At 70.5% G+C, this 115,343-nt stretch carries 96 protein-coding genes, 1 tRNA gene and 3 pseudogenes (2 of these 100 running past the window's edge); 42 read left to right on the top strand and 58 right to left on the bottom strand.

Annotated features, from left to right (window positions below; genetic code table 11):
* A protein-coding gene (locus OG413_RS22645) for a heme A synthase (RefSeq protein ID WP_266810303.1) crosses the window boundary here: on the top strand, positions 1–607 show its 3' portion. The gene continues 380 nt to the left of window position 1, outside the view; 607 of the gene's 987 nt are visible here — the last part of the coding sequence; the start codon falls outside the window, past its left edge; it ends in the stop codon at positions 605–607.
* Positions 608–811: 204 nt separating this feature from the next.
* Here OG413_RS22645 and OG413_RS22640 read toward each other — a convergent pair whose 3' ends face one another.
* Entirely contained in the window at positions 812–1,180 is a 369-nt protein-coding gene (locus OG413_RS22640; protein WP_266808226.1) for a hypothetical protein, read from the bottom strand.
* A gap of 91 nt (positions 1,181–1,271) precedes the next feature.
* A complete protein-coding gene (locus OG413_RS22635; protein ID WP_266808225.1) occupies positions 1,272–2,225 on the bottom strand; it encodes a heme o synthase in 954 nt (317 codons plus the stop codon).
* Between the two features lie 285 nt (positions 2,226–2,510).
* On the opposite strand from OG413_RS22635, the gene tkt reads away from it, so the two are divergent.
* From tkt to pgl, 5 genes are read left to right on the top strand one after another with little or no spacing between them, the layout of a single operon-like run.
* A complete protein-coding gene (gene tkt / locus OG413_RS22630; RefSeq protein ID WP_266808223.1) occupies positions 2,511–4,598 on the top strand; it encodes a transketolase in 2,088 nt (695 codons plus the stop codon).
* A gap of 36 nt (positions 4,599–4,634) precedes the next feature.
* The gene (gene tal, locus OG413_RS22625) at positions 4,635–5,753 is read left to right on the top strand and encodes a transaldolase (protein ID WP_073720284.1); all 1,119 of its coding nucleotides are present in this window, start codon (positions 4,635–4,637) and stop codon (positions 5,751–5,753) included.
* A 5-nt stretch (positions 5,754–5,758) separates the two neighbouring features.
* Positions 5,759–7,291 carry a glucose-6-phosphate dehydrogenase gene (zwf, locus tag OG413_RS22620; RefSeq protein ID WP_266808221.1) on the top strand — a complete coding sequence of 511 codons (1,533 nt, stop codon included), beginning with the start codon at positions 5,759–5,761 and terminating at the stop codon, positions 7,289–7,291.
* Positions 7,288–8,340 (top strand): glucose-6-phosphate dehydrogenase assembly protein OpcA, encoded by a 1,053-nt coding sequence (gene opcA / locus OG413_RS22615; RefSeq protein ID WP_266808219.1) that lies wholly within the window; start codon positions 7,288–7,290, stop codon positions 8,338–8,340. The genes zwf and opcA overlap by 4 nt, the downstream gene beginning before the upstream one ends.
* Positions 8,337–9,119 (top strand): 6-phosphogluconolactonase, encoded by a 783-nt coding sequence (gene pgl / locus OG413_RS22610; protein ID WP_266808217.1) that lies wholly within the window; start codon positions 8,337–8,339, stop codon positions 9,117–9,119. Before opcA ends, pgl begins: the two co-directional genes overlap by 4 nt.
* 211 nt (positions 9,120–9,330) lie before the next feature.
* Here the strand turns inward: pgl and OG413_RS22605 are convergent, their stop codons facing one another.
* The 14 genes from OG413_RS22605 to OG413_RS22540 all read right to left on the bottom strand — a co-directional run bounded on the left by OG413_RS22605 (position 9,331) and on the right by OG413_RS22540 (position 24,390).
* Positions 9,331–10,920, bottom strand: a complete 1,590-nt coding sequence (locus OG413_RS22605) for a PH domain-containing protein (RefSeq protein WP_266808215.1) — start codon at positions 10,918–10,920, stop codon at positions 9,331–9,333.
* Positions 10,917–11,420 (bottom strand): PH domain-containing protein, encoded by a 504-nt coding sequence (locus OG413_RS22600; RefSeq protein ID WP_266808214.1) that lies wholly within the window; start codon positions 11,418–11,420, stop codon positions 10,917–10,919. Before OG413_RS22600 ends, OG413_RS22605 begins: the two co-directional genes overlap by 4 nt.
* Positions 11,421–11,424: 4 nt before the next feature.
* A complete protein-coding gene (gene pgi, locus OG413_RS22595; protein WP_266808212.1) occupies positions 11,425–13,077 on the bottom strand; it encodes a glucose-6-phosphate isomerase in 1,653 nt (550 codons plus the stop codon).
* A 173-nt stretch (positions 13,078–13,250) separates the two neighbouring features.
* Positions 13,251–13,586 carry an RNA polymerase-binding protein RbpA gene (locus OG413_RS22590; protein WP_136207022.1) on the bottom strand — a complete coding sequence of 112 codons (336 nt, stop codon included), beginning with the start codon at positions 13,584–13,586 and terminating at the stop codon, positions 13,251–13,253.
* Between the two features lie 109 nt (positions 13,587–13,695).
* Positions 13,696–13,932 carry a preprotein translocase subunit SecG gene (secG, locus tag OG413_RS22585; protein ID WP_018104607.1) on the bottom strand — a complete coding sequence of 79 codons (237 nt, stop codon included), beginning with the start codon at positions 13,930–13,932 and terminating at the stop codon, positions 13,696–13,698.
* 114 nt (positions 13,933–14,046) lie between these two features.
* Entirely contained in the window at positions 14,047–14,823 is a 777-nt protein-coding gene (tpiA, locus tag OG413_RS22580; RefSeq protein ID WP_266808210.1) for a triose-phosphate isomerase, read from the bottom strand.
* A 6-nt stretch (positions 14,824–14,829) separates the two neighbouring features.
* A complete protein-coding gene (pgk, locus tag OG413_RS22575; RefSeq protein ID WP_266808208.1) occupies positions 14,830–16,041 on the bottom strand; it encodes a phosphoglycerate kinase in 1,212 nt (403 codons plus the stop codon).
* Between the two features lie 109 nt (positions 16,042–16,150).
* Positions 16,151–17,161 carry a type I glyceraldehyde-3-phosphate dehydrogenase gene (gene gap / locus OG413_RS22570; protein ID WP_266808207.1) on the bottom strand — a complete coding sequence of 337 codons (1,011 nt, stop codon included), beginning with the start codon at positions 17,159–17,161 and terminating at the stop codon, positions 16,151–16,153.
* Between the two features lie 370 nt (positions 17,162–17,531).
* Complete coding sequence (gene whiA / locus OG413_RS22565; protein ID WP_030919772.1) at positions 17,532–18,521, bottom strand: DNA-binding protein WhiA; 990 nt, start codon at positions 18,519–18,521, stop codon at positions 17,532–17,534.
* A complete protein-coding gene (gene yvcK, locus OG413_RS22560; RefSeq protein ID WP_073720295.1) occupies positions 18,512–19,546 on the bottom strand; it encodes a uridine diphosphate-N-acetylglucosamine-binding protein YvcK in 1,035 nt (344 codons plus the stop codon). Before yvcK ends, whiA begins: the two co-directional genes overlap by 10 nt.
* Positions 19,543–20,553: an RNase adapter RapZ gene (gene rapZ / locus OG413_RS22555; protein ID WP_266808202.1), complete on the bottom strand. Its 1,011-nt coding sequence runs from the start codon at positions 20,551–20,553 to the stop codon at positions 19,543–19,545. Before rapZ ends, yvcK begins: the two co-directional genes overlap by 4 nt.
* The gene (uvrC, locus tag OG413_RS22550) at positions 20,550–22,697 is read right to left on the bottom strand and encodes an excinuclease ABC subunit UvrC (RefSeq protein WP_266808200.1); all 2,148 of its coding nucleotides are present in this window, start codon (positions 22,695–22,697) and stop codon (positions 20,550–20,552) included. Before uvrC ends, rapZ begins: the two co-directional genes overlap by 4 nt.
* A gap of 111 nt (positions 22,698–22,808) precedes the next feature.
* Positions 22,809–23,771 (bottom strand): hypothetical protein, encoded by a 963-nt coding sequence (locus OG413_RS22545; protein ID WP_266808199.1) that lies wholly within the window; start codon positions 23,769–23,771, stop codon positions 22,809–22,811.
* A 4-nt stretch (positions 23,772–23,775) separates the two neighbouring features.
* Positions 23,776–24,390, bottom strand: coding sequence for a papain-like cysteine protease family protein (locus OG413_RS22540; protein WP_266808198.1), 615 nt, complete (start codon positions 24,388–24,390; stop codon positions 23,776–23,778).
* A gap of 229 nt (positions 24,391–24,619) precedes the next feature.
* On the opposite strand from OG413_RS22540, the gene OG413_RS22535 reads away from it, so the two are divergent.
* Positions 24,620–25,546, top strand: coding sequence for a hypothetical protein (locus OG413_RS22535; protein WP_266808196.1), 927 nt, complete (start codon positions 24,620–24,622; stop codon positions 25,544–25,546).
* 123 nt (positions 25,547–25,669) lie between these two features.
* On the opposite strand, the gene OG413_RS22530 is transcribed toward OG413_RS22535, so the two are convergent.
* A complete protein-coding gene (locus OG413_RS22530) occupies positions 25,670–26,098 on the bottom strand; it encodes a Rieske (2Fe-2S) protein (protein WP_266808195.1) in 429 nt (142 codons plus the stop codon).
* Positions 26,099–26,309: 211 nt separating this feature from the next.
* Entirely contained in the window at positions 26,310–29,384 is a 3,075-nt protein-coding gene (gene uvrA / locus OG413_RS22525; RefSeq protein WP_266808194.1) for an excinuclease ABC subunit UvrA, read from the bottom strand.
* Between the two features lie 175 nt (positions 29,385–29,559).
* On the opposite strand from uvrA, the gene OG413_RS22520 reads away from it, so the two are divergent.
* Positions 29,560–30,249: a maleylpyruvate isomerase family mycothiol-dependent enzyme gene (locus tag OG413_RS22520; protein ID WP_266808193.1), complete on the top strand. Its 690-nt coding sequence runs from the start codon at positions 29,560–29,562 to the stop codon at positions 30,247–30,249.
* 10 nt (positions 30,250–30,259) lie between these two features.
* Positions 30,260–30,916 carry an MBL fold metallo-hydrolase gene (locus OG413_RS22515; protein ID WP_266808191.1) on the top strand — a complete coding sequence of 219 codons (657 nt, stop codon included), beginning with the start codon at positions 30,260–30,262 and terminating at the stop codon, positions 30,914–30,916.
* A gap of 178 nt (positions 30,917–31,094) precedes the next feature.
* Here the strand turns inward: OG413_RS22515 and OG413_RS22510 are convergent, their stop codons facing one another.
* The 5 genes from OG413_RS22510 to OG413_RS22490 all read right to left on the bottom strand — a co-directional run bounded on the left by OG413_RS22510 (position 31,095) and on the right by OG413_RS22490 (position 38,430).
* A complete protein-coding gene (locus tag OG413_RS22510) occupies positions 31,095–32,108 on the bottom strand; it encodes a TerC family protein (protein ID WP_266808190.1) in 1,014 nt (337 codons plus the stop codon).
* Between the two features lie 323 nt (positions 32,109–32,431).
* A complete protein-coding gene (locus OG413_RS22505; protein ID WP_266808188.1) occupies positions 32,432–34,420 on the bottom strand; it encodes a TerD family protein in 1,989 nt (662 codons plus the stop codon).
* 255 nt (positions 34,421–34,675) lie between these two features.
* Positions 34,676–35,254, bottom strand: a complete 579-nt coding sequence (locus OG413_RS22500) for a TerD family protein (protein WP_266808186.1) — start codon at positions 35,252–35,254, stop codon at positions 34,676–34,678.
* A 134-nt stretch (positions 35,255–35,388) separates the two neighbouring features.
* Positions 35,389–37,518, bottom strand: a complete 2,130-nt coding sequence (gene uvrB / locus OG413_RS22495) for an excinuclease ABC subunit UvrB (RefSeq protein ID WP_266808185.1) — start codon at positions 37,516–37,518, stop codon at positions 35,389–35,391.
* A 39-nt stretch (positions 37,519–37,557) separates the two neighbouring features.
* Positions 37,558–38,430: an MHYT domain-containing protein gene (locus tag OG413_RS22490; protein ID WP_266808184.1), complete on the bottom strand. Its 873-nt coding sequence runs from the start codon at positions 38,428–38,430 to the stop codon at positions 37,558–37,560.
* Positions 38,431–38,643: 213 nt separating this feature from the next.
* Between OG413_RS22490 and OG413_RS22485 the strand changes: the two genes are divergently transcribed.
* The 3 genes from OG413_RS22485 to OG413_RS22475 all read left to right on the top strand — a co-directional run bounded on the left by OG413_RS22485 (position 38,644) and on the right by OG413_RS22475 (position 41,570).
* A complete protein-coding gene (locus OG413_RS22485) occupies positions 38,644–39,519 on the top strand; it encodes a glycerophosphodiester phosphodiesterase family protein (protein ID WP_266808183.1) in 876 nt (291 codons plus the stop codon).
* Between the two features lie 149 nt (positions 39,520–39,668).
* Positions 39,669–40,214 (top strand): methylated-DNA--[protein]-cysteine S-methyltransferase, encoded by a 546-nt coding sequence (locus tag OG413_RS22480; protein WP_266808182.1) that lies wholly within the window; start codon positions 39,669–39,671, stop codon positions 40,212–40,214.
* A gap of 96 nt (positions 40,215–40,310) precedes the next feature.
* On the top strand, positions 40,311–41,570 hold the full coding sequence (locus OG413_RS22475) for an MFS transporter (RefSeq protein WP_266808180.1): 1,260 nt from the start codon (positions 40,311–40,313) through the stop codon (positions 41,568–41,570).
* A gap of 147 nt (positions 41,571–41,717) precedes the next feature.
* On the opposite strand, the gene OG413_RS22470 is transcribed toward OG413_RS22475, so the two are convergent.
* Complete coding sequence (locus OG413_RS22470; RefSeq protein WP_266808178.1) at positions 41,718–42,080, bottom strand: cupin domain-containing protein; 363 nt, start codon at positions 42,078–42,080, stop codon at positions 41,718–41,720.
* A 151-nt stretch (positions 42,081–42,231) separates the two neighbouring features.
* Between OG413_RS22470 and OG413_RS22465 the strand changes: the two genes are divergently transcribed.
* Positions 42,232–43,206, top strand: a complete 975-nt coding sequence (locus OG413_RS22465) for a pseudouridine-5'-phosphate glycosidase (RefSeq protein ID WP_266808176.1) — start codon at positions 42,232–42,234, stop codon at positions 43,204–43,206.
* Positions 43,203–44,120, top strand: coding sequence for a carbohydrate kinase family protein (locus OG413_RS22460; protein ID WP_266808174.1), 918 nt, complete (start codon positions 43,203–43,205; stop codon positions 44,118–44,120). Before OG413_RS22465 ends, OG413_RS22460 begins: the two co-directional genes overlap by 4 nt.
* A gap of 63 nt (positions 44,121–44,183) precedes the next feature.
* Here the strand turns inward: OG413_RS22460 and OG413_RS22455 are convergent, their stop codons facing one another.
* The 3 genes from OG413_RS22455 to OG413_RS22445 form a co-directional block, all read right to left on the bottom strand.
* Positions 44,184–44,831, bottom strand: coding sequence for a uridine kinase (locus tag OG413_RS22455; RefSeq protein WP_266808172.1), 648 nt, complete (start codon positions 44,829–44,831; stop codon positions 44,184–44,186).
* Between the two features lie 7 nt (positions 44,832–44,838).
* The gene (locus OG413_RS22450; protein ID WP_266808170.1) at positions 44,839–45,210 is read right to left on the bottom strand and encodes a hypothetical protein; all 372 of its coding nucleotides are present in this window, start codon (positions 45,208–45,210) and stop codon (positions 44,839–44,841) included.
* A 131-nt stretch (positions 45,211–45,341) separates the two neighbouring features.
* Positions 45,342–46,040: a helix-turn-helix domain-containing protein gene (locus tag OG413_RS22445; protein ID WP_266808168.1), complete on the bottom strand. Its 699-nt coding sequence runs from the start codon at positions 46,038–46,040 to the stop codon at positions 45,342–45,344.
* 86 nt (positions 46,041–46,126) lie between these two features.
* On the opposite strand from OG413_RS22445, the gene OG413_RS22440 reads away from it, so the two are divergent.
* Together OG413_RS22440 and OG413_RS22435 are read left to right on the top strand one after the other, a co-directional pair.
* Entirely contained in the window at positions 46,127–47,338 is a 1,212-nt protein-coding gene (locus OG413_RS22440) for a pyridoxal phosphate-dependent aminotransferase (protein WP_266808166.1), read from the top strand.
* Positions 47,335–47,994: a peptidase gene (locus OG413_RS22435; RefSeq protein ID WP_266808165.1), complete on the top strand. Its 660-nt coding sequence runs from the start codon at positions 47,335–47,337 to the stop codon at positions 47,992–47,994. Before OG413_RS22440 ends, OG413_RS22435 begins: the two co-directional genes overlap by 4 nt.
* 289 nt (positions 47,995–48,283) lie before the next feature.
* Here OG413_RS22435 and OG413_RS22430 read toward each other — a convergent pair.
* The 5 genes and pseudogenes from OG413_RS22430 to OG413_RS22410 form a co-directional block, all read right to left on the bottom strand.
* A pseudogene (locus OG413_RS22430) lies at positions 48,284–48,369 on the bottom strand.
* Positions 48,370–48,403: 34 nt separating this feature from the next.
* A complete protein-coding gene (locus OG413_RS22425) occupies positions 48,404–49,135 on the bottom strand; it encodes a hypothetical protein (RefSeq protein ID WP_266808164.1) in 732 nt (243 codons plus the stop codon).
* A gap of 125 nt (positions 49,136–49,260) precedes the next feature.
* A complete protein-coding gene (locus OG413_RS22420; protein WP_266808163.1) occupies positions 49,261–50,553 on the bottom strand; it encodes an SWIM zinc finger family protein in 1,293 nt (430 codons plus the stop codon).
* Positions 50,550–53,558: a DEAD/DEAH box helicase gene (locus OG413_RS22415; RefSeq protein WP_266808161.1), complete on the bottom strand. Its 3,009-nt coding sequence runs from the start codon at positions 53,556–53,558 to the stop codon at positions 50,550–50,552. The genes OG413_RS22420 and OG413_RS22415 overlap by 4 nt, the downstream gene beginning before the upstream one ends.
* 164 nt (positions 53,559–53,722) lie before the next feature.
* On the bottom strand, positions 53,723–54,763 hold the full coding sequence (locus OG413_RS22410) for a slipin family protein (RefSeq protein ID WP_266808158.1): 1,041 nt from the start codon (positions 54,761–54,763) through the stop codon (positions 53,723–53,725).
* A 230-nt stretch (positions 54,764–54,993) separates the two neighbouring features.
* Here OG413_RS22410 and OG413_RS22405 point away from each other — a divergent pair, with 230 nt between their 5' ends.
* Positions 54,994–55,389, top strand: coding sequence for a hypothetical protein (locus OG413_RS22405; protein WP_266808156.1), 396 nt, complete (start codon positions 54,994–54,996; stop codon positions 55,387–55,389).
* Positions 55,390–55,482: 93 nt separating this feature from the next.
* Here OG413_RS22405 and OG413_RS22400 read toward each other — a convergent pair whose 3' ends face one another.
* Both OG413_RS22400 and OG413_RS22395 read right to left on the bottom strand, forming a co-directional pair.
* Positions 55,483–56,199 carry a bifunctional 2-polyprenyl-6-hydroxyphenol methylase/3-demethylubiquinol 3-O-methyltransferase UbiG gene (locus OG413_RS22400; RefSeq protein ID WP_266808154.1) on the bottom strand — a complete coding sequence of 239 codons (717 nt, stop codon included), beginning with the start codon at positions 56,197–56,199 and terminating at the stop codon, positions 55,483–55,485.
* 84 nt (positions 56,200–56,283) lie between these two features.
* The gene (locus OG413_RS22395) at positions 56,284–57,450 is read right to left on the bottom strand and encodes an ADP-ribosylglycohydrolase family protein (protein WP_266808152.1); all 1,167 of its coding nucleotides are present in this window, start codon (positions 57,448–57,450) and stop codon (positions 56,284–56,286) included.
* Between OG413_RS22395 and OG413_RS22390 the strand changes: the two genes are divergently transcribed.
* Entirely contained in the window at positions 57,449–57,769 is a 321-nt protein-coding gene (locus OG413_RS22390; protein WP_266808150.1) for a DUF6343 family protein, read from the top strand. The two genes, OG413_RS22395 and OG413_RS22390, sit on opposite strands and share 2 nt — an antisense overlap.
* Before the next feature lie 25 nt (positions 57,770–57,794).
* On the opposite strand, the gene OG413_RS22385 is transcribed toward OG413_RS22390, so the two are convergent.
* From OG413_RS22385 to OG413_RS22375, 3 genes are all read right to left on the bottom strand, one after another.
* Positions 57,795–58,163: a tetratricopeptide repeat protein gene (locus OG413_RS22385; protein WP_266808148.1), complete on the bottom strand. Its 369-nt coding sequence runs from the start codon at positions 58,161–58,163 to the stop codon at positions 57,795–57,797.
* 81 nt (positions 58,164–58,244) lie between these two features.
* On the bottom strand, positions 58,245–58,847 hold the full coding sequence (gene coaE, locus OG413_RS22380) for a dephospho-CoA kinase (RefSeq protein ID WP_266808146.1): 603 nt from the start codon (positions 58,845–58,847) through the stop codon (positions 58,245–58,247).
* 52 nt (positions 58,848–58,899) lie between these two features.
* Positions 58,900–59,838, bottom strand: coding sequence for a PAC2 family protein (locus OG413_RS22375; RefSeq protein WP_266808144.1), 939 nt, complete (start codon positions 59,836–59,838; stop codon positions 58,900–58,902).
* A 454-nt stretch (positions 59,839–60,292) separates the two neighbouring features.
* Between OG413_RS22375 and OG413_RS22370 the strand changes: the two genes are divergently transcribed.
* Positions 60,293–61,255, top strand: a complete 963-nt coding sequence (locus OG413_RS22370) for a right-handed parallel beta-helix repeat-containing protein (protein ID WP_266808142.1) — start codon at positions 60,293–60,295, stop codon at positions 61,253–61,255.
* Positions 61,256–61,403: 148 nt separating this feature from the next.
* Here the strand turns inward: OG413_RS22370 and rpsA are convergent, their stop codons facing one another.
* On the bottom strand, positions 61,404–62,924 hold the full coding sequence (gene rpsA, locus OG413_RS22365) for a 30S ribosomal protein S1 (protein WP_073720327.1): 1,521 nt from the start codon (positions 62,922–62,924) through the stop codon (positions 61,404–61,406).
* A gap of 415 nt (positions 62,925–63,339) precedes the next feature.
* Here rpsA and OG413_RS22360 point away from each other — a divergent pair, with 415 nt between their 5' ends.
* Both OG413_RS22360 and hrpB read left to right on the top strand, forming a co-directional pair.
* Positions 63,340–64,152 carry a class I SAM-dependent methyltransferase gene (locus tag OG413_RS22360; RefSeq protein WP_266808140.1) on the top strand — a complete coding sequence of 271 codons (813 nt, stop codon included), beginning with the start codon at positions 63,340–63,342 and terminating at the stop codon, positions 64,150–64,152.
* Positions 64,153–64,376: 224 nt separating this feature from the next.
* Positions 64,377–66,875 carry an ATP-dependent helicase HrpB gene (gene hrpB / locus OG413_RS22355; RefSeq protein ID WP_266808139.1) on the top strand — a complete coding sequence of 833 codons (2,499 nt, stop codon included), beginning with the start codon at positions 64,377–64,379 and terminating at the stop codon, positions 66,873–66,875.
* Positions 66,876–66,896: 21 nt separating this feature from the next.
* Here the strand turns inward: hrpB and OG413_RS22350 are convergent, their stop codons facing one another.
* The 3 genes from OG413_RS22350 to OG413_RS22340 all read right to left on the bottom strand — a co-directional run bounded on the left by OG413_RS22350 (position 66,897) and on the right by OG413_RS22340 (position 69,964).
* Positions 66,897–67,856: a DUF3068 domain-containing protein gene (locus OG413_RS22350; protein ID WP_266808137.1), complete on the bottom strand. Its 960-nt coding sequence runs from the start codon at positions 67,854–67,856 to the stop codon at positions 66,897–66,899.
* A 68-nt stretch (positions 67,857–67,924) separates the two neighbouring features.
* Positions 67,925–68,062 (bottom strand): SPW_0924 family protein, encoded by a 138-nt coding sequence (locus tag OG413_RS22345; protein ID WP_185301468.1) that lies wholly within the window; start codon positions 68,060–68,062, stop codon positions 67,925–67,927.
* Between the two features lie 189 nt (positions 68,063–68,251).
* Positions 68,252–69,964 carry a lytic transglycosylase domain-containing protein gene (locus OG413_RS22340; protein ID WP_266808134.1) on the bottom strand — a complete coding sequence of 571 codons (1,713 nt, stop codon included), beginning with the start codon at positions 69,962–69,964 and terminating at the stop codon, positions 68,252–68,254.
* A 186-nt stretch (positions 69,965–70,150) separates the two neighbouring features.
* Between OG413_RS22340 and OG413_RS22335 the strand changes: the two genes are divergently transcribed.
* The gene (locus OG413_RS22335) at positions 70,151–71,053 is read left to right on the top strand and encodes a DUF4184 family protein (RefSeq protein ID WP_266808132.1); all 903 of its coding nucleotides are present in this window, start codon (positions 70,151–70,153) and stop codon (positions 71,051–71,053) included.
* A 68-nt stretch (positions 71,054–71,121) separates the two neighbouring features.
* Here the strand turns inward: OG413_RS22335 and polA are convergent, their stop codons facing one another.
* Positions 71,122–73,833: a DNA polymerase I gene (gene polA / locus OG413_RS22330; RefSeq protein WP_266808130.1), complete on the bottom strand. Its 2,712-nt coding sequence runs from the start codon at positions 73,831–73,833 to the stop codon at positions 71,122–71,124.
* A 170-nt stretch (positions 73,834–74,003) separates the two neighbouring features.
* Here polA and OG413_RS22325 point away from each other — a divergent pair, with 170 nt between their 5' ends.
* The 7 genes from OG413_RS22325 to OG413_RS22295 all read left to right on the top strand — a co-directional run bounded on the left by OG413_RS22325 (position 74,004) and on the right by OG413_RS22295 (position 83,151).
* Entirely contained in the window at positions 74,004–76,277 is a 2,274-nt protein-coding gene (locus tag OG413_RS22325) for an FdhF/YdeP family oxidoreductase (RefSeq protein ID WP_266808128.1), read from the top strand.
* Positions 76,278–76,373: 96 nt separating this feature from the next.
* Positions 76,374–76,844: a PaaI family thioesterase gene (locus OG413_RS22320; protein WP_266808126.1), complete on the top strand. Its 471-nt coding sequence runs from the start codon at positions 76,374–76,376 to the stop codon at positions 76,842–76,844.
* 631 nt (positions 76,845–77,475) lie between these two features.
* Positions 77,476–78,684, top strand: a complete 1,209-nt coding sequence (locus OG413_RS22315; protein WP_266810301.1) for a branched-chain amino acid ABC transporter substrate-binding protein — start codon at positions 77,476–77,478, stop codon at positions 78,682–78,684.
* Positions 78,685–78,792: 108 nt separating this feature from the next.
* Positions 78,793–79,722, top strand: a complete 930-nt coding sequence (locus OG413_RS22310) for a branched-chain amino acid ABC transporter permease (RefSeq protein ID WP_266808124.1) — start codon at positions 78,793–78,795, stop codon at positions 79,720–79,722.
* 5 nt (positions 79,723–79,727) lie between these two features.
* Positions 79,728–81,518, top strand: a complete 1,791-nt coding sequence (locus tag OG413_RS22305) for a branched-chain amino acid ABC transporter permease (RefSeq protein WP_266808122.1) — start codon at positions 79,728–79,730, stop codon at positions 81,516–81,518.
* 5 nt (positions 81,519–81,523) lie between these two features.
* On the top strand, positions 81,524–82,438 hold the full coding sequence (locus tag OG413_RS22300) for an ABC transporter ATP-binding protein (RefSeq protein ID WP_266810299.1): 915 nt from the start codon (positions 81,524–81,526) through the stop codon (positions 82,436–82,438).
* Entirely contained in the window at positions 82,435–83,151 is a 717-nt protein-coding gene (locus OG413_RS22295) for an ABC transporter ATP-binding protein (protein WP_266808121.1), read from the top strand. Before OG413_RS22300 ends, OG413_RS22295 begins: the two co-directional genes overlap by 4 nt.
* Positions 83,152–83,239: 88 nt before the next feature.
* Here the strand turns inward: OG413_RS22295 and OG413_RS22290 are convergent, their stop codons facing one another.
* Positions 83,240–83,896, bottom strand: a complete 657-nt coding sequence (locus OG413_RS22290) for an ANTAR domain-containing response regulator (RefSeq protein ID WP_073720338.1) — start codon at positions 83,894–83,896, stop codon at positions 83,240–83,242.
* Positions 83,897–83,994: 98 nt separating this feature from the next.
* Between OG413_RS22290 and OG413_RS22285 the strand changes: the two genes are divergently transcribed.
* Both OG413_RS22285 and OG413_RS22280 read left to right on the top strand, forming a co-directional pair.
* Positions 83,995–84,069: transfer RNA gene (locus OG413_RS22285), tRNA-Leu, on the top strand.
* Between the two features lie 108 nt (positions 84,070–84,177).
* Positions 84,178–84,937: pseudogene (locus tag OG413_RS22280) on the top strand (helix-turn-helix domain-containing protein).
* Between the two features lie 6 nt (positions 84,938–84,943).
* Here OG413_RS22280 and pyk read toward each other — a convergent pair.
* A complete protein-coding gene (gene pyk, locus OG413_RS22275; RefSeq protein ID WP_266808118.1) occupies positions 84,944–86,377 on the bottom strand; it encodes a pyruvate kinase in 1,434 nt (477 codons plus the stop codon).
* Positions 86,378–86,497: 120 nt separating this feature from the next.
* Positions 86,498–87,211, bottom strand: coding sequence for an SIMPL domain-containing protein (locus tag OG413_RS22270; RefSeq protein WP_266808117.1), 714 nt, complete (start codon positions 87,209–87,211; stop codon positions 86,498–86,500).
* Positions 87,212–87,337: 126 nt separating this feature from the next.
* Between OG413_RS22270 and OG413_RS22265 the strand changes: the two genes are divergently transcribed.
* A complete protein-coding gene (locus OG413_RS22265; RefSeq protein ID WP_266808115.1) occupies positions 87,338–89,164 on the top strand; it encodes a bifunctional UDP-sugar hydrolase/5'-nucleotidase in 1,827 nt (608 codons plus the stop codon).
* A gap of 127 nt (positions 89,165–89,291) precedes the next feature.
* Here OG413_RS22265 and OG413_RS22260 read toward each other — a convergent pair whose 3' ends face one another.
* The 5 genes and pseudogenes from OG413_RS22260 to OG413_RS22240 form a co-directional block, all read right to left on the bottom strand.
* Positions 89,292–90,722 carry a lysine N(6)-hydroxylase/L-ornithine N(5)-oxygenase family protein gene (locus tag OG413_RS22260; RefSeq protein ID WP_266808113.1) on the bottom strand — a complete coding sequence of 477 codons (1,431 nt, stop codon included), beginning with the start codon at positions 90,720–90,722 and terminating at the stop codon, positions 89,292–89,294.
* On the bottom strand, positions 90,719–92,140 hold the full coding sequence (locus tag OG413_RS22255; protein WP_266808111.1) for an aminotransferase class V-fold PLP-dependent enzyme: 1,422 nt from the start codon (positions 92,138–92,140) through the stop codon (positions 90,719–90,721). Before OG413_RS22255 ends, OG413_RS22260 begins: the two co-directional genes overlap by 4 nt.
* A 397-nt stretch (positions 92,141–92,537) precedes the next feature.
* The gene (gene pepN, locus OG413_RS22250; RefSeq protein ID WP_266808109.1) at positions 92,538–95,039 is read right to left on the bottom strand and encodes an aminopeptidase N; all 2,502 of its coding nucleotides are present in this window, start codon (positions 95,037–95,039) and stop codon (positions 92,538–92,540) included.
* Positions 95,040–95,396: 357 nt separating this feature from the next.
* Positions 95,397–95,711 (bottom strand): annotated as a pseudogene (locus OG413_RS22245) (chorismate mutase); the annotation flags it as partial.
* Between the two features lie 186 nt (positions 95,712–95,897).
* The gene (locus tag OG413_RS22240; protein ID WP_073725411.1) at positions 95,898–96,776 is read right to left on the bottom strand and encodes an AraC family transcriptional regulator; all 879 of its coding nucleotides are present in this window, start codon (positions 96,774–96,776) and stop codon (positions 95,898–95,900) included.
* 151 nt (positions 96,777–96,927) lie between these two features.
* Here OG413_RS22240 and OG413_RS22235 point away from each other — a divergent pair, with 151 nt between their 5' ends.
* On the top strand, positions 96,928–98,853 hold the full coding sequence (locus OG413_RS22235; protein WP_266808106.1) for a beta-galactosidase family protein: 1,926 nt from the start codon (positions 96,928–96,930) through the stop codon (positions 98,851–98,853).
* A 13-nt stretch (positions 98,854–98,866) separates the two neighbouring features.
* Here the strand turns inward: OG413_RS22235 and OG413_RS22230 are convergent, their stop codons facing one another.
* Positions 98,867–99,643, bottom strand: coding sequence for a trypsin-like serine protease (locus OG413_RS22230; RefSeq protein ID WP_266808104.1), 777 nt, complete (start codon positions 99,641–99,643; stop codon positions 98,867–98,869).
* Between the two features lie 297 nt (positions 99,644–99,940).
* On the opposite strand from OG413_RS22230, the gene OG413_RS22225 reads away from it, so the two are divergent.
* Together OG413_RS22225 and OG413_RS22220 are read left to right on the top strand one after the other, a co-directional pair.
* Positions 99,941–100,834 carry a hypothetical protein gene (locus OG413_RS22225; RefSeq protein WP_266808102.1) on the top strand — a complete coding sequence of 298 codons (894 nt, stop codon included), beginning with the start codon at positions 99,941–99,943 and terminating at the stop codon, positions 100,832–100,834.
* Between the two features lie 62 nt (positions 100,835–100,896).
* On the top strand, positions 100,897–101,646 hold the full coding sequence (locus OG413_RS22220) for an ankyrin repeat domain-containing protein (RefSeq protein WP_266808100.1): 750 nt from the start codon (positions 100,897–100,899) through the stop codon (positions 101,644–101,646).
* A gap of 280 nt (positions 101,647–101,926) precedes the next feature.
* On the opposite strand, the gene OG413_RS22215 is transcribed toward OG413_RS22220, so the two are convergent.
* The gene (locus OG413_RS22215) at positions 101,927–102,928 is read right to left on the bottom strand and encodes an SDR family oxidoreductase (protein WP_266808098.1); all 1,002 of its coding nucleotides are present in this window, start codon (positions 102,926–102,928) and stop codon (positions 101,927–101,929) included.
* Between the two features lie 84 nt (positions 102,929–103,012).
* Here OG413_RS22215 and OG413_RS22210 point away from each other — a divergent pair, with 84 nt between their 5' ends.
* From OG413_RS22210 to OG413_RS22195, 4 genes are read left to right on the top strand one after another with little or no spacing between them, the layout of a single operon-like run.
* Positions 103,013–103,762 carry an enoyl-CoA hydratase family protein gene (locus OG413_RS22210; protein ID WP_266808096.1) on the top strand — a complete coding sequence of 250 codons (750 nt, stop codon included), beginning with the start codon at positions 103,013–103,015 and terminating at the stop codon, positions 103,760–103,762.
* 11 nt (positions 103,763–103,773) lie between these two features.
* Positions 103,774–104,628 carry a CoA transferase subunit A gene (locus tag OG413_RS22205; protein WP_266810297.1) on the top strand — a complete coding sequence of 285 codons (855 nt, stop codon included), beginning with the start codon at positions 103,774–103,776 and terminating at the stop codon, positions 104,626–104,628.
* Positions 104,625–105,377 (top strand): CoA-transferase subunit beta, encoded by a 753-nt coding sequence (locus tag OG413_RS22200; RefSeq protein ID WP_266808094.1) that lies wholly within the window; start codon positions 104,625–104,627, stop codon positions 105,375–105,377. The genes OG413_RS22205 and OG413_RS22200 overlap by 4 nt, the downstream gene beginning before the upstream one ends.
* Entirely contained in the window at positions 105,377–106,417 is a 1,041-nt protein-coding gene (locus tag OG413_RS22195) for a nitronate monooxygenase family protein (RefSeq protein WP_266808092.1), read from the top strand. The genes OG413_RS22200 and OG413_RS22195 overlap by 1 nt, the downstream gene beginning before the upstream one ends.
* 126 nt (positions 106,418–106,543) lie before the next feature.
* Here OG413_RS22195 and OG413_RS22190 read toward each other — a convergent pair whose 3' ends face one another.
* The 5 genes from OG413_RS22190 to OG413_RS22170 form a co-directional block, all read right to left on the bottom strand.
* On the bottom strand, positions 106,544–108,202 hold the full coding sequence (locus OG413_RS22190; RefSeq protein WP_266808090.1) for a DEAD/DEAH box helicase: 1,659 nt from the start codon (positions 108,200–108,202) through the stop codon (positions 106,544–106,546).
* 179 nt (positions 108,203–108,381) lie between these two features.
* Complete coding sequence (locus OG413_RS22185; protein WP_015607926.1) at positions 108,382–108,585, bottom strand: cold-shock protein; 204 nt, start codon at positions 108,583–108,585, stop codon at positions 108,382–108,384.
* A gap of 379 nt (positions 108,586–108,964) precedes the next feature.
* Entirely contained in the window at positions 108,965–110,122 is a 1,158-nt protein-coding gene (locus OG413_RS22180; protein WP_266808088.1) for an acetyl-CoA C-acetyltransferase, read from the bottom strand.
* 21 nt (positions 110,123–110,143) lie between these two features.
* A complete protein-coding gene (locus OG413_RS22175; protein WP_266808086.1) occupies positions 110,144–110,755 on the bottom strand; it encodes a TetR/AcrR family transcriptional regulator in 612 nt (203 codons plus the stop codon).
* Positions 110,756–110,876: 121 nt separating this feature from the next.
* Positions 110,877–111,659 carry an SDR family oxidoreductase gene (locus OG413_RS22170; protein WP_266808084.1) on the bottom strand — a complete coding sequence of 261 codons (783 nt, stop codon included), beginning with the start codon at positions 111,657–111,659 and terminating at the stop codon, positions 110,877–110,879.
* 93 nt (positions 111,660–111,752) lie between these two features.
* Here OG413_RS22170 and OG413_RS22165 point away from each other — a divergent pair, with 93 nt between their 5' ends.
* From OG413_RS22165 to OG413_RS22155, 3 genes are read left to right on the top strand one after another with little or no spacing between them, the layout of a single operon-like run.
* On the top strand, positions 111,753–112,673 hold the full coding sequence (locus OG413_RS22165) for an enoyl-CoA hydratase (protein WP_266808082.1): 921 nt from the start codon (positions 111,753–111,755) through the stop codon (positions 112,671–112,673).
* Positions 112,673–113,818, top strand: coding sequence for an acyl-CoA dehydrogenase family protein (locus OG413_RS22160; RefSeq protein ID WP_266808080.1), 1,146 nt, complete (start codon positions 112,673–112,675; stop codon positions 113,816–113,818). Before OG413_RS22165 ends, OG413_RS22160 begins: the two co-directional genes overlap by 1 nt.
* Positions 113,818–114,804 carry an acyl-CoA dehydrogenase family protein gene (locus tag OG413_RS22155; protein ID WP_266808079.1) on the top strand — a complete coding sequence of 329 codons (987 nt, stop codon included), beginning with the start codon at positions 113,818–113,820 and terminating at the stop codon, positions 114,802–114,804. The genes OG413_RS22160 and OG413_RS22155 overlap by 1 nt, the downstream gene beginning before the upstream one ends.
* A gap of 107 nt (positions 114,805–114,911) precedes the next feature.
* On the opposite strand, the gene OG413_RS22150 is transcribed toward OG413_RS22155, so the two are convergent.
* A protein-coding gene (locus OG413_RS22150; protein ID WP_266808077.1) for a pyridoxamine 5'-phosphate oxidase family protein crosses the window boundary here: on the bottom strand, positions 114,912–115,343 show its 3' portion. The gene runs 126 nt beyond the window's last position; the window shows 432 of its 558 coding nt (coding positions 127–558); the start codon falls outside the window, past its right edge; it ends in the stop codon at positions 114,912–114,914.

Raw genomic sequence — 115,343 nt, 5'->3', positions numbered from 1 at the left:
CACGGTCTGGGCCGGCCTCAACCCGTGGTCCGTGGCCGGGCACTTCCTGCTGGCCAACGGCCTGCTCACCGTCGCCGTCATCACCTGGGTGCGGGTCGGCGAGGGCGACGGCCCGGCCGTCCCGCGCGCCCCGCGCCCCGTACGCAACCTGTCCTGGGCCATCGTCGCCACCACGGTCGTCCTGATCGCCCTCGGCACGACGGTCACCGGTTCCGGCAAGCACGCCGGTGACAGCAGCGACGTCCCGCGCATGCCGTGGGACTGGAACGCGGCGGCCCATGTGCACGCCATCGGCGCCTGGGTGGTCTGCGCCCTGGCCATCGCCATGTGGCTGGCCCTGCGGATGGTGGACGCGCCCGCCGACACCCGGGCACGCTCCCGTGACCTGCTGATCGTGCTGGTGGCGCAGGGCGCGATCGGCTACGTGCAGTACTTCAGCGACGTCCCCGAGGTCCTGGTCGGCATCCATATGTTCGGCTCGTCCCTGATGTGGATCGCCGTACTGCGGCTGGCGCTGAGCATGCGGGAGCGGGCTGCCGTCGTGGCCGCCCCGGTGCCGGGCCCGTCCGCCGAACGGCCGGAGACCGCGCCCACGCCCACGAGCTGAACCCGGCGGGGCCGACCCCCGGACAGCGAAACGCCGCCCCCAGCCTGCCGGGGGCGGCGTTTCGGCGTCCCTGACCCACCCGGGCGCACGCGTACGTACGGCCCGACGGGTGAACTCCGGGTCCGGAGGCCGCCCAGTCCCGAAGGCCGCCCGGCCCCGGATGCGGCACGGGCCCGGATGCCGCCCGCTGCCGGAGCGGGCGGCTCAGCGGTCGTTGGACGGGCCGCCGACCTGGATGCCGGCCATCCTCGACCACTCGTACGGGCCGGTGCGGACCTTCGCCGCGAACTCGCCGTCGAAGGACTCGTGCATCGTGATCCCGGACTTCCGCGCGGCGTTCTCCGCGACCGCGTACGACGGTGCCACGAGGTCGCCCCAGCCGCCGTCCTCGCCGACGAGGACGATGCGGGTGCCGGTCTGCCCGATGTAGGCGAGCTGCCCCTCGGCACCGCCGTGCGCCTTGGCGAAGGCGCCGATCTGCTTGGCGAGCTTCGCCGCCCTGCGCTCCGCACGGGCCGCCTGCCTGCTGTCCGCCCGCCGGGTCTCTGCCGTGTCTGCTGCCGTCTCTGCCATGCACAGGATGCTACCGACGGGTAGATCAAACGGCGACGGGCGGGGTACGTGGCCTGGGCCACGTACCCCGCCCGTGGAGGCGGGTGCCGGGTCAGCGGAGGAAGGGGTCCACCGCGACCGCGACGAAGAGGATCGACACATAGGTGATGGACCAGTGGAACAGCCGCATCTCCTTGAGCTTGCCGCCGGTCACCCCGGCCTTGGCGCGGCTCTGGAGGCCGTGCGCCTCCCAGAGCCAGAAGCCGCCGGCGAGCAGCGCCACCACCGTGTAGAACCAGCCGGTGTACCCCAGCGGGGTGAGCAGCAGCGAGACGGCGACCATCACCCAGCTGTAGAGGACGATCTGGCGGGCGACCACCTGGTTGGAGGCGACGACCGGGAGCATCGGGACGCCGACCCGCGCGTAGTCCTCCTTGACCTTCATGGACAGCGGCCAGTAGTGCGGCGGCGTCCAGAAGAACATGACGGCGAAGAGGATGACGGCGGCCCACGACATCGAGTTGGTCACCGAGGACCAGCCGATGAGGACCGGAAGGCAGCCCGCGATTCCGCCCCAGACGATGTTCTGCGAGGTACGGCGCTTCAACAGCATCGTGTAGACGACGACATAGAAGAGGAGCGCGCCGAGCGCGAGCCACGCCGAGAGCCAGTTGACGAAGAACCCGAACCAGACGGTGGAAATCACCGCGAGGGCGATTCCGAAAGCCAGGCACTCGCGTGGGCTCACCATGCCGGTGACCAGCGGACGCTGCGACGTACGGTCCATCAACGCGTCGATATCACGGTCGATGTACATGTTCAGCGCATTGGCACCGCCCGCGGAAAGATATCCGCCGGTGGTGGTAGTGAGTACGAGCCACAGGTCTGGCACACCCTGAGCCGCGAGGAACATCACCGGAACGGTGGTGATGAGCAACAGCTCGATGATCCGCGGCTTGGTAAGCGCCACGAATGCCTTGATGCGGGCCCCGAACGGGCGATGGCCCCCTGGGCTCGGAGTCAAGGCGACCCCTGCGGGTCGGGACTCGACGGCCGTCACGCACACCCCTGACAGAGAAATCCCAGCAAGCTCCGGGCGGGAAGGCCCGGTAAATACTTGCGCGAACCAGTCCACTGTAGACGTTGCGGATACGCCGTTCTTCGCGGGGGTGGGGTCGTGTTGGGGTGGCGCCGCGGTGAACGGACGCATTCCGTCGGGAGGCGAAGTCGGCGGGTCGCCCGCACCCTGGAAAGTGCCCGGAAATCGAGCGTGGTGACGGGGGTAGGCTCGACAATGCCCGGTGCGGTAACAGCCACCGGTTACAACAGTGGAGAGGAGCCCTGACTCAGGGTGAGCACCAAGCCGACCACCACAGACCTCCAGTGGACCGAATTGGACCAGCGGGCCGTGGACACTGTCCGCGTCCTCGCCGCGGACGCCGTACAGAAGGTCGGAAACGGCCACCCGGGTACGGCGATGAGCCTGGCTCCCGCCGCGTACACCCTCTTCCAGAAGGTGCTGCGGCACGACCCCGCGGACGCCGACTGGACCGGCCGCGACCGGTTCGTCCTCTCGGCCGGCCACACCAGCCTGACCCTCTACATCCAGCTCTACCTGGCCGGTTACGGCCTGGAGCTCGATGACCTGAAGGCGTTCCGCACCTGGGGTTCCAAGACGCCGGGCCACCCGGAGTACGGGCACACCACCGGTGTGGAGACGACCACCGGGCCGCTGGGCCAGGGTGTCGCCAACGCCGTGGGCATGGCCATGGCGTCGCGGTACGAGCGCGGCCTGTTCGACCCGGACGCGGCTCCCGGCACCTCCCCGTTCGACCACAACGTGTGGGTCATCGCCGGTGACGGCTGCCTCCAGGAGGGCATCTCGGCAGAGGCGTCCTCGCTGGCCGGGCACCAGAAGCTCGGCAACCTGACCATGCTGTGGGACGACAACCACATCTCCATCGAGGGCGACACGGAGACAGCGGTCTCCGAGGACACCCTCAAGCGGTACGAGGCGTACGGCTGGCACGTCCAGCGCGTCGACCAGCTGCCCAGCGGCGACCTGGACCCCCAGGGTCTGTACGACGCGCTGCTGGCGGCCAAGGCGGAGACGGAGCGCCCCTCGTTCATCGCGGCCCGTTCGATCATCGCCTGGCCCGCCCCGCACGCCCAGAACACCGAGGCCGCGCACGGCTCGGCGCTCGGCGACGACGAGGTCGCGGCCATCAAGCGGGTCCTGGGCTTCGACCCGGAGAAGACCTTCGAGGTCTCCGACGAGGTCATCGGGCACACCCGTCAGGCACTGGACCGCGGCCGTGAGGCCAAGGCCACCTGGGAGAAGTCCCTCGCCGCGTGGCGCACCGCCAATCCGGAGCGCGCCGCCGAGTTCGACCGAATCGCCGCGGGCGAGCTGCCCGAGGGCTGGGAGGAGAAGCTCCCGGTCTTCGAGGCGGGCACGAGTGTCGCCACCCGTGCCGCTTCCGGCAAGGTGCTCCAGGCGCTCGGCGGGATCATCCCCGAGCTGTGGGGCGGCTCCGCCGACCTCGCGGGCTCGAACAACACCACGATCGACAAGAACTCCTCGTTCCTCCCGGCGGGCAACCCGCTGCCGGGCGCGGACCCCTACGGCCGCACGATCCACTTCGGCATCCGCGAGCACTCCATGGCCGCCGCCATGAACGGCATCGCGCTGCACGGCAACACCCGCATCTACGGCGGCACCTTCCTGGTGTTCTCCGACTACATGCGCAACGCCGTGCGCCTGTCCGCGCTGATGCACCTGCCGGTGACCTACGTGTGGACGCACGACTCGATCGGCCTCGGCGAGGACGGCCCGACCCACCAGCCGGTGGAGCACCTGGCCGCGCTGCGCGCCATCCCGGGTCTGAACATCGTGCGCCCGGCCGACGCCAACGAGACCACGATCGCCTGGCGCGAGATCCTGCGCCGCTACACCAAGGTGTTCGGCAAGGGCGCCCCGCACGGTCTGGCGCTCACCCGGCAGGGCGTGCCGACGTACGAGGCGAACGAGGACGCGGCCAAGGGCGGCTACGTGCTCTTCGACGCCGACGGCGGCGAGCCGCAGGTCGTGCTGATCGGTACCGGCTCCGAGGTGCAGCTCGCCGTGGAGGCGCGCGAGCAGCTCCAGGCGGCCGGTGTGCCGACCCGGGTCGTCTCGATGCCGTCGGTCGAGTGGTTCGAGGAGCAGGACCAGGCGTACAAGGACAGCGTTCTGCCGCCGTCCGTTAAGGCCAGGGTCGCCGTCGAGGCGGGCATCGGTCTGACCTGGTACCGGTACGTCGGGGACGCCGGCCGGATCGTGTCGCTGGAGCACTTCGGTGCGTCGGCCGACGCGAAGGTGCTGTTCCGCGAGTTCGGCTTCACCGCCGAGCACGTGGCCGCCGCCGCGCGGGAATCTCTCGCCGCCGCCGCGCGCTGACGCCGGTATATACGACTAGTAGGAGATGCAATTCTCATGACAGACGCACTCAAGCGCCTCTCCGACGAGGGCGTGGCGATCTGGCTCGACGACCTGTCGCGCAAGCGGATCACCTCCGGCAATCTCGCCGAGCTGATCGACCAGAGCCACGTCGTGGGTGTCACGACCAACCCGTCGATCTTCCAGAAGGCGATCTCCTCGGGTGACGGTTACGAGCAGCAGCTCACCGACCTCGCCACCCGCAAGGTGACCGTCGACGAAGCCATCCGGATGATCACGACGGCGGACGTCCGTGACGCCGCCGACATCCTGCGTCCGGTCTTCGACGCGACGGACGGCCAGGACGGCCGGGTCTCCATCGAGGTGGACCCGCGGCTGGCCCACCACACCGCGCCGACCGTCGCCGAGGCCAAGCAGCTGGCCTGGCTGGTGGACCGGCCGAACACGCTCATCAAGATCCCGGCGACGAAGGCCGGTCTGCCGGCGATCACCGAGGTCATCGGCAAGGGCATCAGCGTCAATGTGACGCTGATCTTCTCGCTGGAGCGCTACCGCGAGGTCATGGACGCCTACCTGGCGGGCCTGGAGCAGGCGAAGGCCGCGGGCCTGGACCTCTCCAAGATCCACTCGGTGGCGTCGTTCTTCGTGTCCCGGGTCGACAGCGAGATCGACAAGCGGCTCGACGCGCTGGGCACCGACGAGGCCAAGGCGCTGAAGGGCAAGGCGGCGCTCGCCAACGCCCGTCTCGCCTACCAGGCGTACGAGGAGGTCTTCTCCTCGGACCGCTGGGCCGCGCTCGACAAGGGCCAGGCCAACAAGCAGCGTCCGCTGTGGGCCTCGACCGGCGTCAAGGACCCCGCGTACAAGGACACGCTGTACGTCGACGACCTGGTCGCCCCCGGCACGGTGAACACCATGCCCGAGGCCACGCTGGACGCCACGGCGGACCACGGCCAGATCATCGGCAACACCATCGCCGGCACCTACGAGCAGGCACGTGCCGAGCTCGACGCCGTCGAGAAGCTCGGGATCTCCTACGACGACGTCGTGGGGGTCCTGGAGGACGAGGGCGTCGAGAAGTTCGCGGTGTCCTGGAACGACCTGCTCACGTCCACTGAGGCAGAGCTCAAGCGCCTCGCCCCTTCGGAGGGCTGACCACCTTGTCCGGTGTTCCCGGAGCCAATCCGCTTCGTGACGCCCAGGATCGACGGCTCCCGCGTATCGCGGGGCCGTCGGGCCTGGTCATCTTTGGCGTCACGGGCGATTTGTCCCGCAAAAAGCTGATGCCCGCTGTCTACGACCTGGCCAACCGCGGCCTGCTGCCGCCGGGCTTCTCGCTCATCGGCTTCGCCCGCCGCGAGTGGCAGGACGAGGACTTCGCCCAAGAGGTCCACGACGCCGTCAAGCAGCACGCCCGTACCCCCTTCCGCGAAGAGGTCTGGCAGCAGCTCATCCAGGGGATGCGCTTCGTCCAGGGCAACTTCGACGACGACGACGCCTTCGAGACCCTGAAGGCCACCATCCAGGAACTCGACAAGGCACAGGGCACGGGCGGCAACTTCGCCTTCTACCTGTCCGTGCCGCCGAAGTTCTTCCCCAAGGTCGTCCAGCAGCTCAAGAAGCACGGGCTCGCCGACCAGAAGGAAGGCTCGTGGCGGCGTGCCGTCATCGAGAAGCCGTTCGGGCACGACCTCACCAGCGCGCAGGAGCTCAACCAGCTCGTGCACGACGTGTTCCCGCCCAACGAGGTCTTCCGGATCGACCACTACCTGGGCAAGGAGACGGTCCAGAACATCCTGGCGCTGCGTTTCGCCAACACGATGTTCGAGCCCATCTGGAACCGGTCCTACGTCGACCACGTCCAGATCACGATGGCCGAGGACATCGGCATCGGCGGCCGGGCCGGGTACTACGACGGCATCGGCGCGGCCCGTGACGTCATCCAGAACCACCTGCTCCAGCTGCTGGCGCTGACCGCGATGGAGGAGCCCGGCTCCTTCCACCCGAAGGCGCTGGTGGCCGAGAAGCTCAAGGTGCTCACGGCGGTCGAGCTGCCGGAGGACCTGGGCAAGCACACCGTGCGCGGCCAGTACGCGCACGCGTGGCAGGGCGGCGAGGAAGTCCCCGGTTACCTGGAGGAGGACGGCATCGACCCCAAGTCGACGACCGACACCTTCGCGGCGATCAAGCTCACGATCAACAACCGCCGCTGGGCGGGCGTGCCGTTCTATCTCCGTACCGGAAAGCGGCTCGGCCGCCGGGTCACCGAGATCGCGGTCGTCTTCAAGCGGGCCCCGTATCTGCCCTTCGAGTCCGGCGCGACCGAGGAGCTGGGCGGCAACGCCCTGGTCATCCGGGTCCAGCCGGACGAGGGTGTGACCGTGCGGTTCGGCTCCAAGGTGCCCGGCACCTCGATGGAGGTCCGGGACGTCACGATGGACTTCGCGTACGGCGAGTCCTTCACGGAGTCCAGCCCGGAGGCGTACGAGCGACTCCTGCTCGATGTGCTGCTCGGCGACGCCAACCTCTTTCCCCGTCACCAGGAGGTCGAGCTCTCCTGGACCATCCTCGACCCGATCGAGGAGTACTGGGACACGCACGGCAAGCCCGCGCAGTACGCGGCCGGTACCTGGGGTCCGGCCGAGGCGGACGAGATGCTCGCACGCGACGGACGGAGCTGGCGCCGGCCATGAAGATCGATCTCACGGAAACCACGTCCAGCAAGATCAACCAGGCTCTGGTGTCGGCCCGCCGGGCCATCGGCACCCCGGCCATCGGCATGGTGCTCACGCTGGTCATCGTCACCGACGAGGAGAACGCGTACGACGCGCTCAAGTCGGCGGGCGACGCCTCGCGCGAGCACCCCTCGCGCATCATCGCGGTGATCAAGCGGCTCAGCCGCTCGCCGCGCAGTCGCCGCGACGCCCGGCTGGACGCCGAGGTCCGGGTCGGTTCCGACGCGGGCACCGGCGAGACCGTCGTCCTGCGTCTGCACGGTGAACTGGCCAACCACGCCCAGTCGGTGGTCCTGCCGCTGCTGCTGCCGGACGCCCCGGTCGTGGTGTGGTGGCCCGAGGGCGCGCCCGCCGAACCGGCGAAGGACCCACTGGGTGCCCTCGCCCAGCGCCGGATCACGGACGCCTACTCCGCCGAGCGCCCGCTCGACGAGCTGGCGGTGCGTGCGGCGACGTACAACCCGGGCGACACCGATCTGGCGTGGACCCGCATCACGCCGTGGCGTTCGATGCTGGCCGCCGCGCTCGATCAGCAGCCCGCCGAGATCACCGCCGCGACGGTCGAGGGCGAGAGCGACAACCCGAGCTGCGAACTGCTCGCCATGTGGCTCGCGGACCGGCTGGGGGTCCCGGTGGAGCGCACGTTCTCCGGCGGTCCCGGTCTGACCGCGGTCCGGCTGGACACGAAGGACGGCGTCATCGTCCTGGACCGCGCCGACGGCTCGCTGGCCACGCTCTCCATGGAGGGCCAGCCGGACCGAGCGGTGGCGCTCAAGCGGCGGGAGCCCGCCGAACTGCTCGCGGAGGAGCTGCGGCGCCTCGACCCGGACAACACCTATGAGTCCGCGGTGAAGTTCGGTGTGGAGCGCCTCGCCGGTCCGTCGCAGGCGAAGACCGTCCGGGCGGCGGAGGCGGCCGCGGAACGGTCGGCGGAGCAGTCGGCCGACAACGCGCCGAAGGCCGCTGCCGCGAAGAAGGCCCCGGCCAAGAAGGCGGCGTCCAAGTGACGGTCCCCCAACTGGTCGTGCACCGCGACAAGGAGCTGATGGCTCAGGCCGCGGCTGCCCGGCTGATCACGAAGATCGTGGACGCCCAGGCGGCGCGCGGCAGCGCCTCGGTGGTGCTGACCGGCGGGCGCAACGGCAACGGCCTGCTGGCCGCACTCGCCGCGGCGCCCGCCCGGGACGCGGTCGACTGGGCACGGCTGGACCTGTGGTGGGGCGACGAGCGGTTCCTGCCCGAGGGCGACCCCGAGCGCAATGTCACGCAGGCCCGCGAGGCCCTGCTGGACTCGGTACCGCTGGACCCGGCCCGGGTGCACGCGATGCCCGCCTCGGACGGCCCGTACGGCGGTGACGCGGACGAGGCGGCCGAGGGGTACGCCGCCGAACTCGCCGCCGCGGCGGGGCCGGAGGACCACGGCCCCGTGCCGACGTTCGACGTGCTGATGCTGGGCGTCGGCCCGGACACGCATGTCGCGTCGCTCTTCCCGGAGCTGCCCGCGGTGCGGGAGACCGTGCGCACCGTCGTCGGTGTGCACGGCGCCCCGAAGCCGCCGCCGACCAGGGTCTCCCTCACGCTGCCCGCGATCCGGGCGGCGCGCGAGGTGTGGCTGCTGGCGGCGGGCGAGGACAAGGCGGAGGCCGCGGCCATCGCGCTGTCCGGTGCCGGGGAGATCCAGGCACCGGCGGCGGGGGCGTACGGACGCGCCAGGACGCTGTGGCTGCTGGACGCCCCGGCGGCCTCGCGGCTGCCGCGCGCGCTGTATCCGCCGGCCTCTTCCTGAGGGGTCGTCAGCAGTACGGTACGGAGGCCCGGTTCGCTCATGGAGCGGCCGGGCCTCCGTCATGACCCGCGCCGTGAACGGCTCGGCCCGTGGTGCACATCGGAAGCGTGGTGCCGGGCGCGTCGGACGTGGCGCGGGCGGCGGCCTTCTGGCCGACCCCGAGGGGAACAGATTCTGCGTGATCGATACGGAGCACGGCAGGTGACCGCCCTCAGACGTCCTTCGGGACGCGCTCCGGCGTTCTCGGGGCGCGCTCCGGCGCCGGGATGCGCTCCGGCGTTCTCGCGGCGTGTTCAGGGCTGCTCGGGGCGCGCTCCAGGAAGGGTTCCAGCAGGCCGGGGACGGCTTCGGCGGCGAAGGTGAGGCCCTCGCCGACGTCGGTGTCGTACGCCGTGTAGGCGCCCGCTCCGGCGGCCGTGGTGGCCGTGACGCTCAGCAGTCCGGCCCGCCGCTGGAAGTACGACTGCTTGACCGTCCAGCCGATCACCCCGGCCCGCTCCAGGGCCGCGGTGGAGCGGCGTACGGTGCCCGACCGGGTCACCAGGTACCGGCCGCCGATCGCGTGTCCGAGCGCCCGGTACGCGTCCAGCGCGAGCAGCACCGCGACGGGCGGGAACACCACCGCGCAGACGAGCGCGATCCAGAGCAGGACGGGGGTGAGCAGCGCCCCGAGCACGGCCAGGACCAGGGCGGGAGCGAGGGTCGACCAGAGCGCCCAGCCCAGTCTCCGGCGGCGGGCGGCGCGGGGGTGCCCGGTGAGCGGGACCCCGGTCGGGGTGTGTGTCTCCCGCAGCACCTCGGCGGCGACGGTGTCGGCCAGCTGCCGGGGCACGGGCGGGAGCAGGGTGTTGTGGTCGGCGTTCTTCGAGTCCTCGTCCTTGGCCATCCCGGTGGTGATCGCGTCCAGCCGGGCGGCGCCGAGCAGCCGGACGCCGAGCGGCTCCACGAGGTCCACCCCGTGCAGCCTGGCCTCCTCGACGGAGATGGACCGGGTGGTCAGCAGCCCGCGCCGGACCCGCAGGGTGCCGCCCGGCTCACGCTCCAGGCGGTAGCTCCACCACATCTCGACCCAGAGTCCGAGCGCGCCGACGGCCCCCGCGACGACGGCCGCCACGACCAGGATCACGACCGTCCAGAGCACCGGGGTGTCCCGGAAACGGTCGCCGACCCAGGCGATGACCTGACGCTGTGCCCCCACCCACTCGCTGACCTGCAGCACCGCTCCGGCCGCGGCTCCGCCGAGCATCGGGGCGACGAAGGAGACGGGGGCGTAGCGGATCCAGCGCGGGTCGAGGCTGACCAGTTCGCCCTCGCGGTGGGTGCCCGCAGGGCCGGTGGCGGTGCGTTCCAGCAGGAGCCTGCGCAGCCGTTCGCCCTCGCCGCGGGTCACCGGGTCCAGTTCCAGGGTGGATTCACCACCGGTGTGCTCCCCGGTGCCGATCCTGACCGTGACGAGGCCGAGGAGACGCAGCATCAGGTGGGCGGTGAGGTCGACGCTGCGGATGCGTTCGCGGGCCAGGGAACGCTGTTTGACGAGCAGGAGGCCGGTGTGGAGGTCGACGCGGTCGGGGCCGACGCGGTAGCGGGTGCGGCGCCAGCGGACGTAGTCACCGGCCGCCGCGCAGCCGATCAGCAGGACGCCTCCGGCCAGCACCCACAGCGCGGCCGGTCCCGTCCCGAGCCGGCCGGAGAGACCGACGGTGGTCGGTACGGCCGCGCCCGCCACGACGCCCGCCGTGACGAGCGCGGTGACCAGCACCGTACGGGGATGCAGGTGGCGCCAGTCGTCCACCGCGCTCATGTGGCGTCGCCGGGGGTGTCCCGGGTGATCCGGGTCAGCCGCTCGGCCAGCTCCGCCGCCACCTCGTGGTCCAGGCCCTCGATCTTCACCGCGCCCTTGGCCGACGCGGTGGTGACGGTGACCGTGGCGAGCCGGAAGAGCTGTTCCAGCGGACCGCGCACGGTGTCCACGGTCTGGATCCGGGACATCGGCGCGATCCGCCACTCCTGCCGGAAGACGCCGGTGCGGACGTACACCGCGTCCTCGGTGACCTCCCACCGGTGCGTACGGAACCACCACAGGGGGAGGAGGACGGCACAGGCCGATCCGGCCGCCGCCAGCACCGCGGCGGGCAGCAGCAGCCAGAGACGGGCGGGCTCGACGAGCGCGCCCAGCACACCGAGCACCACGACCGGCAACGCGGTCAGCAGCGCCCACTGGGCCCGCCACCAGCCGACGGCCCGCCCGTCCAGTCGGTTGTTCGGCGGCCGGAGCCGTACCGTCCCCTCCCCCTGCGGCATCGGCTCAGCGCCCCCGCAGCGTGCGGTAGGCGGCGACCAGCGCGGCGGTGGAGCTGTCCAGCCGCTCGCCGCCGGTGCCCTCGGTCAGGACCGGCTCGATCTTCCTGGCGAGGACCTTGCCGAGCTCGACGCCCCACTGGTCGAAGGAGTCGATGTTCCAGACGGCACCCTGGACGAAGACCTTGTGCTCGTAGAGCGCGATCAGCTGGCCGAGGACCGAGGGGGTCAGCTTGTCGGCGAGGATCGTGGTCGTCGGGTGGTTGCCCCGGAACGTCTTGTGCGGAACCAGCTCCTCGGGCACCCCTTCCGCACGGACCTCGTCGGGCGTCTTGCCGAAGGCGAGGGCCTGGGTCTGGGCGAAGAAGTTGGCCATCAGCAGGTCGTGCTGGGCGATCAGTCCGGGCAGCAGGTCGTGCACCGGGGCGGCGAAGCCGATGAAGTCCGCCGGGATCATCTTCGTGCCCTGGTGGATCAGCTGGTAGTAGGCGTGCTGACCGTTGGTGCCGGGCGTGCCCCAGACCACCGGACCGGTCTGCCAGTCGACCGGGTTGCCGTCCCGGTCGACGGACTTGCCGTTGGACTCCATGTCCAGCTGCTGGAGGTACGCGGTGAACTTGGACAGGTAGTGGCTGTAGGGCAGGACCGCGTGCGACTGGGCGTCGAAGAAGGCGCCGTACCAGACGCCCAGCAGGCCGAGCAGCAGCGGGGCGTTCTCCTCGGCGGGCGCGGTGCGGAAGTGCTCGTCGACGAGGTGGAACCCGTCGAGCATCTCGCGGAACCGCTCCGGGCCGATGGCGATCATCAGCGAGAGGCCGATCGCGGAGTCGTAGGAGTACCGGCCGCCGACCCAGTCCCAGAACTCGAACATGTTGGCCGTGTCGATGCCGAAGTCCGCGACCTTCTCCGCGTTGGTCGACAGCGCCACGAAGTGCTTGGCGACGGCGTCCTGACCGGCCTTCAGCTCGGTGAGCAGCCAGTCGCGCGCGGAGGTGGCGTTGGTGATGGTCTCGATCGTGGTGAATGTCTTGGACGCGACGATGAACAGCGTCTCGGCCGCGTCGAGGTCGCGGACCGCCTCATGGAGGTCGGCGCCGTCGACGTTGGAGACGAAGCGAACGGTGAGCGAGCGGTCCGTGAAGGAGCGCAGCACCTCGTACGCCATGGCGGGGCCCAGGTCGGAGCCGCCGATGCCGATGTTCACGATGTTCTTGATGGGACGGCCGGTGTGACCGGTCCACTGCCCCGACCTGACCTTCTCGGAGAAGACGGCCATCTTGTCGAGGACGGCGTGCACGCCGGGCACCACGTTCTCGCCGTCGACCTCGATCACCGCGTCGCGCGGGGCGCGGAGCGCGGTGTGCAGGACGGCCCGGTCCTCGGTGGTGTTGATCTTCTCGCCGCGGAACATCGCGTCCCGCAGCTCCGCGACCCCGGTGGCGGCGGCGAGCTCGCGCAGCAGGCGGAGCGTCTCGTCGGTGACCAGGTGCTTGGAGTAGTCGAGGTGGAGGTCGCCGACCCGCAGGGTGTAGGCGCTGCCGCGGTCCGGATTGTCCGCGAACAGCTGTCGCAGATGGGTCCCGCCGAGCTCTTCACGGTGCTTGCCGAGAGCCGTCCACTCGGGCATCTGATTGAGCCTGGTTCGGCTTTGTGCGTTCATCGCGGATATCAGCCCACTTCTTCTCGTACTTGCGCATCCCCGCTGCCCCTCCAACCTAATTGATCCGAGGTCATCGGGGCGCGAGGGCGGGCTGCGGCACGGGAAACGCGGGCGACCGCACGGGAATTGCGGTCCGGCCGGACACCCTGGGGTGCCCGGCCGGTGAACGTCTTCTAGATTTCGCCGCGGAGTTTGGCAAGTGCCTCGGCGAGAATGGCTTCGCCGTCCGCGTCGCTGCGCCGTTCCCGTACGTACGCCAGATGCGTCTTGTACGGCTCGGTACGGGGCGGGTCCGGCGGGCTGTCCCGGTCCTGACCGGCCGGGAAGCCGCAGCGCGGGCAGTCCCAGGTCTCCGGTACCTGCGCGTCATGGGCGAAGCTCGGCTGCGTCTCGTGCCCGTTCGAGCACCAGAAGGAGATGCGGAGGCGCGGTGCGGACTCGCCCCGCTCGGCCTCCCCCATCGGCCCCGCTCCGACCCGGCTTCCCCGAATCGCGTTGCCACTTGCCACGGTCGTAACTCCCTGCGTGATGGTGCTCGAAGATGCCCCAGTCTACGTAAGGCCCAACGCGCGTCCAGTGAAAGGAGTTACACCCTCACCGGGATTCACGGACGACGGGTCAGTTGTCCAGCTTGATCAGCAGACCAAGGACCACAATGCAGGCGAACCAGCCCAGACCGACCACGACGGTGATGCGGTCGAGGTTGCGCTCGGCGACCGAGGAACCACCGACGGAGGACTGCATACCGCCACCGAACATGTCGGAGAGGCCGCCGCCCTTTCCCTTGTGCATCAGCACCAGCAGCATCAGCAGCAGGCTGAAGACGATCAGGGCGATCTCGAACCCCAAAATCACGGCTGGTCCCTACTTTCCGGAATTCTTAGGACTGCATGTACGGACAACGGGGGCCGGAGGGTGTTACCCCCCTCGGCCCCCGCAAGGGTACGACGGATCCGCGCTAGCGCATACTCACTGGTCGCGGAAGCGGACGATCTTGACGAACTCGTCGGTGTCCAGCGCGGCGCCGCCGATCAGGGCGCCGTCCACGTCGGGCTGGGCCATGATGGCCGCGACATTGCCGGACTTCACCGAGCCGCCGTACTGGATGCGGACGGCGTCGGCCAGCTCCTGCGAGTACAGCTCGGCCAGCCGGCGGCGGATCGCTCCGCACACCTCCTGGGCGTCCTCGGGGGTGGCGACCTCGCCGGTCCCGATGGCCCAGACCGGCTCGTAGGCGATCACGATGGACTCGGCCTGCTCGGCCGGGACGTCCTTGAGGGCACCGTCGAGCTGCGCGAGCGTGTAGGAGACCTGGTCACCGGCCTTGCGGATGTCCAGGCCCTCGCCGACGCAGAGGATCGGGGTCAGGCCGTGCTTGTACGCGGCCTTCACCTTGGCGTTGCAGACCTCGTCGGTCTCGGCGTGGTACTGGCGGCGCTCGCTGTGGCCGACGGCCACGTACGTGCACTTCAGCTTGGCGAGCATGCCGCCGGAGATCTCACCGGTGTACGCGCCGGAGTCGTGCGCCGAGATGTCCTGTGCGCCGTACTTGATCTTCAGCTTGTCGCCGTCCACCAGGGTCTGCACGGAGCGCAGGTCGGTGAAGGGCGGCAGGACGGCGACCTCTACGGCGTCGTAGTCCTTGTCGGCCAGGGCGAAGGCGAGCTTCTGGACGTGGGCGATGGCCTCAAGGTGGTTGAGGTTCATCTTCCAGTTGCCCGCCATCAGCGGGGTGCGGGTGGTCATGAAAAGTCAGTCCTCCAGTGCGGCGAGGCCGGGAAGCGTCTTGCCCTCGAGGTATTCGAGGCTGGCGCCGCCACCGGTCGAGATGTGGCCGAATGCGTTCTCGTCGAAGCCCAGGATGCGGACGGCGGCGGCGGAGTCGCCACCGCCGACGACGCTGAAGGCCGGGGAGTCGACCAGTGCCTGGGCGAGCGCGCGCGTGCCCTCGGCGTAGTCGGGGTGCTCGAAGACGCCCATGGGGCCGTTCCAGAAGACGGTGGCCGCGTCGGCGAGCTTCGATGCGTACAGCTTGCGGGTCTCGGGACCGAGGTCCAGACCCTGCTGGTCGGCCGGGATGGCGTCGGCGGCGACCGTGGTCGGGTGGGCCGGGGCCTTGGTCTTCAGGTTCGGGAACTCGCCCGCGACCAGGACGTCGACGGGGAGCACGAACTCCACGCCGAGCTCCTCGGCGCGCTTGAGGTAGCCCTGGACGGCCGGGACCTGGTCCTCCTGGAGCAGCGAGATGCCGACCTCGTGGCCCTGGGCCTTGAGGAAGGTGTACGCCATGCCGCCGCCGATCAGGATGCGGTCGGCCTTCTCCAGCAGGTGGTCGATGACCCCGAGCTTGTCGGAGACCTTGGCGCCGCCGAGGACGACGGCGTACGGCCGCTTGACGTCGGAGGTGAGCTTCTTCAGTACGCCGACCTCGGTGGCGATGAGGAAGCCCGCGTAGTGCGGCAGCCGGGCCGGGAGGTCGAAGACCGAGGCGTGCTTGCGGTGGACGGCGCCGAAGCCGTCGCCCACGTACACATCGGCGAGCTCGGCCAGCTGGTCGGCGAAGGCACCGCGCTCGGCGTCGTCCTTCGCCGTCTCACCGGTGTTGAAGCGGAGGTTCTCGATGACGGCGACCTTGCCGTCGGTGAGCGCGGCGACCGTGGCGCGGGCGGACTCGCCGACGGTGTCGGTCGCGAAGGCGACGTCCGCGCCGAGGATCTCGCCCAGCCGGGCGGCGGCGGGCGCCAGCGAGAAGGCCGGGTCCGGAGCGCCCTTGGGGCGGCCCAGGTGCGAGGCGACGATGACCCGCGCACCGGCCTCGGCGAGCTTGGCGACCGTCGGGACGACGGCCCGGATGCGGCCGTCGTCGGTGATGGTGGTGCCGTCCAGCGGCACGTTGAGGTCGGCGCGGACGAATACCCGCTTCCCCGCGACCCCTTCGGCGAGAAGTTCGTCGATCGTCTTCATCAGTTCCGTTACTCCTTGCAACGACGGATGAGCATGCAAGGGGGCTCGAACGGCGCCGCGTTGCGCCGTTCGAGCCCCTCTCACATCGAGATGCCTGCCGATCCGAGGATCAGAGCTGGCCGCCGACGAAGACGGTCAGGTCGACGAGGCGGTTGGAGTAACCCCACTCGTTGTCGTACCAGCCGAGGATCTTCACCGTCTTGCCTTCCTGAACCATCGTCAGGGAGGAGTCGAAGGTGCAGGACGCCGGGTCGCCGACGATGTCGGACGAGACGATCGGGTCCTCGGTGTAGGCCAGGAAGCCCTTGAGGTCGCCGTCGTCGGACGCCTTCTTGAACGCGGCGTTGACCTCGTCCTTGGTGACTTCGCGCTGCAGCTCCACGACGAGGTCGGTGGCCGAACCGGTCGGGACCGGGACGCGCATCGCGATGCCGTCGAGCTTGCCCTTGAGCTGCGGAAGGACCAGGGCGGTGGCCTTGGCGGCGCCCGTCGTGGTCGGAATGATGTTCTCGGCGGCGGCGCGGGCGCGACGCAGGTCCGAGTGCGGGAAGTCCAGGATGCGCTGGTCGTTGGTGTACGCGTGGACCGTCGTCATCAGGCCCTTGACGATGCCGAAGTTCTCGTCGAGAACCTTGGCCATCGGCGCCACACAGTTGGTGGTGCAGGAGGCGTTGGAGATGATGTGGTGATTGGCCGCGTCGTACTTGTCCTGGTTGACGCCCATCACGATGGTGATGTCCTCGTCCTTGGCCGGAGCCGAGATGAGGACCTTCTTGGCGCCACCCGCGATGTGCTTCTCGGCGTCGGCCTTCTTGGTGAAGATGCCGGTCGACTCGATCACGATGTCGACGCCCAGCTGACCCCAGGGGATGTCGGCCGGGTTGCGCTCGGAGAGCACCTTGATGGTGTGACCGTCGACGGTGATGGTGTCGGCGGTGTGGCTCACCTCTGCCTTGAGACGACCCAGAATGGTGTCGTACTTCAGCAGGTGGGCCGTGGTCGCAGTGTCACCCAGGTCGTTGACAGCCACGATCTCGATGTCCGCACCCTGCTCCAGCAGCGCGCGGAAGTAGTTACGACCGATGCGGCCAAAGCCGTTGATGCCTACGCGGATCGTCACGAACCGATCTCCTCGTTAGGTACGCCGGTTTTCGACGCCGGCGAGTTGTATGGGATGTCCCCGACCGCCTCCGACCCTACCTCTCCAAGGGCCCGGGAGTGACATCGAGAGGGCCGGACGAGCAGGCAGGCCCGTACTCCCGAGTAGGAGTACGGGCCTGGAGTCCTTTGGTCCCTACGCGGTCCGGGACCTTGGTCCCGGACCCGCGACAGGCGGTACGGAGCATCGACGCCGAGGGGGTCGCGGCGCCTTCCCGAAGGGGTCCGGGGGGCAGTCGGCGCGGTCGTGTGCTGTCAACACGGGGAGTGTGCCGGCCGGGCGGTGCGAGGAGCCCGGTCGGCCGACGAGGCCGGTCAGCCGACGAGGCCGGTCAGCCGACGAGGCCGTCGGCCAGCTCCTCGCTCAGGGTGGACTCCGTCCCCGGGATGCCCAGGTCCTGGGCCCGCTTGTCGGCCATGGCCAGCAGCCGGCGGATCCGGCCCGCGACCGCGTCCTTGGTCAGCGGCGGGTCGGCGAGCGCGCCCAGCTCCTCCAGGGACGCCTGCTTGTGCTCCATGCGCAGGCGTCCGGCGGCCGCGAGGTGCTCGGGCACCTCCTCGCCCAGGATCTCCAGCGCGCGCCCCACCCGGGCCCCGGCGGCCACCGCGGCCCGTGCCGAGCGGCGGAGGTTGGCGTCGTCGAAGTTGGCCAGCCGGTTCGCCGTGGCCCGGACCTCGCGCCGCATCCGGCGCTCCTCCCAGGCCAGCACCGACTCATGGGCGCCGAGCCGGGTCAGCAGCGCGCCGATCGCGTCGCCGTCCCGGACGACGACACGGTCCACGCCGCGCACCTCGCGCGCCTTCGCCGCGATGGAGAGCCTGCGGGCCGCGCCGACCAGTGCGAGCGCCGCCTCCGGACCCGGGCAGGTCACCTCCAGCGAGGAGGAACGGCCCGGCTCGGTGAGCGAGCCGTGCGCCAGGAACGCCCCGCGCCAGGCCGCCTCCGCGTCGCAGGTGGCCCCCGAGACCACCTGCGGGGGCAGCCCGCGGATGGGACGGCCGCGGCCGTCCACCAGGCCGGTCTGGCGAGCCAGCTGGTCACCGCCCGCCACCACGCGGACGACATAGCGCGAGCCGCGCCGCAGCCCGCCGGGAGCCATCACGATCAGTTCGGAGCTGTGTCCGAAGATTTCGAGAATGTCGCGCTTGAGCCGGCGCGCCGCCATCGCGGTGTCCAGCTCCGCCTCGATCACAATCCGGCCGCTCACCAGGTGCAGCCCGCCCGCGAAACGAAGAATCGCCGAGACTTCTGCCTTCCTGCAGCAGGTCCGGGTGACGGGAAGCCGAGAGATTTCGTCCTTCACCGCTGGCGTCATCGCCATGGGCCGATCCTTCCATGCATCCGAAAAATACGGTCGTACGCGGCGGCCAACAGCTCCGGATCATGAATCGGAACGCCGTCGGGTGAGGCCACAGGCGCCAGCTCGACCGCGGCACCGAGCCGTTTTGCGGCATCGGCGAGGGACTCGCGATCGGGCACGGCGGCCTCGTCGGCCAGCACCACGTCCAGGGCGAGTTTAGGGGCGTGTCGTCCCAAAACCTCCAAATGACGCTGCGGAGAGAAGCCATCTGTTTCACCGGGTTGTGGCGCGAGGTTCAGCGAGAGGACCTTCCGGGCCTTCGTGGCGACCAGCGCGTCGAGCAGATCAGGCACCAGCAGATGGGGGATCACGGAGGAGAACCAGGAGCCCGGACCGAGCACCACCCAGTCCGCGTCGAGGACGGCCTCGACCGCTTCGGGCACGGCCGGCGGGTCGATCGGGACGACATGCACGGACTGCACCTCGCCCGGGGTGAGCGCCACCGTGGCCTGGCCACGCACCGTGACGATGTCCTCGGGGCGGTCGGGGTCGTGCCCCCGTACCAGCGCCTGGAGCTCCAGCGGCACGGCCGACATCGGCAGCACCCGGCCGTGCGCGCCGAGCAGCTTGCCGACCAGGTCGAGAGCCTGGACATGGTCGCCGAGCTGCTCCCAGAGGGCGACGATCAGCAGATTGCCGACCGCGTGCTCGTGCAGATCGCCCTTGGACTCGAAGCGGTGCTGGATGACCCGGGACCAGGTCTGGCCCCAGTCGTCGTCGCCGCAGAGCGCGGCGAGCGCCTTGCGCAGGTCGCCGGGCGGCAGGACGCCCAGCTCCTCGCGCAGCCGGCCGCTGGAGCCCCCGTCGTCGGCGACGGTGACCACGGCCGTGAGATCGCCGGTGATCCGGCGCAGCGCCGCGAGGGACGCCGACAGTCCCATGCCGCCGCCGAGCGCGACGACCTTGGGCTGTGCGCCGCGCTTGCGGCCGGAGAGCGCCGAGGTGGCTCTGCTGAGTCTCCGCAGACGCAGATTGCGCCCGGTCACTCGCGCCCCATGTCCCGGTGGACGAGGACGGTCTCGATCCCCTCCGTGGCCAGCCGGGCGGCGAGCTTCTCCGACATCGCCACGGAGCGGTGCTTGCCGCCCGTGCACCCGACGGCGATGGTCACGTAACGCTTGCCCTCGCGGCGGTAGCCCGCGGCGATCAGCTGGAGCAGTTCCGTGTACTGGTTGAGGAATTCCTTGGCGCCCGGCTGGTCGAAGACGTACGCGGACACCTCCTCGTTGAGGCCGGTGAACGGGCGCAGTTCCGGGACCCAGTGCGGGTTGGGCAGGAACCGGCAGTCCACGACCAGGTCGGCGTCGACCGGCAGGCCGTACTTGAAGCCGAACGACATCACCGTGGCCCGCAGCTCCGGCTCCTCGTCGCCCGCGAACTGGGCGTCCATCTTGGCCCTCAGTTCGTGCACGTTGAGGCTGGAGGTGTCGATCACCAGGTCGGCGTCGCCGCGCAGCTCGCGCAGCAGATCGCGTTCGGCCGCGATGCCGTCGACGATCCGGCCGTCGCCCTGGAGCGGGTGCGGGCGGCGCACCGACTCGAAGCGGCGCACCAGGGCGTCGTCGGAGGACTCAAGGAAAACGATCCGCCTGGTGACGTGCTTGGCCTCCAGGTCCGCGAGGGACTCCCGGAGGTTGTCGAAGAAACGGCGGCCCCGCACGTCGACGACGACGGCGATGCGGGCCACATTGCCCTGCGAGCGGGCGCCGAGCTCCACCATGGTGGGGATCAGCGCGGGCGGCAGATTGTCGACGACGAACCAGCCGAGGTCCTCCAGACACTTGGCGGCGGTGCTGCGCCCGGCGCCCGACATCCCGGAGATGATCACCAGTTCGGGAATGGCTGCCGTGGCGGCCTCGCCCGTCTCGCTCGTGGTGCCCGTACTCACGTCTGCTGCTCCGTCTGCTCGGTCTTCGTGCTCGTGTTCATGGTCGCGCTCGGGTTCGTGCTCGGGCGTGGTGCCGTTTTCGGTCTCGTGCGTGTGGTCATTCATGACGTGCCCCCGTCGTCCTCTTCAATGATCTCTCCTGTGGCCGTGTTCACGGCAGGCGCGGCCGGGGCGGTCGAGGCGAGGGCGGCGGCCACCGATTCCGCCGTCCTGCGGCCTATCCCCGGGACCTCGCAGATCTCATCGATTGTCGCCTGCCTCAGCTTCTTCACGGAGCCGAAATGCTTGATCAGCGCCTGTTTCCGGGTCTCGCCGAGGCCGGTGACATCGTCCAGGGGGCTGCTGCGGATGCGCTTGGCCCGCTTGGCCCGCTGGTAGGTGATGGCGAAGCGGTGCGCCTCGTCGCGGACGCGCTGGAGGAGGTAGAGGCCCTCGCTGGAACGGGGCAGGACGACGGGGTCGTCGTCGCCGGGCAGCCAGACCTCTTCGAGGCGCTTGGCCAGCCCGCAGACGGCGATGTCGTCGATCCCCAGTTCGTCCAGGGCGCGCTTGGCGGCGGCCACCTGGGGCTGCCCGCCGTCGACCACGACGAGCTGCGGCGGATACGCGAACCGCTTGGGACGGCCGTCGTCCTCGCGGGGCTCGCTCTCACCGGGACCGGGGTCATCAGCGGCAGGACCGAGCTCCCCGGCGGGCCCCGGTGCGGGGACGGGACCGGTGGGTGCGGGACCGATGGATGCGGGTGCGGGGACGGGACCGGCGGGTGCGGGACCCATCGGGGCCGGTGCGGGGACGGGACCCGTGGGCGCCGGGCCGGATTCCCGGGGTTCCTCCCACTCCCCCGTCCGCTCCTTGTCCTGGAGATAGCGCTTGAAGCGGCGACCGATCACCTCGTGCATCGAGCGGACGTCGTCCTGGCCCTCGAAGCCCTTGATCTGGAAGCGGCGGTACTCGCTCTTGCGGGCGAGCCCGTCCTCGAAGACCACCATGGACGCCACCACGTCGTCGCCCTGGAGATGGGAGATGTCGTAGCACTCGATGCGCAGGGGCGCCGTGTCGAGGCCGAGCGCCTCGGTGATCTCCTCCAGGGCACGGGAGCGGGTCGTCAGGTCGGAGGCGCGCTTGGTCTTGTGCAGTCCGAGCGCCTGCTGGGCGTTGCGCTGGACGGTGGCCATCAGGTCCTTCTTGTCCCCGCGCTGCGGAATGCGCAGGCTGACCTGGGAGCCCCGGCGGTCGGCGAGCCACTGGGCCACCGCTTCGGTCTCCTCGGGGAGGGCCGGTACCAGGACCTCCTTGGGGACCGAGTCACCCGTCTCCTCGCCGTACAGCTGCTGGAGGGCGTGCTCGACCAGGCCCGAGGTGTCGACCGCCTCGACCTTGTCCGTGACCCAGCCGCGCTGGCCGCGCACCCGGCCGCCGCGGACGTGGAAGATCTGGACGGCCGCTTCCAGCTCGTCCTCGGCGACGGCGATCAGGTCGGCGTCGGTGGCGTCGGCGAGGACGACGGCGCTCTTCTCCATGGCCCGCTTGAGCGCCTCGGCGTCGTCGCGGAGCCGGGCGGCCCGCTCGTACTCCATCTCCTCCGCCGCCGCCATCATGTCCTTCTCCAGCCGGCGGATGTACGTCCCCGTCCGGCCGGCCATGAAGTCGCAGAAGTCCTCGGCCAGTTCGCGGTGCTCCTCGGGGGTGACCCGGCCGACGCAGGGGGCCGAGCACTTGCCGATGTAGCCGAGGAGACAGGGACGGCCGGTCCTGGCGGCGTTCTTGAACACGCCCGCGGAGCACGTACGGACGGGGAAGACGCGGAGCATCAGGTCGACGGTCTCGCGGATCGCCCACGCGTGCCCGTACGGACCGAAGTAGCGCACGCCCTTCTTCTTGGCGCCGCGCATGACCTGGACCCGCGGGAAGTCCTCGTTGAGTGTGACCGCGAGATAGGGATAGCTCTTGTCGTCGCGGTACTTGACGTTGAACCGGGGGTCGAACTCCTTGATCCAGGAGTACTCCAGCTGGAGCGCCTCGACCTCGGTGGAGACGACGGTCCATTCGACGGAGGCGGCCGTCGTGACCATCGTGCGGGTACGCGGGTGCAGACCGGCAAGGTCCTGGAAGTAGTTGGCCAGGCGCTGGCGCAGGTTCTTCGCCTTCCCGACGTAGATCACCCGGCGGTGCTCGTCGCGGAACTTGTAGACCCCCGGGGAGTCGGGGATCTGTCCCGGCTTGGGGCGGTAGCTGGAGGGGTCTGCCATGTCTCACACCCTACTTGCGGAGTGTGACAACGGGCCCTCGCCGAGGGTGGTGCCGCGCTCCGGGGTGCGGGTGAGGTGCGCACACCCCGGAGCGCGGACCGGTGGAGCCGGTCAGGCGCCGGACGCGGGGGTTTCCCGGGTACGGCGGTGGCGGCGGGCCGCGGTGACGCCGCAGAGTGCCAGGGCCAGCAGGGCCCCCGCTCCGGCGACGGCCGCGGTGGCGCTCAGGGCCCCGTCGGCGGCGGTGTCCGGGGCACCGGCCGCGGTGGCGGCCATGACCGGTCCGGATCCGGGACCCGCGGCAGGTCCCGGCGCGGGTCCGGAGCCCGTCGCCGCGTCAGGGCCGGAGCCCGTCGCCGCGTCGGGTCCGTAGCCGCCCGCCTTGCCGGAGCGGGCGTAGCCGGAATCCGGGAGCTTGTCCCCGTATGCCTCCCGCACCCGGTTCCCGTAGGCGCTCAGCGTGGTTCCTGCGGCCCCGACCGCCCCGGCGGCGTCCTCGTCCAGCGGGAGCACCCTGTTCGCCTTGTGGACGTACCAGGCGTCGATCTGCGGCTCCCGGAACACGGTGCCGCCGGGGAGCTTGCGGGCGCCCGCCGCGGTGTAGCGCGCCTCGTCGTCGCCGGTGGCTATGTTCACCACCTGCCAGTCGGCGCCCCGGCCCGCCTTCGGGACGGTCCACAGGGACGCCTTCTGCCCGTTTGAGGAGACCGCGGTGGAGGCGAGGTAGTCGAGCGTGCTGAGGGCGGCCCCCGGTTTCCCGGCGACGAAGTCCGCGGAGAGCGTGCGTACGGGGACGGCCGCTCCCTCGATCCGTGGTGCGGCCGCCGCCCGGGTGACCGCGCCCTCCCTGGCGAAGAACCGGGACAGGGTGTCCAGGGTGGAGGCCGAGGCAGCCGCCTCGTGGGCCGCCGCCAGGGCCGGGGCGGTGAGGGTGGGGGCGGCGAAGGCGGGCGCGGTGGGGGCCGGGCGCGCCGCCGGTCCGCCGTCCGCGACCGCCTGGGGAGAGGCGGCGGCGAACAGGGCGGCGCCGGTGAGCGCGGTGGCCGTGACGATGCGCCGGGTCGTGGAAGTCATGCCGTCACGCCCCGATCCGGTACAGCGAGTGGGTCCAGGAGAACTCGTTGTTGTTCACGTACCAGGCGTGCGAGGCCCAGTTGTAGCGGTTGCTGGAGGGCCAGGGGTCGCCCCAGTAGACCCAGCTGCTGGCGTCGTCGTAGCCGTACAGGACGTGCATGTGCCCGCCGCCGGAGGACCACTGGATGCGTGTCTCGACGGGGCGGCCGGCGGATATCTCGCCCTGCACCGTCGCGTAGCGCAGGTAGCCCGTGACGTACGAACCGGGGTTGACGCCCGCCCAGGACAGACCGTCCTGGACATTGCCCAGCGTGGCCTGCGAGTTGGGGCACTCGTAGCCCTGGGCCCGGTTGAAGGCGGCATTGCAGAACTGGTTCTGGGAGTAGTTCCGCCCGAACCAGGTGGCGATGGTGTTGCCCGCGCCCGCCCAGCACCAGTTGGTCTTCTGCTGGGCCTGCATGGTGATGTTCAGCCGCTGGGTGGCGGCGACGGCGCTGCTGTCCGACGTGACGGCCGGAGTCTGGGCGGCGGTGGCGGTCGCCGCCGGCACGGCGAGGAGCACGGCGGCCAGGAGTGCCGTGAACGGGAACCTTCCCGGCCTGATTCTTCGGTTGCGCATGGCGTTCCTCCCATGGCGGGGGGGGGTGGGATCGGAGGAGCGCGTCCGGACGCTGTTCAGGAGCATCGACCGTTGTCCGGAACCGGTCAACACGCTTCAATGCGGGGTGACATCACGGTGTGAACGGCGCGACGGATGTGTGAACAGTCCCGCCCCGGTCACCTGGCCCCCCGCTCCCACCCGGGTGATGTCCCCGCTCCCCGTCGTGAACGTTCACCGGAGGCCCGACATGCGGCACACCGAGACCGAACTCGCCCAGGTGCTGCACACCGGCCCCTTCCATCTGGCCCTCCGCACCGCCCTGTCCGTGCGCGGGCTGCCGCTCCAGCGGGTCCAGCACCACCTCGCGCACCGGGGCATCAAGGTCGGGGTGACGAGCCTCAGCTACTGGCAGCAGGGCGCGCGCCGCCCCCGGCGCGCCGAGTCGCTGCGTGCCGTGCAGGCCCTGGAGGCCGTTCTCGCGCTGCCGGAGAACTCGCTGCTGCGGCTGCTGGGGACCGGGGACGTACCCGCGGACTCCGAGCGCCCGGCGGCGCGCTCGTACCGCTCGCTGATGGAGGCGTCGGGTGCGGTGGAGCGGCTGCTGGCGGCGATGGAGTCACCGGTGGACGGCGGGCTGCACACCGTGGGGCATCAGGAGCGGGTCCGGATAGGGGCGGGCCGGGAGATGGCGGGCCGCGACTCGCAGCACGTCGTGCGGGCGCATCGCGACGGGGTCGACCGCTACCTCGCGGTCTACCGGGGCGATCCGGGCTGCGAGCCGTCGCGGATCACCGTACGGGCCCGGGAGAACTGCCGGACCGGCCGGGTCCGCTGGGACCGGGGGACGGGGGTGCTCGTGGCGGAGCTGCTCTTCGACACCCGGCTGCGGGCCGGTGAGACGTACCTCTTCGGCTACGCCTTCGACGACGGTACGGGTGAGCCCTGCGGTGAGTATGTGCGCGGCTTCACCTTCGGCGGCGGGCAGTACGTGCTCCAGATCCGCTTCGACGAGGCGGCGCTGCCGGTACGGTGCCGGCGCTTCGTCCAGGCGTCGGCGGGAGCGGCACGCGGCGCCCGGACCGACCTGACCGTCACCGGCAGGCACCGGACCGTACATCTGGTGGAGCAGGGGGTACGGCCCGGTCTCGTCGGGATCGACTGGGACTGGGAGTAGCCCCTGCCGGGAGCGGTTCCTGTGCCACTGCCCCGGTGCTGGTGCCTGTGCGTGCCAGTGCCCGGTACGCGTGCCGGTGCCGGTGCGCGTGCCGGTACCTGTTCGTGTGCCGGTACCGGAGCGTCAGGCTTCGGGGCCCGCGACGAGCTTTCCGCCCTCGGCCGTGACCGGGACGGAGGGCAGCGGCACGGTGGCCGGTCCGTGGATCGCCTTGCCGGTGGTCATGTCGAAGCGGCTGCCGTGACAGGGGCAGTGGCCCTCGGTGCCCTCGACCTTGTCCAGGACGCAGCCCCCGTGGGTGCACTGTGCGCTGAACGCCTTGTACTGGCCCTTCGCCGGGCAGCTCACGACGAGGCGCTGCTCGCGGTAGAGCTTGGCACCGCCGACCGGGACCTCGGACGCGGCGCCGAGGTCGACGGGCGCGGTCGGCGTGGGCGTCTCCGCGTGGCCGAGCTTGGAATCGGTCGAGCAGGCGGCCACGCCCAGCCCGGCGGCACCGGCGAGAGCGGCACCCTTCAGCACGGTACGGCGGGCGGCGGGCTGGCCGGGCATGCGTATCTCCACGGGTCGGTCTTCGGAGGTGGTGCGGGCGGTCGCCGGGCGTACCCGGACCACAGTGGCCGACGCTCCCGGTGACAGAAACGACGATACCGGCGGAGATCGGCGGGCCTGCGGCCGGGCCGGTCCTGGCTCGGAGCACGACGGTGGTGGCCCCCGGATCGGGGGCCGCCACCGTCAGCACGACATCAGCGCGGCAGGGCGGTCACGCCTTGCGGGCGCGGGTCGTCTTCTTCGCCGCCGCGCTCTTGGCCGTCGTCGTGCTCTTGGCCGTCGCTGTGCTCTTGGCCGACTTGGCGGCCTTGGTGGCCTTGGCCGTGCCGGTGGCGGCGGCCGACTTCCGGGCGGCCGGGGCGGCCTTCGCCGCGACCGTCTTCTTGGCCGCCGTCCTGCGGACCGGCTTACGGGCCGTGGGCAGTGCCGCCTCACTGATCCGGTCCGCGTCCAGGATGCCCTGGAGGAACTTGCCGGTGTGGCTGGCGGGCACCGAGGCGACCTTCTCAGGGGTGCCCTCGGCGACGACCAGACCGCCGCCGTTGCCCCCTTCGGGGCCCATGTCGATGACCCAGTCCGCGGTCTTGATGACATCGAGGTTGTGCTCGATGACGATCACCGTGTTGCCCTTGTCGACCAGGCCGGAGAGCACCTTGATCAGCTTGCTGATGTCCTCGAAGTGCAGACCGGTGGTCGGCTCGTCCAGGACGTAGACCGTGCGGCCGGTGGAGCGCTTCTGGAGCTCGCTCGCCAGCTTCACACGCTGGGCCTCACCGCCGGAGAGCGTCGGCGCGGACTGTCCGAGCCTGACGTATCCGAGGCCCACCTCATTGAGCGTACGGAGGTGGCGGGCGATCGTCGGGACGGCCTCGAAGAACTCCAGACCCTCCTCGATCGGCATGTCCAGCACCTCGGCGATGGACTTGCCCTTGTAGTGGACCTCCAGGGTCTCCCGGTTGTAGCGCGCTCCGTGGCAGACCTCGCACGGGACGTACACATCGGGCAGGAAGTTCATCTCGATCTTGATGGTGCCGTCGCCGGAGCAGTTCTCGCAGCGGCCGCCCTTGACGTTGAAGGAGAAGCGGCCCGGCAGATAGCCGCGCACCTTCGCCTCCATCGTCTCGGCGAACAGCCGGCGGACATGGTCGAAGACTCCGGTGTACGTGGCCGGGTTGGACCGGGGCGTACGGCCGATCGGCGACTGGTCGACGTGCACCACCTTGTCGACCAGGTCGTCCCCGTCGACCCGGGTGTGCCGGCCGGGGACCGACTTGGCACCGTTCAGCTCGCGGGCCAGGTGGGTGTAGAGGATGTCGTTGACCAGGGTCGACTTTCCGGACCCCGAGACACCCGTGACGGCCGTGAGGACGCCGAGCGGGAAGGACACGTCGATGTCCTGGAGGTTGTTCTCCCGGGCCCCGTGCACCGTGAGGCGGCGGCCGGGGTCGATCGGGCGCCGGATGTCGGGCATCGCGATCGCCCGCTTGCCGGACAGATACTGGCCGGTGATCGACTCCTTGTTGGCCAGCAACTCCTTGAGCGAGCCGGAGTGGACCACCTTGCCGCCGTGCTCACCGGCGCCGGGGCCGATGTCGACGACCCAGTCGGCGACCTTGATGGTGTCCTCGTCGTGCTCGACCACGATGAGGGTGTTGCCCATGTCGCGGAGCCGGACCAGGGTCTCGATCAGACGGTGGTTGTCCCGCTGGTGGAGGCCGATGGACGGCTCGTCCAGGACGTACAGCACACCGACCAGGCCGGAGCCGATCTGCGTGGCGAGCCGGATGCGCTGGGCCTCGCCGCCGGACAGGGTGCCCGCGGCCCGGTTGAGCGAGAGGTAGTCGAGGCCGACGTCGACGAGGAACCTCAGCCGCTCGTTGACCTCCTTGAGCACCCGCTCGGCGATCTTCTTGTCGCGGGCGTTCAGCTTCATCCGGCCGAGGAACTCGGCGCATTCGCTGATCGACATCGCGGAGACCTGGGCGATGGACTTCTCCATCACCGTCACCGCGAGCACGATCGGCTTGAGCCGCGTGCCCTCACAGGTCGGGCAGGGCACCTCGCGCATGTAGCCCTCGAAGCGCTCACGGCTGGAGTCGCTCTCGGCCTCGGAGTGGCGCCGCTTCACGAACTGCACCGCGCCTTCGAAGGCGGGGGTCGTGTAGGCGCGCTCGCGGCCGTACCGGTTGCGGTAGCGCACCTCGGTCTGGATCTTGTGGCCGAAGAGCAGGGCCTTCTTGGCGCGCTGCGGCAGCCCGGCCCAGGGGATGTCCGTACGGAATCCGAGGGCTTCGGAGAGTGCGCCGATCAGCCGCCCGAAGTACTCCTTGGTGTGGCCGTGCGACCAGGGGTGGATCGCTCCCTCGTCGAGGGACTTGTCCTCGTCCGGAACGATCAACTCCGGGTCGACCTCCATGCGCGTACCGATGCCCGTGCAGTCGGGGCAGGCGCCGAAGGGCGAGTTGAAGGAGAAGGAGCGGGGCTCCATCTCCTCGAAGGAGAGGTCGTCGTACGGGCAGTAGAGGTGCTCGGAGTACATCCGCTCACGCTCGGGGTCGTCCTCGGGGAGGTCGACGAAGTCGAGCACGACCATGCCGCCGGAGAGTCCGAGCGCGGTCTCGACCGAGTCGGTCAGCCGGCGCTTGGCGCTGTCCTTCACAGTGAGGCGGTCGACGACCACCTCGATGGTGTGCTTCTCCTGCTTCTTCAGCGTGGGCGGCTCGGAGAGCTGGATGGTCGTGCCGTCGACCCTGGCCCGGCTGTAGCCCTTGGTCTGGAGGTCGGCGAAGAGGTCGACGAACTCGCCCTTGCGCTCGCGCACCAGCGGCGAGAGCACCTGGAAGCGGCTGCCCTCGGGCAGTCCGAGCACCTTGTCGACGATGGCCTGCGGCGACTGGCGGGAGATGGGCCGCCCGCACTCCGGACAGTGCGGCTTGCCGATCCGGGCGAAGAGCAGCCGGAGGTAGTCGTAGACCTCGGTGATCGTGCCGACCGTCGAGCGCGGGTTGCGCGAGGTCGACTTCTGGTCGATGGAGACAGCGGGCGAGAGGCCCTCGATGAAGTCGACGTCCGGCTTGTCCATCTGACCGAGGAACTGCCGGGCGTACGAGGAGAGGGACTCCACGTAGCGCCGCTGGCCCTCGGCGAAGATCGTGTCGAACGCGAGGGACGACTTGCCCGACCCGGAGAGCCCGGTGAAGACGATGAGGGAGTCGCGGGGGAGGTCGAGCGAGACGTTCTTGAGGTTGTGCTCGCGCGCGCCACGGACGATGAGACGGTCGGCCACGCCGGTCCGCACCTTTCTTGAGAGAAGCGGGGGAACTGAGCCCCCCTCCCAGGGTATGGGGGGCGCCACAGCGATGTATGAGGCTTTCGACTCCGAGCGTATAGCACGCGCATTCGATTTACGGTCGGCCCTGAACTCCTTCACCCGAATGAGTGGCGAAGCTAGGCTCGGCCTCATGATTGATCATGCGCGCGACCTGGAAGCTGTACGCGAAGCGACCGAACGACTGCTCGCCGCAGCGGGCAAATGGGACAACGCCGCTGTCGCCGAGCCGTCACGGTTGCCCGGCTGGAGCCGGGGCCATGTACTGGCCCACCTGTCACGTAACGCCGACGCGCTGGCAAATGTTCTCCGGGGCCTGCCGATGTACGCGAGCAGCGAAACCCGGGACCACGACATCGCCCGCGACGCCCCCCGCCCGCTCGCCGAACAGCTGGCCGACCTCCGCGACAGCGGGGCCCGCTTCCTCGCGGCGGCCGCTGGACCGGCCGACTGGTCCCGTACGGTCACCCTGCGCAACGGGGTGACGGACTCGGCGTCCCGGGTCCCCTTCCGCCGCCGGATCGAGCTGGAGCTGCACCAGGTCGACCTGGGCATCGGCTACGAGCTGGAGGACCTGCCGGAGGAGTTCGTGACCCGGGAGATCGCGTTCCTCACCGACCGCTTCGCCGGGCACCCCGACGTGGTGGCCACCACCGTGACCGACGAGGACGGCCGCGACTGGTCGACGGGCGGCGGCGCGGAGGGCGGACCGACAGCCGTTCGGGGTCCGGCGGCCGAACTGCTCGGCTGGCTCTGCGGGCGCCGCGACGGCTCCGCGCTGACCGTGCTGAACGGCCCGCTGCCCGCGCTGCCGCCGCTATAGGCTGGGCCGTATGACGTACAGCGGAGCGGTCAAGGTCGGCGGACCTGCGGATGTGCACGAGCTGACGGATCTGATGATCTCCAAGGTCGCCGTCGGCCAGATGAACAACAACGCGTATCTGCTGCGCTGCCGGGCCACCGGCGAGCAGCTCCTGATCGACGCCGCCGCCGAGGCGCGGACCCTGCTCGGGCTGATCGGTGACGACGGCATCGCGTCCGTCGTCACGACCCATCAGCACGGCGACCACTGGCAGGCACTGGGCGAGGTGGTGGCGGCCACCGGAGCGCGTACGTACGCGGGCCGGTACGACGCCGAGGGCATCCCGGTCCCGACCGATGTACTCGTCGAGGACAACGACACGATCCGCGTCGGCCGGGTCTCGCTGACCGCCCGCCATCTGACCGGCCACACGCCGGGCTCCATCGCCCTGGTCTACGACGACCCGCACGGGGCTCCGCACCTGTTCACCGGGGACTGCCTCTTCCCCGGCGGGGTCGGCAATACACGCAAGGACCCGGCTGCGTTCGCGAGCCTGCTCCATGATGTGGAGACCAAGCTGTTCGACCGGCTGCCCGACGAGACCTGGGTCTATCCCGGGCACGGGTACGACACCACGCTCGGCGACGAGCGTCCGCAGCTGCCCGGGTGGCGCGCCCGCGGCTGGTGACCCGCCTGCGTGACGGGTGACCCCGCGGACGCCCTGGGTGACCCTGCGGACGCCCCGTGACCGTCGTTGCCGACAGGCCGGGGGGAGCGTCCGCGCCTCCCCGGCCCCGTACGCCCACCGGCCGGGGCGGGCGGACAAGTCCGCACACACCCCGGCCGGTGGCTCAGGCTCAGTGACTTCAGCCGGAGATGCTCTTGGTCTCCTCGTCGGTCGACTCGGTCGGCTCGGCCGCCTGCGCCGCCTTCGCCGCTTCCTGCTTCTTGTTGGCGATGAGGCTGGTGATCGTGGTGATCACCAGCACGCCGCAGATGACGGAGAGCGAGAACGGGATGGAGATCTCGGGGACATGCACCCCGGACTCGTGCAGCGCGTGCAGCACCAGCTTGACGCCGATGAAGCCGAGGATCACCGAGAGGCCGTAGCTGAGGTGGACCAGCTTCTTCAGCAGACCGCCGATGAGGAAGTACAGCTGGCGCAGCCCCATCAGGGCGAAGGCGTTGGCGGTGAAGACGATGTACGGGTCCTGGGTCAGGCCGAAGATCGCCGGGATGGAGTCCAGCGCGAAGAGCACATCGGTGGTGCCGATGGCGAGCATGACCACCATCAGGGGGGTCAGGACGCGCTTGCCGTTGTTCCTGATGAAGAGCTTGGTGCCGTGGTACTTGTCGGCGACACCGAAGCGGTGCTCGATCGACTTGAGGAGTCGGTTCTCCTCGAAGTCCTCTTCCTCGTCGCCGGCCCGCGCCTCCTGGATGAGCTTCCAGGCGGTGTAGATCAGGAACGCGCCGAAGATGTAGAAGACCCACGAGAAGTTGGCGATGACGGCGGCACCGGCGGCGATGAAGATCGCTCGCAGTACCAGCGCGATCAGCACGCCGATGAGCAGCACACGCTGCTGAAGGTGGGACGGCACCGAGAACTTCGCCATGATCAGGACGAAGACGAAGAGATTGTCGACACTGAGCGACTTCTCGGTGATGAAGCCGGCGAAGAACTCGCCGGAGGCCTGGCTCTCGCCGAAGACCAGCAGGCCCAGTCCGAAGAGGACGGCCAGCGTGATCCAGACGATGGTCCAGATTCCCGCTTCTTTGGTCGACACGTCATGGGGCTTGCGCCCGATGAAGAAGTCGACGGCGATCAAGGCGCACAGACCAAAAATGGTCAGCGCCCAAAGGGTCCATGAAACGTCCACTGCGCCTCCGGCAGTTCGCTACGGCTACTGATCAGCGTCGTCGCTGCCGGAGGTCTCTTCCACCTGAGCGCACGGGATGCGCGCCTGGCCGACGCCCCGGGACCGGTCACAGTCCGTACTGACGGGAACGTCGCGTATGGGAGTACTCCCCTCCGTTCTAAGAACAGTACAGGTAACACCAAGAAAAGGTAAAGGGAAGGGTAAAGGAACCGCCAAAACGGCAGGTCAGAGCCGCACGAATCCCGCTTGAGGGACGGGAACAGCGGCCGTGAAGGGAGGCTCAACGGCCGGCTTCGGGAGGCCCGGCGGCCGGGAGGCGGGACTCAGCGGCCACCGGTGCGGCGGGCGGCGGCCACGGCGGCGAGCACCCGTTCCAGGACTCGGCTGCCCGGCGGAAGCCCCGGCGGTTCGTACGTCCAGGCATGGCCGACCCAGGGATCGGCGAGATGGTTGTCGGCCACGGGGGTGATCCGCAGCAGGGAGCGCCACAGCGGGTCGAGGACCGGGCCGTACGCGCCGGCGTCCTCCCGGTCCGCGACCATCAGCAGATGCACCCCGACCGAGGGGCCCTCGTCGGCGAGGTAGCGCAACTGGGTCACGGCCCGGTCGTCGAAGCCGTGCGGGAAGTCGTTGACGATGAGGAGCTGCTCACCGGTGTCCAGGTCGGGCGGCAGCGAGTCGGCGGCACCGGCCCTGACCGCCATCTGCACCAGGTCCACGCGCCGGGTGAGGTGGGCGAGCACCGAGGCCACTCCCCCGGGTCCGGCGGCGGGCGGCCCGGTGAGGACCGCCGCACCGACCAGGGGCGCGAGCGCCCCGGCAGCCGAGCCCGCCGGATCGATGACGTGCACCGAGAACTCCCCGGTGGGGTGGACGGCAAGCATGCGGGCGGCGTGGACGACCGCGGTCTCCATGGCGAGGCGGCGCAGCTCGTCGGTGTCCATCAGCGCGGCCGCCTCGGAGGCCGTGCGGCCGCTGTCGATCCAGATGCCGCGCTCCAGGGGAAGCCGTACGAGCAGCGGGATGCGCAGGTCGGGGCGTTCGGGCAGATGGAGGTCGCCGATGCGCAGGGCCATCGGCATCTCCATCGGGACGCGGTGGGCGTGCCAGACGGGGTTGTCCCAGCCCGCGTAGGCGGCGGGGAGCGCGGGCTCCACCACGGCGGACTCGGCGGCGAGCTGGGCGAGGTCGCGGTCCAGGGCCTCGCGCGCCCGGGTGGTCAGCTCGTCGCGTTTGGCGCGGGCCTCCTCTCGGGCCCGGTCGCCCGCGCCGCCGATCCGGTTGCGCGGGTCGGACAGGGTCCGGTCGAGCTCCTGCTCCATACGGGACTCGGCGAAGTCCACGGCGCTGCGGTAGGCGGCGGTGGCGCGGGCCAGGTCCTCGAACATGCCCCAGATCTGGTTGTAGAGGCGTTCGTCCATGGACCAGCCGCTCGCGTCACCGGCGACGGGCAGCGCGGCCTGTCCCGGCGGGGCCGGGGGTGCCGCGGGCGGGGGCGGCGGGGGCGCGGCGCTCCGGCGGCGCGGGTGTGCGTAGTTGATGGGGCCGCCCACCGTGGCACCCCCCGTGGCGCCGGGCGCGGACGCGGCGGCCGCGGTCGTGGTGGTGTCGGCCGCGGCGGGGTCGGTCAGCGGCTCGGGGGGCCGGGCGGCCGGGGGCGCGGGCGGCTCCCGGTCGGCCGGGGCCGACGCGGTCCCCGCGCCGGGCCGTACCCGGTCGCCGTCCGGAGCGCGCGGCGGCGGTGGAGCCACCGAGCGGGCCATGCCTCGGGCGACCGCTTCCTGGATCGAACCGGCCAGCTCCGCCGCACGGGCCACACCCTGGTCCGCGAGCATCTCGGCGAGCCCGTCTGCGTATCCCTGGCCGACGGCGCGAACCTTCCAGACCCCTTGTCTGCGGTAGAGCTCCAGGGCGCTGACCGCGGACTCGGCGTCCAGGCCGGTGAGCGTGAAGGTGGCGATCTCGGTGCCGTCGAGCCCGGTGACGGCGACGAAGGGCGCGGCGACCGCGCCGAACCTGACCGGGCCGCCGACGCCCATCGGCAGGGCCAGCAGCACGGTGACGCGGTGCACCGCGTCGGGCAGGGCCTCGAGGTCGACGGCGAGCCGGTGGTCGGCGGCGGCCTGCTTGGACACTTCGAGCCCGGGGAGCTGCGGCGATCCGGGGTGGGCGATCCACTCGATGCCGTGCACCGTGCCCCGTTCGTCGCCGAGGGTGGCTCCGGCCACGACGGGTGAGCCCGCCGATACCCGGATCTCCAGACGGGTCTGGGGCAAGGTGTGATTCTGCCCCCGGACCAGTTCGGCCGTCATTGCTGCCCTGTCCCCCTCGACGATTTTCCTGCGGTGATGCCGCTCAGCGGTGCTGCCCGGCTGTGCGGTGCTGCTCAGCTGTGCGGTGGTGCCCGGCTGTTGCTCGGTGGTGGTGCCGCCGCTGCGCGGTGTGTCCGCCGGACGGGCGCGTTCGGTGTCCGGCGCCCGTCGCGGTGTCGTGCGATGCGGTGCAGCTCCCGGCGGCGGGTGCCTCCGGGAGCTGCTCGTACCGATGTGGACCAGGTGCTGTCGCGCCTACAGGTGCGGCAGGATCGAGGGCATCAGGTCCTGGAAGGTGCGGCCGTTGGCCGGGTTGCCGAGGGCCGTCATCTGCCAGCCGCTCCCCGCGCGGTGCACCTTCGCCATGATCTGGGCGGTGTACTGGCCGCCGCCGTCGAGTGTGTACCGGGCGAGCTCCTGGCCGTTGGTCTCGTCGACGATGCGGCAGAAGGCGTTCTGCACCTCCTGGAACGTCTGCCCGGTGAAGGAGTTCACCGTGAAGACGATCTGGTCGATGTGGACCGGGATGCGCTGGAGGTCGACGAGGATCGCCTCGTCGTCGCCGCCCGAACCGGCGCCGCCGACCAGGTTGTCGCCGGTGTGCTTGACCGAGCCGTCGTCGCTGACGAGGTGCCGGAAGAACACGACGTCGATGGGCTGCTTGTCGGCGAACAGTACGGCCGAGGCATCCAGGTCGATCTCCCGGGTGCGTGAGCCGAACAGTCCGCGGCGCGGGGCCGCCTGCCAGCCGAGCCCCATCCGTACCGCGGTCAGGGTCCCCCCGTCGCTCTTCTGCAGGCTGATGGCCTGGCCCTTGGTCATATTGACCGTCACGCGCTGTCCCCTCTCCGCATTTGCCCCGCATCCGTCCGTGTGCGGTTTCCTCGCACACTACGCAGTTCTCGCCGGACGGCAGCAGGTTCACGCCGTCTTTGTGTCGTTCTTGCAACACACCGGGTACGCCCGGTTCAGGCGAGGCCCGCCTCCTTCATCTGGCGCAGTTCCTTCTTCAACTCGCCCACCTCGTCGCGCAGTCGGGCTGCCACCTCGAATTGCAGGTCGGCGGCGGCCGCCCGCATCCGGTCGGTCATCTCCTCGATGATTCCGGCCAGTTCGGTGGCGGGCCGGTCGCTGACCACCGCACCGTTCGACGTGGCCCTGCCCGGGGCGCCGCCCTTGGCCGCCTTTCCGCCGAGCGCCGGAACCGGGGCCTTGGCGCCCTTCGTCTGGCGATAGCCGCTGCCGAGGAGCTGCTCGGTGTCGACCTCCTCGCGGGCGATGGTCGCGACGATGTCGTTGATCTTCTTGCGCAGCGGCTGCGGATCGATGCCGCGCTCGGTGTTGTACGCGATCTGCTTCTCGCGGCGGCGGTTGGTCTCGTCGATGGCCTGCGCCATCGCCGGGGTGATCTTGTCCGCGTACATATGGACCTGGCCGGACACGTTACGAGCCGCACGTCCGATGGTCTGGATGAGCGAGGTGCCGGAGCGCAGGAAGCCCTGCTTGTCCGCGTCGAGGATGGCCACCAGTGAGACCTCGGGCAGGTCGAGGCCCTCGCGCAGGAGGTTGATCCCGACCAGGACGTCGTACTCACCGGAGCGCAGTTCACGCAGGAGCTCGATACGGCGCAGCGTGTCGACGTCGCTGTGCAGATAGCGGACCTGGATGCCCAGCTCCAGGAAGTAGTCCGTGAGGTCCTCGGACATCTTCTTGGTGAGGGTGGTCACCAGGACCCGCTCGTCCCGCTCGGTGCGCTTGCGGATCTCGTGCACCAGGTCGTCGATCTGGCCCTCGGTGGGCTTGACGACGACCTCGGGGTCGATGAGGCCGGTGGGGCGGATGATCTGCTCCACGAAGCCGTCGCCGCGCGAGAGCTCGTACTTCCCCGGGGTGGCGGAGAGATAGACGGTCTGGTCGATGCGCTTCAGGAACTCCTCCCACTTCAGCGGGCGGTTGTCCATGGCCGAGGGCAGCCGGAAACCGTGGTCGACGAGAGTCCGTTTGCGGGAGGCGTCCCCTTCGTACATCGCGCCGATCTGCGGCACCGTGACGTGCGACTCGTCGAGGACGAGAAGGAAGTCCTCGGGGAAGTAGTCGAGGAGGGTGTTGGGGGCGGTGCCGGGGGCACGGTCGTCGAAGTGCATCGAGTAGTTCTCGACGCCCGAACAGGTGCCGATCTGGCGGAGCATCTCGATGTCGTACGTCGTGCGCATGCGCAGCCGCTGGGCCTCCAGCATCTTGCCCTGCTTCTCCAGCTCGGCCAGGCGCTGTTCCAGCTCCCGTTCGATGCCGCCGACCGCCTTCTCCATGCGCTCGGGTCCCGCGACGTAGTGGCTGGCGGGGAACACGTGGAGCGACTGGTCCTCGCTGATGACCTCGCCGGTGAGCGGGTGGAGGGTGGAGAGCGCCTCGATCTCGTCGCCGAACATCTCGATGCGGACGGCGAGCTCCTCGTAGACCGGGAAGATCTCGATCGTGTCGCCGCGCACCCGGAAGGTGCCGCGGGTGAACGCCAGGTCGTTGCGGCTGTACTGCATCTCGACGAACCGGCGCAGCAGCTGGTCGCGGTCGATCTCCTCGCCGACCTTGAGCTGGACCATCCGGTCCACGTACTCCTGGGGCGTACCGAGGCCGTAGATGCAGGAGACGGAGGCGACCACGATGACGTCACGGCGGGTGAGCAGCGAGTTCGTCGCGGAGTGGCGCAGCCGCTCGACCTCCTCGTTGATCGAGGAGTCCTTCTCGATGTAGGTGTCCGACTGCGGTACGTACGCCTCGGGCTGGTAGTAGTCGTAGTACGAGACGAAGTACTCGACGGCGTTGTTGGGCAGCAGCTCGCGGAACTCGTTGGCCAGCTGGGCGGCGAGGGTCTTGTTCGGCGCCATCACCAGGGTGGGGCGCTGCAGCTTCTCGATCATCCACGCGGTGGTCGCCGACTTGCCGGTGCCGGTCGCGCCGAGCAGGACCACGTCCTTCTCATCCGCGCGGATACGCCGCTCCAGCTCGGCGATGGCCGCCGGCTGGTCGCCACTGGGCTGGTAGGAGCTGACGACCTCGAAAGGCGCCACCGAACGTTCGATCTTCGAAACGGGCCGCATGCAACCACCGTACGACCCCCCACTGACAACGGGGTCGGATCACCGGTAGCGCGGGGGCCGGGTCGCCCTGCGGGCGGGGGTCTCGTGGGTCGCGCGCTGCCGCTGGACGGGCATGGTCCGGGGCCGGCCGTCGCCGCGTGCGCCACGGTCGCCCCGCGGGTCGTCCCGGTCGGGCTCCCCCATGACCACCAGCGGGTCGAACATCACGACCACCCCGGCCAGGAGCAGGAAACAGGCGGGGCCGATGAGCATCGGGATGATCAGGGTGGCGGGGGTGTCACCGGCCAGGGCGCCCGAGTCGGCGTCGGCATGCAGGTGGACATCGAGCGCGGCCATGCCGGTGTAGTGCATTCCGCTCACCGCCACCCCCATGGCCAGGCTCGCGCCGAGGCTGGCCGCGAAGCCGTGGACGGAGACGGCCGCCCAGAGCGCGGCCGTCGCGGCCACCACGGCGATCACGACGGAGAGGGACACGGTGACCGTGTCGTACGTGAACTGTCCCCGCAGCCGCATTCCGGCCATGCCGAGGTAGTGCATGGAGGCCACACCGAGGCCGGTGATCGTGCCGCCGGTGATCAACGCCATGCGCGTCGCGCCTCGGTAGCCGACAATGAAAATGCCGATGCCGACCATCACGATCGCCACGGCGAGGCTCGCGAAGGTGAGGGCCTTGTCGAAGGCGATCGGTGCCCCTTCGACGGTGAAACCCATCATGGCGACGAAATGCATGGTCCAGATACCGGAGCCGATGGAGGTGGCGCCCAGTCCGAGCCAGCCGGCCTTGAAGGAGCGTTCCGTCCGCAATGACCGGGTCGTACAGCGCAGTCCCAGCGCGGCACCGAGGCAGGCCATGGCGAAAGCCACGACCGGAGTCACGAGGCCGTAGGTGAATCCGTCCACTGTGCCCTGCATGCTGGTACGCCCTTCACGGAAGCCCGGGTTGGGGTGACCCTATGGGGCGAGGCCCGGCAGACAAACATAAGAGCCGCATTTTATCGACACGGAAATCGGCCCGCGATCCGGTACCGAAGATTCCGTTCACGTTGTGGCCATCGGTGCCCTGTCCTCCGTTGGTGATCGGCTGTAAGTCTCTGCCTGTCCGCATCTCTGACGCGAGGAGTACACGTGTCCGTACGCAGCGCAACTACGTCCACCGCTGTCGCCACTCTGCTCGGCGCCGGCGCCCTGCTGCTTCCCGCCTCCCAGACACTGGCCGCCGACCGGCACGACAGCCCGGTCGTCTTCGCCCACCGGGGGGCCTCGGCCTACGCGCCGGAGAACACCCTGGCCGCCGTCGACGCCGCGGACGACCTGGGCATCGACTGGGTGGAGAACGATGTGCAGCTCACCAAGGACGGTGAGCTGGTCGTCATGCACGACACCAACCTCAAGCGGACGACGGACGCCGAGCAGATCTATCCCGACCGCGCCCCCTGGGCGGTCAAGGACTTCACCGCCGCCGAGATCGCCAAACTGGACGCGGGCAGCTGGTTCGGCACCCAGTTCACGGGCGCCCGGGTGCCGACGCTCAAGCAGTATCTGCACCGGGTCGAGAAGAACCACCAGAAGCTGCTGCTGGAGATCAAGAGCCCCGAGGCGTACCCGGGCATCGAGAAGGCAACCCTGCGGGTGCTGCGCCACGAGGGCTGGCTCGACCGCGGCCACGTCCGGAACAAGCTGGTCATCCAGAGCTTCGGCGGCGACAGCGTGAAGAAGGTGCACGAGCTCCGCCCCGACATCACCACCGGCTTCCTGGGCACCCCGGCGGTGGCCGATCTGCCGTCGTACGCGGCGTTCACCGACCAGATCAACCCCTCGTACTCGACGATCAGCGCGGACTACGTGGCGGCCGTGCACGCGCTGAAGGGCGCGCACGGCAAGCCGCTCCGGGTGAACACCTGGACCGTCAACGACGCGGCGAACGCGGCCAAGGTCCAGGGCTTCGGGGTCGACGGCATCATCACCAACTACCCCGACGTCGTACGCGACGCCACGCGCTGACCTCAGGCGTCGGGCTCGGACGCGGACGCGGACGCGGACGCGGACGCGGACGCGGACGCGGCAGAACGTAAGGCCGAAGCAGCGGCGTGCGGCGGCTGCGAACGGCCGCGAATCCGCCGTTGTCAGTGGCCGGTCGTACGGTGGTCGGCATGAACAGCGACGAGCAGTCCGCGGAGTGGTCCGTCGTGCCCAGCGACATCGGGCCGCTGTTGCTCGCAGCCACCGGTACGGGGCTGGTGAGCGTGATCTTCCACGCCGGTCCCCCGGTCCGGGAGAAGGCGCTCGGGCAGCTGCGCACGCGGCTCGGCGCGGAGCCGGTACAGACCCCCGGCTCCGCGCGGCTCGCCGAGCCGATACGCCAGCTCGCGGCGTACTTCGCGGGCGGGCTGAAGGAATTCACGCTCCCCCTGGACTGGTCGCTGACCTCAGGTTTCCACCGGGAGGTCCTCCGCGAGCTGGCGTCCGGCGTGCCGTACGGGACGGTCGTCGGGTACGGGGACCTGGCGGCGCGGGTCGGGCAGCCGGGGGCGGCGCAGGCCGTGGGGGCGGCCATGGGCTCCAACCCGCTGCCGGTGGTGGTGCCGTGCCACCGGGTGGTGGAGAGCGACGGCGGACTCGGCGGCTTCGGCGGCGGGCTGGAGACCAAGCGGCAGCTGCTGGCCCTGGAAGGAGTCCTTCCGCAGCCTTTGTTCTAGAAGGGGTACGCGAAGGACCGCACCCGGGACAAGGAACGCGCCAGGCACACCGAAGCCGTCTTCGTACTCACGTACGAGAAATGGCACACTTCGCCGGTGACGACGCCCCTCCCGGTACCACCGGTCACGGCTGCCGACCTGCCCGCTCTGCGCCGCAGGACCTCTGCCGTGCTCATCGCCAGCCAGATACTCGGCGGCCTCGGCGTGCCCATCGGCACCGCCCTGGCCCCGGTCCTGGCCACGGAGGTGAGTGGCTCCGAAGCACTGTCCGGTCTCGCCCCGACCGCCTCGGTGGCCGGTACGGCTCTGCTGTCGCTGCCGCTGGCCGCGCTGATGACCTCGCGGGGCCGCCGCCCCGGCCTGGTGCTCGCCTATCTGGTCGGTGCGCTCGGCGCGGGCCTGGTGGTGCTCGCCACCGTCGTGGAGAACTTTCCGCTGCTCCTGCTCGGCATGGCCGGGTTCGGCGCCGGCTCGTCGGCCAGTCTCCAGGCCCGGTTCGCCGCCGCGGATCTCGTGGCACCGGAACGGCGGGGCCGGGCCATCTCCACCGTCATCTGGGCCACCACCATCGGTTCGGTGCTCGGCCCCAACATCGCGGCACCCTCGGGCCGCCTCTTCCGCGGTACGCCGGTGTCCGAGACAGCGGGGCCGTTCCTCATCGCGGCGGGCATCTTCCTGCTCGCGGCCCTGGTGGTCGCGGTCCTGCTGCGCCCCGATCCGCTGCTCACGGCGCGGGCGCTGGCCCCGGGCGACGGCCACTCCACCGGGAAGCGTTCGCTGCGTACCGGAATCGCCGCCGTCCGAGCCGCGCCGATGGCCCGGCTGGCGCTGGTGACCGTGGTCGTGTCGCACACCGCCATGGTTTCGATCATGGTCATGACCCCGGTGGACCTGGGGCGGCACGGTGCGGACATTCAGCTGATCGGCCTGGTCATCAGCGGCCATATCGCGGGCATGTACGCGTTCTCGCCGGTGATGGGGTGGCTGTCCGACCGGCTCGGCCGGCTCGCCGTCATCGGCCTGGCGGTCGGCCTGCTCGCCTGCGCCGCGCTGCTGGCGGGCACCGCCGGTGCCAGCCACGGGCAGACCGCCGCCGGGCTGTTCGTCCTCGGGCTCGGCTGGTCGGCTGGCATGATCGCCGGTTCGGCCCTGCTCACCGACTCCGTGCCGCAGGCGGCCCGCGCCGCCGTGCAGGGCCTGTCGGACCTGACCATGAACACGGCGGCGGGCATCGGCGGAGCGGCCGCCGGACTGATCGTCGCCCAATGGGGCTACGGCCTGCTGAACGCGATCGGCGCCTGCCTGCTGCTGCCGATGGCCGTGCTCGCCCTTCGCCGGGGCCTGCGAGAGGGCTAGAGGTGCGGGGCCGAGGGCCGGGGCGAACACCGGCGGCCCCCGAGGCTTCAGAGGCTTCAGAGGCTTCAGAGGCCCGAGCAACTCCAACGGCCCCAAGCGGCCCCACCAGCTTCAGTAGCCACAGCAGCTTCAGCGACCTCAGAGACCTCAGAGGCTGATGTGGTACGCCTTGCGCAGCGTCTCGTGCACCGTCCACGTCGTACGGTCGCCCTCCCGCAGCACGCAGGCGTCCCCCGGCCCGATCTCCAGCGTCGCGCCGCCCTCGACCACGACCGTCGCCCGCCCGCTGACGACCACGAACAGCTCATCGGCCTCGGTGTCGGTGACCACTCCGGGCGTGATCTGCCAGATCCCGCGCACCTGCTTGCCGTCCTCGGACTCCCACAGCACCTTCCCCGTCACGACGGGGTCCCCGGAGACGATCTGTGCCGGATCCAGAGGTTCCGGTTCCAGTTCGGCGTCCGGAATGTGCACGACGAAGGAGGCAGGAGCTTGATCAAGTGTTGTCATGGCCGGTCACCTTAGCGAGCGCCCCCGGAGACCCCGCCACCAGGCCCGCCCCACGAGCACCGCGGGATGGCGCCGCGGGAGCTGACGGGGAGGTTCCGCGGAGCGTGCCACTCCGTGTTTGCGGGCGCCCTGCCCGCGACAGGGATGGGGCATGCCACAGAACACATCGGAGCGGACGCCCGAGCACACCCCCGGCCCCACGCAGGACGACACCCGGCGCTACGCACCGGTGCTGTCCGACGAAGCAGGCGCGGCCATCGCCGCCCGGCGCCCCGTCGTCGCCCTGGAGTCGACGATCATCGCGCACGGTCTGCCGCGCCCCCGCAATCTTCAGGTCGCCATGGAACTGGAGGAGCTCGTCCGCTCCGAGGGGGCCGTCCCCGCCACCGTCGCCGTGCTGGACGGCCGGGCCCATGTGGGCCTGGACAAGGCGGGGTTGGAGCGGGTCGCCGGTGATCCGGCGATACGGAAGCTGGGCCACCGGGACCTCGCGCCCGCGTTGGCGGCGGGCACGAGCGGGGCGACGACGGTGTCCGCTACGGCCTTCCTGGCGGCCCGCGCGGGTCTGCGCGTCTTCGCCACCGGCGGCCTCGGCGGAGTGCACCGGGAATGGACGCGGAACCAGGACGAGTCGGCGGACCTGCGGCTGCTCGCGCGTACCGGCATCACCGTGGTGTGCGCGGGAGTGAAGTCGATCCTCGACGTCCCGGCCACCCTCCAGCGCCTGGAGACTCTCGGAGTCGGAGTCCTCGGCTACGGCACCGGGTATTTCCCCGGCTTCTATCTCAGCAGCTCGGGCGAGCCGGTCGACTGGACGGTCCGCACGCCCGAGGAGGTGGCGGAGGTGATGCGGGCGCGCGAGGCGCTCGGCGGACCGGAATCCGCGTTGATCGTCGCCAATCCCGTACCGGAGAAGGACCAGTTGGATCCCGCGACGCACGACCGGGTGCTGGCGGAGGCGCTGGACGCGTGCCGGGAGCGTGGCATCGTGGGGCAGGCCGTCACGCCGTTCCTGCTGGACCAGCTGATGCGGCGGACCGAAGGCGCGTCGCTGGAGGCCAACTTGGCGGCGGTACGCGGAAATGTGCGGCTCGCGGCACGGATCGCAGCGGCGGCCGTACGGTGACGGAGGCGGGCGACCGCTCCCCGTCCGGTGGGCTCCTCGTCGTCGGTGAGGTGGTCACGGACATCGTGGCCCGGCACGCGTCGGCGCTCGTCCACGGCACGGACACGGCGGCCCGGATCAGCACGCTGCCGGGCGGCGCGGGCGCCAACGCCGCCTGCTGGGCCGCCCGTTCGGGCTGCCGGGACGTCACCCTGCTGGCCCGCGCTGGCGCCGGTTCCGCGACCTGGCACCGGGAAGCCCTGGAGCGGGCGGGAGTACGTCCGCTGCTGGCCGTGGACGCCGAGACGCCCACCGCGACCGTCATCGCACTGGTGGACCGGGCCGCCGAGCGCACCTTCCTCACCGACAGCGGGGCGGTACTGCGCCTCTGCCCCGACGACTTCTCGCCCTCGATGCTCGACGGCATCGCCCATCTCCACATCTCCGGCTATCTCCTCTTCGGCGCGTCGAGCCGCGCGACGGCCCTGCTCGCGGCCGGGGCGGCCCGGCAGCGGGACATCCCGGTGAGCGTGGACCCCGCCTCCGCGGGATTTCTGGCCGGACTCGGCGTCGACCGGTTCCTGGAATTCACCGAGGGAATGGACCTGTTGCTGCCCAACGCGGACGAGGCCCGGATACTGACAGGGCTGCCCGAACCCGCCGACGCGGCGGCCAAGTTGAGCCGACAGTTCCCCCAGGTCGTCGTCACCCTCGGCGACCGGGGCGCCCTGCTGGCCGCCGAGGGCGCGGTGACCGCCCACGTCGCCGCCGTGCCGGTCCGCGATCCGGTCGACTCGACGGGGGCGGGTGACGCGTTCACCGGCGGTTTCCTCGCGGCCCGCCTCGCCGGAGCGGACGACCCGGCGGCCGCGGCGGCGGGCTGCCGGGCGGGGGCCGAAGCGGTCGCGACGGTCGGCGGCAGACCGCCCGCGTAGCGCCTCCTACCACTCGCCCTTCCCCCCGCCCCTCAGCCCTCATCAGCCCTCAATCCTCGGCCCTCACCCCTCGGCCGCCGGCCCCGACCAGGCAGGATGCCGTGGGTCATCGGCCCGTACGACCACATCGGCACGGTCGGTGGGCGTCACCTCGTCCTCGTACCGTGCGAAGGCGGGCAACGTCCACCGGTCGGCGTCCCCGGTGCGCCGCAGCAGAGCCCCCGGCGAGAGCCGCAGATGGACACTCAGGTCGAACGGGAACCAGCGCCCCAGCAGCAGCGGCCCGTGCACGAGCGCCACCCCGCCCTCCGGCAGCGTTCGGTACGGGCTCCTGGTGGCCCGGTCCGTCACCGGGTCCCACAGGTCCGGCAGCACCCTTCCGCTGCCGCCCGCCTCCAGTGGCCCGAACACCTCGCGCCACAGCGCCCCCGTGTCGAACCAGCCGTCGGCGTACGAGTCGGGGTCCTCCTTGCCGTACTCGTACCGGAGGCTCGCCGGACGCAGGAACCCCTCGGTCGCGACGGTGAGCACCGCACGGCCGCGCACCCGCAGTCGCTGAGCGACGCGTTCGGCCAGCTCGCCGGTACGGGCCGCCGGGGCGCCGTCGATGCCGACCTTGAGCCAGGCACCACCGTCCGAAGGCGTCAGGCCGTCGACATGCGCGGACAGGGCGTCGGCCAGGCCGTCCCAGGTGATCGCTTCAAGTCGCACACGCCCATCATCCCCCGCCGGGCCGCTCCGCCGCCGGGGGCGGCCGACGCCCGAGGTGCCGCTCCACGAGGCGGGCCACCCGGTCGGCCCGCGGACCGAGGCCGGGTTCGCGGGCGGCGGCGGTCCGGGCGAGGCGGGTGATGTCGGCGGGCCAGTCGCCGGTGACGGTGTCCGGTGCGTCGATGCGCCGGAAGCCGCGCTTCAGGAGGCCGAGGGCGGTCTGCGGCTGCTCGCGCAGCACCGCCTTCACCGCGGCGACCGCGTTGGGCAGCAACAGGTCCTGGGCGAACGCGGCACGCCACGCCGGATCGAGGGACGCGTCACCGGAGACCGGAGCGTCACCGTGCGGTACGGGGCCGGAGTGCGCGTCATCGTCCATGAACGGCCGTTCCCTTCCGCCCCGGTCCGGGGCACGAGGCCGAGTGCGGCCACGCTACCTCTGACTCCCGTACGGCAACCACCTCACCGCACCGCGCGCCTCACCTTGCCTCACCGCACCTCGCCACGGGGTCATTCACCGCGCAGCTCGGCGGCGAGCGGCCCCTCGCCCACCACTTCGATACGGCCGTCCTTGACCGCCTCCAGGAGGGTCTCCTCACCCCGGCCGAGCGCCAGACACAGCTCGGCGTCGAGGGTGATCCGGGCATCGGGGCGCTCGGCGGGACCGTACCCGTACACGTCCCCCACCTCCCCGTCCACCGTTCCCCGCCCCGAACCGGCGCCCGGACCCACTCCCGTACGGACATGGAACTCGCCCTCGTCCAGGTGGACTTCGACGACTCCGGTGTGTGTCAGGCCGTCCAGGGCGCGCAGCAACGGCAGCGCGAACCAGTGCGCCCGTACCGCGTCGGTGGGGCGCCGCTCGGCCAGCGCGGGCGCCCCCCACTCCGCGAGAGCGGCCAGGACGGGCAGCAGGCCATGGCCGCGCTCGGTCAGCTCGTACACGGCCGCGGCGGCCGGGGGCGGGAGCCGACGGCGTACGGCGAGGCCGCTCTGCTCCATGTCCTTGAGGCGGGAGGCCAGGACGTCGGTGCTGACGCCGGGCAGGTCGGCGTGCAGATCGGTGTAGCGGCGGGGGCCCGCCAGCAGTTCACGGACGATCAGCAGGGTCCACCGGTCGCCGACGGAGTCGAGGGCGCGGGCGGCGGCGCAGAACTGGTCGTAGCTCCGGCGGCGGACGGGGCGTGCTGCTTGCTGCTGACGTGGCATGCGACGCAGTCTAGACATGTTGTTGGACTTTCCAAGCTTGAGCTTGGTAAAACCAAGTATCGCAATTCGGCTCGGGGAGGCACCGCATGGAGTTCCAGCAGTCCAGCAAGCTCAACGAGGTCTGTTACGAGATCCGGGGCCCGGTCATCGAGCACGCCAACGCCCTTGAGGAGGCGGGCCACAGCGTGCTCCGCCTCAACACGGGCAATCCGGCGCTCTTCGGCTTCGAGGCACCGGAGGAGATCGTCCAGGACATGATCCGGATGCTCCCGCAGGCCCACGGCTACACCGATTCACGCGGCATCCTCTCCGCGCGGCGCGCCGTGGCACAGCGGTACCAGGCCATGGGGCTGCCGGATGTCGGCGTGGACGACATCTTCCTCGGCAACGGGGTCTCCGAGCTCATCTCCATGTCCGTACAAGGGCTGTTGGAGGACGGTGACGAGGTACTGATCCCGGCTCCCGACTATCCGCTGTGGACCGCCGTGGTGACGCTCGCGGGCGGTAAGGCCGTGCACTACGTCTGCGACGAGTCCGCGGACTGGAACCCGGACCTCGCCGACATGGCGTCGAAGATCACCGACCGCACCAGGGCCGTCGTGATCATCAACCCGAACAACCCGACCGGTGCCGTGTACCCGCGCGAGATCCTCGAAGGAATCCTCGATCTCGCCCGCAGGCACGGGCTGATGGTGTTCGCCGACGAGATCTACGACCAGATCCTCTACGACGACGCCGTGCACCACAGTGTGGCGGCCCTCGCCCCCGATCTGGTCTGCCTCACCTTCAGCGGGCTGTCGAAGACGTACCGTGTCGCGGGTTTCCGTTCGGGCTGGATGGTGGTGTCCGGGCCGAAGCAGCACGCCCGCAGCTATCTGGAGGGCCTGACCATGCTCGCCTCCATGCGGCTGTGCCCCAACGCGCCCTCGCAGTACGCCATCCAGGCGGCGCTGGGCGGCCGGCAGTCCATCCGGGAGTTGGTTGCTCCCGGCGGCAGGCTGTACGAACAGCGCAACCGGGCCTGGGAGAAGCTCAACGAGATCCCCGGCGTGTCATGCGTGAAACCGAAGGGCGCGCTGTACGCGTTCCCTCGCATCGACCCGAAGGTGCACCCCATCGTCGACGACGAGAAGTTCGTCCTCGATCTGCTGCTGCGCGAGAAGATCCAGGTGGTGCAGGGCACCGGTTTCAACTGGCCGCGTCCTGACCATTTCCGGATTCTGACCCTCCCGTACGCTGACGATCTTGACGCGGCGATCAGCCGCATCGGCCGCTTCCTGAACGGATACCGTCAGTGACCTGCTCCTTCTGTCCGGTTCCCGTCCACACCCAGTTCGCCACCGCGGAGCTGGTGGGGCCGATCGTCGAGGGGGGATTCGATCCGGCCGACGATCCGGGCTGGGCCGGTTCGGGCGCTCGGTCGCCCGCCGAGTACGCGCGCTGGGCCGGTCATCTGTGCGGTATGACCTGCCTGCGCATGGCCCTCGGCGGCGACGCCCCCGCAGCTCCCGGTACCCCCGTCCCTTCCTTGTTCGCCCTGCGCGACGGGGCGTTGAAGTACGGGGCGTACACCGAGGACGCGGACAGGGTGATCCGGGGGCTGATCTACGCCCCGTTCGCCCAGTACGTACGGGAGACGCACGGCATCGACGCGACGGTGCACCGGCACCTCGCTCCGGACGAGATCCTCGGCCTGCTGGACGAGGGCCGGACGGTGATGGCGTCCGTGCACTACGGGATCCGGCACCCCGAGCGGCCCGCTCCCGGACGGGGCGGGCATCTGGTGCTGGTGACGTGCCGTACACCCGACGGGGACGGGGTCCACTTCCACAATCCGTCCGGGACGAACGCCGGGACGCGGGCCGCGCAGCTGCCACTGGCGGACTTCGAGCGCTTCTTCGCGGGTCGCGGTGTTTCGCTGGGCCCCGGAACGGGAGCGGGCCCGGAGGCGTAGCCGGCCTCCGGGCCCTGTGGTTGCCGCCCATACGGCACGCCGGCACTTTTAAGGACCTGGGTCAGTCGTTATGTCGTCGCGTCCTGCCTTTAGACGACCGCAGATCGAAGCTCTGCGGGCCGGAGTCGAACCGGCATCTCGACGCCCTCGGGCCCAGGCCCGTTTGATCCGGCGATCGGCGGCGAATGCTGAATCTGGAGCAAGAGTCTGAGATTGATCACGGTCTGCCTCTGCCCCTTGGGCTACTCCGGCCCGGACACGTACACCTGCGGGCTGTGTACGCGGGAAGTGCCGGAGGGAGGAATCGAACCTCCACTGGAACCGCGTCGTCACGACAAGCTTCAGTGTCAGCTTGCGCTCCTCGCGCACCCCGGCCGTGTGTCGTGGTGGCCGGGGAATCCATGGTCGGTCACCCGAAGAGGTAACCGAATACCGCATCACCCACCCGCTGGTCGGTGACATCTCCGCCGTTGGCCTCCTCGCGGGCGAACTTCACGGCCTGCTGGAGCTTTTCCACCCGGTCCAGCAGTTCGTTGACGCGCCGCGCGGGAAGGGCTCCGGAGAACTTCACCGTCGTCCAGTACCCGATCGGGATGTCCTCGTAGTACACCTCGACCTGCGCCGGGTGCTTCTCGGTGGCCTCCGCCTTCACATGGTTGCGGGGCACCTTCTTCGTACGGAGCGTCCTGACCGGTTCGGTCTTCCAGGAGTCCGTCGACGGGTCCTGCGTCCACGCCTCGGAGGCGTCCAGCACGGGCAGCTTGCGGACGAAGGTGTTGATGTCGGTCAGCTGCTTCTCCAGGAAGAGGAGATACGACACCGGCACCGCACTCACCAGCACCCGTCCGTCGACCAGCACATCGGCGCGGGCCGAGCAGTTCGCCCAGTCCTTCGTGGCGGTCACGTCGAAGAGCCGGGTCAGCGTCACCGCGGTCTCCCGCAGGACGTCCTCCGCCTTGACCTGCACCAGCGTCGACTCGGGCGGAAGCTGCTCGCCCTCCTCGTCCTTCGGCTGGTAGGTCCGGGAGATCCCGGCCAGCAATCCGGCCTTCTGGAGGCCGTGATGCGCCGCCGTCAGGTCCTGATGAGCCTTGGACTTGACGCCCTTCTCCACTGCGATGATCTGATTGAGTTTCGCCACACGCAGGAACGTAGCACCGTCAACTTCGGTGATCCAAAGGGTTTTTACGGCTGCGCGCCGCAGCGTTCGTACTCATCGGCACAAGCCGCCCGACGGAGCGCGGGAGCCGGGGCACGCACTCGGGATCAGCCGCCCAGCAGGGCTTCGAGGGCGCTCACCGGGTCGGTGTCCGGGGTGGCGCGGGGCCACCAGTCGTCGGCGCCGGGGTCGGACTCGTAGCCGTACCAGCGGCCGTCGTGGCCGAAGCGGAGCTGAAGCGCGCCGCCCGGGTGAGTGAGGTGATTGCGCCAGGGCTGGAAGCGGGGGAAGTCGGCGGCGGCCAGGGCGGGGCGGGCCCGGTCGAACGGTCCGGCCGGGGGGTCCCAGGGCGCTTCCAGAACCGTGAGTCCTTCGGCATCGCCCTGACGCCAGGCGGCGACGGCGCGGGCCAGGTCGGTGGTGGTACGGCCGGTGGCGTAGGCCAGCTCCCGGTAGAGCGCCCGGGTGGTGGCGGTGAGCCCGGCGGTGGGGCGGGCCGCCGCCAGCCGGACCGCGTCCTGCCACGCGGTGAGACCCGCGAGCGGGTCCCGGCCGGTGGTCAGCAGGCCATGTGCGCGGGCCGCCGCGTCCGTGGCGAGGTGGTCGAGGCCCAACGGGTCGCGCGCGCCCGGCAGATCCGGGTACGACGGGGGCTGGCCGGGGTGCGGGGGGACCGGAAGGGGCGCGGGGAGCGGCGGCAGGTACCGGTCGGCCAACGCCTCACCGGCCGCCACCGAGGGCGCGGCGGAGGCGGCGGGACGCTCACGCGCGGAGTGTTCCGCGTTCCTGCGGCCCAGCTCGTCGAGGAGTTCCCGCTCGCCCCTGCCCCTCATCAGCAGCAGGACGAACGGGTCGCTGTCGAGCAGCCTGGCCGTCTGGAAGCAGAGCGCCGCGACATGCTTGCAGGGCCGGCCGTGGTCGGGGCACGAGCAGCTCGGGTCGAGGTCACCCGCTGCGGGCAGCAGCCGGGTGTCGGCCTCCTGAGCCGTGTCGGCCAGGGAGTGCGGCATCTCCTTGGCCAACAGCGCGGACAGATGCCCGGGGCGAGCGGCGACCGCGTCGAGGAGGGCGTCCCACCCGGTGTCCGTGAAGGTGCGCAGGCGCAGTTCGGCGCGGTACGGGCGGGGGCGGCTGCCGTGGACGTAGGCGACGACGCGGCCGGGGGTGACGGTGATCGCGGCGACATGGCCGCCGTCCGCGTACGTACGGCCGCGGGCGAGCCGCGCCTCGTCCATCGACAGGGACTCCAGGGCGGCCACCCAGGCACGTCCCCACCAGCTGTCCGCGAAGGGCTCCCCGTCGGCGGACGTGCGGGCCGGCACCGCTTCGAAGGTCCGCCGCAGATCGTCGGGGCCCGGCCGGGACCGGGGCGCCGTGCGCGGCGCGGGGCGGGGGCTCACACCGGCCTCCGGAGCGAGACGAGATCGGCGAGATCACGGTCGCTGAGCTCGGTCAGGGCGGTCTCACCGGTGCCGAGGACCGCGTCGGCCAGGGCCCTCTTGGACTCCAGCAGCTCACCGATCCGGTCCTCCACCGTCCCCTCCGCGATCAGCCGGTGGACCTGCACGGGCTGCGTCTGGCCGATGCGGTACGCCCGGTCGGTGGCCTGCTCCTCGACCGCCGGGTTCCACCAGCGGTCGTAATGGATGACGTGAGCGGCGCGGGTGAGGTTCAGCCCCGTGCCGGCCGCCTTGAGGGAGAGCAGGAAGACCGGGATCTCGGCGGCCTGGAAGCGGTCCACCATCCGTTCGCGTTCGGGCACCGGCGTGCCGCCGTGCAGCAGTTGGGAGGGGATGGCCCGGGACGCCAGATGGGCGGAGAGAAGCCGGGCCATCGTCACGTACTGGGTGAAGATCAGGACGGACCCGCCCTCGGACAGGATCGTGTCGAGGAGTTCGTCCAGGAGCGCGAGCTTGCCGGAGCGGCCCGTGAGCCGGGTCGGCTCCTCCTTCAGATACTGCGCGGGGTGGTTGCAGATCTGCTTGAGCGAGGCCAGCAGCTTCATCACCAGGCCGCGTCGGGCGATGCCTTCCGCGGCCTCGATCTGCGCCATCGTCTCGCGCACCGCCGCCTCGTAGAGCGTGACCTGCTCACGGGTGAGGAAGACGGGGTGGTCGGTCTCCGTCTTCGGCGGCAGCTCGGGGGCGATGCCGGGGTCGGACTTCTTGCGGCGCAGGAGGAAGGGGCGGACGAGCCGGGCCAGCCGCTCGACCGCCTCTTCGTTGCCCAGGCCCGCGGCCGTGCCGGTGTTCTCCACGATCCGGGCGTGCCGGGACCGGAACGCCTTGAGCGGGCCGAGCAGCCCGGGGGTCGTCCAGTCGAGCAGCGCCCAGAGCTCGGAGAGGTTGTTCTCCACGGGGGTGCCAGTCAGGGCGACGCGGGCCGGGGCCGGGATGGTGCGCAGCGCCTTGGCGGTGGAGGAGTGCGGGTTCTTCACGTGCTGCGCCTCGTCGGCGACGACCAGCCCCCAGGACTGTGCGGCGAGCTGGGCCGCGCTGGAACGCATCGTGCCGTACGTGGTGAGGACGAAACCGCCGTCCGGGTCCGTCAGGGTCCGGTCGGTGCCGTGGAACCGGCGAACCGGAACGCCGGGCGCGAAGCGGTTGATCTCCCGGTGCCAGTTGCCGAGGAGGGAGGCGGGGCAGATCACCAGCGTCGGCGCGGGGTGGGCGCGGTGCAGATGCAGGGCGATCACCGTGATCGTCTTGCCGAGGCCCATGTCGTCGGCGAGGCAGCCGCCGAGGCCGAGCGAGGTCATCCGGTCCAGCCAGGCCAGGCCGCGCAGTTGGTAGTCGCGCAGGGTCGCGTCCAGGCCGGGCGGCGGCGGGACGGTCGCGTCGTCGGCGAGGATACGGGTCCGGAGCGCGGCCAGGGCACCGGCCGGCACCGCGTCCACCTGTTCACCGTCGACCTCGGCGCTGCCGGTGAGGGCGACGGCGAGGGCGTCCACCGGGTCGAGCAGGCCGAGCTCCCGCTTGCGTGCCTTGCGTACGAGCGCGGGGTCGACGACCACCCACTGGTCGCGCAGCCGCACCACGGGGCGGTGGGCCTCGGCCAGGGTGTCCATCTCGGCCTCGGTCAGCTGCTCGTCACCGAGCGACAGCTGCCAGTTGAAGGCGAAGAGCTGCTCCGCGTCGAAGAACGAGGTGCCGTCGGTGGCCGAGCCGGGTGCGGGCCGGACGACGGCGGCCGCGGTGAGCGAACGGGCGAGCTCCCGCGGCCAGTGGACGTTGACCCCGGCCGCGGTCAGGCGGGCCCCGGCATCGCTCAGCAGCTCGTACAGCTCGTCCTCGGTGAGGGCGAGCACATCGGGGACGGGCTGGTCGAGCAGCCGCTCCAGCGGCGCCCAGACACGCGCGGCGCGGCGCAGGGCGAGCACCGCGTCGACCTGGGCACGCGGTCCGAACGGCTCCCCTCCCCCGCCGTTCCACAGGGCGGCGGCGTCGATGACGTACGTCGGGTCGGCGAGGCTGTGCACCTGGACGACGGCCGCGGCGGCATGGCGCACGGCGGGATCGTCCGGGCTGCCGGGACGGTCGGGGTCATCCGCGGCGAGGGCGTAGGTGTCCGCGGTGTCGAAGAGCTCGTACGCGGAGAGGTCGAGCCGCAGCGAGACCCGGACACCCGCGTCCAGGCCGGCAGCGACCTCGACGGCCCAGGCGGCGGCGCCGGGCAGATGCTGGGCCTCCCGGGCCGCGAACGGCGCGCCCATCGCGTGGGCCGCGGCCGGCGTACGGGGCAGGGTGTCGGCGACCGCGTCGAGGAAGGCCCCGATCAGGAACTCGGGGTCGGTCAGCCGGAGCGGCGCGAGGCCGTCCACCGGCACCGCGTACCCCTCGGGAGGCATGGCGGCGGCGACGGCCCGCAGATGCGCGATGTCCTCGGCATCACGCGGACCGGCCCGCCAGGCGTCGTGGTCGTCGGCCGTCAGTCCGGGGAGCAGTCTGCCGCGCGCCACCAGATTCAGCGCGTGCAGCGCGGCGGCGCCCCAGCAGCGGGTGGCGGGATGGGCGGACGCCTGATGGCGGGCGAGGACGAGCAGCGGCAGCGCGTCAGCGACGGGCAGCAGCACGGCGGGCACGGTGCGGGCACGGACATCGGGCGTGCGGCCCTTACCACTCGTGCCATCCGTACCACTCGTGCCGTCCCGCCGGACCACGGTCAGGTCGGTCAGTTCGGTGGTGGCGTAAGCGGAATCCCCGGCCGGTGCGGGATCGGCGGCCGACGCGGGATCGGCGGCGTGCGCGAACGGATTCCCGGCCCGCGCGGTGTCTTCGCGCTCCTCCGGGTCCCAGAAGGCGATCCGGCCGTCCCTCGGCAGGGCGGCGGGCAGGAAGACCACCGGGCAGCGCAGCAGGCGGCTGATGCGCGCGTCCCGCGCGTCCCGTGCGTCCCGTGCCGTCATCTCCGGCCACCCCCTCCCGCCCTGATCCGCGTCTGTTCCCTCTGACTCCGCGAGTCTAGGCGGGGGGTCTGACAACCTCCGACCTGGCCACGTTCCCGCAGCTCAGGACCGTTCGGCGAGCAGAGTGCGATCAATAGCGGGCCACCATCAGCGGTGGGCGGACATCAGTGGTGGGCGAACGGTTCGGCACCGGACCGATCGTCCGTGTCCGCGTTCGCCGCCGCCGGAGCCGCGGTCGCCCCTGAGGGGCCCTTCCGCTGCGGAGCCCGCGACGGCCGTCGCACCGACGGCGACGGTGCCGACTGCACGGGCGATGCCTGCTGAGCGCTTTCCTGCGGCACAGGCGGCACCACAGCCTCCGGCAGCTGCTGTTGTTGCGGCTGCTGCTGTTCTTGCTGCTCCGGCGGCGGCTGCTGCAGCTGCGCGAGTTGCTGCTGCAGCTGCGGCTGCTGTGCCCGTTCCAGGAAGCGGAGCAGTTCCACCGGGAACGGCAGGACGAGGGTGGAGTTCTTCTCGGCCGCGACCGCGACCACGGTCTGGAGCAGTCGCAGCTGCAGGGCCGCCGGCTGGGTGGACATCTCCTTGGCCGCCTGGGCCAGCTTCTTCGACGCCTGCAGTTCCGCGTCGGCGTTGATCACCCTGGCGCGCCGTTCCCGGTCCGCCTCCGCCTGACGCGCCATGGAGCGCTTCATCGTCTCGGGCAGCGATACGTCCTTGATCTCCACCCGGTCGATCTGCACACCCCAGCCCACGGCCGGGCTGTCGATCATCAGCTCCAGGCCCTGGTTCAGCTTCTCCCGGTTGGACAGGAGGTCGTCCAGATCGCTCTTACCGATGATCGACCGCAGCGACGTCTGGGCCATCTGCGACACCGCGAACTGGTAGTCCTCCACCTCGACCACCGCGCTCGCCGCGTCGACCACCTTGAAGTAGATGACGGCGTCCACCCGGACCGTCACGTTGTCCCGGGTGATTCCGTCCTGGGCGGGCACCGGCATCGTCACGATCTGCATATTCACCTTGCGGAGCCGGTCCACGCCTGGCAGAACCATGGTGAACCCTGGCCCTCGCACATCGTTGCGGAGCCTGCCCAGCCGCAGCACCACACCGCGCTCGTACTGCTTGACCACGCGGGCCGCCCCTGCCGCGTACAGCGCGCCGGCGCACAGTATCGCCACTATCGCGATCACTAGCTCCTGGACCATGACGGCCCCCTGACAAGATCGAAGTCTAGGGAATTGAGCTCTATTAACACGGTATGCCCAATATGCACACCCGTCGAACCCCCGTTGCGCCGAAGCTCGCCCGGTCGGCCGCCCTCCGGATGCCGGACCGTCGCGGAGCGGGCAGCGTGACCAGCGCCGGGACGTCCCGTGGCGTACAGGCACAGCATGTGACGTAGAGATGAGCCGGACGAGCAGACGAGGACCCGCCCATGTCCGTGACCGCGAACGCGACTGTGCCCGCGACCACGCCCGCGACCGTGACCGATCACCGCCCCCGACGCCGCCGCCTCGGTGTCGCGGCCGGAGCAGCGCTCCTCACCCTGACCGTCTCGGGCTGTTCCGGTCTCGGCCGCACCGCCGTCGGACCGGTCATCTACTCCACCGAACGCGACGCCGTGATCCTGGTGAACAGCCCCTCGGTCAGGGGCTGCCACCGGCTGGCCCCCGCCGGTGTCCACGAGGTCGAGAACCGGACGCTGGTCGATGTCGTGATGTACCGCACCCGGAACTGCACCGGCGGCGACACGACGTATGTGCCCACCACGTTCACCGACACCAAGGCTCCCCCCAGCCTCCCCTGGCGCAGCTACAGCATCGTGCACTGACCCCGGCGGGCGACCCGTCGCCCGCCGGTCCACCGGTCCGCCGGGACCGCATGCCCACCGGTCCGCCGGGCTCCGGGACCGCATGCCCCCGGTTCACCGGGCTCCGGGGCTCCGCTGCACGGGGAGTGCGCGCACCCACATTCCGTCGTCGGTGAGATACCGGTCGACGGTGAGCCCGGCGGCCGCCAGATGCCCTTCGAACTCCTCCCGCGACAGCTCCCGCGACAGGAAAGTCTGCGTCCACCGCGCGTCGTCGAAGACATACTCCGCGTGCACCGAACGCACCCCGTCCCCGACGGGCTCCGCCGAGACGATCCGTATGGTGCCGCCCGCCGGATCCTCCCGCTCCCAGGGCAGATCGGAGCGGTGCGCGGCACCTTCGCGCTGGACGAGCACGACCCCGCCGTCCTTCACATGCCTGCGGCAGGCCCGCAGCATTCCGTCCCGCACCCGGTGCTCGGGAGCGTGGACCAGGAACGACGCCAGCATCACCACGTCGAACCTCTCCTCACCGAGGTCCAGCGACTCGATGGGGCCGCACACCGTACGGGCGCCGCCGACGCGCTCCAGCATCTCCGGCGACTCGTCCACGGCTGTCACGGCGAAGCCGCGCTCGACCAGCGGCCGCGTCACCCGGCCCGCGCCGCAGCCCAGCTCCAGCACACTCGCTCCGGCGGGCACGGCCGCCTGGATCACGTCCGGTTCCTCGCACACGGACAGCCGTGCGTACAGCTCGACCGCGCAGCCGTCCGGCGTGATGACGCCGGGCCCGGTCCCCGCATATCCCTCACGTACGAGTCGTCCGCTCATACCGTGTCAAACGCCCGGCCACCGGCGGCCGTTCCCTCGCATCCGGGTCCGCTCCGGGCGGGTGACGCACGGGCCCCGACGTTCTCAGCAGCCAGGGTAGCGGTCGGCGGGCCAGTCGACCGGCTCTTCGCATTCCATCGACAAGTCGTCGGCCAGTTCCGCGATCACGGCACGGCCCTGCGTCAACGCGAGCCAGGACGACGGGAGTCGGCCGTCGCCGTGCAGGGCACCGAGCAGATTCCCGCAGACCGAACCCGTGGAGTCGCTGTCGCCCGAGTGGTTGACCGAGAGCAGCAGCGCCCGCTCCACGTCCCGGGCACCCGGCAGGACCAGCGCGCAGTACACGGCGATGGCGAGGGCCTCCTCGGCCACCCAGCCCGCGCCCAGCGACTCCACCTTCTCGGCGGTCGGCCTGCCCCTCGCGGCCAGGTCGACCGCTGCCCGCAGCGCCGCCGTCGTCTCCTCGTGGCCGGGATGGCGGGCGAGAAGCTCCATCGCCCGCAGCACGGCACCCTCCGGTGAGTCGCCTTCCAGCAGGTGGGCGACGATCGCGGCGAACGCACCGGCGGCGTACGCACCGGTGAGGTGTCCGTGGGTGATCTTCGCGCACCGGGCGGCATCCTCGAACACCGCCCATGAGGGCTCCCCCATCAGCCCGAACGGGGCGGACCTCATCACGGTCCCGCAGCCCTTGGAACCGGTGTTGACCGGCCCCGGCACGGAGAGCGGAGTGTCCCCGTCCGGCGTGTGGCCGGCCGCGAGTCCGGTCAGGCAGGCATTGCCGGGGGCCCGGCGCGCGTACAGCCAGGGCTGTTGCCGCAGCCACCCCGTCCGTACGAGGCTGTCGCCGCCCCGGACCGGTGGGGACGGGTGGTTCTGGGTGTCCAGCCAGCGCAGGTAGGCATGGCGCACGATGGCCGTACGTGCACCGCCGATCCCCTTCGCGGAAGCTCTGACACGCGCCCTGATCAGGCCCTCGACCGTGAAGAGCGTCATCTGTGTGTCATCGGTGACGCGCCCGACGATCCCCTCCTCGTCCGCGACGAGCCCGCGTACGCCGTTCTCCCCGTGGGCCCGCCGGATGCCGTCGAGCGACAGGAACTCCACGGGGTTTCCCAGCGCGTCACCGATCGCGCCGCCCAGCAGACAACCTCGTACCCGGGCCCGCCGGACCGCGTCGTCCTCCCGTATCCCGCCGCTCACACGCCACTCCCCCTCGTCGCTGTTCCGTCTGCCGCGCTGCGGGTCCATGCTGGTAGGTGAGGCGATCCGTATGCGTACCGGCAGTGAACCCGCGACCGCCCGCAGTGCCCTGCGGATGCGGCTGTGGCTGAGTCTATGGGGCACGATCTGGGCCCTCTTCGGCCTGGTGGCCTTCGTGCTGGCCGACCGGCCGGGCTGGGCCGCGGCCTGCGGGGCGCTGCTGATGATCACCGTCCTGGACTTCTGCGTGGTCGTCCACCGCATCCACCAGGGGGCGCGCTACCAGCCGGGCCGGAACACCCCGCCGTACGAGCCCGGCCACGGCGGGCACGACCGTCCGGGCCGACCACACGACCGGGCGGCTTGAGCACACACCCTTGAGCGCCCCGGCGTCAGCCCTGTTCGTCGAAGCGCGCCGCCTTCAGATACTCCGGGTTCGGGTCGAGGGCGGCGGCGAGCCGGAAGTGCCGGGTGGCCTGTGCCGGTCGGCCCGCGCGCTGGAAGGTCCGGGCCAGCGCGAAGTGGGCGAACGCGTTGTCCGGCTCACGCTCCAGCACCAGCTCGAACTCCAGCTCGGCCGGGCGCAGTTGTGCCGCCGCGAAGAACGCGCGGGCCCTCAGCAGCCGGGCCGCCGTGTTCTCCGGGTGGGCGGCTATCACCGAGTCGAGCAGCTTGACCGCGCCCCGTGGATCCCGGGCCGCGAGCAGTTGCTCCGCCGCACGGAAATCGATGACATGGGTTTCCGGATTGCTCTCGGGCACGGTCGCATCCTTCCCTTCACTCACGGTTTTCCAACGTCCGTTCGGACACGGTATTCCGACCGCCGAGCCCGCGGGGCCGCGTCAGTGAGCCGCGGTCCGCCGGGTCAGCTCGTCCCAGACCTCGCGGACCTGGGGCTCCAGCGCCTCCAGCGGTCCGTCGTTGTCGACGATCAGGTCCGCGGACGCCCTGCGCTCCTCACGGGTCGCCTGGGCGGCCATCCGGGCGCGGGCGTCGGCCTCCGTCATACCGCGCAGCCGTACGAGCCGGTCGAGCTGGGTCTCGGGGGTGGCGTCCACCACGACGACCAGGTCGTAGAGCGGGGCGAGGCCGTTCTCGGTGAGGAGGGGGACGTCATGGATGACGACCGCGTCCGGGCCCGCCACCCGTTCCAGCTCGGCGGAGCGGGCGCCGACCAGGGGGTGGACGATCGCGTTGAGCGCCGCGAGGCGGTCCGCGTCCGCGAAGACGATCGCACCGAGCGCGGGGCGGTCCAGGGTGCCGTCGGCATGGAGGATTCCGGTACCGAAGGCGTCCACGACGGCGGCCAGTCCGGGGGTGCCGGGCTCGACCACCTCGCGCGCGATCCGGTCGGCGTCGATCAGCACGGCCCCGTAGCCGACGAGCAACCGTGACACTTCACTCTTGCCGGCGCCGATGCCACCGGTCAGGCCCACTTTCAGCATGGGCCGCAGCCTACGGCCCCGGCCCGCCCCGTCAGGCGTCGCCCTCGCCCCGTCAGACGTCGCCCTCACGCTCGGCGAGAAACCGCTCGAATTCGCGGCCGATCTCGTCGGCGGACGGCAGATCCACCGGCTCGGCCACCAGGTTGCCCCGCGTCTCGGAGCCCGCGACCGCGTCGTACTGGTGCTCAAGGCCCTCGACGAGCGAGACGAGCTCCTCGTCGCCCTGGCCGATCTGGCGGTCGATCTCGGTCTGGGTGCGGTGCGCCTCCGTACGGAGCGAGTGCGCGAGGGTGGGCAGGACCAGGCCCGTCGCGGCGGTGATCGCCTCCAGCGCGGTGAGCGCGGCGTCCGGGTAGGCGGAGCGTGCGACGTAGTGCGGCACATGCGTGGCGACACCGAGGACGTCGTGGCCGGACTCCATCAGCCGGTATTCGACCAGGGATTCGGCGGAGCCGGGAACCTGCGCCTCGTCGAACGGGCTGCGGTTGCCGGGCATGAGGTCGGTGCGATTGCCGTGCGGGGTGATGCCGACGGGGCGGGTGTGCGGGACACCCATCGGAATGCCGTGGAAATTGACCGCGAGCCGTACGCCGAGGCGCTCGACGATCTGCTCGACGGCGGCGGCGAACCGCTCCCACTCCACATCCGGCTCGGGGCCCGACAACAGCAGGAAGGGGGCGCCAGTGGCGTCCTGAACGACCCGGACGTCCAGCGTGGGGGCCTCGAAGGCCGTCCAGCGGTCGCGCCGGAAGGTCAGCAGCGGGCGCCGTGCTCGGTAGTCGACGAGCCGGTCGTGGTCGAATCGGGCCACGACCTGGTGGGGCAGCGTTTCGAGCAGACCGTCGACGATCTGCTCCCCGGTCTCACCCGCGTCGATGTATCCGTCGAAGTGGTAGAGCATGACCAGACCGGCCGACTCCTGCGCCAGCGCCATGTCGACCACGGCCAGGCCCTTCGGCTCCCATTCGTACAAACTCTGCGGATCAGGCACGGTTACCGCTCCTCCTCGTGTTCCTAGTGAAGAACGCCCCCGGGAGCACGGGCATTCCCCGCCCGTGCCCTTTCCCGGGTGTTTGCGTGAGGCCCCTGGTGCCCGGCGTGTTCACCGGTGAAGTGTCCCCGTCCGTCCGCCCCGTTGAACGGCCACCCGTCGGCCCACCGGTAAGCGCCGCCGCGGGAGCTGACGGCGAACTCCCTTTACGCCCGGTGGAGTTGTGGCCGCCGGTACGACAGTGAGTCTCCGCCGAGCGCGAAGTCGCCCCTGCCGCCCGCCCGGAAGGGGGCCTTACGGGTCGAGTACTGGTCCAGACCTTGACGCGACCACCCCCGATCCCTACCGTCACTGGGCAGCACACGTTCATACACGCGCCCCACATTCACGTACGAGAACGTGTGCGGTGTTCGAGAAAGCTGCGAATCCGCACCTCCGACGGGAAGGCACCCCCATGCGCACCCGCACTTCGCTCACCGCCCTGCTGGCCGCCACGCTCGCCACCGGCGGCCTCACGCTCGTCGCCGCCGGTCCGGCGAACGCAGCGGCCGTCATCGATGTCAGCACCGCGGCCCAGCTCAAGTCGGCGCTCACCGCCGTCGCCCCCGGCGACACGATCCGGCTCGCCGACGGCACGTACACCGGCAACTTCAAGGCCACCACCCCCGGCACGTCCGGCGCCCGGATCACCCTCACCGGTTCCGCGAAAGCGGTGCTCACCGCGGGCGGCGGCTACGGGCTGCACCTCAACGGCGCCTCCTACTGGACCGTCCGGGGCATCACCGTCACCGGCGGCCAGAAGGGCATCATGACCGACACCGCGAACGGCGTCGTCATCGACGCGGTGACCGTGCACGACCTCGACATGGAGGGCGTCCACTTCCGCAAGTCCAGCAAGAACGGGGTCCTCAAGAACTCCCGGATCTACGACACCGGGCACGACGGCCGGGGCATGGGCGAGGGCGTGTACGTCGGTACGGCCGGCGACCTCGGCGACAAGAGCGACGACGCCCAGATCCTGAACAACACGATCGGCCCCGGTGTCGGCGGCGAGAGCGTCGACATCAAGGAAGGCACCACCGGGGCGAAGATCATCGGCAACACCTTCGACGGCAACGGGCTGACCGGCGCCAACTACGACGACTCCTGGGTCGACGTGAAGGGCAACAACGTCCTGGTCGAGGACAACAAGGGCTCCCGTACCACCAACAACGGCTACGAGACCCACACCCAGCAGAGCGGCTGGGGCTGCGGCACCGTCTTCCGCGACAACGCCTCCAACCTCTCCGGCGCCACCGGTGACAAGCAGCTCGCCATCAACGTCACCAACAACAGCACCAGCTGCCGGACCACCGTGTACGGCAGCAACACCGTCACCGGCGGCAAGGGCCTGACGAACATCGCCGTCACCCCGTAGCCACCGCACCCCACACAAGCCACCGCAAGCCACCGCACCCTCGCAGAACTTGCCCCTGGAACACGAGTGAGGCCCGCCCCCCGAAGGGAGCGGGCCTCACTTACTGCTCTACAGCTGACGCAGCCGGGGAGCGAAGGGGGTCAGAGCGTCAGCTCTGGCCGCCCGCCAGCTTCTCGCGCAGCGCGGCCAGGGCCTCGTCCGACGCCAGGGCGCCGGAGTTGTCCGCGGACTCCGAGGAGTACGAACCGCCGCCGCCACCACCGGTGCCACCGGAGGCGGCCGGAGCGGCGCCGGCCGGGGCAGCAGCGCCCTCGGCCGCAGCGGCCTCGTCGGCCTCGCGGGACTTGATGACCTGAGCCTGGTGCTGCTCGAAGCGCGTCTGCGCCTCGGCGTACTGGGTCTCCCACACCTCGCGCTGAGCCTCGAAGCCCTCGAGCCAGTCGTTGGTCTCGGGGTCGAAGCCCTCGGGGTAGATGTAGTTGCCCTGGTCGTCGTACGACGCGGCCATGCCGTACAGCGTCGGGTCGAACTCGACCGAGGCCGGGTCGCCACCGAAGGACTCGTTGGCCTGCTTCAGCGAGAGGCTGATGCGACGACGCTCAAGGTCGATGTCGATGACCTTGACGAAGATCTCGTCGTTGACCTGGACGACCTGCTCCGGGATCTCCACGTGGCGCTCGGCCAGCTCGGAGATGTGGACCAGACCCTCGATGCCCTCGTCGACGCGCACGAACGCACCGAAGGGAACGAGCTTGGTGACCTTACCCGGGACGACCTGACCGATCTGGTGCGTCCGGGCGAACTGCTGCCACGGGTCTTCCTGCGTCGCCTTGAGCGACAGGGAGACGCGCTCGCGGTCCATGTCGACGTCGAGAACCTCGACGGTGACTTCCTGGCCGACCTCGACAACCTCGGAGGGGTGGTCGATGTGCTTCCAGGAGAGCTCGGAGACGTGCACGAGACCGTCGACGCCACCCAGGTCCACGAAGGCACCGAAGTTGACGATCGAGGAGACGACGCCGGAGCGGACCTGACCCTTCTGCAGGGTCGTGAGGAACGTCTGGCGAACCTCGGACTGGGTCTGCTCGAGCCAGGCACGGCGGGACAGGACCACGTTGTTGCGGTTCTTGTCCAGCTCGATGATCTTCGCCTCGAGCTCCTTGCCCACGTAGGGCTGAAGGTCGCGGACACGACGCATCTCGACGAGCGACGCCGGGAGGAAGCCACGGAGGCCGATGTCGAGGATGAGACCACCCTTGACGACCTCGATGACGGTACCGGTGACGATGCCGTCTTCTTCCTTGATCTTCTCGATGGTGCCCCAGGCACGCTCGTACTGAGCGCGCTTCTTCGAGAGGATCAGGCGGCCTTCCTTGTCCTCCTTCTGGAGAACCAGGGCCTCGATCTCGTCGCCGACCTTGACGACCTCGTTCGGGTCGACGTCGTGCTTGATCGAGAGCTCGCGGCTCGGGATGACGCCTTCGGTCTTGTAACCGATGTCGAGGAGAACCTCGTCCCGGTCAACCTTGACGATGACACCGTCAACGATGTCGCCGTCGTTGAAGTACTTGATCGTCTCGTCGATCGCCGCGAGGAACGCGTCCGCGTCGCCGATGTCGTTGACCGCAACCTGCGGAGTGGTGGCGGTGGTCTCGGTGCTGCTCGTCATGTGGGAAAGGGCTCCGGTACGGACAGTGAGTCGTAGGTACTGCTACGCCGAAAGCCCGTATCGCCTCTGCAGCAGCCGGACAGCCTGGAAAGCGCCCGACCCGTGACCGGGAGGCGCCTCGACAACCGAGGGTCATACAACAGATGCGAGCGCGGCCTGCTAGGTCTGAAGCGCGCAGGCTCGCGGCGCAACTTGTAGCATACGGGGGCAGCCGGACAGGGTCAATGCGCGAAGGCGCACACCCGGGGCGCAGCAGCCCATACCCGGCACAACTCATGTTCTCCGGGGCCGCGTCGGCCGCGGTCACGCACGGCAAGGTTTCGCCCACGCGCATCCGTACTCCACCGGTACTCCCGAGTACTCCAGGTATGTACCGCGCGCCGGCGAGTGAAGGCAAACTACAACGACGGGCACGATGAGCCAAGAGATCCACGGGTCCGAACCCGAAGCGACCCGCCGCGACGCCGGGGAATCGGAGAGCAGCCGGGCCAGTCGCGGCTGGTGGGACCGGAACGCCGACGAGTACCAGAACGACCACGGGGCCTTCCTCGGCGACGACCGGTTCGTCTGGGGCCCCGAAGGGCTCGACGAGGCCGAGGCCGCCCTGCTGGGGCCCGCCGCGTCGCTGAAGGGCCGGGACATCCTGGAGATCGGCGCCGGGGCCGCCCAGTGCTCGCGCTGGCTGGCCGGTCAGGGGGCGCGGCCCGTGGCCCTGGATCTCTCCCACCGCCAGCTCCAGCACGCCCTCAGGATCGGCGAGGACGTCCCGCTGGTCGAGGCGGACGCGGGGAAGCTGCCGTTCCGGGACGGCAGCTTCGATCTGGCCTGCTCCGCCTACGGCGCGGTGCCGTTCGTCGCCGACCCCGTGCGCGTGTTCCGCGAGGTGCGCCGCGTGCTGCGGCCCGGCGGACGCTGGGTCTTCTCCGTGACCCACCCGATCCGCTGGGCGTTCCCGGACGAGCCGGGGCCCGAGGGCCTCTCGGTCGCCGCCTCCTACTTCGACCGCGTCCCCTATGTCGAGCAGGACGAGCGCGGCGACGCCGTCTACGTCGAGCACCACAGGACCCTCGGCGACCGGGTGCGGGACGTGGTGGCGGGCGGATTCCGACTGGTCGACCTGGTCGAACCGGAATGGCCCGCCTGGAACAACCAGGAGTGGGGCGGCTGGTCGCCGCTGCGCGGGAACCTGATCCCGGGGACCGCGATCTTCGTCTGCGAGCGGGACTGAGCCCGGGGGGCGCACGGCTGCTCCGGTGGAGCGCGTAAGGAAGCCGGCGCGGGAGCCGCGCAGGGAACCTCCCGCCGGAGCGCGCGGGAAGCTCTGCGGGAGCCGCGCGGGGAAATCCTCGCCGGAGCGCGCGGGGAAGCTCCGGCGGGAGCGCGTACGGGACCGGGGGCGTGATCCGCGCCGGGGGCGTGATCCCCACCGGGGGTCTGGACCAGACTGGGGGCGTGATCCGTACCGAAGCCCTGGAGCAGTTGCCCGTACGCACCGCCGTGCCCGCCCTGGAGCGGGCGCTCGACGACCGGGGTGTGGCGGTGCTCTGCGCGCCGCCGGGCACCGGGAAGACGACCCTCGTCCCCCTGGTCCTGGCCGGGCTGACCGGTGGCGGCCCCGTCCGCCGGGTCGTGGTCGCCGAGCCGCGCCGGATCGCCGCACGGGCGGCGGCACGGCGGATGGCCTGGCTCCTGGGCGAGCAGGCCGGCGGACGGGTCGGCTTCACCGTCCGGGGCGAGCGCCTGGTGGGGCGCGACACCGTGGTGGAGGTCGTGACCACCGGGGTACTGCTCCAGCGCCTCCAGCGCGACCAGGAACTGGCCGGGGTCGACGTCGTGATCATCGACGAGTGCCACGAGCGGCATCTGGACGCCGACACCGTCGCCGCGTTCCTGCTCGACGTACGGGAGGCGATCCGGCCCGATCTGCGGCTGGTGGCCGCGTCGGCGACGACGGACGCCCAGGGCTGGTCGCGGCTGCTGGGCGATGCCCCGGTGGTGGCGGCGCAGGGGGTGTCGTACCCCGTGGACGTGGTGTGGGCGCCGCCCGCGCGACCGGTGCGCCCGCCCCACGGGATGCGGGTCGATCCGGCGCTGCTGACGCATGTGGCCTCGGTGGTGCGCCGGGCGCTCGCCGAGCGGGACGGGGACGTGCTGTGTTTTCTGCCCGGGGTCGGTGAGATCGGCCGGGTGGCCGGGCAGCTCGCCGGAGTGGCCGCCGAGGTGCTCCAGGTGCACGGCCGGGCCCCGGCCGCCGTGCAGGACGCGGTGCTGGCCGGGTCGTCCACCGGCCGCCGGGTGGTGCTGGCGACCTCGGTGGCGGAGTCGTCCCTGACGGTGCCCGGCGTGCGGGTGGTCGTCGACTCGGGGCTGGCCAGGGAGCCGCGCACCGACCACGCCCGGGGGCTGAGCGCGCTGACGACCGTACGGGCCTCGCAGGCGGCGGGCCGGCAGCGGGCGGGGCGGGCGGGCCGGGAGGCGCCCGGTGCGGTGTACCGGTGCTGGGAGCAGGCGGAGGACGGGCGCCTGGCCCGGTTCCCGTCCCCGGAGATCAAGGTCGCCGATCTCGCGGCGTTCGCGCTCCAGGCCGCGTGCTGGGGAGACCCGGACGCCACCGGCCTGGCGCTGCTCGATCCGCCGCCCGCCGGGGCGATGGGCGCGGCCCGGGAGGTGCTGACGGCGGTCGGCGCGGTGGACGGGACGGGGCGGGTGACGGAACGCGGCGTACGGATGTCCCGGCTGGGTCTGCACCCCCGGCTGGCGCGGGCCCTGCTGGACGGTGCGGCGGAGGTCGGCGGGCGGCGGGCCGCGGAGGTGGTGGCGCTGCTGAGCGAGGAGCCGCCCAGGGATTACGGGGACGATCTGGCGGCCGCGCTGCGTACCGCACGGCGGGGTGGCGACGGCTACGCGGCACGTTGGCGGCAGGAGGTCAGGCGGCTGTCCTCGTCGGTCGAGGGGGTGAAGGGGGAGGCCGGTTCCGACGATGCCGCCGCCGGGCTGGTGGCTGCGCTGGCGTTTCCGGAGCGGGTGGCGCGGGCGCGGGGCCAGGGGGCGTTCTTGATGGTGTCGGGGACGGGGGCGGAGCTGCGGGAGGGTTCGCGGCTGCGCAGTGCGCCGTGGCTGGCCGTGGCGGTCGCGGACCGGCCCGCGCACGCGGCGTCCGCCCAGGTGCGGCTGGCCGCCGTCGTGGACGAGGAGACCGCCCGGCTGGCCGCCGGGCATCTGCGGTTCCGCGGCGAGGAGGTCCGCTGGGTGGACGGCGATGTGGTGGCGCGTTCCGTGGACCGGCTGGGGGCGGTGGAGCTGGCGGTGCGGCCGCTGAAGCGGCCGGACCCGGAGCTGGTGCGCGGGGCCCTGGTGGAGGGGCTGCGCCGGGAGGGACTCGGGTTGCTGCGCTGGACCCGGGACAGCGAGCAGCTGCGGCTGCGGCTCGCGTTTCTTCACCGGGTGCTGGGGGCGCCGTGGCCGGATGTGTCGGACGAGGCCCTGCTGTCCCGTACCGAACAGTGGCTGGAGCCGGAACTGTCACGGGCCCGGCGGCGCCCGGACCTGGCGCGGATCGACGCGGGGCAGGCCGTGCGGCGGCTGCTGCCCTGGGCGACCGGCGAGGCGGCTCGGCTGGACGAGCTGGCGCCGGAGCGGATCGCGGTGCCGAGCGGCTCGCGGATCCGGGTGGAGTACGGCGGCGAACAGCCCGTACTGGCGGTGAAACTCCAGGAGTTGTTCGGGCTGCGCGAGACGCCGCGGGTGGCCGGGGTACCGGTCCTGGTGCATCTGCTCTCCCCCGCCGGGCACCCGGCGGCGGTCACGGCGGATCTGGCGTCCTTCTGGCGGGAGGGCTACCGGGCCGTCCGGGCGGAGCTGCGCGGGCGCTACCCCAAGCATCCGTGGCCCGAGGACCCGACGACGATGGAGGCGACCCGGTTCACCTCGGCGCGGCTCAGGCGGGACTAGCGGCTCGGCGGGAGCGGCGGCTCAGGCGGGACCAACGGCTCGGCGGGAACGCGCCTCCAGCCACAGGGCGAGCGCGAGGAATCCTGCGGCGGCGAACAGGAAGCCCCAGGGCAGGTAGAAGGTGAGCAGCAGGATCAGGACGCGCTGGGACTTGACCTGGTCGACGATGGCGACGATGTAGTCCTCGCGCATCTTCACGTGTCCGGCGAACGCGGTGACGGTGTCCTCGGGCATCCCCATCTTCTTCGCGTCGCGCATCTCCTCCTTGTGGATCTCCTCGCCGTTGACGGGTGCGCCGGTGACCGGATCGACCCAGAACATCCGCTTGGTGGAGTACCAGCGGGTCATGCCCGTCTTGGTGACCTGCTCGGCGGTGACACCCTCGAGCGGCATCTTCTGCGGCATGGGGACCTTGGTCCAGGGGATGGTCTGCTCGAAGTAGTAGACGTCCATGCCGCGGAACGTCCGGGTGCCCTTGTAGTGGATGGGCGCGGACGTACGGCTCTGCGCGTCGAAGTACTCGTAGTCCCGCTTCTCGGTGAGGAAGGGCCACTTGTACTCGATGCCCTCGCGCCGGACCGGGTCGCCGTCGACCATTTCGCCGGTGGCGTGGACGGGCGCCTGGGTGTGGGCGTCGAAGATGTAGCGCTCGGGGATCTGGGAGACCATCTTGCCGTCGGGGCCCTGGATGTACGAGAGCGCGTCCCAGACGACGACATCACGGCCGGAGCTGCGCTCGATCTTCTCGGACTCCTCCACATTGCCCTTGAGGGTCTGGACGATGGTGACCTTGTCGACCTTCTTGGCCTTCAGGGTGGTGTAGTCGAGGAGCGTGGCCGGCTTCGCCTCCAGGACCGTCTCCTGGTACTGGCTCGGCGGGATCTTCGCCAGCCGGGGAAACGCGTACCAGCGCAGCAGTGGTGACATGGCGGCGAAGAAGACGGCGAAGGCCAGGAGTACGAGGCTGGCTCGGCGGCGCATGGTGGAGTCCTCCCTCTGCTTCGTTCTTTCCGGCGTGAGCATCCGGTGCGAACTTCCGGCGTGAACGGTTACCTCTTGGGGCCCGGGACCGTGGTCAGCAGAGGCTTGGGCGAGGTCTCTCCGGGCGGCGCGCCGATCGCGGTGACGGTGAAGACGAGCGCGAGGGCGGCGGCCAGTCCGATGGCGGCGGCGACGAGGGCACGCATGCTCGGCCTCCCGGGGAGCGAAGATCTGATGCATCGTCAGTCAGGGCTGAGGCACCGTAGCAATCGGGGCGCGAGATGAGAACACGTAGAACAGCCCCTTCGCCGGGTGCCGGCGAAGGGGCTGTTCGGTGGGGCTGTTGGGTGGGGCTGTCCGGTGCAGCTGGCCGATGCGGCTGCCCGGTGTGCGGGTCAGGCCGCCGGGGTTGCTGGGGCTGTCGGAGTTGCCGGGGCCGTCGGGGTCGCTTCGATCGTGAGCTCGATGACGACCGTGGCGCCGCCCTCGGTGGTGAGGCGCAGCTTGTACGTGCCCGCGGCGTCGTCGGCGTAGATCTTCGGGAGCTTCAGCAGGCCGTCGGCTCCGGTCTTCAGGTTCGCGAGGGTGCGGACCGTCTTGCCCTTCGCGTCCTTGAAGTACGGGCCCTTGCCGTTCTCGACGGGCTTCTCGTCGTCGGTGATCATCGTCGCGGTGACCGCGACCCCCGCGGCGACCGCGTTCTTGTACGTCGCCTTCACCTCGACGGCGTCCGCGAACTCGGCGCCGGGCGCGGCGACGAGGGCCTTGTCACCGGTCCGGATGATCTTGTCCGCCTGACGAGCGGTCACACTCGCCGCGTAGGTGAGGGTGGCGCGCGGTTCGGTGGTGCCCGCGACGGCCGTCACCTTGAACCCGCCGGTCTTCTCCCCCGCCTTCAGTTCCGGTGCGGTGGCGGTGCCGTCGGCTCCGGTGGCCACCTTCGCGGTGGCCTTCCCGCCCGCGAAGCGCGTGTCGGTGTCACCGGTGACGGTGAAGGTGACGGAGACCTTGGCGAGCGGGGCGCCGAGGGTGTTCTTGGCCCGCACCTTGATCCACTCGGTGAACACGCCGCCCGCCGTGGCGCTCAGCGTGCCGGTGCCCGCGTTCTCCATGCTGCCGAACGTGTTGGACGGCGTCGGCTTGGGGGTCGGGGTCGTGGGCGGTTTGGGCGTCGGGGTGGTGGTGCCGCCGCCCGGCTTGGACGGGCCCGGACCGGTGCTGGGCCCGGGGCCGGACGGGGACGGCTTCGGGGAGGGCGACGGGCTCGGCGAAGAGCCGGAGCCGCTGCCGGGGCCGGTCGGGAGAGCACCGGTGCCGTCGGGGACCTCGTGGGTGCCGCGCTTGTAGTAGTCGAACCAGGAGCGCACCGTCCGCAGGTACTCCTGCGAGTGGTTGTAGCTCAGCACGGCACGGTCGAGGTCGGCCGCGACGGCCAGATCGCGGGTTCCGGCGCAGAGGTAGCGTCCGGCGGCGAGCGCCGCGTCGTAGATGTTGTTGGGGTCCTTGCGGCCGTCGGCGTTGGCGTCCTGGCCCCAGGTGGCCCAGGTGGACGGGATGAACTGCATCGGGCCGACCGCGCGGTCGTGCGTGGCGTCGCCGTCGTACTCCCCGCCGTCGGTGTCCTTGATCAGCGCGAAGCCCTGACCGTTGAGGGCCGGGCCGAGGATCGGGGAGAACGTGGTGCCGTTCGCGTCGACCCGGCCGCCGCGCGCCTGGCCGGACTCGACCTTGCCGATCGCCGCGAGGAGCTGCCAGGGCAGACGGCAGGCGGCGTCGGTGCCCGCGATGGTCTGCTCGGCCTGCTTGTACGCGGCCAGGATCGAGGCCGGAATGCCTGATTCCGCACTGCCGGTGACCGGCAGATTGCTGGACGCTCCGGGCTTGTCGGGCGTGACGAGCGGCGGCAGATCCGTGTAGTACGGCGAGTTGCCGGTGGCCGCGCCGTCGCCGGACTCGGCACCGGCCGCCTGCTGGTCACCGCCCCCGGAGGCGTCGGCCAGTGATGCGGCGGGTGCTGCCTGCGAGGCCGAGAGCGCCGCGACGGCAGCCGCGGCCACCGCGGTGGTCGTGGCCCCCCTGCGCAGTCGGCGGCCGAATTGCGCTGCCATACGTTCTGGTCCCTCCCCGTCGACGGCTGCCCGCGCTCCCCAGCGCGAGGACTCAGGCGACCCTACGACAACTTATGCGGCCCGAACACCGGGCGTTGACCGGTTCTTACTGTTTTCTCACGTTCATGAACGTGAGACGTACGGGACCCCCGGGCGTCCGCGAAGCGCTCACGCATACTGGCCGACATGCCGTTCACGCTCAGTCATGCCGCCGCCGTACTCCCGGGAATCCGGCGCGACGGGACCGGCCGCGGCCCCCTGTTCGCCTCCGCGCTCGTCGCCGGTTCGTTCGCGCCCGACATCACCTACTTCGCGGATTCGGTGATCCCCGGAGCGATGGAGTTCGGCGACGTGACACATGCCCTCTGGGGTGTGTTCACCGTGGATGTACTGATCACGGCGATCCTGGTGGCCGTGTGGCTGCTGCTGCGCGAACCGCTGGTGGCGCTGCTGCCCGCCGCCCAGCAGGGACGCGTGCACGCCTTTGTCAGCGGGCGGCGCCGAGACCGCGCGTCCCTCGGGCCGCTGGACGGGGTGTGGTTCGTCCTCTCCGCGGCGATCGGCGCGAGCAGCCATGTCGTCTGGGACGCGTTCACCCACCACAGCAGGTGGGGTACGGAACTGCTGCCGGTGCTCACCCGGAGCATCGGCGGCCACCCGGTGTTCCACGTGGTGCAGTACGGCAGTTCGGCGGTGGCCCTCACGGTGCTCGCCTGGTTCACCGTCACCGCGCTGCGCCGGACCGGGCACGCCCCGGTGCCTCGGTCGGTCCCGGTGCTCGACCGGCGGGAGCGGTGGTTCGCGGGAGGTCTGCTGGCACTGTGCGTGCTCCTCGGCGTCGTCCACCGGTGCGCCCGCTGGTACGCCTACTTCGGGCACATCGCGACCCCGCTCGACATCATCCCGACCGCGTGCTTCGGCGCCGGGGCCGGGCTGGCGGTCGGGATGGTGCTGTACGGGGCGGGGATACGGCTGCGCGAGCGCGGCACCGGCCGGTCCCCGGCGGACCGGGCCACGCCCGCACCGAACCCCACCGCCGCACACCCGCCCGGAGAATCCGCGGAACGCTCCCGCCCGGGACCGCACTGAACCAGCGACCGATCAGGGGCGAACCCGCTGTGCGCGGGCCCGCCCTCAACCGATCTGCACGCGACCGATCAGTGCGCGGCGGACTCCCAGTCCGTGCCCACGCCGACCGAGACATCCAGCGGCGCACGCAGCTCCACCGCGGTCGACATCTCATGGCGAAGGATCTCCTCGACCCGCTCGCGCTCACCCTTCGCGATCTCCAGGACGATTTCGTCATGGACCTGAAGCAGCATCCGTGACGTCAGCCGCGCCTCGGTCAGCGCCCGGTCCACCTTCAGCATCGCGACCTTCACGATGTCGGCGGCCGTCCCCTGGATCGGGGCGTTCAACGCCATCCGCTCGGCCGTCTCACGGCGCTGGCGGTTGTCGCTGTTGAGATCGGGGAGGTAACGGCGGCGCCCGAAGACCGTCTCCGTGTAACCCGTGGCCCTGGCCTCCTCCACCACACGGTGCAGATAGTCGCGCACCCCGCCGAACCGCTCGAAGTAGGTGTCCATCAGCCCACGGGCCTCACCGGCCTCGATGTTCAGCTGCTGGGAGAGGCCGAACGCGGAGAGCCCGTACGCCAGCCCGTACGACATCGCCTTGATCTTGCGCCGCATCTCCGGGTCGACCGCCGACTTGTCGACGCCGAACACCTGCGAGGCGACCGTCGTGTGCAGGTCCTCCCCCGACGTGAACGCCTCGATCAGCCCGGCGTCCTCCGAGAGGTGGGCCATCACCCGCAGCTCGATCTGGCTGTAGTCCGCCGTCATCAGCGACTCGAAGCCCGCACCGACGACGAAGCCCCGGCGGATCGCCCGCCCCTCGTCCGTACGGACGGGGATGTTCTGCAGGTTCGGATCGGTCGACGAGAGCCGGCCGGTCGCCGCCACCGTCTGATTGAACGTGGTGTGGATACGGCCGTCCGCCGCGATCGTCTTGACCAGACCCTCGACGGTGACCCGCAGCTTCGCCTGCTCACGGTGGCGCAGCATGATGACCGGCAGCTCGTGCTCCGTCTGCCCGGCGAGCCAGGCCAGCGCGTCCGCGTCCGTCGTGTAACCCGTCTTCGTCTTCTTCGTCTTCGGCAGGCCCAGCTCGCCGAAGAGAACCTCCTGGAGCTGCTTGGGCGAACCGAGGTTGAACTCACGGCCCACCGCCGCGTGCGCCTCCTTCACCGCCTGCTGCACCGCACCGGCGAACTGCTGCTCCATTCCCTCCAGATGGGCCCGGTCCGCGGCGATACCGTGCCGCTCCAGACGGGCCAGCAGGATCGAGGTGGGCAGCTCCATGTCATGCAGCAGCCCGGCCGCCCCGACCTCCTTCAGCCGCGTCGTGAACGCGTCACCGAGATCCAGGACCGCACGCGCCTGCGCCATCAGCGCGTCGGCCTCCGCCCGGTCGTCGGCGCCGAACGCCAGCTGCCCGTCGGCCGCGGCGGCCGGGGCCAGCTCGCGGCCGAGATACTCCACGGCCAGCGCGTCCAGGGCGAAGGACCGGCGGCCGGGCTTCACCAGATAGGCGGCCAGCGCCGTGTCCATCGTGACGCCCTCTACCTGCCAGCCGTGCTCGGGAAAGACCCGCATGACGCTCTTCGCGTTGTGCATGACCTTCGGCCGCGCCGCATCCGCGATCCACGCCGCGAACGCCTGCTCGTCGGCCTCGTCGAGCTGCGCCGGGTCCAGCCAGGCGGCGGCCCCGTCGGCGGCCGCGAGCGCGACCTCCGTCACCGCGCCGCTGCCCAGCGCCCACGTATCGGCGGTGGCGACGCCGAGCGGCTGCCCGCCATGGGCGGCCAGCCACGGGGCGACCTCGCCCGCACCCAGCACCACACCGTCCAGCTCGATACCGGCCGCCGGAGCCGGACCCTCGTCCTCGACCGCACCCGGGTCGACGGCCAGCAGCCTCTCACGCAGGCTCGGGTTACGGATCTCCAGGACATCCAGCACCCCGGTGACCGCCGTGCGGTCGTACGGCGCACGCTCCAGATCCGCCGGGGCCTTCGGCAGCTCCACATCGCGGACCATCTCGGTCAGCCTGCGGTTCAGCCGCACCGCGTCCAGGTGATCCCGGAAATTCTGCCCGGCCTTGCCCTTCACCTCGTCCGCACGCTCCACCAGCTCCGCGAACGAACCGAACTGGTTGATCCACTTCGCGGCCGTCTTCTCCCCGACCCCCGGGATGCCCGGCAGATTGTCCGACGGGTCGCCGCGCAGCGCCGCGAAGTCCGGATACTGCTGAGGCGTCAGCCCGTACTTCTCCTCGACCTTCTCCGGGGTGAACCGCGTCAGCTCGGAGACGCCCTTCGTCGGATACAGCACGGTCACGTTGTCCGTGATCAGCTGGAACGAGTCACGGTCACCGGTGACGATCAGCACTTCGAAGCCCGCCGCCTCCGCCTGCGTGGCGAGCGTCGCGATGACATCGTCCGCCTCGAAACCGTCGACCGCGAACCGGTCCGCGTGCATCGCGTCGAGCAGCTCACCGATCAGCTCGACCTGCCCCTTGAACTCATCGGGGGTCTTGGAACGGTTCGCCTTGTACTCGGGAAACTCCTGCGAACGCCACGTCTTGCGGGACACGTCGAAAGCCACCGCGAAGTGCGTGGGCGCCTCATCACGCAGCGTGTTCGCCAGCATCGACGCGAAGCCGTACACGGCATTCGTCGGCTGCCCCGCCCCCGTCGTGAAATTCTCCGCAGGCAGCGCAAAGAACGCCCGGTACGCCAGGGAGTGCCCGTCCATCAGGAGCAGGCGCGGTCGGTTGTCTGCCGTCTTCTTCGATGCCGTCTCAGCCACGCCCCCGATCCTGCCACGGCCCACTGACATTCCGGACCGGCCACGGACCCGCGCCACCGTCCCCGCGCATCGCCCCCGTCCCCGCACATCGCCCCCGCGTCCGGGCAAGCGGCCTGTCGGTGGCACGTGACAGGATCGAGAGCAGGAAAACGCGCTCGAAGGGGAGCACCATGGCCACCAAGCCCCCGACCGGTGACCCGGTCCAGGACGCACCGCAGGTAGCGGAGGCCCAGCACGCCGCCGCCGGGCTGCCCGCCATCGCCCACACCCTGCGCGTCGCCCAGCAGCAGATGGGAGTGCGGCGCACCGCGCGGACACTCCTCAAGGTCAACCAGAAGGACGGCTTCGACTGCCCCGGCTGCGCCTGGCCCGAGGGCGACAAGCGGCACACCGCCGAATTCTGCGAGAACGGGGCGAAGGCCGTCGCCGAAGAGGCGACCCTGCGCCGCGTCACCCCCGACTTCTTCGCCGCGCACCCGGTCGCCGACCTGGCCACCCGCAGCGGGTACTGGCTCGGCCAGCAGGGCCGCATCACCCAGCCCATGTATCTGCCCAAGGGCGCCGACCGGTACGAGGCCGTCACCTGGGAACGCGCCTTCGCGATCATCGCCGAGGAGCTCCGGGCACTCGCCTCCCCCGACGAGGCCCTCTTCTACACCTCCGGCCGCACCAGCAACGAGGCCGCGTTCCTCCTCCAGCTCTTCGCCCGCGAATTCGGCACCAACAACCTGCCGGACTGCTCCAACATGTGCCACGAATCCTCCGGATCCGCACTCACGGAGACCATCGGCGTCGGCAAGGGCAGCGTCTCCCTGGAAGACCTCCACCAGGCCGACCTGATCATCGTCGCCGGGCAGAACCCCGGCACCAACCACCCCCGGATGCTCTCCGCCCTGGAGAAGGCCAAATCCGCCGGAGCGAAGATCATTTCGGTGAACCCGCTGCCGGAAGCCGGGATGGAGCGGTTCAAGAACCCCCAGACCCCCACCGGCATGATCAAGGGCGTCGCCCTCAACGACCTCTTCCTCCAGATCCGCATCGGCGGCGACCAGGCCCTCTTCCGCCTCCTCAACAAGATGATCCTGGAGACCGAAGGTGCCGTCGACACCGCCTTCGTCACCGAACACACCCACGGATACGAAGAGTTCGCCGAGACCGCCCGCGCCGCCGACTGGGACGACACCCTCACCGCCACCGGCCTCGACCGCGGCGCCATCGAGCAGGCCCTCGCCATGGTCCTCGCCTCGAAACGCACCATCGTCTGCTGGGCCATGGGCCTCACCCAGCACAAACACTCCGTACCCACCATCCGCGAAGTCGTCAACTTCCTCCTGCTCCGCGGGAACATCGGCCGCCCCGGCGCCGGAGTCTGCCCCGTCCGCGGCCACTCCAACGTCCAGGGCGACCGCACCATGGGCATCTTCGAACGGCCCGCACCCGCCTTCCTCGACGCCCTCGACAAGGAATTCGGGATCACCTCCCCGCGCCACCACGGCTACGACGTCGTCAGGTCCATCCAGGCCCTGCGCGACGGAGAAGCGAAGGTCTTCTTCGCGATGGGCGGCAACTTCGTCGCCGCGACACCCGACACCACGGTCACCGAAGCCGCCATGCGCCGCGCCCGCCTCACCGTCCAGGTGTCGACCAAGCTCAACCGCTCGCACGCCGTCACCGGCACCCGCGCCCTGATCCTGCCCACCCTCGGCCGCACCGACAAGGACATCCAGGCAGCCGGCAAACAGTTCGTCACGGTCGAGGACTCCATGGGCAAGGTCCACTCCTCCCGCGGCAACCTCGCCCCCGCGAGCCCCCACCTGCTCTCCGAACCGGCCATCGTCGCCCGCCTCGCCCGCGCCGTCCTCGGCCCCGCCTCCCGCACCGACTGGGAAGCGTTCGAAAAGGACTACGCCACCATCCGCGACCGCATCTCCCGCGTCGTCCCCGGCTTCGAAGACTTCAACACCCGCGTCGCCCACCCCGGCGGCTTCACCCTCCCGCACGCCCCCCGCGACGAACGCCGCTTCCCCACCGCCACCGGCAAGGCCAATTTCACCGCGGCCCCCGTCGAATACCCTCAACTCCCCGAAGGCAGACTGCTGTTGCAGACCCTGCGCTCCCACGACCAGTACAACACCACGATCTACGGCCTCGACGACCGCTACCGGGGCATCAAGGGCGGCCGCCGCATCGTCATGGTCAACCCCGACGACGCCCACACCCTCGGCCTCCCCGACGGCGCCTACACCGACCTCGTCAGCGAATGGAAGGACGGCGCCGAACGCCGCGCGGCAGGCTTCCGCGTCGTGCACTACCCCACCGCCCGCGGCTGCGCCGCCGCCTACTACCCCGAGACCAATGTGCTCGTCCCCCTCGACGCCACCGCCGACACCAGCAACACCCCGGCCAGCAAATCCGTCGTCGTGCGCTTCGAGAACACCCGCTGACGAGCACACACCCCGCCCCCTAAGCGTTCGCTCAGCCGTCTGATAAGAACAGTGCACACAGCAACGAACCAGCGCAGACGATCGGAGCCGGACCCCATGGGCGAGCAGACCACCACGAAGTTCCCCCAGGAAGTCATCGACGAGTACGCGGCACTCGGCGTCGACCTCCCCGCACTGTTCTCCGCCGGACACCTCGGCGAGCGCATGGGCGTGACGATCACCGAAGCCTCCGCCGACCGCGTCGTCGGCACGATGCCCGTCGAAGGCAACACCCAGCCCTACGGACTCCTCCACGGCGGCGCCTCCGCCGTCCTCGCCGAAACCCTCGGCTCCGTCGGCACCATGCTCCACGGCGGCGCCACCAAAATCGCCGTAGGCGTCGACCTCAACTGCACCCACCACCGCGGCGTCCGCAGCGGCCTCGTGACCGGCGTCGCCACCCCCGTACACCGCGGCCGCTCCACCGCCACGTACGAGATCGTCATCACCGACGAAAAGGACAAGCGGGTCTGCACCGCCCGCCTCACCTGCCTCCTGCGCGACAACCCCCAGCCCGCCGCCGGCTGACCCCACCCACCACCGAACACCCCCAGCACGCACCACTGCCCGGCCGGAACGCACCCGCGCATTTCCGGCCGGGCAGACCCATATCCCCACCCAGTCAAAGGCGTTGACGAACACACTCGGTCAACACCCTTGACCACAAGGGCCGTTCCGTGAGCCACTCAACAGCCCCGCTTGCCGACGCGCCCTCGACACCCCACCGCCGATGTCACGCTGCGTAACATTCAGGCAATGCGAAAACAGGCCGCCCCACCGGCCCGGAAGACACGGGGCCATCTCGCCACGCCCCCCCTCCACCGCCACCCCCCACACCATGCGACAGCACCATGATCGGCTCAAGCCCCTTAGCAGAGCTGCACGTTCTCAAGATGCGGTCACTTCGCCGTTCAGTGAAAAAACGGCACATGTCAGCACAGCCACCTCAAGCCTTCCTCAAGGGCATAACAAGAGAGTCACATCCTGACTCGACCCATCCCGGACCCCCACACCTGCGCCTAGAGTCACCGCCAGTCACCGCGCCGCCGGGCGCGTTCGCTGCACGACTCTGTCCCGCAGCACGCCCCGGCGATCGAGGACGGCACCTCAAGCAGAGGAGGCCGCGCCAGGGAAAGGACCTTTCGTGCGACACCGTTCTTTGCTCATACTCACTGCAGTGCTCACCACAGGAGCACTGACGCTCACCGCCTGCGGGTCGCGCGACGACGACAAGAAGAGCAGCGGCGACGGCGACACCCAGACCGTCGTCATCGGCGTCGACGCCCCCCTGACGGGCGACCTCTCCGCCCTCGGCCTCGGCATCAAGAACTCCGCCGACCTCGCCGTCAACACGGCGAACAAGGACAAGACGGTCCCCGGCATCAAGTTCGAGCTCCAGCCGCTCGACGACCAGGCCCAGCCCTCCGTCGGCCAGCAGAACGCCCAGAAGTTCATCGGCAACGAAGACCTCCTCGGCGTCGTCGGCCCGCTGAACTCCGGCGTCTCCCAGTCGATGCAGAAGCCCCTCAACGACGCCAAGCTCACCCAGGTCTCCCCGGCCAACACCGGCACCGAGCTGACCCAGGGCAACAACTGGAAGACCGGCGACAAGAAGCGCCCGTACGCCTCGTACTTCCGCACCGCCACCACCGACCAGATCCAGGGCGCCTTCGCGGCCAAGTACCTCTTCAACAACGCGAAGATCAAGGACGTCTACCTCATCGACGACCAGAAGCCCTACGGCGCCGGCCTCGCCGCCTCCTTCAAGACGACGTTCACCGAACTCGGCGGCAAGATCGTCGGCACCGACCACGTCAACCCCGACGACCGCGACTTCAACTCCATCGTCACCAAGGTCAAGAGCACCAAGGCCAAGGCCGTCTACTACGGCGGCGAGTACCCCGCCGGCGCACCCCTGAGCCAGCAGCTCAAGGACAGCGTCAAGATCCCGCTCATGGGCGGCGACGGCATGTACAGCGCCGACTTCATCAAGCTCAACAAGAAGGCCGAAGGCGACATCGCCACCTCCGTCGGCAAGCCCGTCGAAGAACTCGACTCCGCCAAGAAGTTCATCGCGGACTACAAGACGGCCGGCTACAAGGACGCCTACGAGGCCTACGGCGGCGGCACCTACGACGCCACCTGGTCCATCATCGAAGCCGTCAAGATCGTCGTCGCCGACAACGATGGCAAGCTCCCCGAGAACGCCCGCGAAAAGGTCCTCGCCGCCATGGCCAAGGTCAAGTTCGAAGGCGTCACCGGCCCCGTCTCCTTCGACGAATTCGGCGACACCACCAACACCATGATGACCGCCTACCAGGTCACCAGCGGCAAGTGGGCCTCCAAGCTCAGCGAGTCGGTCAACTAACACCGACCCAGGCCCCTCCCGGTCACCCGGAAGCAACCAGACCGCGCGGGAGCGCTACGAGCGCTCCCGCGCGGTGCCATATCCGAACCACTCCACGGAGGCCCTGCGGTGAACGAACTGCCGCAACAGCTGGCCAATGGACTCATCCTCGGCGCGATGTACGGTCTCATCGCGATCGGATACACGATGGTCTACGGAATCATCCAGCTCATCAACTTCGCACACGGCGAGATCTTCATGATCGGAGGCTTCGGAGCCCTCACGGTCTACCTCGGGCTTCCGTCCGGATTCTCCCTCATAGCTGCGATACCCCTCATGATCGTCGGCGGCATCATCGCCGCGGTCGCCATCAGCATGGCCGCCGAACGATTCGCCTACCGGCCACTGCGCACCGCGCCACGCCTCGCCCCCCTCATCACCGCCATCGGACTCTCCCTCGCCCTCCAGCAGGCGGTCTGGATGTGGTACCCCGACGCCACCAAGGACCGGTCCTTCCCCCAGTTCCAGGGCGAAGCCTTCGAAGTCCTCGGCGCCAACATCCAGCGCGGCGACCTCTTCGTCCTCGTCGCAGCCCCCATCTGCATGCTCGCCCTCGGCCTCTTCGTCTCCAAGACCCGAGCCGGCCGCGGCATGCAAGCCACCTCGCAGGACCCCGACACCGCCAAGCTCATGGGCATCAACACCGACCGCATCATCGTCATGGCCTTCGCCATCGGTGCCGCGTTCGCCGCCGTCGCCGCCGTCGCCTACGGGCTCAAGAACGGCCAGATCGGCTTCCGCATGGGCTTCATCATGGGCCTCAAAGCCTTCACCGCAGCCGTACTCGGCGGCATCGGCAACATCTACGGCGCCATGCTCGGCGGCGTCGTACTCGGCGTAGCCGAAGCACTCGCCACCGGCTACATGAGCGAGGTCCCCGGCATGGAACTCTTCGGCGGCGGCGCCTGGAAGGACGTATGGGCCTTCGCCCTCCTCATCATCGTCCTCCTCGTCCGACCCCAGGGCCTACTCGGCGAACGCGTCGCGGATCGGGCGTGATACGGATGACCACCAAAACCACGCCCCACACCGGCGCCCTCCTCCCCCTGCCCACCAAGGCGGCCCGCGCCCTCACCACCCTCGGCGCAGCCGTCGCCCTCATCGGCACCTTCCTCGCCTGGACCTGGACCGACGAATTCCCCGGCGACCTCACCGTCACCGGCTACCCCGGTGGCCTCCAGGTCCTCACCCTCATCGGCGCGGCACTCACCCTGCTCCTCGCCCTCTCCGGGTACGGCATCAAGGGCCTCGGCTGGCTCACCCCCGGCGGCACCAACAGCCCCGTCCGACTCGCCGCACTCGGCGTCCTCGGCACCACCGGCTACGCCATCGGCGCCATCTCCTCCAAACTCGGCGGCGTCGTCAACCTCGAACCCGGAGCCTGGGTCAGCGGCATCGGCGCGCTCATCGCCGTCATCGCCGCCCTCGGCCTCCCCGCCGACCAGGACATCACCGACACCGCCACGCCCAACCTCTGGGAACGCTTCCGCAACAGCCTGCGCGCCCCCGCGCCCGCACGCGCCAAGGAACTCCCCTCCTGGGCCGAAATCCTGATCATCGCCGGATCCTTCGGCGTCGCCCTCTACGTCTTCACGTACGGCATCGACACCGAATACGCCGAACTCTTCATCGGCTTCCTGATCAGCGTCGGCTTCGGCTTCACCGCACTCAACCGGGCCGGCCTCATCGCCCGCATCACCGCACTCACCACCAAGCACCGCAACGTCACCCTCGCCGCCGCACTCGTCGCCGCCTTCTGCTTCCCCTTCACCCAGCAGAACGAGGAATACGCCCTCATCGGCGCCAACATCCTCATCTTCGCGACCGTCGCACTCGGCCTCAACGTCGTCGTCGGCCTCGCCGGACTCCTCGACCTCGGATACGTCGCCTTCCTCGGCGTCGGCGCCTACGCCGCCGCCCTCGTATCCGGCTCGCCGCTCTCCCCCATCGGCGTCCAGTTCCCCTTCTGGGCCGCCGTCCTCACCGGCGCCGCCGCATCGCTCGTCTTCGGCGTCGTCATCGGCGCACCCACCCTGCGGCTGCGCGGCGACTACCTCGCCATCGTCACCCTCGGCTTCGGTGAAATCTTCCGCCTCACCGTCAACGCCCTCAACGGCGTCAGCGGCCCGGACCTCACCAACGGCTCCCAGGGCATCCCGAGCATCCCCGACCTCAACCTCTTCGGGTTCGACTTCGGCATCAGCCACGACGTCGGCGGCTTCACCCTCGGCAGGTCCGCCAACTACTACCTGCTGATGCTCGTCTTCACCGCCGTCGTCGTCATGGTCTTCCGCCGCTCCGGCGAATCCCGCATCGGCCGCGCCTGGGTCGCCATCCGCGAGGACGAGACCGCGGCCACCGCCATGGGCATCAACGCCTTCCGGCTCAAACTGCTCGCCTTCGCCCTCGGCGCCACCCTCGCCGGACTCGCCGGAACCGTCCAGGCACACGTCTCCTACACGGTGACGCCCGAGCAGTACCAGTTCGCCGGCTCGGCACCGCCCAACTCCGCCTTCCTCCTCGCCGCCGTCATCCTCGGCGGCATGGGAACCCTCAGCGGACCCCTCGTCGGCGCCGCACTGCTCTACCTCATCCCGGCCAAGCTGCAGTTCATGCAGGACTACCAGCTGCTCCTCTTCGGCATCGCGCTCATCCTCCTGATGCGCTTCCGCCCCGAGGGCCTCGTCGCCGACCGCAGGAAGCAGCTCGAATTCCACGAGACCGGCCAACTCGACGTACCACCCGACACACCACTCACCGACACAGCCGCCGGCACCACGAAGGCGGGGGCGTGACCACCATGACCACAGCAGCCACCACCGAAACCGCCACCACCGTGCTCGACGCCAGCGGCGTCACCATGCGCTTCGGCGGCCTCACCGCCGTACGCGACGTCGACCTCACCGTCAACTCCGGCGAGATCGTCGGCCTCATCGGCCCCAACGGTGCCGGTAAGACCACCTTCTTCAACTGCCTCACCGGCCTCTACGTCCCCACCGAGGGCAAGGTCAGCTACAAAGGCACCGTCCTGCCGCCCAAGCCCCACCTCGTCACCCAGGCAGGCATCGCCCGCACCTTCCAGAACATCCGGCTCTTCGCCAACATGACCGTCCTGGAAAACGTCCTCGTCGGACGCCACACCAGGACCAAAGAGGGCCTCTGGTCCGCCCTCCTGCGCCTGCCCGGCTACAAGAAGGCCGAGAACGCCAGCCGCGAACGCGCCATGGAACTCCTGGAGTTCATCGGACTCCAGGACAAGGCCGACCACCTCGCGCGCAACCTCCCCTACGGAGACCAGCGCAAGCTGGAAATCGCCCGCGCCCTCGCCAGCGACCCCGGCCTCCTCCTCCTGGACGAGCCCACCGCCGGCATGAACCCCCAGGAAACCCGCGTCACCGAAGAACTCATCTTCGCCATCCGGGACCAGGGCATCGCCATCCTCGTCATCGAGCACGACATGCGGTTCATCTTCAACCTCTGCGACCGCGTCGCCGTCCTCGTCCAGGGCGAGAAGCTCGTCGAAGGCACCTCCGACGTCGTCCAGCGCGACGAACGCGTCGTCGCCGCCTACCTCGGCACCCCCTTCGAAGGCGCCCCCGGCGCCGAAGAAGTCGCCGAAGTCGAAGCAGCCGAAGCCGAAGCAGCCGGGACGGGCCCCGCCACAACCGACACCACACCCGACACCCCTCGCACCGAGGAGGAGGACACCCGATGACCGCACTGCTAGAGGTCGAGGACCTCCGCGTCGCCTACGGCAAGATCGAAGCCGTCAAGGGCATCTCCTTCAGCGTCGATGCCGGCCAGGTAGTCACCCTCATCGGCACCAACGGCGCGGGCAAGACCACCACCCTGCGCACCCTCTCCGGACTGCTCAAGCCACTCGGCGGCCGCATCCTCTTCGAGGGCAAACCCCTCACCAACATCCCCGCCCACAAGATCGTCTCCCTCGGCATAGCCCACTCCCCCGAGGGACGCCACATCTTCCCCCGGCTGACGATCACCGAGAACCTCCTTCTCGGCGCCTACCTCCGCAACGACAAAGCAGGCATCGAGAAGGACATCCACCGCGCCTACAGCCTCTTCCCCATCCTCGGGGAACGCCGAAAGCAGGCCGCGGGCACCCTCTCGGGCGGCGAACAGCAAATGCTCGCCATGGGACGCGCCCTCATGTCCCAGCCCAAACTGCTCATGCTCGACGAACCCTCCATGGGCCTCTCCCCGATCATGATGCAGAAGATCATGGAGACCATCGTCGAGCTGAAGGCGGCGGGCACCACGATCCTCCTCGTCGAACAGAACGCCCAGGCCGCCCTCTCCCTCGCGGACCAGGGCCACGTCATGGAGGTCGGCAAGATCGTCCTCTCCGGCGCCGGCCCGGACCTCCTGCACGACGAGTCGGTCCGCAAGGCCTACCTCGGCGAGGACTGACCCGCCCACACCCGTACACGCGAAGGAGGCCCGCACCCCGATCGATCCGGGGCGCGGGCCTCCTTCATCCGTATCCGTACGGCGAAAGCTACTCGGCCGACTTCTTCTTCTCCTCGGCGTCCTCGATCAACGCCTCGGCCAGCTGCTGCATCGACAGCCGCCGGTCCATCGACGTCTTCTGGATCCACCGGAACGCGGCCGGCTCGGAGAGCCCGTAATCCGTCTGCAGAATGCTCTTCGCCCGGTCCACCAGCTTCCGGGTCTCCAGCCGCTGCGCCAGGTCCGCGACCTCGCCCTCCAACGCCTTCAGCTCCGCGAACCGCGACACCGCCATCTCGATGGCCGGGACCACGTCGCTCTTGCTGAACGGCTTCACGAGGTACGCCATCGCCCCGGCGTCCCGGGCCCGCTCCACGAGGTCGCGCTGCGAGAACGCGGTGAGCATCAGGACCGGCGCGATGGATTCCTCGGCGATCTTCTCGGCCGCGGAGATCCCGTCGAGCACCGGCATCTTCACATCGAGGATGACCAGGTCGGGCTTGTGCTCCCGGGCCAGCTCGACGGCCTGCTGCCCGTCCCCGGCCTCACCGACGACGGAGTAGCCCTCCTCCTCCAGCATCTCCTTGAGGTCCAGACGGATCAGAGCCTCGTCCTCGGCGATGACGACACGGGTCGTCAGCGGCGGGACGTGCGACTTGTCGTCGTCGGCGGCGTCTACGGGCTGGGGCGACTCGGGGGTGGTCACGGGGCTCCTTGGTTCAAGGCAGGTATAGCTGCCAAGAGCCTACCTAGCTGCGGTATGGTGGTCTGGCAGCGGATCGGAGCAAACCTTCGATTCAATGGGCCCCGGTAGCCCAATCGGCAGCAGGCGATGCTCTCAAACAGCATACAGTGTGGGTTCGAGTCCCACCCGGGGCACTTTTCCTTAGATTCCAAGGTCACCGGGAAATCGCGACGATTCACGTGATCGTGCGATTACCCAGGGTTTCCTCCTTCGCGCATGCTCGTTCGACCACGCTCGGAAGCATGTACGCACTCGCTACGCGCAGGCGCGCCTTGGACCTCGTCGCCCAGGGCCTGAGTCTCAACTCCGTGAGCAAGCAAACCGGCATATCCCGGGCGGCCATACGTTCATGGCTTTCACGGATCGAGCCGCTGCCGCGAATCCAGGGGCACGCGGAATGCCCTCGTTGTGCCCACGCCCCGGCGCCGCCCGCCGATCCCGCCAACTATGCGTATCTGCTCGGTCTCTATCTCGGCGACGGCTGCATCAGTCGGCATCGTGGGAAAGATGGCTATTACCTGCGCCGACGCGTGGCCGGGCCTGATCGACGAGTGCCGCAAGGCCCTCACGACGCTCCATCCGACCGGCGCGGTATACCTCGCACAACAACAGGGGTGCGTCGCAGTGACCAGCTACAGCAGGCACTGGCCCTGCTGGTTTCCTCAACACGGGCCCGGTAAGAAGCACACCCGCCCCATCGTCCTGCAACCCTGGCAACAAGAGGTCCTCGATTCCCACCCCTGGGAATTCGTCCGAGGCCTGATCCACTCGGACGGATGCCGCGTCACCAATTGGGCCATCCGCCGGGTCGGTGAGGAACAGCGTCGGTACGAGTACCCGCGCTACTTCTTCACCAACCTGTCCAGCGACATCACGAGCCTCTTCACCGACTCCCTCGATCGCGTCGGCGTGCAGTGGAAGCATGCCAACGCGCGGAACATCTCCGTAGCCCGACGGGCATCCGTCGCCCTCATGGATGCTCACGTCGGGCCGAAATACTGAGCCGCCCTACTTAGGGCTGTCGTCCTCACCGATGTGGTGCACGCGGACCAGGTTCGTGGAGCCCGCGACTCCGGGCGGGGAGCCTGCCGTGATCACCACGACGTCGCCCTTCTGGCAGCGGCCGATCCGCAGCAGTTCCTCGTCGACCTGGGCCACCATCGCGTCCGTGGACTCCACGTGCGGGCCGAGGAAGGTCTCGACGCCCCAGGTGAGGTTCAGCTGGGCGCGGGTGGCCTCGTCAGGGGTGAAGGCCAGGAGCGGGATGGGCGAGCGGTAGCGGGAGAGGCGCTTGACCGTGTCGCCGCTCTGGGTGAAGGCCACCAGGAACTTCGCGCCGAGGAAGTCGCCCATCTCGGCTGCCGCGCGGGCGACGGCGCCGCCCTGGGTGCGGGGCTTGTTGCGGTCGGTGAGGGGCGGGAGGCCCTTGCCGAGGATGTCCTCCTCGGCCGCTTCGACGATGCGGGACATGGTGCGGACGGTCTCGATGGGGTACTTGCCGACGCTGGTCTCGCCGGAGAGCATCACCGCGTCCGTACCGTCGATGATCGCGTTGGCGACATCGGATGCCTCGGCGCGGGTGGGGCGGGAGTTGTCGATCATCGAGTCGAGCATCTGCGTGGCGACGATGACCGGCTTGGCGTTGCGTTTGGCGAGTTTGATGGCGCGCTTCTGGACGATCGGGACCTGCTCCAGGGGCATTTCGACGCCGAGGTCGCCGCGGGCGACCATGATGCCGTCGAAGGCGGCGACGATGTCGTCGATGTTCTCGACGGCCTGGGGCTTCTCGACCTTGGCGATGACCGGGAGCCGGCGGCCCTCTTCTTCCATGATGCGGTGGACGTCGTCGATGTCGCGTCCGCTGCGGACGAAGGAGAGGGCGATGATGTCGGCGCCGATGTTCAGGGCCCAGCGGAGGTCTTCGATGTCTTTTTCGGAGAGTGCGGGGACGGAGACGGCGACGCCGGGGAGGTTGAGTCCCTTGTTGTCGGAGACCATGCCGCCCTCGATGACGGTGGTGTGGACGCGGGGGCCTTCGACCTGGGTGACTTCGAGGGTGACGCGGCCGTCGTCCACGAGGATGCGTTCGCCGGTGGTGACGTCGGCGGCGAGGCCGTCGTAGGTGGTGCCGCAGGTGTGGCGGTCGCCTTCGAGGGGTTCGACGGTGATGGTGAAGGTGTCGCCGCGTTCAAGGAGTACGGGTCCTTCGCGGAAGCGTCCGAGGCGAATCTTCGGGCCTTGAAGGTCGGCGAGGATGCCTACGCTTCGACCGGTCTCTTCGGATGCTTTGCGTACACGGTGGTATCGCTCTTCGTGTTCGGCGTAGGTGCCGTGACTGAGGTTGAAGCGGGCGATGTCCATTCCCGCTTCGACCAGGGCCTTGATCTGGTCATATGTGTCGGTGGCGGGTCCCAGGGTACAAACGATTTTTGCTCGGCGCATGGTTTGAGCCTAGACCTTACCTACGGGTAGGTATGTGGCTCCGTATGACACCTCAACAACCTTTGGGTGAAGGGTTATTGACAAGTGTTGAATTGTGCGCCGGGGCGCTCCGATGAGCGTTCAGTGCAGTGGGGGTGGGTTGAGGGTGAAGGAGGCTTCGACCTGGGCGTCGACGTTCTGGCGTACGGGTTCGAGGTCGATGGGGGCGGCGTCGTCGGCCATTTCGGGGGATCCGGCGGCGCTGAAGGGCATGGCCCGGTGGGCGAAGTCGGGGTGGGTGGTGCGTCGGGGGTTTCCGGTGTCGGTGTCGGCCAGTTCGAGGAGGGCGCCGAGTTGGGTGTTGAGGGCTTCGGCGTATTCGCGGGCGCGCTGGACGGCTTCGTGCACGGCTTGGCGGCGGGCGGCGGCGTGTACGGGTGAGTCGGGGCGCAGACCCCACCAGGGTCCGTCGACGCGGGTGAGGTCCTGGTCGGCAAGCCGGGCGGTGAGTTCGCCGAGGGCGGTGAAGTCGGTGAGGGTGGCGGTGAGTTGGATGCGTCCGTGGTAGGCGCGGATGCGTTCGCCGCGGCCGTGGCGGGTGAGTTCGGGGCTGATGGTGAGGGTGCCGGTTTCGAGTGAGTCGACGGCGCCCCCGTAGCTCTTGATGAGGTCGATGGTGTGGGTGTTGCGGCGGGTGAGGTCGTCGAGGGCGGTGCGTCGGTCGGTGCCGCGGGCGGTGAGGGTGATGGTGATGTGGGCGGTTTCGGGGTCGACTTCGAGGTGGGCTTCGCCGCGGACGGTGAGGTGGGGGGTTTGTGGGGTGCCGTAGGGATGGTGGGTGGTGGTGTCGGTCATGCGTTCACTCTGGCACGGGGGGTGTGTGCTCCGGTGGTCATCAGATCGAAACCTGCGTGGGGTGTTGCGGGGTGTGGTTGCTGGGCCAGAATCTACGCGCGTTGCCCAACTGAACGAGGAGTAAGAATGCCGTTGAACCGTAGGACGTTTCTGGGCCGTTCGGCTGCTGCCGGTGCGGGTGTGGCGATGGCCGGCGGGGCTGTCGTGGGGTCTGCCGGGGCTGCGGGGGCGGAGGGGCGACATGGGCACGGTCATGGCCATGGCCGTCCGGCGAAGCGGTATTCGTTCACGGTGATGGGCACGACGGATCTGCACGGCAATGTTTTCAACTGGGACTACTTCACGGACAAGGAGTTCGACGACGCGGCGCACAATGATGTGGGTCTGGCGAAGATCTCGACGCTCGTGGATCAGGTGCGGAAGGAGAAGGGTCGCCGGAATACGCTGCTGATCGATGCGGGTGACACGATCCAGGGCACCCAGTTGTCGTACTACTACGCGAAGATCGATCCGATCACGGCGAAGCGCGGTCCGGTTCACCCGATGGCGCAGGCGATGAACGAGATCGGGTACGACGCGGCCGCGCTGGGGAATCACGAGTTCAATTACGGTATTCCGGTGCTGCGGAAGTTCGAGGAGCAGTGTGATTTCCCGCTGCTGGGTGCGAATGCGCTGGATGCGAAGACGTTGCGGCCGGCGTTCGCCCCGTATGTGATCAAGCGGCTGCGTACTCCGCACGGTCGTGATGTGCGGGTGGCGGTGCTGGGGCTGACGAATCCTGGGATCGCGATCTGGGACAAGGCGAATGTGGGCGGGAAGATGGTGTTCCCGGGTCTTGAGGAGCAGGCGGCGAAGTGGGTGCCGAGGCTGCGGTCGATGGGTGCGGATGTGGTGATCGTGTCGGCGCATTCGGGTTCGTCGGGTACGTCGTCGTACGGAGATCAGTTGCCGTATGTGGAGAATGCGGCGGGTCTGGTGGCGGAGCAGGTGCCGGGGATCGATGCGATTTTGGTGGGGCATGCGCATCTGGAGATTCCTGAGCATTTTGTGACGAACAAGGAGACGGGTAAGCAGGTTGTTCTCTCGGAGCCGGCGAAGTGGGGTCAGCGGCTGACGTTGTTCGACTTCGATCTGGTGTGGCAGAAGGGGCGCTGGACGGTCGAGAGGGCCGGGGCGCAGGTGCTGAATTCCAATTCGGTGGCGGAGGACCGGAAGGTGACGTCGCTGTTGCGGGACGAGCACCGGAAGGTGGTGGCCTATGTGAATCAGGTCATCGGTACGTCGGTGGTGGCGATGTCGACGGCGGCGGCGCCGTGGAAGGACGAGCCGATCATCGATCTGATCAATCAGGTTCAGGCCGAGACGGTGAAGGCGGCTCTGGCGGGTGGTGAGTACGCGGCGTTGCCGGTGCTGTCGCAGGCGTCGTGCTTCTCGCGGACGGCGGCGATCCCGGCGGGTGAGGTGACGATTCGGGATGCGGCGGGTCTGTATCCGTTCGAGAACACGCTGGAGGCGCGGTTGTTGACGGGTGCGCAGCTCAAGGATTATCTGGAGTATTCGGCGAAGTATTACGTGCGGACGGCGGCCGGTGCTCCGGTGGATACGTCGAAGCTGACGAATGCGGACAACACTCCGGATTACAATTATGACGCGGTGTCGGGCGTGACGTACGACGTCGATATCGCGAAGCCGGTGGGTTCGCGGATCGTGGGGCTTTCCTTTGAGGGGAAGGCCATCGATCCGGCGGCGCAGTTTGTGTTCGCGGTGAACAACTACCGGGCGAGTGGTGGGGGTAACTTCCCGCATGTGCCAGGTGCGAAGCAGCTGTGGGCGAATTCGGATGAGATCCGGAACACGATCATCGGTTGGGTTCAGGCGAAGGGGTCGGTGGATCCGGCGGCGTTCGCTTCGGTGGGGTGGCGTTTGACGCGGGACGGTGTGCCGGTGTTCTAGTTTTTGGCTGGGTCGAGTTGGGTTGTGGTGTGGGGCGGCCGTCTCCGGTTGGTTTTCGGAGGCGGCCGCCCCATTTTTATGGGCTGGGTTCGCTGGGGGTATGGGGTTCGCTGGGGCTCCTGGGGGGTCAGTTGCTTTGGGTGAGGGGGATGAGGGCGGGGCCTTGTGCGGGGATTCTGGGGGTGGGTTGGGGGGTGAGGCCGAAGGTGGTGAAGGCGGTGCGCTTTGGGAGGGGGTAGGGCTCGGCACCGGTGAGGCTGTTGAGGATGGTGGCGCTGCGCCAGGCGGCGAGTCCGAGGTCGGGGGCTCCGACTCCGTGGGTGTGGCGTTCGGCGTTCTGTACGTAGACGTGTCCGGTGACGGTGCGGTCGAGGACGAGGCGGTACTGGTCGTCGACGCGGGGGCGGTGCGAGGAGTCGCGGCGGAGGTAGGGGTCGAGGCTGTTGAGGAGGCCGTCGAGGGGGCGTTCGCGGTAGCCGGTGGCGAGGATGACGGCGTCGGTGGTGAGGCGGGTGCGGGTGGCTTGCTGGGTGTGTTCGAGGTGGAGTTCGACGCGGGATGTGCCGACGCGGCCTGCGGTGCGTACGGAGACTCCGGGGGTGAGGGTGGCGTCGGGCCAGCCGCCGTGGAGGGTGCGTCGGTAGAGCTCGTCGTGGATGGCGGCGATGGTGTCGGCGTCGATGCCTTTGTGGAGTTGCCATTGGCGGGGGACGAGTTCGTCGCGGGCGGATTCGGGGAGCGCGTGGAAGTAGCGGCTGTAGTCGGGGGTGAAGTGTTCGAGGCCGAGTTTTGAGTACTCCATGGGGGCGAATGCCTGGGTGCGGGCGAGCCAGTGGATCTTTTCCGCTCCTGCGGGGCGGGCGCGGAGGAGGTCGAGGAAGATTTCGGCGCCGGACTGTCCTGAGCCGATGACGGTGATGTGTTCGGCTTTGAGTAGTTGTTCGCGGTGTTGGAGGTATTCGGCGGAGTGGATGACGGGGACCGACGCGGCTTCGGCGAGGGGTTTGAGGGGTTCGGGGACGAAGGGTTCGGTGCCGACGCCGAGGGCGATGTGGCGGGTGTAGGCGCGGCCGAGTGCCTCGGCTTCGCCGTCGGTGTCGAGTTGGGTGAAGTCGACTTCGAAGAGGGCGCGGTCGGGGTTCCAGCGGACGGCGTCGACCTGGTGGCTGAAGTGGAGTCCGGGGAGTTGTTCGCTGACCCAGCGGCAGTAGGCGTCGTATTCGGCGCGTTGGATGTGGAAGCGCTCGGCGAAGTAGAAGGGGAAGAGCCGGTCGCGGGTGCGTAGGTAGTTGAGGAAGGTCCAGGGGCTGGCCGGGTCGGCGAGGGTGACGAGGTCGGCGAGGAAGGGGACCTGGAGGCTGGCGCCGTCGAGGAGGAGGCCGGGGTGCCAGTGGAAGGCGCGGCGTTGTTCGTAGAAGGTCGCGGCGAGTTTCCGGGGGTTTCCGGGGGCGGTGGGGATGCCGTGGGCGAGGGCGGCGAGGGAGAGGTTGAAGGGGCCGATGCCGATGCCGACGAGGTCGTGTGGCTGGTCGGGTTCGAGGGCGGGCCGGTCGGTCATCGGGGGGTGTCGCCTTCTGTGCGGTGGGTCTTGGGCGTGGTGGTGAGGTCGGTGGTGGTGGTGTTGACGAGGTCGATGAGTGCGTGGAGGTCTTCGGGGGTGGTGTGGGGGTTGAGGAGGGTGGCTTTGAGCCAGAGGCGGCCGTCGGTGTGGGCGCGGCCGAGGACGGCGTGGCCGCGGTTGAGGAGGGTGCGGCGGATGGCGGCGACGGTGGGGTCGGGTGCGTTGGTGGGGCGGAAGAGGACGGTGCTGATGGTGGGGCGGTCGTAGAGGTCGAGGGTGGGGTGTTTGGTGATGAGGTCGGCGAGTTGGAGGGCTGCGGCGAGGGTGCGGTCGATGAGGTCGGCGAGTCCGTCGCGGCCGAGGGCTTGGAGGGTGACGGCGATTTTGAGGGCGTCGGGGCGTCGGGTGGTGCGGAGGGATCGGCCGAGGAGGTCGGGGAGGCCGGCGTCGGTGTCGTCGTCGGCGTTGAGGTAGGGGGCGTGGTGGTGGAGGGGGGTGAGGTCGTGGTGGTCGGGGACGGCGAGGATGCCGGCGGAGGCGGGTTGCCAGCCGAGTTTGTGGAGGTCGAGGGTGACGCTGTGGGCGCGGTCGAGGCCTTGGACGGTGTTTCGGTGGGTGGGGCTGAAGAGGAGTGGGCCGCCGTATGCGGCGTCGATGTGGAGTTCGGCGCCGTGGGTGGCGCAGAGGTCGGCGATGTGGTCGAGGGGGTCGATCTCTCCGGTGTCGGTGGTGCCCGCGGTGGCGACGACGAGGAGGGGGCGGTGGAGTTGGGTGAGGGCGGTGTCGAGGGCGGCGAGGTCCATGACGCCGGTGGGGGCGGGGATGACGACGGGTTCGGGGAGGCCGAGGAGCCAGGTGGCGCGGGTGATGCTGTGGTGGGCGTTGGCGGCGCAGATGGTCTGGACGGGGCCGTGGCGTTCGCGGGCGAGGAGGAGGGCGAGTTGGTTGGCTTCGGTGCCGCCGGTGGTGATGACGGCGTCGGGTGAGGTGGCGTGGGGGTAGATCTCGGTGGCGAGTGCGGTGGTGAGGTCGGCTTCGAGGGCGGAGGCGGCGGGTGCCTGGTCCCAGGAGTCCATGGAGGGGTTGAGGGCGCTGGCGGCGAGGTCGGCGGCTGCGGCGAGGGCGAGGGGCGGGGTGTGGAGGTGGGCGGCGCAGTGGGGGTGGGCGGGGTCCGCGGCGCCTTCGGCGAGGGCGGTGATCAGGGTGCTGAGGGCCTGGTGGGGGCCGGTGCCGTGGTCGGGGATGAGGGGGTGGGTGGCGGTGCGGGTGCGGGAGGTGACGGTGTCGGGTCCGCCTGCGGGGAGGGGGCCGTTTCGGCGGGTGGCTCCGTCGTGCAGGGCGGTGAGGACGGTGTCGATGAGGGGGCGCAGGGCGGTGGGGCCTGCGGTGCCTCCGGCGAGGGGTGGGGTGGGCATGGGTGGGGTGGTCCTTCGGGTGCGCGGGGGGTGTGGACATGCCAGCTTGTTCGGGTTTGGTGATGGCGCGGCCGAAGAGCCCAACGATCTGAACTCGAAAGGGGTACTGGTCTTCCGTGTGGCCCGCGTGTCGGGGGTTCAAGTGGTATGGGTGTGCGGTTGTGGGATGAACGTGCGTGCGGTGGGGCGTGTGCACGGTGGGCGGGTGTGCGAGGGGCACTTGTGCGGTGGGACGTACGTGTGGTCGACCGGCTCCGGGCATGGGTGTGCGGTGGTGCGTACGCGTGGTGGGCCGGCTCCGGGCATGGGTGTGCCCGGAGCCCCTCGGTGCTGAGGGACTCCGGGCACGGGTGGCACGGGTGGTGCGGGTAGGACGCGTAGGGGTTGGTGGCTTGGGTCAGTGGGCTTCGCGTACGGCGAGGGCGCGGCGCAGGTCGTCCAGCTGGTCGGTCAGTTTGCGGCGCAGGGCCGGGATGAGGGCTTCGTCGTCCAGGGCGTGGGTGCCGAGGTCGAGGTTGTGGGTGTCGATGGCGTACGCGGGGAATGCGTGGCGTCCGGCGGCTTCGGCCATGGCGGGTCCGCGGCGTACGGCGAGTGCGGTCGCGTCGGGGTAGTAACGGGGTACGTATTCCTGTACGAGGTCGCTCTGTTCGGGCTGCCAGAAGCCTTGGGCGGTGGCGGTGAAGAGGTAGTTGGACAGGGTGTCGTCGCTGAACATGGCGTGCCAGGCGGTGGCTTTGGCCTCGGGGGTGGGCAGGGCGGCGCGGCAGCGGGCGGCGCCTTCCCGGCCGGTGGCGCTGGGGTCCTGGGCGAGTTCGGCGGCGATGGCGGTTTCGTCGGTGGCTCCGAGGACGGCGAGTCGGGTGAGGATGCGCCAGCGGAGTTCGGGGTCGAGTTCGGGGCCGCCGTGGACGGTGCCGCCGGTGAGCCAGTCCTGGATGGTGTCGGGCTGGGTGGCCGCGTCGATGAGGTGGCGTACGGCGGTCAGGCGCAGTCCGGGGTTGGTTCCGTCCTCGGTGCGGCGGATGAGGTCGCGGCAGATGGCGGTGAGGGTGGCGAGGGCGGCCGGCCGGTCGGCGGGGGCGAGGTAGCGGGGGGCGATCTGGGTGGCGGCGAAGCCGAGGACGCCTTGGACGAGGGCGAGGTCGGTTTCGTGCGGGAGGTGGGTGCGGGCGGTGGTGAGGTAGGTGGTGGGGTTCAGTTCGCCGTCGCGGACCATGTCGCGGGCGGTGTTCCAGATGACGGCGCGGGTGAGGGCGTCGGGGATGCCGGAGAGGTGGGCCAGGACGGTGTCCCAGGAGGTGGTGTCGAGGCGGACCTTGGCATAGGTGAGGTCGCCGTCGTTGAGGACGACGAGGTCGGGGCGACGGCCGGGGAGGGTGGTGGCGGTGCCGGTGGGGATGTCGAGTTCGAAGCGGTCGCGCCGGGCGAGGTGGCCGGGGCCGCCCTGGGTGTTGAGGGCGTGGTCGTAGGTGCCGACGGTGATGCGGTGGGGGCGGCTGCCGTCGCGGTCGACGGTGAGGGACCAGGTGGCGTCGGTCTGGGTGACGTCGGCGGTGAGGGTGTCGATGCCGGAGGTGCGCAGCCAGTGTTCGGCCCAGGCGTGGACGTCGCGGTCGGTGGCGGAGGCGAGGTTGTCGATGAAGTCGGCGAGGGTGGCGTTGGCGAACTTGTGCCGGGCGAAGTGGGTGTTGATTCCGGCGAGGAAGTCCTTTTCGCCGAGCCAGGCGACGAGTTGGCGCAGTGCGGAGGCGCCCTTCGCGTAGCTGATGCCGTCGAAGTTGAGGAGGGCGGAGGCGGTGTCGGGGACGGCGTCGGGGTCGGGTGCGACGGGGTGGGTGGAGGGGCGCTGGTCGGCGTCGTATCCCCAGCCCTTGCGGGCGACGCCGAAGTCGGTCCAGGTGTCGGTGAACCGGGTGGCTTCGGTGAGGGTCTGGTAGCCCATGTATTCGGCGAAGGACTCGTTGAGCCAGATGTCGTCCCACCAGGAGAGGGTGACGAGGTCGCCGAACCACATGTGGGCCATTTCGTGGGCGATGACCATGGCGCGGGTCTGGCGTTCGGTGTCGGTGACGGCCGAGCGGTAGATGAATTCGTCGCGGAAGGTGACGAGGCCGGGGTTCTCCATGGCGCCCGCGTTGAATTCGGGGACGAATGCCTGGTCGTAGGAGTCGAAGGGGTAGGGCTCGTCGAACTTCTCGTGGTAGCGGTCGTAGCAGGCGCGGGTGATGTCGAAGATCTCGTCGGCGTCGGTGTCGAGGTGGGGCGCGAGGGAGCGGCGGCAGTGGATGCCGAAGGGCAGTCCGGCGTGTTCGGTGGTGACGGAGTACCAGGGGCCTGCGGCGACGGCGACGAGGTAGGTGGAGATGAGAGGGGTGGCGGCGATGGCCCAGCGGCCCGGTTCGGTCTGTTCGGCGATGCCGTTGCCGAGGACGGTCCAGGCGGTGGGGGCGGTGACGTTGATCTGGAAGACGGATTTGAGGTCGGGCTGGTCGAACGCGGCGAAGACGCGTTGGACGTCCTCCATGAAGAGCTGGGTGTAGACGTAGGTTTCGCCGTCGGTCGGGTCGGTGAAGCGGTGCATGCCTTCGCCGGTGTGGGAGTAGCGCATGGCGGCGTCGACGTGGAGTTCGTGGGGGCCGGCGGTGAGTCCGGTGAGGGGGTAGCGGTTCTCGGTGAGGAGGGCGGGGTCCAGGGGTTGTCCGTCGAGGCTGAGCGAGCGCAGGGTGGCGGGCTTGACCTCGACGAAGGTGTCTCCGGCCGCGTGGGCGGTGAAGTGGATGACGGTGCGGGAGTCGAAGGTCTTTTCGCCCGCGGTGAGATCGAGGTCGACCGTGTAGCGGTGTACGTCGAGGATCTGGGCTCGGGTCTGCGCTTCGTCGCGCGTCAGTACGGACATGGATCCATGCTGCCGTACGGGGTCGGGGCTGTGCAGGCGGGTTCTCCCGGGGGCGGCGGGGCATGGGGGTGGGCCGCGGCTGTTACGGCGTGTGCGGGGGTGCGGAGGTCGTACGGGGTGGTGCGGATGCGGAGGTTCCGTACGCGGGGCCCGGGCCGCAGAAGGTGGGGGGGGCGTGGAGGGGGTGGGGGGCGTCGTGGTCCCGTGACGGTTCGGTGGGCCGGAGTGTCACGGGACGGCCGGGGGTCACGCTCCGGTGCGGTGGTCTCCGGCGGCTGTGTCGTCCCCGGCGGCCGGCCCGTCCTCGGCGCTCGCCCTGTCGTTCCCGTCGCCGCCGCCCCTCGGGGCCCGTCCGGCGCCGCTCTCCGATTCCTCCGCGATGCGTTCGTGGTGGTGGATGACCTCCGCGACGACGAAGTTCAGCAGCTTCTCCGCGAACGCCGGGTCGAGCCGGGCGTTCTCCGCGAGTTGCCGCAGGCGGGCGATCTGGCGGCTCTCGCGGGCCGGGTCTGCGGGCGGGAGCTTGTGTTCCGCCTTGAGGTGGCCGACCTGCTGGGTGCACTTGAAGCGCTCGGCGAGCATGTGAATGACAGCGGCGTCGATGTTGTCGATGCTGTCGCGCAGTCGGTTCAGTTCCGTGCGTACGGACTCGTCGATGTTGCTCGTGGTCATGGTCAGCGAGCTTAGACCGACCGGCACATGAGGGGTGGGAGAAGGTGCGGGGTTCGGTGCGTACGGGGCTGGATACGTACGGGGCCGGATGTGCGCGGGCTGGATGTGCGCGGGGTTCGATGCGTACGGGGTTCGATGCGTACCGGGCTGGATGTGTGCGGGACCGGATGTGTGCGGCCTCGCGTGTCAGTTGCTGATCGTGGGCGGGTGTTCCGGGTCGGGGACCTGGTCGCTCCAGCCGCCGGGCACGCTGCGGCCCTGTTGTTCGCGGAAGCGGACGGGGGCGGTGCCGACGCGGCGGGCGAAGAGCCGGGAGAAGTAGGCCGGGTCGTCGTAGCCGACGCGGCGGGCGACGGCGGCGACCGGCAGGTCGGTGCTGGCGAGGAGTTCCTTGGCGCGGCCCAGGCGGATGCCGAGCAGGTAGTCCTTGGGGCTGCAGCCGGCGCCGCGTCGTACTGCGGTGCGCAGTTCCGCGGGGGTCATGCCGTGGCGGGCGGCGTGTCCGGCGACGGACAGCGGCTGGAACGCGTCGCGTGCCAGGGCGTGGAGTACGGGGTCGCCGTCGGGGCCGATGTCGGCGCGGGCGCGGCGCAGGGAGACGAGGAGTTCGTGGACGGCGGCGCCGGTCTCGACTTCGAGGAGGGGGTTGCCGCGGCGGGCGGCGCGCACCATGCGGCCGATGGCGGCGCGTGGGCCCGCGGTGTCGGAGAGGGCGACGAGGGGGCGGTCGGGTTCGATGTAGCCGAGTTCGGTGTACGTGGTGGTGGCGGGTCCGGTGAAGTCGACGAAGCTCTCGTCCCAGCCGGTGTGCGGGTCGGCGCCGTAGTGGTGGGGGGTGCCGGGGGTCAGCCAGATCAGGCTGGGTCCGGTGACGGGGGTGCGGCGGCCGTCGGGGCCGCTGAACCAGCCGCTGCCGGAGTTGATGATCACGGCGACGTGGTGGTCGAGGGTGCGGGGGCCGACGGTGGGCAGGGCGCCGTGCTGGAGCCCGACGCCGAGGCAGACGAGGCCGAGGCGGTGGTGGAGCGGGCTGGGAGTGAAGAAGCGCATCCAGGTGTGGTACATCGGCCTTCCTTCCTCCCTGTCTCCGTGGTTCATCGCGTTGTGTCCAAACAGCAGTGATCTTTGTCCATGGACCGGGCGCACGCCAGAGGGCGAAGCTGGGCGCACTATTTCACCCGGGGTGACCCGAGGCGCACAGGAGACGACGAGCACGATGGCTGACTTCACCGTGGGGGACGACCACTTCCGGCTCGACGGAAAGCCCGTACGGCTGCTGTCGGGGGCTCTGCACTACTTCCGGGTCCACGAGGAGCAGTGGGATCACCGGCTGTCGATGCTGCGGGCCATGGGTCTGAACTGTGTCGAGACGTATGTGCCGTGGAATCTTCATGAGCCCTCGCCGGGGCGGTTCCGGGATGTGGCGGCGTTGGGCCGTTTCCTGGACGCGGCGCAGCGGGCGGGGCTGCTGGTGATCGTGCGGCCGGGTCCGTACATCTGCGCCGAGTGGGAGAACGGTGGTCTGCCGGTCTGGGTGACGGGGCGGTTCGGGCGGCGGGTGCGGACGCGGGACGCGGAGTATCTGGCCTCGGTGGAGCGCTGGTTCCGGGAGCTGCTTCCGCAGGTGGTGGGGCGGCAGGTCACGCGGGGCGGTCCGGTGATCATGGTGCAGGCGGAGAACGAGTACGGGAGTTACGGCACGGACTCGGTGTATCTGGAGTGGTTGGCGGGGCTGCTGCGGCAGTGCGGGGTGACGGTGCCGCTGTTCACGTCGGACGGGCCGGAGGATCACATGCTGACGGGTGGCTCGGTGCACGGTCTGCTGGCGACGGCGAATTTCGGGTCGGGGGCGCGTGCGGGGTTCGAGGTGCTGCGCCGCCATCAGCCGAAGGGGCCGCTGATGTGTATGGAGTTCTGGTGCGGCTGGTTCGAGCACTGGGGTGCCGAGCCTGTCGTGCGGGATCCGGCGCAGGCGGCGGACGCGTTGCGGGAGATCCTGGAGTGCGGGGCGTCGGTGAACATCTATATGGCGCACGGCGGGACGAACTTCGCGGGCTGGGCGGGGGCGAATCGTTCCGGTCCGCTTCAGGACCAGGAGCTTCAGCCGACGGTGACGTCGTACGACTATGACGCGCCGGTCGATGAGTACGGGCGGCCGACGGAGAAGTTCTGGCTGTTCCGGAAGGTGTTGGCCGAGTACGCGGACGGTCCGCTTCCGGAGTTGCCGCCGGAGCCGGTGGGGATTCGGGGCCGGGTGCGGGCCGCGTTGACGGAGTGGGCGCCGCTGTCGGCGGTGCTGGAGGCGCTGGGTGATCCGGAGACGCCGGAGTCCGGTGTTCCGCCGACGTTCGAGGAGCTGGGCGTGGATCGTGGCCTGGTTCGCTACCGGGTCGGGGTGCCGGGGCCGCGCATGCCGTACACGCTCGGGGTTTCGGGGCTGCGGGACCGGGCGTCGGTGTATGTGGACGGGGTCCTGGCCGGGGTGCTGACCGAGGAGCACGCCACGCTGGACGAGCCGGTCGCGGGTCCTGCGGAGGTCGAGCTGTGGGTGGAGTCGCTGGGCCGGGTCAACTACGGGCCGCGGCTGGGTGAGCCGAAGGGCATCACGGGCGGGGTGCTGCACGAGCGGCAGTATCTGCACGGGGTACGGGCGCGGGGCCTGCGCCTGGACGCCTTCGCATCGGCGGAGGCGGTGGCGGCGGTTCCGTTCACGGCTGTCGGCGTGGATGCCGGTGCGGAGGTGCCGTTCAGCGGCGCGGATGCCGGTACGAAGGTACCGGGCGCGGATGCCGGCGCGGATGCCGCCGCCGTTGCCACTGCCACTGCCACTGCCGAGGTACCGGGCGCGGGGCGGACGGGTTTGTTCCGGGGGGCGTTCGAGGTGGCGGACGCCGTCGGCACCGGTCACGCCGGGCTGGAACTGCCGGGCTGGACGCGCGGCTTCGTGTGGGTGAACGGTTTCTGCCTGGGCCGGTACTGGTCGGCGGGTCCGCAGGAGACGCTGTACGTACCGGGGCCCGTGCTCCGCGAGGGCACCAACGAGGTGTGGGTGCTGGAGCTGGAGGGCGCGGGCGGGCCGTGCGTGGAGCTGGGACCGGGGGTGCCCGTCCGGACGGGCACCCCCGGGGGTGTTCAGCCGTGATCACGCATCGGGGTCAGAGTGTGGCGGCCGCGGACGCGATGGCGGAGGCGAAGGTCGAGACCTCGGTGTACACGCCGGGGTAGCCGGCCTGTGCGCAGCCCTGGCCCCAGCTGACGATGCCGACCTGGATCCAGGCACCGGCGTTGTCCTTGCGGAACATCGGGCCACCGGAGTCGCCCTGGCAGGTGTCGACGCCGCCGGTGTCGATGAGGCCGGCGCACAGTTCCTCACCGGGGACGAGGTCGCTGCCGTACGCACCCTGGCAGTCGGCGTCGGAGACGTAGGGCACGGTCGCCTTGAGCAGGTAGCGCTGCTGAGCGCCGCCCTCGGTGGCGGCGCCCCAGCCGGCGATGGTGAAGGTGCCCTGGTTGAACGCGGTGCTGGTGGCGATCTTCAGGGTCGGCTGCTCGATCGGCTTGGCGAGCTTGATCAGCGCCCAGTCCTTGCCCTTGCCGTTGTAGCCGGGGGCCTGGAGGACCTTGGTGGACTTGACCTTGACGGCGCTGGAGGACTGGAGGTCGACGACGCCCGCGGTGGCGGTGATCGAGGTGTTGTTGCCCGATCCGTTCACGCAGTGGGCGGCGGTCAGGACGATGTCCTTGGCGTAGAGCGCGCCGCCGCAGCCCATGGAGAGCCGGACCATGAAGGGGAATTCACCCTGGGCGGCCTTGGTCCCGCCGACGACGGGGTTGGGGGCGGCGGAGGCGCCGGAGGGCTGGAGGCTGACGGTCGCGAGGGCCACGGCGGCTATGACGGAACATCTTTTCAGCGCGCTCAGAAGCTGCTTCAACGGACTGCCTTCTTTCGTGGGGGGTGCTGAGGGGGGTTCTTGAGGGTTCCTGAGGGTTCCTGAGGGTGCTTGATGGCGCTTTGTGCGGATTGCTGTGGGGTGCGTGCCCGCATCGGAGGACTGCCGCCGAACAAAATCGACATGACCCCGACAAGAACGATCCGATTATCGGGATGGGTTCACCGCTGCCACAAGGCACACTTTCCGGCCAAGATCATCAATGGGGCTCAGCGCCCTCTCCCCCGCCGCCCCGCATACAGTGGAGGTCCGTCGAGCGGCGCGGATGGGGGTTCTGACGTGAGAGACGGCAGTCCGGTCGTCCATGGGTTTCCGCATCTCGACGCCGTCCGGTCCGCGATCACCGCGCTGTACCGGCGGATCTCGTACGACGGTGTGCACGCGTACGGCACCAGCCTGCTGCCCGCCGACGCCGCGTTCTCGGACGTGGACGAGCTGCATCCGGGCACCCAGCGGGTGGCGCGGGCGCTGGTACAGCATCTGCGTCTGCCCGATGCCCGCATGATCGTCGGCTTCCGGCGGATGGAGCACGCGGCGACCGTCGAACTCGCCGCCGGACCCGAGTACTTCATCGAGCTCAATGACCGATTCCGTACGCATCGCAGGGACATCGGTGCCGCGCTCGCGCACGAGATCACGCATGTACTGCTGCACCGGCTCGGGCTGGAGCACCCCGGTACGCGCGACAACGAGATCCTCACCGACACCGTGACGACCTATCTCGGGGCGGGCTGGCTGCTGCTCGACGCCTTCCGGGAGGACGCCACGTCCAGCCAGAAGCTCGGCTACCTCACGCCGGAGGAGTTCGGGTACGTCCTGGCCAAGCGCGCGTTCGCGTTCGACGAGGACCCCTCACCGTGGTTCACCAGCCCGCAGGCGTACTCGGCGTACGCGAAGGGACGGGCACAGGCCCTGCGCGAACTCCGGCAACCGCCGCTGACCGCGGCGGGCCTGCTGGGGCGGCGGCGCTACGCCAAGGACCGGCGGTACGCCGGCGACCACCCGGGCACGCCCGCGGACCCCGGTGCCCCGTACGCCTTCGAGGGCGGCGGCGAAGGGCTGCGGGTCTCCTTCGCCTGCCCCACCTGCCTCCAGCGCATCCGGGTCCCGGTCCGCGGCCGGGTACGCGCGAGGTGCGGGCTGTGCCGCACGGTCCTGGAGTGCGACACCTGAGAACCCGGCCCCGGGGCCGACGCGCGGTCCGGGCCCCGGCGCGGCCACCGTAGGGTCGAAGCATGACGGAAGAGCCGATTGGGGACGAACGGAGCCTGTTCGAGGCGCTGTACGAGGACGAGGACGCTGTCGTACGGGCGCTGCGCGCGGGGGCCGCGGCCGAGTCGTGCGACGCGGACGGCACGACGGCGCTGTATCTGGCGTCGGTGGAGGACCGGCCGGGAGCGGTACGGCTCCTGCTCGCGGCCGGAGCCGACCCGGACCGGCCGAGCGGCCCCGAGGCGGGCGATCTCCCGCTGTGCGGGGCCGCGTGCGGCGGACACACCGAGGTGGTCGGGGCGCTGCTGTCCGCCGGGGCGCGGCCGGACCTGCCCGAACAGTTCGGGTTCACGGCGTTGCGCTGGGCGGTCGGGCTCGGCCACGCACCGACCGTCGAGCTGCTGCTCGCCCATGGTGCGGACCCTCATCTGCCCGGCCCGGAGGGGGAGCCTCCGCTGGTGCTCGCAGCCCGGCGCGGCTCGGTCCGGACGGTGCGGGCGCTGCTGGAGCACGGGGCGGGGACCTGGGCGGGGGCGGTGGAATGGGCGCTGACCCAGGCGCTGCGGATGCTCGAAGTGGATGTGGAGCAGGAGTTGCTGCGGGGGCTGGAGGAGGCGCACGGTTCCGGGTTCGACGCGATGGTCCGCCGTGACCTGGTGGACGGCGAGGCGACGGTGACCGTGGAACTGCTGCGTGACGGGGAGCCGTTCGCGGGGGCGGATGGGCAGACGGGGCACGGGGTGATCGCGGAGCTGTTGAGGGGTGTGGAGTGAGGGCCTGCGCGAGGGGTGAGGGGTCCCGGGGCCGGGGCTCGTGCTCCCGCCCGCCGCAGGAAGCCCGCACAGTCACCGCCCGGGGCTCGCGCTCCCCCGGCACAGGCGCTCCCACGGTCACCGCCGTCTGAGGCTCGCGCTCCCGCCCGCCGCAGGCACCCCCCGCGACACCGCTTCCCGCCGCCCACCTACCCCGCGGCTCGGCCACCGCTCCCCGTCACCCGCCCGCCCCGTTCACCGCGCGCCGTACACCGGCCGGGCCGTACACCGGCCGTCCCGTTCACCGCGCGCCGTACACCGGCCGGGCCGGTTCCGCCGCTGCGAGCAGGCGACGAACGGCGGTGCCTGCCGCGGCCGGGGACCAGCGCGCTCCCCGGTCGGCGGTGGGGCCGGGGCGCCAGCCCTCCATGACGGTGATCCGGCCCGCCTCGGCCTCGAAGACGCGTCCGGTCACGCCGTCGCTCGCGGCGGAGCCGAGCCACACCACCAGGGGCGACACGTTCTCGGGGGCCATCGCGTCGAAGGCGCCCGGCCCCGGTGCCGCCATCGTCTCGGCGAACGTCTGCTCGGTCATCCGGGTCCTGGCCGCCGGGGCGAGGGCGTTGACCTGGACTCCGTAGCGCCGCAGTTCCTCGGCCGCGACCAGGGTGAGGCCGAGGATCCCGGCTTTCGCGGCGGCGTAGTTGCCCTGCCCGACGCTGCCGAGCAGCCCCGCCCCGGAACTGGTGTTGATCACCCGGGCGACGGGGGTGCGGCCCGCCCTGGCCTCGGACCGCCAGTGGGCCGCCGCGTGTTTCAGGGGCAGGAAGTGGCCCTTCAGATGCACCCGCAGCACCGCGTCCCAGTCGTCCTCGTCGAGGTTGACCAGCATCCGGTCCCGTAGGAAGCCCGCGTTGTTGACCAGGGTGTCGAGCCGCCCGAATGCCTCCAGGGCGGTGGTGACCAGCGAGGACGCGCCGTCGGTCGTGGCGATGTCACCCCGGTGGGCGACCGCTTCGCCGCCGGCGGCCACGATCTCGTCGACGACCTCACGGGCCGGTCCGGTGCCGCCCTGCCCCCCGACTCCGGCCCCGGCAACGGCACCGGCCCCGGCACCGCTTCCGCCGCCGCTCCCGCTCCCGTTTCCTCCGCCGTCCCCGGTGAGGCCGACGCCGAGGTCGTTGACGACGACCTTGGCTCCCTCGGCGGCGAAGGCCAGGGCGTGGGCCCGGCCCAGTCCCCGCCCGGCGCCCGTCACGGCGACGACCCGGCCCGCGCAGAGCCCGGCGCTGCTTGCGGTCATATCGGCTCCCCTTGTTGGCGATGCGGTGGCAGGCTGCTACCTTCCACCTAACAAATGTTTGGTGGAAAGGTAGCTGATCCTCTCATGGGTGTCTCCACCTCACGTCCCGCCGACGGCATCCGCGTCATCGCCGTCGACTTCCCGCCCGTCAACGCCCTGCCCGTGCACGGCTGGTACGACCTGGCCGACGCCCTGCGCGCCGCGGGCCGCGATCCCGCGGTCCGCTGTGTGGTGCTGGCCGCGGCCGGGCGCGGCTTCAACGCGGGTGTCGACATCAAGGAGATCCAGCGCGACCCGGGGCACGACGCCCTGATCGGCGCCAACCGCGGCTGCTTCGAGGCGTTCGCCGCCGTGTACGAGTGCGAGGTCCCGGTCGTCGCCGCGGTGAACGGCTTCTGCCTCGGCGGCGGTATCGGGCTCGTCGGCAACGCGGACGCGATCGTGGCGAGCGACGACGCCACCTTCGGGCTGCCCGAGCTGGACCGCGGCGCGCTCGGTGCCGCCACCCATCTCGCGCGGCTCGTCCCCCAGCACCTGATGCGGACGCTGTACTACACCTCGCGCACGGTGACCGCCGCCGAACTGCACGCCCACGGCTCGGTCTGGCGGGTCGTCCCGCGCGCCGGGCTGCTGGCCGCGGCGGTGGAGCTGGCCGGGGAGATCGCCCGCAAGGACGGGCACCTTCTCCGGCTGGCCAAGGCCGCCATCAACGGCATCGACCCGGTGGACGTGCGCCGCAGCTACCGCTTCGAGCAGGGCTTCACCTACGAGGCCGGCCTCAGCGGTACCGCCGACCGCGTCCGCGACACCTTCGGCAAGGAGGCCCGACCGTGACCGACAAGACCATGACGCCCGAGGATGTCGTCTCCCGGCTTCACAGCGGCATGACGATCGGCATCGGCGGCTGGGGATCGCGCCGCAAACCGATGGCGCTGGTGCGTGCCCTGCTCCGTTCCGAGATCACCGATCTCACCGTGATCTCGTACGGCGGCCCCGATGTCGGCCTGCTGGCCGCCGCGGGCAGGATCCGCAGACTGGTCGCCGCCTTCGTCACCCTCGACTCGATCCCCCTCGAACCGCACTTCCGCGCGGCCCGGCAGCAGGGGGCGTTCGAACTGACGGAGATCGACGAGGCGATGTTCATGTGGGGGCTGCACGCCGCCGCGAACCGGCTGCCGTTCCTGCCCGTGCGGGCGGGCATCGGCTCCGATGTGATGCGGGTCAACCCCACTCTGCGCACGGTGACTTCGCCGTACGAGGACGGCGAGGAGTTCGTCGCGATGCCGGCCCTGCGGATGGACGCCGCCCTGGTCCACCTCAACCGCGCGGACCGGCTCGGCAACGGCCAGTACCTGGGCCCCGATCCGTACTTCGACGACCTGTTCTGCGAAGCCGCCGACACCGCGTACCTCTCGTGCGAACGCCTCGTCGAGACCGCCGAGCTCACGGACGGGGCCGCCCCGCAGACCCTCCTCGTGAAGCGCAGCTCGGTCACCGGTGTTGTCGAGACCCCGAACGGCGCGCACTTCACCTCCTGCGTCCCCGACCACCCCCGCGACGAGGCGTTCCAGAAGGCGTACGCCACGGCCGCCGCGGACCCGGCGGCGTGGGCCGAGTTCAGTGAACGCTTCCTGCCCGCGTGGGGCGACGAGAAGAGCTACCAGTCAGCCGTCCGGACCTGGCACGAGGAGCAGAAGTGAGCGCCGAAGCCGCTACGGGGACCGTCACCCGGGCCGAGTACTGCGTGATCGCGTGCGCCGAGGCGTGGCGCGACAACGGCGAGGTGCTGGCCAGCCCGATGGGCCTGATCCCGTCGCTCGGCGCCCGCCTCGCCAAGCGCACCTTCTCTCCCGATCTGCTGCTCACCGACGGCGAGGCGCTGATCGTCGGGCTCGACGGCACGCCGGAGGGCTGGTTGCCCTACCGTCAGCACCTCACCATGGTCACCGGCGGCAAGCGGCACGTGATGATGGGCGCGAGCCAGATCGACCGCTTCGGCAACCAGAACATCTCCTGCGTCGGCGACTGGGAGCGGCCCGTTCGACAACTCCTCGGGGTCCGGGGCGCTCCGGTCAACACCCTGAACAACCCCGTCAGTTACTGGGTTCCCCGGCACGCCCGCCGGGTGTTCGTCGAACGCGTCGACATGGTCTGCGGGGTCGGTTACGACAGGGCCGCGGCGGCCGGTCCCTCCGCGACCCGCTTCCACCGCGTCCCCCGGGTCGTCAGCGATCTCGGCGTCTTCGACTTCACGACCCCGGACCGTTCCATGCGGCTCGCCTCGCTGCATCCGGGCGTCACCGTCGACCAGGTCCGCGAAGCCACGGGTTTCGCGCTCACGATCGCGGACGACGTGCCGTACACCCGTGAGCCGACCGCCGGGGAACTCCGCCTGATCCGCGAGGTCATCGACCCCACCGGCACCCGCGAGCGCGAGGTCCGGTCCTGATGCGCACGGCCCTGACCGAACTCGTCGGCGTCAAGTACCCGATCGTGCAGACCGGCATGGGCTGGGTCGCCGGCCCCCGGCTGGTCACCGCCACCGCCGAGGCGGGCGCCCTCGGCATCCTGGCCTCCGCGACGATGACCGTGGAGCAGCTGCGCGCCGCGGTCCTGGAGGTCAAGTCCCGTACCGACGCACCGTTCGGCGTGAATCTGCGGGCGGATGCCGGGGACGCGCGCGAGCGGGTACGGATCATCATCGACGAGGGGGTGCGGGTGGCGTCGTTCGCGCTGGCCCCGTCGCGGGAGCTGATCGCCGAGCTGAAGGACGCGGGCGTGGTCGTCGTCCCGTCGATCGGGGCCCGGCGCCACGCGGAGAAGGTCGCGGCGTGGGGCGCGGACGCGGTGATCGTGCAGGGCGGCGAGGGCGGCGGGCACACGGGGGAGGTGGCGACCACGGTCCTGCTGCCCCAGGTCGTCGACGCGGTGGACATCCCGGTGATCGCGGCGGGCGGCTTCCACGACGGCCGCGGCCTGATCGCGGCGCTGGCGTACGGGGCGGCGGGCATCGCGATGGGGACCCGGTTCCTGCTGACGTCGGACTCCACGGTCCCGGACGCGGTGAAGGCCCGCTATCTGGCGGCGGGCGTCAAGGACATCACGGTCACCACGGCGGTGGACGGGCTCCCGCACCGGATGCTGCGTACGGAGATGGTGGCCGCCCTGGAGCGGGCGGGCCGCGTCCGGGCCCTGACCCAGGCGGTGCGCCGGGCCTCGGGCTTCCGCCGGATCTCCGGCCTGAGCTGGCCCCGGATGCTGCGCGAGGGCCTGGCCACGAAGCACGGCAAGGACCTGACCTGGAGCCAGGTGCTGCTGGCCGCGAATACGCCGATGCTGCTGAAGGCATCCATGGTGGACGGCCGCACCGACCTCGGGATCATGGCCTCGGGTCAGATCGCGGGCCTGATCGAGGACCTGCCGAGCGTGGCCGAACTGGTAACCCGAGTAATGAAAGAGGCCCACCAAGCCCGCGCAACCCTGCCGTAAATCAAGCCCGCCCAGCACCCGAGGACCGGGGCCCAGAATCAAGCCCGTCCGGCGATCGAGGACCGGGGTCCGGGGCGGAGCCCCGAAAGGCCCGCACCCGCACCCCGCCGCCCCGCAACCTCCCGGCTACGCCGCCCGACGCCCACGCGCAGGCGCCGCGCCCCGCCCCGAACCGGCACGCCCCGCACCCGCACCACGGGACTCGCCGCCCGAACGCGCGGCTCCGCCGCCACCGCCACCGCGTACGGAACCGGTCGCACCGCCACGCGACTCGCCGCCGCCGGTGCCCTGCGCCCCACCGCCGCCGCCACGGCGTCCGCGACCCCGGCTGCCCGAGCGGAAGCCGCCGCCGGTGCCCGAGCCCGGTGCCCCGGCCGTCCGCGTGCGCGGCTTGGGCTGGGTGGGCTGGGGAACCTCGACGACGATCGCGATTCCTGACGGCTCGCGGGCCCCGGTGATCCGGGTCAGCTCCTCGTCGCTGGACTTGATGCGGGTGGTACGGGGGTCGATGCCCGCGTCCTGCATCAGCCGGGCCATCTCCCGCTTCTCCTCGGGCAGCACCAGCGTGACGACGCTGCCGGACTCCCCGGCGCGCGCCGTGCGCCCGCCGCGGTGGAGGTAGTCCTTGTGGTCGGTGGGCGGGTCCACGTTGACGACGAGGTCGAGGTCGTCGACGTGGATGCCGCGGGCCGCCACGTTCGTCGCGACGAGCGCGGTGACCTGGCCGTTCTTGAACTGGTCCAGGGTCCTGTTGCGCTGCGGCTGGGACCGGCCGCCGTGCAGGGCCGCGGCCCGTACACCGCTGGCGAGCAGCCGCTTCGCGAAGCGGTCGGCGGCGCGCTTGGTGTCGACGAACATGATCACCCGGCCCTCACGGGCGGCGATCTTCGTGGCGACGGCCTTCTTGTCGGTCTCGTCCGCGACGTGGAGCACGTGGTGCTCCATGGTGGTGACCGCACCGGCGGACGGGTCGACGGAGTGCACGACCGGGTCGGTGAGGAACATCTTGACCAGGCGGTCGATGTTCTTGTCGAGGGTCGCGGAGAACAGCATGCGCTGCCCGTCCGGCTCGACCTGCTTGAGCAGCGCGACGACCTGCGGCATGAAGCCCATGTCGGCCATCTGGTCGGCCTCGTCGAGGACGGTGATGGCGACCTGGTCGAGGCGGCAGTCGCCGCGCTCGATGAGGTCCTTGAGCCGGCCGGGCGTGGCGACGAGCACCTCGGCGCCCCGGCGCAGCGTGCCGGACTGCTTGCTGATCGACATGCCGCCGACGACGGTGGCGAGCCGCAGGTTCACGGAGGTCGCGTACGGGGTGAGGGCGTCGGTGACCTGCTGGGCGAGCTCGCGGGTCGGGACGAGGACGAGGGCCAGCGGGGCGCGGGGCTCCGAGCGGCGCCCGGCGGTGCGGGCGAGCAGGGCCAGGCCGAAGGCGAGCGTCTTTCCGGAGCCGGTGCGTCCACGGCCCAGGATGTCCCGGCCGGCCAGCGAGTTCGGCAGGGTGGCGCCCTGAATGGGGAAGGGTTCGGTGACGCCCTGCGCGGTGAGGGTCTTCAGCAGTGCCGCGGGCATGTCCAGCTCGGCGAACGCCTCGACGGCGGGCAGCGCGGGGGTCGTGGTCTCCGGCAGGGCGAATTCGCCCTGGGGCGGCGTGGCGCGGCGGCGGGCGGGTGCCTTGCCGGCTCCGCGGCCGGATCCCTTGGCGTTCGCCTGTGCCGGGGCCGGGCCCCGTCCCCTGGCCGGTCGGGTGCGGGTCGGTCGGTCCTGGCGTTCGAAGCGGGTCATACGGAATTGCCCTCCTGGGGGATTCCTGGGGTTACTGCGGGACTGCTGGTGGGACTGTCTGTGGACTGCTTGATGTGCGCCCCAGGATGCAGCACAAAGCGGGGTGTCCCCCAGACAGCACAAACCGGGGCCCGCACCTTCACGGTGCGGGCCCCGGTTGCGAGGTACGCGTCCGGCAATTAGGCCGGGACGATGTTCTCCGCCTGCGGGCCCTTCTGGCCCTGCGTGACGTCGAAGGAGACCTTCTGGCCCTCCTGGAGCTCACGGAAGCCCTGGGTGGCGATGTTCGAGTAGTGGGCGAAGACGTCGGCGCCGCCGCCGTCCTGCTCGATGAAGCCGAAGCCCTTTTCCGAGTTGAACCACTTCACGGTTCCAGTAGCCATGTCGATCTCCTAAAAGAGGTGCAGTGCCGGAAATTCGCACTTTACGAATTCCAAGTCGCCGCATTGAGCCCCACCCGGAGAAAGCCGGAAAACAATAAAGCGCCTGAGGAAGCATTCCCGTCAGGCGCACATAAAGTTCATGGGTACCAAAACTGCAACTGGACCACCGTAGCACGTTCTGTCGCCCGGCGGCGGATCCCGTCGTGCCGCCGGGCGGAGAACTTCGCTGACCAGGAGGGGTCCGGGCGGTGTCCTCCGGGCATTGGACGCCTGTTCTCCCAGGGTTTCCGGGCCGTTCCCCGGTGCGTGGGGTCCGGGTGGGCGCACCGGCACCCCAGCACCCGGCACCCCACACCTCAGCGCCCCGGCTCCCCCGGCGTCAGAGCCTTTCGATGATGGTGACGTTCGCCTGCCCGCCGCCCTCGCACATCGTCTGGAGCCCGTAGCGACCGCCGGTGCGTTCCAGTTCGTGCAGGAGCGTCGTCATCAGTCTGGCGCCGGTCGCGCCGAGCGGGTGCCCGAGGGCGATCGCCCCGCCGTTGACATTGACCCGTTCCGGGTCCGCGCCGGTCTCCTTCAGCCAGGCCAGGACGACCGGTGCGAAGGCTTCGTTGATCTCGACCAGGTCGATGTCGTCGAGGGTGAGGCCTGTCTTCTTCAGCGCGTACGCGGTGGCGGGGATCGGTGCGGACAGCATCCGGATCGGGTCCTCGGCGCGTACGGAGAGGTGGTGGATGCGGGCGCGCGGGGTGAGGCCGTGCTCGGCGACGGCCCGTTCGGAGGCGATGAGCAGGGCGGCGGCGCCGTCGGAGACCTGCGAGGAGCAGGCGGCGGTGATCGTTCCGCCGTCCAGGACGGGCTTGAGCGCGGCCATCTTCTCCAGGGTGGTGTCGCGGCGCGGCCCCTCGTCGGCGGTGACCTCTCCGTACGCGACGGTCTCGCGGGCGAAGCGACCCTCGTCGATGGCGCGGATCGCCCGCCGGTGGGAGAGCAGGGCGAACTCCTCCATGTCGCGTCGACCGATGCCCCACTTCTCGGCGATGAGCTGGGCGCCGTGGAACTGGTTGACGGGTGCGTCGCCGTACCGGGCGCGCCAGCCCTCGCTGCCCGCGTAGGGGCCTTCGGTGAAGCCGAGGGGTTCGGCCGCCCGGCGGGAGGCGAAGGCGATCGGGATCTGCGTCATGTTCTGGGTGCCTCCGGCGACGACCAGGTCCTGGGTGCCGGAGAGCACGCCCTGGGCGGCGAAGTGCACGGCCTGCTGGGAGGAGCCGCACTGGCGGTCGATGGTGACGCCGGGGACCTCTTCGGGGAGTCCGGCCGCCAGCCAGGAGGTGCGGGCGATGTCGCCGGCCTGGGGTCCGACGGTGTCGAGGCAGCCGAAGACGACGTCCTCGACCGCCGCCGGGTCGATGCCCGCGCGGGCGACCAGGGCCTTCAGCACATGGGCGCCGAGGTCGGCGGGGTGGACGGCCCCGAGGCCCCCCTTGCGCCTGCCGACGGGAGTGCGTACCGCTTCGACGATGTAGGCCTCGGCCATGGCTGCTGCTCCTTGGGTGAGTCAGTGACGCAGGGCGATCCCGTCGAGCACCATCGAGAGGTACTGGCGGGCGATCTCCTCGGGGCTGTGCTGTCCGCCCGGCCGGTACCAGGAGGCCGCGACCCAGACGGTGTCGCGGACGAAGCGGTAGGTGAGCCGGATGTCGAGGTCGGCGCGGAAGGTCTTGTCGGCGACGCCGCGTTCCAGCGTGCCGAGCCAGGCCCTCTCGAACTTCTGCTGCGAGTCGGCCAGGTACTGGAAGCGGGGCTGGGTGGCGAGGTGCTTGGACTCCTTCTGGTAGATGGCGACGGCGGCGCGGTGCCGGTCGATCTCCCGGAAGGATTCGGTGACCAGGGCCTCGATGGATTCCCTGGGGCCGAGACCGGCCTCCAGTACCGCGTCGTATCCCTCCCAGAGTTCGTCGAGGAAGGTGGAGAGGATCTCGTCGACCATCGATTCCTTGGAATCGAAGTGGTAGTAGAGGCTGCCCGCGAGCATGCCCGCCTCGTCCGCGATCTTCCGGACGGTGGTGGCGTTGTATCCCTGCGCGGCGAAGACCTCGGCGGCGGTGGCGAGCAGTTCGCGGCGCCGCTCGGGCGAGGGGGTCACCTGGGGCTTCTTCTTGGTAGGCACCCGCCCATTGTCCGCCCGACCACTGTCCGCCCGACCACTGTCCGGCCGACCACTGTCCGGCCGACCACTGTCCGACCCCTCCACTGCCCGGCCGTCGCCCGTCCGCGCCCCCGTGGCGGCCTCATGCACGCTGGCTGCTCACGGAGACGACCTCGCCGGTCATGTAGGAGGAGTAGCCGCTGGCGAGGAAGACGATGACGTTGGCGACCTCCCAGGGTTCGGCGTACCGGCCGAACGCCTCCTTCTCGGTGAGTTCGGCGAGAAGTTCGGCGGAGGTGACCTTGGCCAGGTGCGGGTGCATGGCGAGGCTGGGGGCGACCGCGTTGACCCGTACGCCGTACGCGGCCGCTTCGACGGCGGCGCAGCGGGTGAGGGCCATGACGCCCGCCTTGGCGGCGGCGTAGTGGGCCTGGCCGCTCTGGGCGCGCCAGCCGACGACGGAGGCGTTGTTGACGACGACGCCACCGTTGCCCGCGGCCTTGAGGGAGCGCAGGGCGGCGCGGGTGCAGCGGAAGGTGCCGTTCAGGGTGACGTCGAGGACCTTGGTCCACTGGTCGTCGGTCATCTCGGTGAGTTCGGCGGTGCCGCCGAGACCCGCGTTGTTGACGACGATGTCGAGGCCGCCGTGGGTCTGTTCGGCGTGCGCGAAGAGGGCCTGGACCTGGGCTTCGTCGGTGACGTCGCAGGGCAGGGAGGTGACGCGGTCGGCGCCGAACTCGTCGGCGAGCGCCTGCTCGGTCTCCTTCAGGCGGCGGGCGTGGGCGTCGCCGATGACGACCCGGGCGCCCTCCTCCAGGAGCCGGCGGGCGGTGGCGCCGCCGATTCCGGCTCCGGCGGCCGCGGTCACGACGGCGTTGCGGGAGGTCAGCAGTCCGTGTCCCGGTAGGTATCGCGGTGCGCTCACGCCCTGCCTCCTCGGGTCTCCGGCGCCGGGCCCTAGCCGGTGTCGGTGCGCGTACATTAACCTACCAAACACTTGTTAGGGAAGGATGAGCCGATGCCCGATCCGACACCCGGCCCCACCCCCGGCCCGGCGCCCACCCCCGGCCCGGTGCCTGCCGACGGCCCGGCGCCCGCCGACGAGACCGAGCCCGTGCTGTACGAGCGCCGGGGGCCGGTCGCGTACGTCACGCTGAACCGCCCGCGCTATCGCAACGCCCAGAACTCCGCGATGACCTACGCGCTGGACGCCGCCTTCTACCGGGCCGCCGAGGACGGTGAGGTGAGGGCCGTCGTGCTGGCCGGGGCCGGGGACCACTTCTCGGCGGGCCATGACATCGGCACCCCGCGGCGCGACGCGCATCTGCCCTTCGAACGCCGGGCCGGACTCTGGTGGGACCACAGCGACAAGACGGGCGCGGAGAGCCGTTTCGCCCGGGAGTCGGAGGTCTACCTCGGGATGTGCAGGCGCTGGCGCGAGCTGCCGAAGCCCGTGGTCGCGTCCGTCCAGGGGGCGTGTGTGGCGGGCGGGCTGATGCTGGCGTGGATCTGCGATCTGATCGTGGCGAGCGAGGACGCGTTCTTCGCCGATCCGGTGGTGCGGATGGGCATCCCCGGCGTCGAGTACTTCGCGCATCCCTGGGTGATGCCGCCCCGGATCGCCAAGGAGTTCCTCTTCACCGGCGACCGGATGAGCGCCCGGCGGGCGTACGAGGTCGGCATGGTCAACCGGGTCGTGGAGCGGGCCGAACTCGCCGAACGTACGCATGAGCTGGCCCTGCGCATCGCCGAGATGCCGCGCCTCGGGCTGGCGCTCACCAAGCGGGCCGTGAATCAGGCGGAGGACCTCCAGGGCCTGCACAGCGGCCTGGACTCGGTCTTCGGACTGCACCATCTCGCCCACGCCCACAACGCGGAGACGGCGGCGGACCCGCTCGGCGGCATGGATGTCGCCGCGATGAAGAGAGCGGGCACGTGATGGATCTGGCGCACTCGGCGCGCACGGACGGCATCCGGGCCGAGGCGCGGGCCTGGCTGCGGGCCAACGTACCCGCCCGGCCGCTGCCGTCGCTGGAGACCGAGGAGGGGTTCGCCGCACACCGGACCTGGGAGGCGCGGCTGCACGCGGACCGGTGGTCGGCGGTCTCCTGGCCCACCGAGTACGGCGGCCGGGGCGCGGACATCTTCGGCTGGCTGGCCTTCGAGGAGGAGTACTACGCGGCCGGTGGCCCCGGCCGGGTCTCACAGAACGGCATCAGCCTCCTCGCCCCCACGCTCTTCGACCACGCGACCGAGGAGCAGCGGGCCCGGGTGCTGCCGTCGATGGCGAGCGGCGAGGTGATCTGGGCGCAGGCGTGGTCCGAGCCGGAGGCGGGTTCCGACCTGGCGTCGCTGCGCTCGCGCGCGGTGCGCACGGACGGCGGGTGGCTGCTGTCGGGGCAGAAGACCTGGTCCTCGCGGGCGGCGTTCGCGGACCGGGCGTTCGGCATCTTCCGTACGGACCCCGAGGCCGCGAAGCCGCATCACGGACTGACGTATCTGATGTTCGACCTGTCGGCGCCGGGCGTCACGGTCCGGCCGATCGGGCGCCTCGACGGGAAGCCCGCGTTCGCCGAACTGTTCCTGGACGAGGTCTTCGTCCCGGACGCGGACATCATCGGGGAGCCCGGCCAGGGCTGGCGTATCGCCATGTCGACAACGGGCAACGAGCGCGGGCTCACCCTCCGCTCCCCCGGCCGTTTCCTCGCCGCGGCGGACCGCCTGGCCGGGCTGTGGCGTGCGCGGGGCGAGCCGTCGGACACGGCGCTGCGGGACCGGGTCGCCGACGCGGTGATCGGGGCACGGGCCTATCAGCTGTTCACCTACGCGGGCGCGTCGCGGTTCGCGGCGGGGACGGCCATCGGCGCGGAGTCGAGCCTGAACAAGGTGTTCTGGTCGGAGTACGACATCGCGCTGCACGAGACGGCACTCGATCTGCTGGGCCCGGACGCGGAGCTGGCGGAGTCCGCGTGGTCCGAGGGGTACGTCTTCTCCCTCGCGGGTCCGATCTATGCCGGGACGAACGAGATCCAGCGGGACATCATCGCCGAGCGGCTGCTCGGCCTGCCGAAGGGACGGCGCTGATGCGTTTCCTCCTCGACGGGGAGCAGCGGGAGTTCGCCCGCTCGCTGGACGCGATGCTGACGGCCTCGGACACGCCGTCGGCGGTACGGGCCTGGGGCGCCGGGGACCATCAGCCGGGCCGGGCCCTGTGGGCGCGGCTCGCGCACGCCGGGGTGTTCGCCCTCGCGGTCCCGGAGGCGCACGGGGGCGTGGGGCCCCTTCCGGTCGAACTCGCCCTTTCCTTCGTGGAGTTGGGGCGGCATGCGGTGCCGGGTCCGGTGGTGGAGACCGTGGCGCTCTCGGTGCTGCTGAGTGCGGTGGGCGGCCCGGCGGCGAAGGAGTGGCTGCCCCGGCTGGCCTCGGGGGAGGCTTCGGCGACCCTGCGGATGGACGGGTACGGACCGTACGCGCTGGACGCGGACGCGGTGGACGGGGTGTTCGTGGTGACCGGCGAGGAGCTGCGGCTCGCGCCGGGGCCGGGAACGTTTCACGCGTCGGCCGATCCGGCGCGGCGGCTGTTCACCCCCGAGGCGGGGGGTGCGGTGCTCGCGGCCGGGCCCGAGGTGATGGCGGCGGCGCGCGCGGCGGGCGACTGGGCGGCGTTCGCGACGGCGGCCCAGGCGCTGGGGACCGGGGAGGCGTTGCTGGGCTCCACGGTCGAGTACGTCAAGCGGCGCACCCAGTTCGCGGTGCCCATCGGCTCCTTCCAGGCCGTCAAGCACCGGCTGGCGGACACGCTGCTGGGGCTGGAGTTCGCGCGTCCGGCACTGTACGGGGCGGCGGTGTCGCTGGCCGGGGGATCACCGCGGGCCGGGGCGGATGTCGCGGCGGCGAAGGTGCTGGCGGGCGAGGCGGGGTATGCGGCGGCCCGTACCGCGCTCCAGTTGCACGGTGCGATCGGGTACACGCAGGAGCTGGACCTGTCGTTGTGGCTGCGCAAGGCGCGGCCGTTGCGGGACGCGTGGGGGACGCCGGGGGTGTGCCGGGAGCGGGTGCTGACGGGCTGACGGGCTGACGGGCTGACGGGCTGACGGGCTGACGGGAGAGTGAGGAGGGGCGCGCGCGGGGTTCCGGGCGTGGTGGGGCGGCCGGGGCGGGCCCGGCCGCCCCCGGCTCATCCGCCTGCCGGGCTCGTCGGGGTGGTCCCCGCCTCGTCCGTCGCGATGGGCGGTGTGTCGTCGCCGCCCCGGCGGATGGTGCGCAGGAGGTGGCCGGGACGCCAGGTCTGGACGATCAGGGTCTCGCCGTCGATCGTGGTGCGGACCACCTCGGTCAGTTCCGTGCGGAAGAGGAGGAACGGCTCCGGGGGCTTCACCTCCGCGACGAAACGGGCCCGGATCCCGGGGTCGGTCACCTCCACGGCGCGCCCGGACACGCGGACGTCGCCGTCGTTCATCCCGGCGTCGGGCCCCGGATTGGCCTGGAGCGCGAAGCGCGGGTCCCGCCGCAGGTCCAGCGCCTTGCGGGAGCCCGGCATCATGCCGAGCAACAGCTCACCGAGGCGGAACTCCACCTCCAGGCCGGTGACCCGGGGCGAGCCGTCCTT

It is taken from the genome of Streptomyces sp. NBC_01433 (assembly GCF_026340105.1).
Lineage (GTDB): Bacteria > Actinomycetota > Actinomycetes > Streptomycetales > Streptomycetaceae > Streptomyces.
Note: the sequence above shows the minus strand (reverse complement) of the source record. Positions and strands in the feature narration are given on the sequence as shown.

Coding starts and splice junctions, on each gene's coding strand:
- OG413_RS22640 (WP_266808226.1), bottom strand. CDS start 1,180: ATGGCAGAGACGGCAGCAGACACGGCAGAGACCCGGCGGGCGGACAGC.
- tal (WP_073720284.1), top strand. CDS start 4,635: ATGACAGACGCACTCAAGCGCCTCTCCGACGAGGGCGTGGCGATCTGG.
- opcA (WP_266808219.1), top strand. CDS start 7,288: ATGAAGATCGATCTCACGGAAACCACGTCCAGCAAGATCAACCAGGCT.
- OG413_RS22605 (WP_266808215.1), bottom strand. CDS start 10,920: ATGAGCGCGGTGGACGACTGGCGCCACCTGCATCCCCGTACGGTGCTG.
- OG413_RS22600 (WP_266808214.1), bottom strand. CDS start 11,420: ATGCCGCAGGGGGAGGGGACGGTACGGCTCCGGCCGCCGAACAACCGA.
- pgi (WP_266808212.1), bottom strand. CDS start 13,077: ATGAACGCACAAAGCCGAACCAGGCTCAATCAGATGCCCGAGTGGACG.
- tpiA (WP_266808210.1), bottom strand. CDS start 14,823: ATGACCACCCGCACCCCGCTGATGGCGGGCAACTGGAAGATGAACCTC.
- pgk (WP_266808208.1), bottom strand. CDS start 16,041: ATGAAGACGATCGACGAACTTCTCGCCGAAGGGGTCGCGGGGAAGCGG.
- whiA (WP_030919772.1), bottom strand. CDS start 18,521: ATGGCGATGACGCCAGCGGTGAAGGACGAAATCTCTCGGCTTCCCGTC.
- rapZ (WP_266808202.1), bottom strand. CDS start 20,553: ATGAATGACCACACGCACGAGACCGAAAACGGCACCACGCCCGAGCAC.
- uvrC (WP_266808200.1), bottom strand. CDS start 22,697: ATGGCAGACCCCTCCAGCTACCGCCCCAAGCCGGGACAGATCCCCGAC.
- OG413_RS22545 (WP_266808199.1), bottom strand. CDS start 23,771: ATGACTTCCACGACCCGGCGCATCGTCACGGCCACCGCGCTCACCGGC.
- OG413_RS22540 (WP_266808198.1), bottom strand. CDS start 24,390: ATGCGCAACCGAAGAATCAGGCCGGGAAGGTTCCCGTTCACGGCACTC.
- OG413_RS22535 (WP_266808196.1), top strand. CDS start 24,620: ATGCGGCACACCGAGACCGAACTCGCCCAGGTGCTGCACACCGGCCCC.
- OG413_RS22530 (WP_266808195.1), bottom strand. CDS start 26,098: ATGCCCGGCCAGCCCGCCGCCCGCCGTACCGTGCTGAAGGGTGCCGCT.
- OG413_RS22520 (WP_266808193.1), top strand. CDS start 29,560: ATGATTGATCATGCGCGCGACCTGGAAGCTGTACGCGAAGCGACCGAA.
- OG413_RS22515 (WP_266808191.1), top strand. CDS start 30,260: ATGACGTACAGCGGAGCGGTCAAGGTCGGCGGACCTGCGGATGTGCAC.
- OG413_RS22505 (WP_266808188.1), bottom strand. CDS start 34,420: ATGACGGCCGAACTGGTCCGGGGGCAGAATCACACCTTGCCCCAGACC.
- uvrB (WP_266808185.1), bottom strand. CDS start 37,518: ATGCGGCCCGTTTCGAAGATCGAACGTTCGGTGGCGCCTTTCGAGGTC.
- OG413_RS22490 (WP_266808184.1), bottom strand. CDS start 38,430: ATGCAGGGCACAGTGGACGGATTCACCTACGGCCTCGTGACTCCGGTC.
- OG413_RS22480 (WP_266808182.1), top strand. CDS start 39,669: ATGAACAGCGACGAGCAGTCCGCGGAGTGGTCCGTCGTGCCCAGCGAC.
- OG413_RS22470 (WP_266808178.1), bottom strand. CDS start 42,080: ATGACAACACTTGATCAAGCTCCTGCCTCCTTCGTCGTGCACATTCCG.
- OG413_RS22465 (WP_266808176.1), top strand. CDS start 42,232: ATGCCACAGAACACATCGGAGCGGACGCCCGAGCACACCCCCGGCCCC.
- OG413_RS22450 (WP_266808170.1), bottom strand. CDS start 45,210: ATGGACGATGACGCGCACTCCGGCCCCGTACCGCACGGTGACGCTCCG.
- OG413_RS22445 (WP_266808168.1), bottom strand. CDS start 46,040: ATGCCACGTCAGCAGCAAGCAGCACGCCCCGTCCGCCGCCGGAGCTAC.
- OG413_RS22440 (WP_266808166.1), top strand. CDS start 46,127: ATGGAGTTCCAGCAGTCCAGCAAGCTCAACGAGGTCTGTTACGAGATC.
- OG413_RS22415 (WP_266808161.1), bottom strand. CDS start 53,558: ATGACGGCACGGGACGCACGGGACGCGCGGGACGCGCGCATCAGCCGC.
- OG413_RS22410 (WP_266808158.1), bottom strand. CDS start 54,763: ATGGTCCAGGAGCTAGTGATCGCGATAGTGGCGATACTGTGCGCCGGC.
- OG413_RS22405 (WP_266808156.1), top strand. CDS start 54,994: ATGTCCGTGACCGCGAACGCGACTGTGCCCGCGACCACGCCCGCGACC.
- OG413_RS22400 (WP_266808154.1), bottom strand. CDS start 56,199: ATGAGCGGACGACTCGTACGTGAGGGATATGCGGGGACCGGGCCCGGC.
- OG413_RS22390 (WP_266808150.1), top strand. CDS start 57,449: ATGCTGGTAGGTGAGGCGATCCGTATGCGTACCGGCAGTGAACCCGCG.
- OG413_RS22395 (WP_266808152.1), bottom strand. CDS start 57,450: ATGGACCCGCAGCGCGGCAGACGGAACAGCGACGAGGGGGAGTGGCGT.
- coaE (WP_266808146.1), bottom strand. CDS start 58,847: ATGCTGAAAGTGGGCCTGACCGGTGGCATCGGCGCCGGCAAGAGTGAA.
- OG413_RS22370 (WP_266808142.1), top strand. CDS start 60,293: ATGCGCACCCGCACTTCGCTCACCGCCCTGCTGGCCGCCACGCTCGCC.
- rpsA (WP_073720327.1), bottom strand. CDS start 62,924: ATGACGAGCAGCACCGAGACCACCGCCACCACTCCGCAGGTTGCGGTC.
- OG413_RS22360 (WP_266808140.1), top strand. CDS start 63,340: ATGAGCCAAGAGATCCACGGGTCCGAACCCGAAGCGACCCGCCGCGAC.
- OG413_RS22350 (WP_266808137.1), bottom strand. CDS start 67,856: ATGCGCCGCCGAGCCAGCCTCGTACTCCTGGCCTTCGCCGTCTTCTTC.
- OG413_RS22345 (WP_185301468.1), bottom strand. CDS start 68,062: ATGCGTGCCCTCGTCGCCGCCGCCATCGGACTGGCCGCCGCCCTCGCG.
- OG413_RS22340 (WP_266808134.1), bottom strand. CDS start 69,964: ATGGCAGCGCAATTCGGCCGCCGACTGCGCAGGGGGGCCACGACCACC.
- OG413_RS22335 (WP_266808132.1), top strand. CDS start 70,151: ATGCCGTTCACGCTCAGTCATGCCGCCGCCGTACTCCCGGGAATCCGG.
- OG413_RS22325 (WP_266808128.1), top strand. CDS start 74,004: ATGGCCACCAAGCCCCCGACCGGTGACCCGGTCCAGGACGCACCGCAG.
- OG413_RS22320 (WP_266808126.1), top strand. CDS start 76,374: ATGGGCGAGCAGACCACCACGAAGTTCCCCCAGGAAGTCATCGACGAG.
- OG413_RS22305 (WP_266808122.1), top strand. CDS start 79,728: ATGACCACCAAAACCACGCCCCACACCGGCGCCCTCCTCCCCCTGCCC.
- OG413_RS22300 (WP_266810299.1), top strand. CDS start 81,524: ATGACCACAGCAGCCACCACCGAAACCGCCACCACCGTGCTCGACGCC.
- OG413_RS22295 (WP_266808121.1), top strand. CDS start 82,435: ATGACCGCACTGCTAGAGGTCGAGGACCTCCGCGTCGCCTACGGCAAG.
- pyk (WP_266808118.1), bottom strand. CDS start 86,377: ATGCGCCGAGCAAAAATCGTTTGTACCCTGGGACCCGCCACCGACACA.
- OG413_RS22270 (WP_266808117.1), bottom strand. CDS start 87,211: ATGACCGACACCACCACCCACCATCCCTACGGCACCCCACAAACCCCC.
- OG413_RS22265 (WP_266808115.1), top strand. CDS start 87,338: ATGCCGTTGAACCGTAGGACGTTTCTGGGCCGTTCGGCTGCTGCCGGT.
- OG413_RS22260 (WP_266808113.1), bottom strand. CDS start 90,722: ATGACCGACCGGCCCGCCCTCGAACCCGACCAGCCACACGACCTCGTC.
- OG413_RS22255 (WP_266808111.1), bottom strand. CDS start 92,140: ATGCCCACCCCACCCCTCGCCGGAGGCACCGCAGGCCCCACCGCCCTG.
- pepN (WP_266808109.1), bottom strand. CDS start 95,039: ATGTCCGTACTGACGCGCGACGAAGCGCAGACCCGAGCCCAGATCCTC.
- OG413_RS22240 (WP_073725411.1), bottom strand. CDS start 96,776: ATGTACCACACCTGGATGCGCTTCTTCACTCCCAGCCCGCTCCACCAC.
- OG413_RS22235 (WP_266808106.1), top strand. CDS start 96,928: ATGGCTGACTTCACCGTGGGGGACGACCACTTCCGGCTCGACGGAAAG.
- OG413_RS22220 (WP_266808100.1), top strand. CDS start 100,897: ATGACGGAAGAGCCGATTGGGGACGAACGGAGCCTGTTCGAGGCGCTG.
- OG413_RS22215 (WP_266808098.1), bottom strand. CDS start 102,928: ATGACCGCAAGCAGCGCCGGGCTCTGCGCGGGCCGGGTCGTCGCCGTG.
- OG413_RS22210 (WP_266808096.1), top strand. CDS start 103,013: ATGGGTGTCTCCACCTCACGTCCCGCCGACGGCATCCGCGTCATCGCC.
- OG413_RS22205 (WP_266810297.1), top strand. CDS start 103,774: ATGACGCCCGAGGATGTCGTCTCCCGGCTTCACAGCGGCATGACGATC.
- OG413_RS22195 (WP_266808092.1), top strand. CDS start 105,377: ATGCGCACGGCCCTGACCGAACTCGTCGGCGTCAAGTACCCGATCGTG.
- OG413_RS22190 (WP_266808090.1), bottom strand. CDS start 108,202: ATGACCCGCTTCGAACGCCAGGACCGACCGACCCGCACCCGACCGGCC.
- OG413_RS22185 (WP_015607926.1), bottom strand. CDS start 108,585: ATGGCTACTGGAACCGTGAAGTGGTTCAACTCGGAAAAGGGCTTCGGC.
- OG413_RS22180 (WP_266808088.1), bottom strand. CDS start 110,122: ATGGCCGAGGCCTACATCGTCGAAGCGGTACGCACTCCCGTCGGCAGG.
- OG413_RS22165 (WP_266808082.1), top strand. CDS start 111,753: ATGCCCGATCCGACACCCGGCCCCACCCCCGGCCCGGCGCCCACCCCC.
- OG413_RS22160 (WP_266808080.1), top strand. CDS start 112,673: ATGGATCTGGCGCACTCGGCGCGCACGGACGGCATCCGGGCCGAGGCG.
- OG413_RS22155 (WP_266808079.1), top strand. CDS start 113,818: ATGCGTTTCCTCCTCGACGGGGAGCAGCGGGAGTTCGCCCGCTCGCTG.